Genomic DNA, 102547 nt, shown 5'->3' with positions numbered 1-102547 from the left:
TCCTTCGGAGTCAAACACTTTTTTCAGCGTTTTCATCCGGCGGGATGAATTTCTTCACTCCCTGCTGAGCCGTCTGCGTTGCCGCTTTGCCGTCTCAGTGGTGGCGCATTATAGGGAGTTATTCGGAAGTGACAAGGGTTAATTGCAAAAAAATGACTGAGCGCCTCTTTTTTAAACGAATGCGTTAAAAACGGACATTTCCCGGCTAAGAATCATTCAAAATAGCCGCTTCATCGGCATAAATCAGCGCCATCACCTTAAACACCAATGCTATTCTCTTTAACCAAACGTAATTTCTTTGTCGCAGGCTGACAATTATTCGAGAAGGACTTTCAATGATTCGCTCCGCGCGCAGTATGGCCGGCTTGCCCTGGATCGCCGCCATGGCGTTTTTCATGCAAGCACTTGATGCCACCATCCTGAATACTGCGCTTCCTGCTATCGCCACCAGCCTTGAACGTTCTCCTTTAGCCATGCAATCCGCCATCATTAGTTACACGCTAACGGTAGCGATGTTGATTCCGGTGAGTGGCTGGTTGGCCGATCGCTACGGCACACGCAAAATCTTCATTCTTGCGGTATCGCTATTTACGCTGGGTTCGCTGGCCTGCGCCTTATCCGGCTCGCTGAGCATGTTGGTGGTCTCGCGCGTGGTGCAAGGGATTGGCGGGGCGATGATGATGCCCGTCGCGCGCCTGGCGCTGTTACGCGCTTATCCACGCAGTGAACTGCTGCCCGTGCTGAACTTCGTCACCATGCCGGGTTTAGTGGGTCCGATTCTGGGCCCAATGCTGGGCGGATTGTTAGTGACCTACGCCAGCTGGCACTGGATATTCCTCCTCAATATTCCCATCGGTATCGCCGGCATCTTCTACGCACGCAAATATATGCCGGACTTCACTACCCCAAAACGCCGCTTCGACTTTTCAGGCTTCCTGCTGTTTGGTTTGGGTCTGGTGCTGATCTCGGTCGGTATCGAGTTGTTTGGCGAGCGCGTGGTGTTGCCGTGGCAAGCGTTGTTGGTGCTGTTTGGCGGCATTGCATTACTTCTTCTCTATATAGTGCACGCGCGTCGCCATCCGGCACCGCTGATTAATCTGCCAATGTTTAAAACCCGCACCTTCTCGGTCGGCATCATTGGCAATATAGCTTCGCGTCTGGGAACCGGCTGCATTCCGTTCCTGATGCCGCTGATGTTGCAGGTGGGCTTTGGTTTTCCCGCACTGATTGCCGGTTGCATGATGGGTCCAACGGCGATTGGCGCTTTGCTGGCGAAATCCACGGTGACGCAAGTGCTACGCCGCTTTGGTTATCGCCATACGCTGGTAGGTATCACCATTATTATTGGCATATTGATCGCCACCTTCTCACTGCAATCGCCGGGTGGCAGCGTGGTGATGTTGCTGGCGGCACTGTTGATTCTGGGGATGGCGATGTCAACGCAGTTCACCGCGATGAACACCATCACGCTGGCAGATTTAAATGATGAGAACGCCAGCGGCGGGAATAGTGTGCTAGCGGTAACGCAGCAGCTGTCGATCAGCTTTGGCGTGGCGGTGAGTGCCGCAGTGCTGCGTTTCTATCAGGATGTCGAGGCCACAACCGTCGCGCAATTCCACGCCACCTTCCTGACGATGGGCGTCGTCACGGTGTTGTCTGCCTTTACCTTTATGATGTTACGTCCGAGCGATGGGCGTAATCTGATCGCCAACCGCGAGAAAAAGAAGAAAGCGGCTTAGACCGAACCGCGCTCCACCAGCTCCGGCGTCAGCACCAGCGTTTGCTGACTGGCGTCGGGATCGCTCATACGATGAATCAAGGTATCAATCGCCAGTTCACCTAACTCATCTTTCGGCTGATGGATGGTACTAAGCGGCGGAGTCAGGTAACGCGCCAGCTCAATGTTGTCATAGCCCATCACCGCAATATCCTGCGGCACGCGCAATCCGGCCTGGAACAAGGCGTGATAGACGCCAACCGCCATCGCATCGTTGCTGGTAAATATCGCTTCTGGCAGCGTATCCAGCGTCAGCAGTTGATTCATGGCGTTGAAGCCGCCCTGAAACTCGAAATCGCCATCAACCACATAACCCGGCGGCACCGATAATCCGCTGTTGGCCATCGCCTTATGGAAACCTTCAAGACGCAAACGCGCGGGCGTTTTATCCTGCGGCCCGGCGATACAGGCAATACGCGTGTAGCCACGATCGATCAGATGCTGGGTTGCCAGTTCGCCGCCGAGCAGCGCGTTGTCCTGAATAATGTCGCCGCGTCCTTCAAATGGCGCCCAGTCCATCATCACCATCGGTACCGAGGGATAACGATTGAGGATTTCCGCCGACGGCAGATGGGTTTCGGTACACATCATCAGTAAACCATCGACGCGCTTTTGCATCAGCGTTTCGAGGCTGCGATTCATACGCTCTTCATCGCCTTCGGTATTACACAGAATCAGGCTGTAGCCGCGTTCGTAGCAGCTGTTTTCTACGCCGCGCACCACTTCGGAATAAAACGGGTTACTGCTGGCGGTCAGCAGCATGCCGATGGTGCGGGTTTGTTTGATCTTCAGGCTGCGTGCCAGCGCGGACGGCGCATAGTTCAGCTCACGAATCGCCTGTTCCACCTTTTCACGCACCTGCTCGCTGACAAAGCGATTGTTATTGATGACGTGTGAAACGGTGGAGGTAGAGACGCCCGCCAGGCGGGCGACATCTTTCATGGTAGCCAAGCGCTTAGCCCTGTTGTTGCAGGAAGGCATCAATCTCAGTGCGCCACGGCACTGAGGGCTGCGCGCCCGGACGCGTCACCGCAATCGCAGCGGCGGCATGGGCGAAACGTACAGCATCATGCATCGCCACACCTTCCAGACGTGCGGTAATAAATGCCCCGTTGAAGGTATCGCCCGCTGCGATAGTATCGATGGCCTGCACGCTGAAGCCCGGAATGCGCACGCCATTGCCTTGCTCACTCAGCCACACACCGCGACGGCCTAGCGTGATCAACACGGTAGCAATACCTTTCGCATGCAATGCCGCAGCAGCACGCGCGGCATCTTCATCGCTCTTCACCGCAATGCCAGTGAGAATTTCTGCTTCGGTTTCATTTGGCGTGATGATGTCGATAAGCGCGAGCAGCTCATCAGAGAGCGCAGTGGCCGGCGCGGGATTCAGGATCACTTGCGTCTGCTGCGCGCGCGCAATCTTTGCGGCGGCCAGAACGCTTTCCAGCGGAGATTCCAGCTGCATCAGCAACGCATCGGCATCGGCAATCACCTGCTGATGCTGCGCAACGCGAGCCGGCGTCAGCGCGGCATTGGCCCCGGAATAGATGCCGATATTATTTTCGCCTTCGCCATTCACGAAGATCATCGCTACACCGGTCGATTCATCTGCGACGGTTTCAACCGGTGCGGTATCAATGCGGTCTTGCTGCAACTGCTGACGAATACGCTCGCCAATATCATCAGCGCCTACGCAGGCAATAAAAGCAATGTCTGCACCGGCACGGCCCGCAGCCACCGCCTGATTGGCCCCTTTGCCGCCAAAAGCAATTTGATACTTTTTCCCGATCACCGTTTCGCCCGGACGTGGAAAATGGGCGAGGTTAAGGATGTGATCGGCATTGATGCTGCCGAGAACGGCCAGTTTTGCGCTTGTGGTCATTGGGATTCATCCAGAAAGATGCGCCACCAGGACGGTGGCGCGTTGCCCTGCTTTTCTTTACTTATTATTTGGTCACCAGCTTCAGGTCAACCGGATTAACCGCCTGCACCTTCTCGCCTTTCAATACTTTATCGGCAGTCTGCACGCCAATCACACCAATCTTGTCTGGCATCTGCGCCACAGTCGCGGTCAGTTTACCCGATTCTACGGCTTTCACACCGTCAGCGGTGCCGTCAAAACCCACCACCAGCACGTCGGTTTTACCCGCGGTTTGCAGCGCACGCAGCGCGCCCAGCGCCATTTCGTCGTTCTGAGCGAAGACGGCCTGCACATCCGGATGCCCCTGCAGCAGGTTCTGCATCACGTTCAGACCTTTAGTACGGTCGAAGTCAGCAGGCTGGCTCGCCAGGATGTTGAATTTGTGAGCATCGGCTGCCTGTTTGAAGCCTTCACCGCGCTCGCGCGCCGCAGACGTACCGGCAATGCCTTGCAGCTCAATAATCTTCGCACCATCGCCCAGTTTTTTAGCGATGAAGTCACCGGCCATTTTGCCGCCGAAGCGGTTGTCAGAAGCCACGTGGCTCACCACGGTGCCTTGTGCTGCTACGCGGTCCAGCGTGATCACCGGAATATTCGCCTGGTTCGCCATCTTCACGGCGTTACCCACCGCATCAGAATCGGTTGGGTTGATCAGCAGCAGCTTGGTGCCGCGCACCGTCAGATCCTGCACGTTCGCCAGCTCTTTCGCCGGGTTGTTCTGCGAATCCAGCACCACGAGGTTATAACCCAATTGGTCAGCTTCTTTCTGTGCGCCATCTTTCAGTGACACAAAGAACGGATTATTCAGCGTAGATACCACCAGAGCAATGGTGTCCTTAGCCATCGCGCCAGCACTGAGGGTGGCGCCAAGAATGACGGCCAATGCAGTTAACTTTTTCATTTTTAAATCCTGTGTGAAGGTCAGAGTTATTTACTGCTTTTGTTATCCACCAGCACCGCTAGCAGAATGACGACGGCTTTAACAATCATTTGGTAGTAAGACGATACGCCCATCAGATTCAGGCCGTTATTCAGGAAACCGAGGATCAACGCACCAATCAGCGTGCCCATGATGCGACCTTTACCGCCCGCCAGGCTGGTACCACCCAGCACCACGGCAGCAATAGCATCCAGTTCATAACCTGTGCCCGCGGTAGGTTGTGCGGAAGAGAGACGCGCCACTTCGATGGTGCCCGCCAATGCCGCCAGCAGGCCGCACAGCGAATAAACGATGATTTTAACGCGATTAACGTTGATGCCCGACAAACGCGTGGCCGCTTCGTTGCCACCCAGCGCATAGATGTAACGACCAAGGCGCGTGTGATGCAGCATGTACCACGCCAGGCCGAACACCGCGACCATCAGCCACACCGGCGTTGGAATGCCCAACGGGCGACCGATACCAAACCAGCCGAACAGATCGGCGTTATCATTAAAGCCGGTATTAATCGGGCTGCCGTTGGTGTAAACCATGGTGACGCCGCGCAGCAGTAACATCATCACCAGCGTGGCGATGAAAGCCTGCACCTTGCCGCGCGCCACAATCACGCCGGTAATACCGCCAATCGCCGCCCCCAGCGCCAGCGAAGCCGCAACGGCCACCAGCGCATTCACTTCTAATCCGACAATCGATGCCGCCACCGCGCCGGTGAGCGCCAGCAGCGATCCCACCGACAGATCAATGCCCGAGGTCAGAATCACCAGCGTCATGCCGACCGCCATGATGGCGTTGACCGACGTCTGCTGCAGAATGTTGAACATGTTGGCCAGCGTGAAGAAGTTCGGGCTCTGGCTGGCAACCACGGCGATCAGCACGATCAATGCAATCAGTGATTTCTGCTCCAGCAGCCAGGCTTTGCTGAACCAACGACGGCTGGCGGGTAAGGTTTGGGTGCTCATACAACTAACTCCTCGCTGTGTTGCTTACCGACTGCCGCCGCCATCAGGGATTCCTGGGTAGCTTGCTCACGGGAAAATTCGCCACTCAGATGGCCTTCATGCATCACCACGATGCGATCGCTCATGCCCAGCACTTCCGGCATTTCCGACGACACCAAAATGATGCTCAGCCCTTCGGCTTTAAACTGGTTAATTAACTGATAAATTTCTTTTTTTGCCCCGACATCGACGCCGCGTGTCGGCTCATCAAGAATCAGTACATCGGGGCGCGTCATCAGGCCACGCGCAATCGCCACTTTTTGCTGATTACCGCCAGACAGCAGACCAATCGGCTGCTCCATTGACGGGGTTTTAACGTTGAACAGGCGGATAAAATCGCCCACCGCCAGCTGCTCGTCGCTGTGACGCAGGTTGCCCGCGCCGGTGCTGAAATAGCGCAGCGCGGTCAGTGACATGTTCTCTTTCACCGACATGCCGAGCACCAGGCCATCGCGCTTGCGGTCTTCCGAGATATACACGATGCCGTTGGCGAGGCCATCCTGCGGAGAGCGCGTCACGATCTCGCGGCCGTTCAGCGTCACTTTGCCTTTGCTGCGCGGCATTGCGCCGTACAGCACTTTCATCAGTTCGGTACGTCCCGCGCCCATCAGGCCCGACACGCCAAGGATTTCCCCTTTGCGCAGCGTAAAGCTGACGTTATCAACGCCCGGACCGCTGAGGTTTTCGACTTTTAAGCGGATCTCACCCGGCTGTTGATCGATACGCGGATATTGATCTTCCAATTTGCGGCCGACCATCATCTCGATCAGGCTCTCTTCGCTGAGATCGCACACCGCGCGTTCGGCAATAAACTGCCCATCGCGGAACACGGTGACGTCATCGCAAATCTCAAAGATCTCTTTCATGCGGTGCGAGATATAGACAATGCCGCAACCCTGCGCTTTCAGTTCATTAATGACACGGAACAGCGACAGCGTTTCGGTATCGGTCAGCGCATCGGTCGGTTCATCCATAATGATGACTTTCGACTCGAAGCTGAGCACTTTGGCGATCTCGACCATCTGCTGATCGCCAATCGACAAATCGCCCACCAGCTTGTGGCTGTTGAAACGCAGATTGAGGCGCTGTAAAAGTGCATCCGCCTCGGCATACATCTTTTTCCATTCGATGCGGCCAAAGCGGTTAACAAATTCGCGGCCAAGGAAGATATTCTCGGCGACGGTCAGTTGCGGAATCAGGTTCAGTTCCTGATGGATAATGCCAATGCCGGCTTCCTGCGACGCTTTCGGGCCAGAGAACGCCACATCCTTACCGAGCCACTGCAGGGAACCGGCATCCATGCTGTAAATGCCGGTCAGCACTTTCATCATGGTGGATTTGCCCGCGCCGTTTTCACCCACCAGCGCCATCACGCGTCCCGGATAAACGGCCAGCGATGCGCCATTCAACGCCTTCACGCCAGGAAACGACTTTTCAATTCCTTTGAGTTGCAATAACGGTTGCATAGCGGCCTCAGAAGGTCACGCCGGCGCTCAGGATGACATTCGCATACGGAGAACACTCTCCGCTGCGAATGACCGCCTGACTACGCTGCGTATGTTGTTTGAATTGTTCATGGCTGGTGTAACGGATGGTGATGACATTCCCCTGGTGCTGTTGCAAGGCTTCGAGCACGGCAAGCAGTGCGCTGTGGAGCTGCGGATTGTGCTGCTTAACCTCCTCCGCCATCAGGGCGCTTTCGACCTGCATCTCCTGCGTGACAACCTCAACCACCTGTAAAAATTCGGGCGTACCCGGCGTTAACGCCAGATCGATGCGCTGTGGACCGGCCGGAATCGGCAAGCCTGCATCTGCAATCGTCAGCGTATCGGTGTGCCCCAGGCGAGCAATCACATGAGAGACTTCAGCGTTTAACAAGCGACCTTTTTTCATTTATTCCACTCCACAGCGAAACGTTTCGCTGATCGGGAGTGTATAAAATGCGCACGGCAACTCAATGGCGGCATCACGGAAATGTGATCGCCATCGAAACGTTTCGCTTGTGCCAGAGAGAATTTGAGTTTGGTGGGATTTTGGAGCCGCTGCTGCGGCCCCGAAGATGGGATTACGGCAGTTTACGTACCTGTTTCACGTCCAGTTCGATAGAGTTGAAATCTTTATCCAGTTCGCCGGTCAGTTCTACCTGATCCTTCGGCGTGATGGTCAAACCGTTCCAGCGTTTATGATCGATTTCAACCTTCATGGTGCCGGTGGCATCACGGAACTGATAATCCTCATCACCGATTTGCTTCTCAAGCGTACCGCGCACGGTAATCCAGCTATCGTCTTTCATCTCTTCGGCCTGTTTCACCGTGACAACGCTGGTGTTATCGGCTTTGAACCCACCGGACTTCACCTGCGCGGATGGCGCATTGGGATCAACAAAGCCACCTTGCTGAGCGGCAAGAACCGGCGTGGCGGCCAGGGCGACAATCGCTAACAGAGCTGCGGACTTTTTCATAATTCACCTCTTTTCCATGAATGTGTCGGTTTACGGGAGCTATTTCACCATAAGGTTCTTAACAGGATCTTAAGAGAATCCGTTTGGCTAACATTCATGAAAAATAGTCTATTTGCCGGGATTTTCGCTGTACAAGAGCAATTGTGCTTCGTATAACTCCGCTTAACAGAAGGAGAGTTGATGCGCATTTTATTGATTGAAGATGACACGCTGATTGGCGACGGTTTGAAAGTCGGGTTGACCAAACTCGGTTTCAGCGTGGATTGGTTTGTCTCCGGCGAAGCCGGATTTCAGGCGTTGACCGCCGCGCCCTGGGACGCGGTGGTGCTGGATCTGTCGCTGCCCGAACGCGATGGTCTGGATATCCTGCGTCAGTGGCGCCAGCAAGGACACGATGTGCCGGTGCTGATTCTCACCGCGCGCGATGCGCTCGATCAGCGCGTCCAGGGATTACAACTCGGCGCCGACGATTACCTGTGTAAGCCGTTTGCGTTAACTGAAGTGGCGGCACGCTTGCAGGCGTTGATCCGCCGCCGTCATGGGCAACTGCAGCCGGAACTGAAACACGGCAACGTGGTAATGGCGCCCGGCAGCCACAGCGTGCTGTGCGATGGCGAAGCCGTCAGCCTGAAGAGCCGCGAACTGGCGCTGCTGGAACTGTTTCTGCGTAATCCTGGCCGCGTGCTGACGCGCAGTCAGCTGGAGGAGAAGCTCTACAGCTGGGATGAAGATGTCTCCAGCAATGCGGTGGAAGTGCACATTCATCATCTGCGCAAGAAACTCGGCAGCCAGTTTATTCGTACCGTGCACGGCGTCGGTTATACGCTGGGAGCGGCGGAATGAGTCTGTTTCTGCGCCTCGCCATCGGCTTTGTGCTGCTGATTATAGTGTGCGGCGGCCTGGCCGGCCTCAGCGCCTGGCATCAAACCCGCGATACGGTGAACGAGCTGTTTGATACTCAGCAAATGCTGTTCGCCAAACGGCTGATAGCGCTTGATCCCACCTCGCTGCAGGACGTGACGTTGCCGAAAACCAAAGCGATCCTGCGCCATCACCGCGGCGATCAGGATGATGATGCGCTGGCATTTGCCATTTTCAGCGCGGCAGGCCAACCGTTGTTGAACGACGGCGAAAACGGCCGCGATCTGCAATTCGATCATCAGCGCGATGGCTTTGTTGATGGACGACTGCGCGGCGATAAAGACAGCTGGCGCCTGGTGTGGCTCACCTCCGAGGATAAGCGCTATCGCGTGGTGGTCGGGCAAGAATGGGAATACCGCGAAGATATGACGCGCGATCTGGCGCTCAGCAGCCTGCTGCCGTGGCTGATTGCCATGCCCTTTATGTTGCTGTTGCTACTGGCGCTGGTGTGGTTCGAGCTGCGCCCGTTGAAACGCCTCACGCTTTCCCTGCATCAGCGTGCGCCGGATGATGCCACGCCATTGCCGGACACGCGCTTGCCTAAAGAGGTGAAGCCGCTGGTGGTGGCGCTAAACGGCTTGTTCAGTCGTATGGCGCATCTGGTGCAGCGCGAACGTCGCTTTACCTCCGATGCCGCCCATGAACTGCGCAGCCCGCTGGCGGCGCTGCGCGTGCAGAGTGAAGTGATTCAACTGGCTGATGATGATGAGGCGATGCGCAAACGCGCCATTCAGCAACTGGATAGCGGCATCGTGCGCGCCACGCGTCTGGTGGATCAGCTCTTAACGCTGTCACGCGTGGAAGCAGACGATCTGCGCAGCGAGTTTCAACCGGTGGCGCTGGCGCCGCTGCTGCAAAACCTGCTGGCGGAGCACTTCCCGCAGGCAGAACAACAACACACCGCTTTGCAATTCACCAGCCATGCCGAACCGGTGATGAACGGTCATCCGCTGTTACTGGGGTTGATGGTGCGCAATCTGCTGGATAACGCGCTGCGCTATTCGCCGTCGGGCAGCACTGTTGATGTGCAGCTCAATGCCCGCGCCATTACCGTTGATGATAACGGGCCAGGCGTCAGCGATGAGCAGTTGATAAGGTTGGGTGAACGCTTCTGGCGACCGCCGGGACAGGCGCAAACCGGCAGCGGATTAGGGCTTTCCATCGTGAAAAATATTGCCCAGCTGCACGGCGTTCGCTTGCAGTTCAGCCAGCGCGCCAGCGGAGGATTGCGCGTCACCTTAAGTTGGTGACGCGCACAGCGTTAAATCTCGACCTGGGTTCCCAGCTCGATCACGCGGTTCGGTGGGATTTCAAACTGATCGGGCGCGCGCAGTGCATTACGTTGCAGCGCGAGGAACAGCTTGCCGCGCAGGCGCAGATACCACGGACGATCGCCGATAATCAGCGATTCATGCGACATAAAGAAGGAGGTTTCCATCATGCGGCAGTTCAGGCCTTCAAGACCGCAGCGGTGGAAAATCTCTTCGACGTTTGGCGTTTCGCGCCAGCCGTAACTCGCCACCACGCGCCAGAAAGTCGGCGACAACTGTTCGATGGTCACACGACGGACGTTGTGCACGTAAGGCGCATCTTCGGTACGCAGCGTCAGCAGCACCACGCGCTCGTGCAACACTTTGTTGTGCTTGAGGTTATGCAGCATGGCAAACGGAATCACATTCAGCGCACGCGACATATACACCGCGGTGCCCGGCACGCGTACCGGCGGCGATTTCTCCAGCGATGCAATCATCGCTTCCAGTGAATTGCCGTGCTCATGCATACGACGCAGCAGACGGAAACGCTCGCTTTTCCAGGTAGTCATGATGATGAACATCATCAGCGCCAGCGTCAGCGGCAGCCAACCGCCGGAGAACACCTTGATCAGGTTGGCGGAGAACAGCGACACGTCGATGATCAGCATGGCAATCAGAATCAGCACCACCAGATAGCGGTTCCAGTGCCAGTTTTGAATCGCCACGGTAGAACAGAGAATGGCGGTCAGCACCATGGTGCCGGTGACCGCGATGCCATAAGCCGCCGCCAGATTGCTGGAGTGTTCGAAGCCGACAATCACAATCACTACCGAGAAGTAGAGCAGCCAGTTAATCACCGGAATGTAGATCTGCCCGGACTCCTCTTCTGAAGTGTGCACAATGCGCATCGGCGGCAAATAGCCGAGACGCACCGCCTGACGCGTTAATGAGAACACGCCGGAAATCACCGCTTGCGAGGCAATCACCGTGGCTAAGGTCGCCAGAATCAACATCGGGATCAGCATCCAATCCGGCGCAAGCAGGAAGAACGGGTTTTTGATCGCTTCAGGATGTTTGAGCAGCAGCGCGCCCTGACCAAAGTAGTTGAGCACCAGCGAAGGCAGCACCACGATAAACCAGGCGAGACGAATCGGGAATTTACCGAAGTGGCCCATATCGGCATACAGCGCTTCCACACCGGTAATCGCCAGCACCACCGCGCCCAGCGCGAAGAAGGAGACACTTTTGTACTGGATAAAGAAGTGCAGCGCCCAGTAAGGATTCATGGCGTGCAGCACGTCAGGATTATTGATGATGCTACGCGCACCCAAGACGGCGAGGATGATAAACCACAGCAGCATCACCGGCGCGAACAGCTTACCGACAATGCCGGTGCCGTGCTTCTGAATGACAAACAGCAAGGTCAGCACCGCAATCGCCAACGGCACGATGTAGGTATCGAGGCTCGGCGCGGCAATTTCCAGACCTTCTATCGCCGATAGCACCGACACCGCCGGCGTGATCACCACTTCCCCGTAGAAGAAGCTGCCGCCGATCAGGCCCATGATCACCAGAATCGCGGTGGCTCTGGCGCCGGTATGGCGTCCGGCCAGCGACATCAGCGTTAGAATCCCGCCTTCACCGGCGTTATCTGCACGCATCACGTAGCTGATGTATTTCAGCGACACCACCAGAATCAGCAGCCAGAAGATCAGCGACAGGAAGCCAAAAACCGCTTCGCGCTCTACGCCAAATCCAAACTGACCAGAGAGACATTCACGCAATGTATAGAGTGGGCTGGTACCGATATCGCCATACACCACGCCAATTGCCGCCAGCGTGACTGCCCCAAGGGACTGTTTCTTATCCGAGCTCATAAGTTGTCTTTTGTTGGAGCCGGAGGCGCTTGCCTTCCGCTCAAGCCATCAAAAAGCGCACAGTATGCACATATTCCCAAAAAAACCTACTCTTACAAAGTGTCACCATCGCGTCGGTGACGCGGTTTTTCGCCGAAAATAGCGCCAAAAAACCGTTGGAAGCGGCGAGTTCTCTCGCATCAACCTTCTGAAACAAAAAAGCTGACGGCTATCAACGCAATCGCGCATGATAATCAGTAGAGTATTGCGCTCGCCAGACTATGACGGCACCAGGATCAAAAGGATAATGATGTGATTATGGCTCAACCCCATCTTTTGGCAGAAAGAATTTCTCGCCTGAGCAACGCTCTGGAAAAAGGGCTGTATGAACGCCATCACGCGATCCGCCTCTGTTTGCTGGCTGCCTTAAGTGGCGAAAGCGTGTTTCTGCTCGGGCCGCCGGGTATCGCCAAGAGTCTGATTGCCCGCCGATTAAAATACGCCTTCCAGCACGCCCGCGCGTTTGAATACCTGATGACCCGTTTTTCCACCCCTGAAGAGGTGTTTGGTCCGCTGTCGATTCAGGCACTGAAAGATGAAGGGCGTTATCAGCGTCTGACCAAAGGTTATTTGCCGGATGCTGAAATTGTCTTCCTCGACGAAATCTGGAAAGCCGGCCCGGCGATTCTCAATACCTTGCTGACCGCCATCAACGAACGCCGCTTCCGCAATGGCGACAGCGAAGAAAAAATCCCAATGCGCCTGCTGGTTACCGCTTCCAATGAATTGCCGGAAGCCGATAGTGGCCTGGAAGCGCTGTATGACCGCATGTTGATTCGCCTGTGGCTGGATAACGTGCATGAGAAGCAGAACTTCCGCAGCATGCTCACCCACCAGCAGGATGAAAACGACAATCCGGTGGCGGAATCGTTGCGCATCAGCGACGAAGAGTATGAGCAGTGGCAGAAAGGCATCAGCCAGGTCAGTTTACCGGATCACGTGTTTGAACTGATCTATCAGCTTCGTCAGCAGTTAGAAACGCTGCCGGACGCGCCGTACATTTCCGATCGTCGCTGGAAGAAAGCCATTCACCTGTTGCAGGCTAGCGCCTTTTACAGCGGTCGCGTGGCCATCGCGCCCATCGACTTAGTGCTGCTGAAAGATTGCCTGTGGCATGACGTGGCGTCGATGAAAATGCTGGATCGCGAAATCGATACGCTGATGTCGCAACACGCGTGGCAGCAACAGGCGCTGCTACACAAGCTGCAGCAGATCAAAAGCCGCCGGCTGGCGCTGCAACAGCAGCAAAGCGTGGCGCAAGCGCTGACGCTGGAGAAACACAGCGGCATGTTCAGCCGCAAACCGCACTACGAATTACCCGCCGCCATCACCGATGATCAACTGACGCTAATGCTGCAACAACCGTTGATGCTGCACGACATGCAGGTGACGCACATTCTGATTGGCCGCGAAGCGCTGGATCAGTGGCTGCTGAAGGGCGGTGAAATCCGTGGCAAGCTGAACGGCATCGGCTTTGGTCAGACGCTGGATATGCTGGTGGATACCCATCACTGTTTGACGCTGCGCGATGTCAGCCTGCAATCCACGCGTCTGACGCTGCCGGGCGCCAGCAGCAGCAGCGAGATGCCGCAGGAGATCGCTGATGAATATGACGCGCTGGAAACCCAGCTGCGCGCGCAGCGCACGCTGTTCAGCCAGCATCAGCGCTGTCTGTTCATTAGCGATGACTGGCTGGCTCGCATCGAAACCAGCCTGCAGGATGTCGCGGAACAGCTGAAACAGGCGAGAAAATGATCTCACTGGAGACGCTGAGTGCGCTGTTGTCGATTGGCGAAACCGAGTTAATCGAAGAGCTGATTATCGCGCTGCTCGCCTCGCCGCAACTGGCGCTGTTCTTTGAGAAATTTCCCCGCCTGAAACAAGCCATGATGCGCGATCTGCCGCGCTGGCGATCGGAGATCGCCGAGCAGATCAAAGTCACGCCGGTGCCAGAAGCGCTGGCGCAGGAGTTTCAGCTGTTTCAACAGATGCAGCTACTCAGCACGCAACATTTCACCCAGCAGTTACCCAACATCATGACGCAGCTGAAAAGCCTGCCGTCGCCGTTCATCGAAGAAGCCAGCAAACTGCTGCTGAATGCTGAAAGCGACCAGCTTAGCAACGCGCAACACACCTTGTTCCTGCAACGCTGGCGTCTCAGCCTGACGCTGCAAACGCTGACGCTGAATGAAACCCTTCTGGAAGAGCAGCGCGAACGCTTGATGGCCGAGCTGCAGCAGCGCATGGCGATCAGCGGTCAGCTGGCGCCGATTCTTACCGATGATGATGAAGCCGCCGCCGGACGCCTGTGGGATTTGAGCAAAGCGCCGCTGCAGCACGACGATTACGAACTGATAGTGCAGTACGGTGATTTCCTCGCCCAGCAGCCGGAGCTGATGAAGCTGGCGCAGCAGCTGGGTCGCAGCCGCGAGGCCAGATCGGTGCCGTCGCAGGATGCGCCGCTGGAAGCGTTTCACCAGCTGGTGCGCGAACCGGATAACGTACCGGAAGAAGTCAGCGGCATTCATCAAAGCGATGATGTGCTGCGTCTGTTGCCACCTGAGCTGGCGGCATTGAGCATAAGCGAGTTAGAGCTGGAGTTTTATCGGCGTTTAGTCGAGAAACGCTTGCTGACTTATCGTCTGCAGGGCGATGCGTGGCACGAAAAAATCACCATGAGTCCGGTCAGCCACCAGCAGCATGAAGAGCAACCGCGCGGCCCGTTCATCGTCTGCGTTGATACGTCAGGTTCGATGGGCGGTTTCAACGAACGATGCGCCAAAGCCTTTTGCCTGGCGCTGCTGAAAGTGGCGCTGGCGGATAAGCGCCGCTGCTACATCATGCTGTTCGCTCATGAAGTGATCGGTTATGAACTCACCGCCGATAACGGCATTGAGCAGGCGATCCGTTTCCTCAGCCAGCGTTTTCGCGGCGGTACCGATCTCGCTGCCTGCCTTGCGGCGGTGGTGAAACGCATGGAAGGCAGCGCGTGGCAGGAAGCGGATGCGGTGATCGTTTCGGATTTTATTGCCCAGCGTTTGCCGGACGACATCGTCAGCACCATTAAGCAGCGTCAGCGCCAACATCAACAGCGCTTCCACGCGGTAGCAATGTCGCTGCATGGCAAACCCGGCATTCTGCGCATCTTCGATCACATCTGGCGCTTCGATACCGGCCTGAAAAGCCGTCTGCTGCGCCGCTGGCAGCGCTAATTCATCTGGCGGAAATGCTAATTTGCTATATTGATAAGTTCGAGCATTTAGCAAACTGGAGCACCTTGTGACGACCGCCCAACTTCCCGCACCGACCCGCACGCTGAAACTTTCCGGCCAACACTCCGAACAAAAACGGGCCGAGCTGCTGGCGTACTTCACCCAAACCTGGGAACTGTATGAAAGCCTGTTTGATTGCCTGGCGGACGAGCGCGCCTGGTTTAACAAAGCCATTTCGCTGCGCCATCCGCTGATCTTCTATTTTGGTCACACCGCAACCTTCTACATTAATAAGCTGATGGCGGGCCGCTACCTCGATCAACGCGTTGACGATCGTATTGAGGCGATGATGGCGATCGGCGTGGATGAGATGAGTTGGGACGATCTCAACGACAGCCATTACGACTGGCCGACCATCGCAGAAGTGCGCGACTATCGTGGCAAAGTGAAAAGCCTGGTGAGTGAGTTTATTCGCACCATGCCGCTGGAACTGCCGATCGACTGGGACAGCCCGGCGTGGGTGGTTTTGATGGGCATCGAACACGAACGTATTCATCTGGAAACCTCCAGCGTGCTGATGCGCCAGTTGCCGATTGAATGGGTTAAGCCGCAGCCGCACTGGCCAGTTTGCCCGCAGGCGCGTCACGATCGTCAATCGGTACCGGAAAATTCTCTGATCGCGATGCCCGGCGGCCGTGTGCAGCAGGGCAAAACCGACGACACTTATGGCTGGGATAACGAATACGGTAGCCAGCAAACCGAACTGAAGCCGTTTAAGGCCAGTAAAATGCTGGTCAGCAATGCCGAGTTTTATCGTTTTATTGCGGCGGACGGTTATAACGATCGCCGCTGGTGGGATGACGAAGGTTGGGGCTGGCGTGAATTTTCCGGTGCGCAGATGCCGACATTCTGGGTCGGTGACGAAAAGCTGCCCGATCAGCTAAAACTGCGCGTGCTGGCCGAAGAAGTGGCGATGCCGTGGGATTGGCCGGCGGAAGTGAATCAACTGGAAGCCGCCGCGTTTTGTCGCTGGCTGGCGGAAGAGACCGGTAAATCTGTTCAGCTTCCCTGCGAAGCCGAATGGGCGCAGCTGCGTGAGCAAGTTGGCGGCGATCAGCCGGACTGGACTGAAGCGCCGGGCAACATCAATCTGGCATACTGGGCTTCCTCCAGCCCGGTCGATCGCTTCGCACAAGGTGAGTTTTACGACATCGTCGGCAACGTCTGGCAGTGGACCACGACGCCAACCAACGGTTTCGAAGGCTTTAAGGTGCATCCGCTCTACGACGATTTCTCCACACCAACCTTTGATGGCAAACATGCGCTGATCAAAGGTGGCAGCTGGATTTCCACCGGCAACGAAGCGCTGAAATCTGCGCGCTACGCTTTCCGTCGTCACTTCTTCCAGCACGCCGGTTTCCGCTATGTCGTTTCTTCCCATGAAGAGAGCATGACGCTCAATCCTTATGAAACTGACAGCATGGTGTCGCAGTATCTCGATTTCCAGTACGGACCGAGCTACTACAACGTACCCAACTACGCGGCTGCGCTGGTGGAGAAACTGCTGCCGCACTGTACTGCGCGGGGTCAGGCGCTGGATATCGGCTGTGCCACCGGGCGGGCCAGCTTTGAACTGGCGCGACACTTCGAGGCAGTAACGGGCATGGATTACTCGGCGCGCTTTATTGATGTTGCGCTGCAGCTGACCTCCGGTGAGGATTTCCGCTATGTGGTGCCCGAAGAGGGCGATCTGGTGGAGTATCGTCAGGTGCGGCTGAAAGAGTTTGGTCTGGAAGCTGAGCAAGCGCAGCGTATTCAGTTTGTGCAGGGCGATGCCTGTAACCTGAAGCCGCAGCCGGACCGTTACGACCTGGTGCTGGCCTCTAACCTGATCGATCGTCTGCGTCAGCCGAAGCGCTTCCTGCAGGACATTACCCCGATGATCCGCGCCGGCGGTCTGCTGGTGCTGTCATCGCCGTACACCTGGCTGGAAGATTTCACGCCGAAAGAGAACTGGCTGGGCGGTGTTCGCGAAAATGGCGAAGCGCTGACGACCTATCAGGCGCTGCAGCGTCTGTTGCGTGATGCGTTTGACGAAGTGGCACCGCCGCAGGATGTACCCTTTGTGATCCGCGAAACGGCGCGCAAATTCCAGCACACGCAGGCGCAAGTGACCTTCTGGCGTAAGCGCTAAAAAGCAGGCAGACAACGGCATGGCTGTTGTCTGCACCTTGCCTGCACCGCTAATTTGCTGCACATTCTCCTCTATTCATAGAAGAAGAACTCAACGAGGATGGACAATGGCGGAACACCTTCAGCTGGATAACCTGGATCGCGGCATTCTGAATGCGCTGCTACAGAATGCGCGTACCGCCTATGCCGAGCTCGCCAAGCAGTTCAACGTCAGCCCCGGCACCATTCATGTGCGGGTGGAGAAGATGCGTCAGGCGGGCATTATTTTGGGCACGCGCGTGGAGATCGATCCGCGTCAGCTCGGCTTCGATGTGTGCTGCTTTATCGGCATTATCCTTAAAAGCGCGCGCGATTATCCGGCGGCTCTGAGCAAACTCGATGCGCTGGATGAAGTGGTGGAAGCCTGGTATACCACCGGCCACTACAGCATCTTTATCAAAGTGATGTGCCGATCAATCGATGCCTTGCAACAGGTGTTGATCAACAAGATCCAGACCATCGACGAAATTCAGTCCACCGAAACCCTGATCTCCCTGCAAAACCCGATCATGCGCACCATTAAGCCGTAACCCCTCTCTAATCTGTGCACAAACTTATCCCCGGCAGATCGCGCGTATGGCGCGACTTGCCGCCTGATGCTTTCTACTATTAACCCTGTTTTCCACAGGTGGATCACGGCTTGATCACAGCGTACAATGCTCGCCTTTAGTGCGGGAGAGCATCATGGCCGATATTACGTTAATCAGTGGAAGTACCCTTGGCAGCGCCGAATATGTTGCTGAACATCTGGAAGAAAAACTGCAGGAAGCGGGCTTCTCAACCGAGGTGCTGCATGGCCCAGAGCTGGATGAGCTGCAACCGGAAGGGATTTGGCTGATCGTTACCTCCACGCACGGTGCCGGTGAACTGCCTGATAATTTGCTTCCTTTATATGAAGCATTGCAGGAAACAAAACCGGACCTCTCTGGCTTACGTTATGGCGCAGTCGGCATTGGTAATCATGAATACGATCTTTTCTGCGGCGCGATCAAACTGCTGGAAGAGCAATTGAGCCAGTTGGGCGCCAAACGCATTGGCGATCGCCTGGAGATCGACGTGCTGGAGCATGAGATCCCGGAAGACGCGGCCGAAGTGTGGGTCGACACATGGAAAACGCAAATTTAAAACGATCTTCAGTGGCTGGGGATCGGGAAAATAGAATGATCCCCAGTTGATTGCGCTGTTTTTTTACCTTAAACCCGCGATCGACTGTGGATAACATGGCCTGTTTCATGCGTATAACCAGTAGTTATCCAAAGAACAACGGTTGTTTCTTTTTTAGGCTGTGTATAAGTAGCCATTTTGATCCCAGCTTATACGGATCAGGATCACCGATCATTCACAGCTAGTGATCCTCGCTAATTTGCTGTTTAGCCTGCGTTTTTGGGGGTTATCAACAGCCTGGTGCGATCCTAATAGTAGATCTAACAGAGAGATCATATAAAAGACTTAAGATCCTTTCTTTTAAACCTCAGGATCCCGCGACTTTCGCCGCCGACATTATTTCAGTAGAATCCACCGCCCAGGGCAACGATCCCTGTCCGAAACACTAACGAGGACCCACTTCATGTTTTATCCAGATCCTTTTGACGTCATCGTAATCGGTGGTGGTCATGCGGGCACAGAGGCCGCGATGGCCGCAGCCCGAATGGGTCAGCAAACCCTGTTACTCACCCATAACATTGATACGCTTGGACAAATGTCCTGTAACCCGGCGATCGGTGGCATCGGGAAAGGACATCTGGTGAAGGAAGTGGATGCCTTAGGCGGTTTGATGGCCACGGCAATTGACCAGGCAGGCATCCAGTTTAGGATACTAAACGCGAGTAAAGGCCCCGCTGTTCGCGCCACACGTGCTCAGGCTGACCGTGTACTGTATCGCCAGGCGGTACGCACCGCATTAGAGAACCAGCCAAACCTGATGATCTTCCAGCAGGCGGTTGACGATCTGATTGTGGAAAACGATCGTGTCGTCGGTGCTGTGACGCAAATGGGCTTGAAGTTCCGCGCCAAAACCGTGGTGCTGACCGTCGGGACCTTCCTTGATGGCAAAATCCACATTGGCCTGGATAACTACAGCGGTGGCCGTGCAGGCGATCCGCCATCAATCCCATTGGCAAAACGCCTGCGTGCACTGCCGCTGCGCGTAAACCGTCTGAAAACCGGTACGCCGCCACGTATCGACGCACGCTCGATTGATTTTTCGGTGCTGACGCCGCAGCACGGTGATAATCCGATGCCGGTGTTCTCGTTCATGGGTAAAGTTTCACAGCATCCACAACAAGTGCCGTGCTGGATCACCTACACCAATGAACAGACGCATGACGTGATCCGCAATAACCTCGATCGCAGCCCAATGTATGCCGGGATCATCGAAGGTATTGGTCCACGTTACTGCCCGTCGATCGAAGACAAAGTGATGCGCTTTGCCGATCGTAATGCGCACCAGATTTTCCTGGAGCCGGAAGGCCTGACCAGCAACGAGATCTATCCGAATGGTATCTCCACCAGCCTGCCGTTTGACGTACAGATGCAGATCGTACGTTCGATGAAAGGACTGGAAAACGCGAAGATCATCCGTCCGGGTTACGCCATTGAGTATGATTTCTTCGATCCACGCGATCTTAAACCGACGCTGGAAAGCAAATTTATCCACGGCCTGTTCTTTGCCGGCCAGATTAACGGCACCACCGGCTACGAAGAAGCGGCAGCACAAGGTTTGCTGGCAGGACTAAACGCAGCACGCGCTTCCGCCGACAAAGAGGGCTGGGCGCCACGTCGCGATCAGGCTTACCTTGGTGTGCTGGTTGACGATCTCTGCACTTTGGGCACGAAAGAGCCGTACCGCATGTTTACATCGCGCGCGGAGTACCGCCTGATGCTGCGCGAAGATAACGCCGATCTGCGTTTGACCGAAGCGGGTCGCGAACTCGGTCTGGTTGATGATGCTCGCTGGGCGCGCTACAACCAGAAACTGGAGGCGATTGAGCAGGAGCGTCAACGTCTGCGCGATCTGTGGGTGCATCCGAAATCGGATAACGTGGCAGAAGTGAACGCTGTGATCAGCGCGCCGCTTACCAAAGAAGCCAGCGGTGAAGATCTGCTGCGTCGTCCAGAGATGACCTATCCACTGCTGACGTCACTCGCCAGCTATGGTCCTGCGCTGCCAGATGAGCAAGCCGCTGAGCAGGTGGAGATTCAGGTGAAATACGAAGGGTACATTGCGCGTCAGCAGGAAGAGATTGATCGCCAGCTGCGCAATGAAAACACCTTGTTGCCTGTCGAGCTCGACTATCGTCAGGTGAATGGCTTGTCGAATGAAGTGATCGCCAAACTCAACGATCACAAACCGACCTCCATCGGCCAGGCTTCACGTATTTCGGGTATCACGCCTGCGGCAATCTCAATTCTGCTGATTTACCTGAAAAAACAGGGCCTGCTGCGTAAAAGCGCCTGATAGACTTTGGGGCGAGGCAACTCGCCCCGTTAATGGAATTCTCGTTGTGATCAACAAACTCTCCTCGCTGCTGAAAGCGGCAAACATTTCCCTTACCGATCAACAAAAACAGCAGTTGGTTAGCTATGTTGAGTTGCTGCATAAGTGGAATAAGGCCTATAACCTGACATCAGTGCGCGACCCGCAGCAGATGCTGGTACGCCATATTCTCGATAGCGTGGTGGTTGAGCCACATTTGCAGGGCGAACGCTTTATTGATGTGGGCACCGGTCCGGGCTTACCAGGCATTCCGCTGGCCATTGTGCGCCCGCAATCGCATTTCACCTTGCTGGATAGCCTCGGCAAACGCGTGCGTTTCCTGCGTCAGGTGCAGCATGAGTTAGGACTTACTAACATCACGCCGGTGCAGAGCCGCGTTGAAGCGTTCCCGTCTGAGCCACCATTTGATGGTGTTATCAGCCGTGCGTTTGCTTCACTCGAAGATATGCTGACCTGGTGTCATCATCTGCCGGGTCCTGAAGGTCGCTTTTATGCTCTGAAAGGTGTCCGTCCGGATGATGAGATTGCTGCATTACCCGCTGGCTTTAAGGTGGAAAAAATTCAACCGCTGCAGGTACCCGAACTGGATGGTGAACGTCATCTGGTGGTGATTACTCGCCAATAGCCTTTAAAAAGGTATGGATTTAAGCCTGTTCATGCCGTTTGTCTTAGTCATTGCCCTGAACGAAAAAGCAGCGATTGAACACTTTTAGATAAAAGCTTTTATTTCGCAGGGCAGGGCGCGCGAGTTAACATCCCCGGCGGAAATTATCCGAAAAGCTCCGTTACATTTAACGAATAATTCACATTTTATTATCACTTAGATCACTTCAATGCGTGTATTTACCCAACCAAATAATCACTGGGGAAAATATAACTTTGCAATAAATTGGCGTGCGTAATATCAGTTTTGCGTTTTTATTGCAGCGCATGATGTCAATAAAGTGTTTTTCTCGAAAATCATAGTGCAACAGTTAAAAAATAAAATTAAGACGCTGATTTATAGGTTCTTTAGGCGATTTTGAAATCGTATAAATCTTGTCTGAAACAAATTCAGTCAGGCATTCCTTGTTTATTATGTGATCTAAAGCACGCTTTAAAAGCAAGTCGGTTGGGCATTTTCAGACTTAAAGTCAGACATTGCCTGAAGACGATGTTTTGAAAAATAGCCCTTCAGAAAGAAATTTAAATAATTGTTCACCTTTTCGCTACTTACCGATTGAAATCGCAGGTGGCGCCCGTATAATTTGCACGGCTTTTGCTGCTTGACTCAAATGAGTAAAGGCAGTCTTATACGACACGCGACATACCCCGTTCGGGGCAGGAGAGTTCAGCGTCATGTCAGTGTCTCTTTACAGTGTGAAATTAGCCCGGGCCGTGCTGATCATTCAGCTGGTGACCTTTGTCACCATCGGTGCGCTCTTTACCCTGAAAGAGGTTACCTGGGGCGCCTCCGCCATCGCGGGTGGCGTGGCAGCCTGGCTGCCGAACGTGTTGTTTATGTTTTTGGCCTGGCGCCTGCAGGATCAAACGCCTGCGAAAGGACGTGTTGCCTGGAGCTTCGCCCTCGGTGAAGTGTTGAAGGTGTTCACAACCGTCATTTTCCTCGCGGTGGCGTTGGGTGTGTTTGGAGCGGTCTTCTGGCCACTCGCAATCACGTGGTTATCGGTGCTGGTGGTGCAGATCGTCGCTCCGGCTGTAATTAACAACAAAGGGTAAGAGGCATCATGGCTGCTGGAGAAATCTCTACTCCGCAAGAATACATAGGTCACCACCTGAATAACCTTCAGTTGGACCTGCGTACTTTCGAGTTGGTGAATCCGCACGACGCTCCCGCGACGTTCTGGGTATTAAATATCGATTCCATGTTTTTCTCTGTGGTGCTGGGACTGATTTTCCTGGTGTTGTTCCGCAAAGTGGCGAAAAGCGCTACCAGCGGTGTTCCAGGGAAATTACAAGCGGCTATCGAACTGGTTGTCGGCTTCGTTGATAACAACGTGCGCGACATGTACCACGGTAAAAGCAAACTTATCGCCCCGCTGGCTCTGACGATTTTCGTCTGGGTCTTCCTGATGAACTTCATGGATCTGCTGCCTATCGATTTGCTGCCGTTTATCGGCGAGCACTATTTAGGCCTGCCGGCGCTGCGCGTCGTGCCGTCTGCAGACGTGAACATCACGCTGTCTATGGCGCTGGGCGTATTTATTTTGATTCTGTTCTACAGCATCAAAATGAAAGGCATTGGCGGCTTCACCAAAGAGTTGACGCTGCAGCCTTTTAATCACCCGATCTTCATCCCCATTAACCTGATTCTTGAAGGTGTTAGCCTGCTGTCCAAGCCTGTTTCACTGGGTCTGCGACTGTTCGGCAACATGTATGCGGGTGAGTTGATCTTTATCCTGATTGCCGGCTTGCTGCCGTGGTGGTCGCAGTGGTTGTTGAATGTGCCTTGGGCCATTTTCCACATCCTGATCATTTCGCTGCAGGCTTTCATTTTCATGGTCCTCACGATCGTCTATCTGTCGATGGCATCTGAAGAACATTGATTTTTATCTCAACACTTAAGCTTTTAACTGAAACAAACTGGAGACTGTCATGGAAAACCTGAATATGGATCTGCTGTACATGGCTGCCGCTGTGATGATGGGCCTGGCGGCAATCGGTGCTGCGATCGGTATCGGCATCCTCGGAGGTAAATTCCTGGAAGGCGCCGCGCGTCAACCGGATCTGATCCCTCTGCTGCGTACGCAGTTCTTTGTTGTAATGGGTCTGGTGGATGCAATCCCGATGATCGCTGTAGGTCTGGGTCTCTACGTGATGTTTGCTGTCGCTTAAACCTGGTAGCCTTGTTCACTCATGGCACCTGGTGTGATGAGGGACGGATTCTGCCGTTTATCTCTGATAGCGGCAGAGCAAGTTAACTTAATAAGAGGCATTGTGCTGTGAACATTAATGCAACAATCCTCGGCCAGGCCATCGCGTTCATTCTGTTTGTCGCGTTCTGCATGAAGTACGTATGGCCGCCGATTATGGCTGCCATCGAAAAGCGCCAGAAAGAAATTGCTGAAGGCCTTGCTTCTGCTGAGCGCGCGAAGAAAGATTTAGATCTCGCGCAGGCCAATGCGACCGACCAGCTGAAAAAAGCGAAAGAAGACGCTCAGGTCATTATCGAGCAGGCGAACAAACGCCGCGCCCAGATTCTGGACGAAGCGAAAACCGAAGCTGAGACTGAACGTAACCGCATCGTGGCGCAGGCGCAGGCAGAAATTGATGCCGAGCGTTCGCGTGCCCGTGAAGAGCTGCGTAAGCAAGTCGCGTTGCTGGCATTAGCTGGCGCCGAGAAAATCATCGAACGTTCCGTGGATGAAGCTGCTAACAGCGACATCGTTGATAAACTGGTCGCTGAACTGTAAGGAGGGAGGGGCTGATGTCTGATCTGATTACTGTAGCTCGCCCCTACGCCAAAGCAGCTTTTGACTTTGCTGTTGAGCATCAAAGCATCGATCGCTGGCAATCAATGCTGGCGTTTGCCGCAGAAGTGGCTCGCAACGAACAGATCGCAGATCTTCTTTCCGGTGCGCTCGCACCGGAAGCTTTGTCTGCTTCTTTCATTGCAGTTTGTGGCGATCAACTTGATGAAAACGCCCAGAACCTGATTAAGGTAATGGCCGAAAACGGACGTTTGACAGCGCTTCCAGCAGTACTGGCTCAATACATTCAACTGCGTGACGCTTATGAAGCGACAGCCGAAGTTGATGTGATTTCTGCCAGCTCGCTGAGTGACAGTCAGCTGACTAAAATCAGCGCCGCGATGGAAAAACGTCTGTCACGTAAAGTTAAGCTGAATTGCAAAATTGATAAGTCTGTAATGGCAGGTGTGGTTATCCGTGCGGGTGACCTGGTCATTGATGGCAGCGTACGCGGCCGTCTTGATCGTCTGGCAGACGTCTTGCAGTCTTAAGGGGACTGGAGCATATGCAACTGAATTCCACCGAAATCAGCGAACTGATCAAGCAGCGCATTGCTCAGTTCAATGTCGTGAGTGAAGCTCACAACGAAGGTACTATTGTTTCTGTAAGTGACGGTATCATCCGCGTACACGGCCTGGCCGATGTCATGCAGGGTGAGATGATTGCCCTGCCGGGCAACCGTTACGCTATCGCACTGAACCTCGAGCGTGACTCGGTTGGTGCAGTAGTGATGGGCCCGTATGCTGACCTCGCGGAAGGCATGAAAGTTAAATGTACGGGTCGTATTTTAGAAGTTCCAGTTGGCCGTGGCCTGCTGGGCCGTGTGGTGAACACCCTGGGTGCACCGATCGACGGTAAAGGCGCAATTGAAAACGACGGCTTCTCGCCTGTTGAAGTGATTGCACCGGGCGTTATCGACCGTCAGTCAGTAGACCAGCCTGTTCAGACCGGTTACAAATCTGTCGATGCGATGATTCCAATCGGCCGTGGCCAGCGTGAGCTGATCATCGGTGACCGTCAGACCGGTAAAACTGCAATGGCAATCGACGCCATCATCAACCAGCGCGATTCAGGCATCAAGTGTGTCTACGTTGCGATTGGTCAGAAAGCGTCAACCATTTCTAACGTAGTTCGCAAACTGGAAGAGCACGGCGCGCTGGCTAACACCATCGTGGTTGTCGCTTCTGCTTCTGAATCTGCAGCACTGCAGTACCTGTCACCGTACGCCGGTTGTGCGATGGGTGAGTACTTCCGTGACCGCGGTGAAGATGCACTGATCGTGTACGATGACCTGTCTAAGCAGGCTGTTGCTTACCGTCAGATTTCTCTGCTGCTGCGCCGTCCACCAGGTCGTGAAGCATTCCCTGGTGACGTGTTCTATCTCCACTCTCGTCTGCTGGAGCGTGCATCACGCGTTAGCGCTGACTACGTTGAGCGCTTCACCAACGGTGAAGTGAAAGGCCAGACCGGTTCTCTTACCGCACTGCCAATCATCGAAACTCAGGCGGGTGACGTTTCTGCGTTCGTTCCGACCAACGTAATCTCGATTACTGATGGTCAGATCTTCCTGGAATCTAACCTGTTCAACTCCGGTATTCGTCCAGCCGTTAACCCGGGTATTTCGGTATCCCGTGTTGGTGGTGCTGCACAGACTAAGATCATCAAGAAACTGTCCGGTGGTATTCGTACCGCGCTGGCACAGTATCGTGAACTGGCTGCGTTCTCTCAGTTCGCTTCCGATCTGGACGATGCAACGCGTAAACAGCTGAGCCATGGTCAGAAAGTGACCGAGCTGCTGAAACAGAAACAGTATGCGCCGATGTCAGTCGCGCAACAGGGTCTGGTGCTGTTTGCTGCTGAGCGCGGCTATCTGAACGATGTTGAACTGGCGAAAGTCGGCAGCTTCGAAGCCGCTCTGCTGGCGTTCGCGGATCGCGATCACGCTGAGCTGATGGCTGAAATCAACCAAGCGGGTAACTTCAATAACGAAATCGAAGAGAAGCTGAAAGGCCTCCTCGAAACGTTTAAAGCAACCCAGTCCTGGTAATGTCTGGCGGCTTGTCTGAAAAGGCAGGCCGCAAGGCTTTGAGGAGAAGCTAATGGCCGGCGCAAAAGAAATACGTAGTAAGATCGGAAGCGTAAAAAATACGCAGAAGATCACCAAAGCGATGGAAATGGTCGCCGCCTCCAAAATGCGTAAAACGCAGGAACGCATGGCGGCCAGCCGTCCGTATGCAGATACCATGCGCAAAGTGATTGGTCACCTTGCTTTGGGTAATCTGGAATACAAGCACCCTTACCTGGATGAGCGTGACGTTAAGCGCGTCGGCTACCTGGTCGTTTCGACTGACCGCGGGCTTTGTGGTGGTTTGAACATTAACCTGTTCAAAAAATTGCTGGCAGATATGAAAGGCTGGGCGGATAAAGGCGTACAGAGCGATCTGGCCGTTATCGGTTCGAAAGGCAATTCATTCTTCGGCTCTGTAGGTGGCAACATCGTGGCACAGGTCACCGGTATGGGCGATAAGCCTGCACTGTCTGATTTGATCGGCCCGGTAAAAGTGATGTTGCAGGCCTATGATGAAGGTCGCATCGACAAGCTGTATATCGTTGCCAACAAGTTTAATAACACCATGTCTCAGACTCCGACCATTACCCAACTGCTGCCGTTACCGCCAGCGGAAGGTGAAGAAGAGATGAAGGCGAAGACCTGGGATTACCTGTACGAACCCGATCCGAAAGCGCTGCTGGATACCCTGCTGCGCCGTTACGTCGAATCGCAGGTTTATCAGGGTGTGGTGGAAAACCTGGCCAGTGAGCAGGCCGCACGTATGGTTGCGATGAAAGCTGCAACCGATAACGGCGGAAACCTGATCAAAGAGCTGCAGTTGGTTTACAACAAAGCTCGTCAGGCCAGCATCACCCAGGAACTTACCGAGATCGTCTCGGGAGCCTCCGCGGTTTAACCAGGCATATATCCTGTCGCGCGAGCGCGGCTGGGTATTTTCGTATTAGGTAGAGGATTCAAGATGGCAGCTGGAAAGATTGTCCAGATTATCGGCGCCGTAGTTGACGTCGAATTCCCTCAGGACGCGGTACCGCAGGTATACAGCGCTCTCGAGGTGAAAAATGGTGATGCTCGTCTGGTGCTGGAAGTTCAGCAGCAGCTGGGTGGTGGCGTGGTTCGTACCATCGCCATGGGTACTTCTGACGGCCTGAAGCGCGGTCTGGAAGTTACCGACCTGAAAAAACCTATCCAGGTTCCGGTTGGTAAAGCAACCCTCGGCCGTATCATGAACGTATTGGGTGAGCCAATCGACATGAAAGGCGACCTGCAGAATGACGACGGCACTGTAGTAGAGGTTTCCTCTATTCACCGTGCAGCACCTTCGTATGAAGATCAGTCTAACTCGCAGGAACTGCTGGAAACCGGCATCAAGGTTATCGACCTGATGTGTCCGTTCGCTAAGGGCGGTAAAGTCGGTCTGTTCGGTGGTGCGGGTGTAGGTAAAACCGTAAACATGATGGAGCTGATACGTAACATCGCGGCTGAGCACTCAGGTTATTCGGTATTTGCTGGCGTGGGTGAGCGCACTCGTGAGGGTAACGACTTCTACCACGAAATGACTGACTCCAACGTTATCGATAAAGTAGCGCTGGTGTATGGCCAGATGAACGAGCCGCCGGGTAACCGTCTGCGCGTAGCACTGACCGGTTTGACCATGGCGGAAAAATTCCGTGATGAAGGCCGTGACGTTCTGCTGTTCATCGACAACATCTATCGTTACACCCTGGCCGGTACTGAAGTATCAGCACTGCTGGGTCGTATGCCATCTGCGGTAGGCTATCAGCCAACGCTGGCAGAAGAGATGGGTGTGTTGCAGGAGCGTATTACCTCCACGAAGACTGGTTCAATCACCTCTGTACAGGCCGTTTACGTTCCTGCGGATGACTTGACTGACCCGTCACCAGCAACCACCTTTGCTCACTTAGACTCAACCGTTACGCTGAGCCGTCAGATCGCCTCTCTGGGTATCTACCCAGCCGTTGACCCGCTGGATTCTACCAGCCGTCAGCTGGATCCACTGATCGTGGGTCAGGAGCACTATGACGTTGCGCGTGGCGTGCAGTCTCTGCTGCAGCGTTACCAGGAACTGAAAGACATCATCGCCATCCTGGGTATGGACGAGCTGTCTGAAGAAGACAAGCTGCTGGTGGCACGTGCGCGTAAGATTCAGCGCTTCCTGTCTCAGCCGTTCTTCGTTGCTGAAGTCTTCACCGGTTCTCCAGGTAAGTACGTGACCCTGAAAGACACCATCCGTGGCTTCAAAGGCATCATGGAAGGCGAATTCGACCACCTGCCAGAGCAGGCGTTCTACATGGTCGGCGCTATCGAAGAAGCCGTAGAAAAAGCGAAGAAACTGTAATTTAGGTTTCCCAGGAGGAATGGTATGGCTATGACTTATCATCTGGACGTGGTCAGCGCGGAGCAACAAATGTTCTCCGGTCTGGTCGAGCGTATCCAGGTGTCAGGTAGCGAAGGTGAGCTGGGGATTCGTCCTGGCCACGCCCCGCTGCTGACAGCCATCAAGCCTGGTATGATTCACATCGTGAAACAGCACGGCGAAGAGGAGTTTATTTACCTCTCTGGCGGCGTGCTGGAAGTTCAGCCTGGCAGCACCACCGTTCTGGCCGACACCGCGATTCGCGGTGAAGACCTCGACGAAGCGCGCGCGCTGGAAGCGAAACGTAAAGCGGAAGAGCACATGAACAGCAGCCACGGCGACGTGGATTATGCTCAGGCTTCTGCGGAACTGGCGAAAGCCATCGCGAAACTGCGTGTCATCGAGCTGACCAAAAAAGCGATGTAATCAGGCTTTATGCGTCACGAAATGCCAGCCCTTTGGGTTGGCATTTTTTTTGCCCAAAATTTGCCGCCTGGCGCTGAGCCCGGCTAATTTCGACCCGAGAAAAATGTAGTAATCTCGGGGTTAAACCTTACACTTTCGAAAGTTGAAGAGAATCAGGATAGTTATGTCTACGAACGCGATGAGTGTGGTGATCTTAGCCGCTGGCAAAGGCACCCGAATGTATTCCGACCTGCCCAAAGTTCTGCACACCCTTGCAGGTAAACCAATGGTTCAGCACGTTATTGATGCCGCAACCGGTTTGGGCGCCCAGCAGATCCATCTGGTTTACGGCCACGGCGGAGATTTACTGCAGTCAACGTTAGCGCATAACGCTCTCAACTGGGTGCTGCAGGCCGAGCAACTGGGTACTGGTCATGCGATGCAGCAGGCGGCACCCTTCTTTGCCGATGACGAAGATATTCTGATGCTGTACGGCGACGTGCCGCTGATCTCGCAGGCCAGTTTGCAACGTCTGCACGACGCGAAACCCGCGGGCGGCATTGGCTTACTCACCGTGGTTCTGGATAACCCCACCGGCTACGGTCGTATCGTGCGTGAAAACGGCACGGTGATCGGCATCATTGAGCAGAAAGATGCCTCGCCAGAACAGCTAAAAATTCAGGAAATTAACACCGGCATCCTGATTGCCAACGGTGGCGACCTCAAGCGCTGGCTGGCACAACTTAACAACAACAATGCGCAGGGCGAATTCTATATCACCGATATCATCGCCATGGCGCACCACGAAGGCCGCGTGATCAATGCGGTGCATCCGGCGCGCATCAGCGAAACCGATGGCGTCAACAATCGCCTGCAGCTGGCAACGCTTGAGCGTGTCTACCAAAGCGAGCAGGCAGAAAAGTTACTGCTGGCAGGTGTGATGCTGCGCGATCCGGCGCGTTTCGATCTGCGCGGTTCGTTGCAACACGGCCGCGATGTGGAGATCGACACTAACGTGATCATCAAAGGCAAGGTCACGCTCGGCAACCGCGTAAAAATCGGTGCCGGCTGCATCATTAAAAACAGCGTGATTGCTGACGACTGTGAAATCAGCCCTTATTCGGTGATCGAAGATGCCACGTTAGCCGCTGCTTGTACGGTTGGGCCTTTTGCGCGTCTGCGTCCCGGCAGCGAGTTGGCGGAAGCGGCGCACGTGGGCAACTTTGTAGAGATGAAGAAAGCCACGCTCGGCAAAGGCTCCAAAGCCGGTCATCTCTCTTATCTCGGCGATGCGGAAATTGGCGCGGGCGTGAATATCGGTGCGGGTACCATTACCTGTAACTATGATGGCGCCAACAAATCCAAAACCATCATTGGCGACAACGTGTTTATCGGTTCGGATACCCAGCTGGTGGCGCCAGTCAGCGTGGCGAGCGGTGCGACCATCGCCGCGGGCACCACGATAATGAAAGATGTGTTAGCTGCGGATCTGGTCTACAACCGTAAAGAACAGAATCAAAAATCGGGCTGGCAGCGTCCTGTTAAGAAAAAATAAATTTTAAAGGCCGACAACGATCGGCCTGTTAGCAGTGCCATAAAAAAATATCCCCACTCTCTACAAGGCTCGGGGAAATCAGGTCGTATGACAACGCAATGGCCGAAAGCCATGAAGTCAGGAAATTACTATGTGTGGAATTGTTGGTGCAGTAGCGCAGCGTGACATCGCAGAAATTCTGCTGGAAGGTTTGCGTCGTCTTGAGTATCGCGGTTATGACTCCGCGGGATTAGCCGTCGTCGATCGTCAGGGCCATATGACGCGCCTGCGTCGTCTGGGTAAAGTGCAGAACCTGGCGGAAGCCGCAGAGCAGCAGCCGCTGATTGGCGGCACCGGTATCGCACATACGCGCTGGGCGACACACGGTGAACCGTCGGAGGCCAATGCGCATCCGCACGTTTCCGAGCACATCATCATCGTGCACAACGGCATCATTGAGAACCATGAGCCGCTGCGCGCGCAGTTGCTTGAGCGCGGCTATCACTTTGCCTCAGAAACCGACACCGAAGTGGTGGCGCATCTGGTGCATTGGGAGCAGAAGCAAGGCGGCACGCTGCGTGAAGTGGTGCTGCGCGTTATTCCGCAGCTGCGCGGTGCGTATGGCATGGTGATCATGGACAGCCGCGATCCTTCGCTGCTGGTGGCGGCGCGCTCCGGTAGTCCGCTAGTGATTGGCCGTGGCGTGGGCGAAAACTTCATCGCTTCCGATCAGCTGGCTCTGCTGCCGGTGACGCGTCGCTTCATCTATCTGGAAGAGGGCGATATTGCCGAGATCACCCGCCGCGAAGTCACCATTATCGATCGTGACGGTAAAACGGCTAAGCGTGCTGAAATCGAATCGACCGCGCAATACGATGCCGGCGACAAAGGCATCTATCGTCACTACATGCAGAAAGAGATTTACGAGCAGCCGAACGCGATCAAAAACACCATCACCGGTCGTTTTAATCACGGCGAAGTCGATCTCAGCGAGCTGGGCCCGGATGCTGAGACGCTGTTGAGCCAGGTCGAACATATTCAGATCATCGCCTGCGGTACGTCATACAACTCCGGCATGGTTTCGCGTTACTGGTTTGAGTCGCTGGCTAACCTGCCTTGTGATGTGGAAATTGCTTCAGAATTCCGTTATCGCAAATCTGCAGTGCGTAAAAATAGCCTGCTGATCACGCTGTCACAATCGGGTGAAACCGCCGATACGCTGGCGGCGCTGCGCCTGTCGAAAGAGCTGGGTTATCTCGGTTCGCTGGCCATCTGTAACGTGGCCGGTTCATCGCTGGTGCGTGAATCCGATTTAGCGCTGATGACCAAAGCCGGCACTGAAATTGGCGTGGCATCCACCAAAGCCTTCACCACGCAGCTGGCAGTATTGCTGATGCTGGTGGCGAAACTCGGTCGTCTGCACGGCATGAAAGCCGAAACCGAGCACGAGATTGTGCACGCGCTGCAGGCCTTGCCGAGCCGCATCGAACAGATGCTGGCGCAGGACAAAGTGATCGAAAACCTGGCGGAAGGTTTCTCTGATAAGCATCACGCGCTGTTCCTTGGCCGTGGCGATCAGTATCCGATCGCGATGGAAGGCGCGCTGAAGCTGAAAGAGATCTCCTATATCCACGCCGAAGCCTATGCGGCGGGCGAGCTGAAGCACGGCCCGCTGGCGCTGATTGATGCGGATATGCCAGTGATCGTGGTCGCGCCCAACAACGAACTGCTGGAGAAGCTGAAATCCAATATTGAAGAGGTACGCGCGCGCGGCGGTTTGCTGTATGTGTTTGCCGATCAGGATGCCGGTTTCAGCGACAGCGATGGCATGAAAATCATCTCCCTGCCGCACGTAGAAGAGGTGATTGCACCGATCTTCTACACCGTGCCGTTACAGCTGCTCTCGTACCATGTGGCGCTGATTAAAGGTACCGATGTTGACCAGCCGCGTAACCTGGCGAAATCGGTTACCGTTGAATAATCAGTAACAAGAGTGGGCCCGCAATGGGCCCGCTTCATTTCTGTACGCTGTCATATAACTGTCACATTTCGTACATTTCACTGTCATCAAACTGTCCTATTTTCCCTCCAGCAGCAATCACTGACTCCTACTAAAAAGGCATTGAGCCTGATTTTTTTGAATCCCCTGGAGGGAACATGACACTGATGCGTAGCACCGTAGCCCGAATCCTCGCCGCCACCTTCGCAGTAAGCGCGGTTTCTGCTTTTGCAGCCACCGATCTGACGGGCGCAGGCGGGACATTCCCGGCGCCGGTTTATGCCAAGTGGGCAGCCGAGTACCAGCAAGCCACCGGTAGCAAAATCAACTATCAGGGTATTGGTTCTTCCGGCGGCGTGAAGCAAATCATCGCGAAAACCGTCGATTTCGGTGCGTCTGATGCGCCAATGAAAGAAGAAGATCTGCAGAAAAACGGCCTGTTCCAGTTCCCTACCGTCATCGGTGGTGTGGTGCTGGCGGTTAACATCCCAGGTGTGAAATCCGGTGAACTGACTCTTGACGGTAAAACCGTGGGCGACATCTACCTCGGCACCATCAAAAAGTGGAACGACCCGGCGATCACTAAACTGAACCCAGGCGTGAAACTGCCAGATTCCAACATCAACGTGGTTCGCCGCGCTGACGGTTCCGGTACTTCCTTCGTCTTCACCAGCTACCTGGCAAAAGTGAACGAAGAGTGGAACAGCAAAATCGGTAAAGGTAACACCGTTAACTGGCCAACCGGTCTGGGCGGTAAAGGTAACGACGGCGTGGCCGCGTTTGTACAGCGTCTGCCGGGTTCAATTGGCTATGTGGAATACGCTTACGCCAAGCAGAACAACCTGACCTACACCAAACTGGTTGATGCCGACGGTAAAGCGGTTGCACCAAGCGAAGAGAGCTTTGCTAACGCCGCGAAAGGCGCAGACTGGAGCAAAACCTTTGCTCAGGATCTGACCTTCCAGAAAGGCAACGATGCATGGCCGATCACCTCAACCACCTTCATCCTGATTTACAAAGATCAGGCGAATGCGGAGAAAGGTAGCGAAGTGCTGAAGTTCTTCGACTGGGCATACAAAGGTGGCAGCAAAACCGCAACCGACCTGGATTACGCCGCGCTGCCAGAAAGCGTAGCTAACCAGATTCGTGCAGCGTGGAAAGCGAACATCAAAGATAGCTCCGGTAAAGCGCTGTACCAGTAACAGATTGACCCGGCCAGCCGAGACGGTTGGCCAACCCCAATGGGCGGCCTGCGTGCCGCCCTGACATCCCCCTGAGAACAGAGAATTCTATGGCTGCCACTAAGCCGACGTTCAAAGCCCCCGGTAAACAAGGCGACATGATTTTCGGCGCGCTGGTGAAGCTATCCGCGCTTATCGTGTTGCTGTTGATGGGCGGCATTATCGTCTCCCTGATTTTCTCCTCCTGGCCAAGCATCCAAAAATTTGGTTTCTCTTTCCTGTGGAACAAAACCTGGGATGCGCCAAACGAACAATTTGGTGCGCTGGTACCGATTTACGGCACCCTCGTCACCTCGATTATTGCCTTGATCATTGCCGTGCCGGTGAGCTTCGGCATCGCGCTGTTCCTGACCGAACTGGCGCCAGGCTGGCTGCGTCGCCCGTTGGGCACCGCCATTGAGCTGCTGGCGGCCATCCCCAGCATCGTGTACGGCATGTGGGGCCTGTTTGTTTTCGCGCCGCTGTTCGCCGAATATTTCCAGACGCCAGTTGGCAACGTGATGGCGAATATCCCGATTGTCGGCACGCTATTCTCTGGCCCGGCATTCGGTATCGGTATTCTGGCGGCGGGCGTGATTCTCGCCATCATGATCATTCCGTACATCGCCTCGGTGATGCGCGACGTATTTGAACAAACGCCGGTGATGATGAAAGAGTCGGCTTACGGTATCGGCTGCACCACGTGGGAAGTGATCTGGCGCATCGTGCTGCCGTTCACCAAAAACGGCGTGATCGGCGGCGTGATGCTTGGCCTGGGCCGCGCGTTGGGTGAAACCATGGCGGTGACCTTTATCATCGGTAACACCTACCAGCTCGACAGCGCCTCGCTGTTTATGCCAGGCAACAGCATCACCTCCGCGCTGGCCAACGAATTCGCCGAAGCGGAATCCGGTGTCCACGTTGCGGCTCTGATGGAGCTGGGTCTGATTCTGTTCGTGATTACCTTTATCGTGCTGGCGATCTCCAAACTGATGATCCTGCGTCTGGCGAAGAGTGAAGGAGCCCGTTCATGACCGCTATTGAAGTTCAGGCTCGCGCTGAGCTGGAAGCCTCGCGCCGCAAAATGCAGGCATGGCGCAGTACCAAAAACAAAATTGCCCTGACGCTGTCGCTGATGACCATGGCATTCGGTCTGTTCTGGCTGGTGTGGATTCTGTTCACCACCGTTACGCGCGGCGTTGATGGGTTGAGCTGGGAGCTGTTTACCGAATCGACACCGCCGCCCAACACCGCAGGCGGTGGTTTAGCCAACGCCTTACTCGGCAGCGGTTTACTGATTTTCTGGTCGACGATCATCGGAACGCCGCTCGGCATCATGGCTGGGATTTATCTGGCGGAATATGGCCGTAAACACTGGCTGGCGGAAGTGATTCGCTTCATCAACGACATTCTGCTGTCAGCACCGTCGATTGTGGTGGGCCTGTTTGTTTACACCATTGTGGTATCGCAGATGCAGCACTTCTCCGGTTGGGCGGGCGTAGTAGCGCTGGCGCTGCTGCAAATCCCGATTGTGATTCGTACCTCCGAAAATATGCTGCGTCTGGTACCCGACAGCATGCGTGAAGCGGCTTATGCGCTGGGTACGCCGAAGTGGAAGATGATTTCGGCGATTACGCTGAAAGCCTCGGTTTCCGGCATCATCACCGGTGTGCTGTTGGCCGTGGCGCGTATCGCCGGTGAAACCGCACCGCTGCTGTTTACTGCGCTGTCGAACCAGTTCTGGAGCACCGACATGATGCAGCCGATCGCTAACCTGCCGGTCACCATCTTTAAATTCGCCATGAGCCCCTTTGCTGAGTGGCAAAGCCTGGCGTGGGCGGGTGTGCTGATTATTACCGTGTGCGTGCTGCTGCTGAACATTGTGGCGCGTGTGGTTTTCGCCAAGGGCAAACACTAATTTCCCGGCGCGGCTTCGGCGGCGCTGCTTATGAGAGACGAGAATGAGTAACGTGACTTCATCAGCCGGTAAAATTCAGGTCCGTAATCTGAACTTCTATTACGGTAAGTTTCACGCGCTGAAAAACATCAATCTGGATATCACCAAAAACCAGGTGACCGCGTTTATCGGCCCATCAGGCTGCGGTAAATCCACTTTGCTGCGCACCTTCAACAAAATGTACTCGCTCTATCCGGAGCAGCGTGCCGAAGGTGACATCCTGCTGGATGGCGATAACATTCTGGCTTCCAATCAGGATATCGCCCTGCTGCGCGCCCGCGTCGGTATGGTGTTCCAGAAGCCTACGCCGTTCCCGATGTCGATTTATGACAACATCGCCTTCGGCGTGCGCCTGTTTGAGAAGCTGTCGCGTGCCGATATGGATGAGCGCGTGCAGTGGGCGCTGACCAAAGCCGCGCTGTGGAATGAAACCAAAGACAAGCTGCATCAGAGCGGTTACAGTCTTTCCGGCGGTCAGCAGCAGCGTCTGTGCATCGCCCGCGGCATCGCGATTCGCCCGGAAGTGCTGTTGCTGGATGAGCCTTGCTCCGCGCTGGATCCGATCTCAACCGGTCGTATTGAAGAGCTGATCACCGAACTGAAGCAGGATTACACTGTGGTGATCGTGACTCACAACATGCAGCAGGCTGCGCGTTGTTCTGACCACACCGCTTTTATGTATCTGGGCGAGCTGATTGAGTTCAGCGATACCGATACCTTGTTCACTAAGCCCGCACAGAAGCAGACCGAAGATTACATCACCGGTCGTTACGGCTGATTCAGGAGACGCACATGGATAATTTAAATCTGAACAAACACATCTCCGGTCAGTTCAACGCGGAGCTGGAGCACATTCGCACGCAAGTGATGATCATGGGCGGCATGGTTGAGAAGCAGCTGATGGACGCCATCACCGCGATGCACAACCAGGATGGCGAGCTGGCGCGTCACGTCATCGACGGCGACCAGAAGGTCAACATGATGGAAGTGGAGATTGATGAAGCCTGTGTGCGCATCATCGCCAAACGCCAACCGACCGCCAGCGATTTGCGCCTGGTAATGGCGATCATCAAGACCATTTCTGAGCTGGAACGCATTGGCGATGTGGCGGAAAAAATCAGCCGCACCGCGCTGGAGAAGTTCAGCCAGCAGCATCTGCCGCTGCTGGTGAGCCTTGAAGCGCTTGGTCATCACACCGTGCAGATGCTGCACGACGTGCTGGATGCGTTCGCGCGCATGGATCTCAACGAAGCCATCAAAATCTACCGCGAAGATAAGAAGGTGGATAAAGAGTACGAAGGCATCGTGCGTCAGCTGATGACCTACATGATGGAAGATCCGCGCACTATCCCAAGCGTGCTGACCGCGCTGTTCTGCGCGCGCGCCATCGAGCGTATCGGCGATCGCTGCCAGAACATCTGCGAAATTATCTTCTATTTCGTCAAAGGTCAGGATTTCCGTCATGTGGGCGGCGACAAGCTGGATGAACTGCTGTCGGGCGATGACGGCAGCAATAAACCCTCTTGATTGATGCGTCGGCGGCCCGTTGCCACTGTGGCTAACGGGCCGCCTGCTTAAATTCTGTCTGTTCTCATCGATTCCCTCTCTTTATACTTGGCGCACTTTTTTCTGCCAGGTGCTGTTACATGTCTTCCCCAACTCCTAAAAAACAAGCCATTACACCGGCGAAAGCCATGGTGGCGGCTATCAGCGGCTACGCGATGGACGGATTTGATCTGCTGATTCTTGGCTTTATGCTGCCGGCGATCAGCGTCTCGCTGGCGCTCGATCCGTCTCAGGCCGGTTCGCTGGTCACCTGGACGCTGATTGGCGCAGTGATCGGCGGCATCGTGTTTGGTCATCTGAGCGATCGTTATGGCCGCATCCGTATCCTTACCGTCACTATTCTGGTGTTCTCGGTATTCACTGGCCTGTGCGCCGTGGCGCAGGGTTATTGGGATCTGCTGGTGTACCGCACGCTGGCGGGCGTGGGATTGGGCGGCGAGTTCGGCATCGGCATGGCGCTGATTGCCGAAGCCTGGCCGAAAGAGAAGCGCAACCGCGCCTCGGCGTGGGTGGGCATTGGCTGGCAGCTCGGTGTGCTGCTGGCGGCCTTTATCACGCCGCCGCTGCTGAGCGTGATTGGCTGGCGCGGCATGTTCCTCGTCGGTTTGCTGCCGGCGCTGGTCTCCTTTGTGATTCGCCGCAGCATGGGCGAGCCGGAGAGCTTTACCCGCCACGTGGAGAAAACGCCGCAGCTCTCCTTTGGCGCACGTCTTAAATTGCTGTTTGCCGATCGCGCCACCAGTAAAGCCAGCCTGGGGATTTTCATTCTCTGCTCGGTGCAGAACTTTGGTTACTACGGATTGATGATCTGGATGCCGAGCTATCTGTCGTCCAGCTTCGGCTTCAGCCTGACCAAATCAGGCTTGTGGACCGCGGTGACGGTGGTGGGCATGACGTTCGGCATCTGGCTGTTTGGCGTGCTGGCCGATCGCTTCGCGCGCTGGAAAATCTTCCTGCTGTATCAGTTCGGCGCGGTGGTGATGGTGGTGGTGTATGCGCAGCTGCGCGATCCTACGGTGATGCTGTTTACCGGCGCGCTGATGGGGATGTTTGTGAACGGCATGATTGGCGGCTACGGCGCGCTGATTTCCGATACTTTCCCACCGCAGGCGCGCGCAACAGCGCAGAACGTGTTGTTTAATTTGGGGCGTGGCGTAGGCGGGTTTGGTCCATTGGTGATTGGCCTGCTGGCGACCAATATCTCTTTCACCGCGGCGATCACGCTGCTGGCGCTGATTTATCTGCTGGATATCGCCGCCACGCTGTTCCTGCTGCCGAAGAAGCAGAGCAACGAGGATTCGTTAGGGGCGATTGGCTGATTTGGATTGTGCTGGCTGTCCCCCCATCCCGGCCTTCCCCCATGAATGGGGGGAAGGAGATGCTGACACATGCAATTCCCAACTCACATATTGCAGCATCTTCCTCCCCCATTCATGGGGGAGGACCGAGGAGGAGGACAGCCAGCACGAACCGAGGAGGGGGAAAACGAGCACTACCCCACCAAATCCCAGCCACGCGCGCGCCACAAATCCGGCAACTGCGCCATATCATCAAAGCGCGTCACCAGCGGATGATCGAGTTCGGGATTGTGCGCATCGGCGCAGTAGTAAAACACCGGAATCCCGGCCGCGATCCCCGCACGCGCGCCCGCCTCGGAATCATCCACCAGAATGCACTTCTCAATCGGCACCTGCATCTGCTCGGCGGCGTGATACATCAATTCCGGATCCGGCTTCCAGTGGTTAATGTCATATCCGCTGTACAGCTTGCCATCGAGATACGGCAGCATGCCGGTCAATCCCAGCGAATGCTGCATCTTCTTCACCGTGCCGTTTGAAACCACACACATCGGCACGTTGACACTTTCCACCAGCGCTTTGGCACCGGTAATTGGCTTCAAATCGAGATCAAACAATCTAGCCACTTCGGCGCGATAGGCGGTTTCCACTTCTTCGAGCGGCAGTTCAACCTGATGTTCGGCCGCCACATCGCGGATGATGTCGTAGAGCTTTACCCCTTTATACTGCTCAAACATCTGCTGCAGAGAGCGTTCAATACCGTAGCGGGCAAAGGTGTTGACGTAAGCTTGCGTACAGATCACTTCGCTGTCGACCAGCGTGCCGTCGCAATCAAAAAAAATACATTCCACCGACATCGCACATCATCCTTTTGTTAAACAATAAGCTGACACTCTAGCGCACTGAGCGCAGAAAGCGACCCTGAGCAACCGGTTGCGAATAATCAGTGTTTTGCCGCGCTAAACTCTATAGGATACGCGGCGATAAATTTTTTAGCGGAACAGTGGAATGACTAATCAGGGCCTTTTGCAGCGCATCTTCAAACTGCAGGAACACGGAACCACCGTGCGTACCGAAGTGATTGCCGGTTGCACGACTTTCCTGACGATGGTGTACATCGTTTTCGTTAACCCGCAAATTCTCGGTGTGGCGGGCATGGATACGCAGGCGGTGTTTGTTACTACCTGCTTGATTGCAGCGTTCGGCAGCATTCTGATGGGGCTGGTGGCGAATTTGCCGGTAGCACTGGCACCGGCGATGGGCCTGAACGCCTTCTTCGCCTTTGTGGTGGTCGGTGCCATGGGTTATTCGTGGCAGATTGGTATGGGCGCGATTTTCTGGGGCGCATTAGGCTTGCTGATCCTCACGCTGCTGCGCGTGCGTTACTGGATGATTGCCAACATTCCGCTCAGCCTACGCGTTGGCATCACCGCCGGTATCGGCCTGTTTATCGCCATGATGGGGCTGAAAAACGCCGGAATTATCGTGCCAAACGCCGACACCATCGTTGCCGTTGGCAATCTGACCTCGCACAGCGTGCTGCTTGGGGCGCTGGGTTTCTTCATCATCGCGATTCTGGCTTCACGCAACATCCATGCGGCGGTGCTGGTATCGATTGTGGTGACGACCGCGCTGGGCCTGATCATTGGCGATGTGAAATTCAGCGGCGTGTTCGCGGCCCCGCCAGCGATCACTTCCGTTGTGGGCCAGGTTGATATCAAAGGTGCGTTCAACATCGGCATGGCCGGGGTGATCTTCTCCTTTATGCTGGTGAATCTGTTCGACTCCTCCGGCACGCTGATTGGCGTGACCGATAAAGCCGGGCTGACTGACGAGAAAGGCACTTTCCCACGCATGAAACAGGCGCTGTACGTTGATAGCATCAGTTCGGTGACCGGTTCGCTGATTGGTACCTCATCGGTAACCGCCTACATTGAAAGTTCGTCCGGTGTGGCGATCGGCGGTCGTACCGGCTTGATGGCGGTGATCACCGGGATTCTGTTCCTGCTGGTGATGTTCCTGTCACCGCTGGCGGCGATGGTGCCATCCTATGCGGCGGCGGGTGCGCTGATTTACGTTGGCGTATTGATGACGGCGTCGCTGTCACGCGTGCAGTGGGACGATCTCACCGAAGCGGTGCCAGCGTTTGTTACTGCGGCGATGATGCCGTTCAGCTTCTCGATCACGGAAGGTATCGCGCTGGGCTTTATCTCTTACTGCGTGATGAAGTTGGGAACCGGCCGCTGGCGTGAAATCAGCCCGTGCGTGGTGGTGGTCGCGCTACTGTTCGTGCTGAAAATCGTCTTTATCGATGCCCACTAAACAGTAAAGGCCGCTGATGCGGCCTTTTTTACGGATGTCCCATCTCATGCGGCGTGACCAAACTGGTCAGGCGCAGCGTATGCGGCCCGATATTGGGTTTACTCATCTCGACATCGCGCAGTGCTTGCCACTGCTGCGCGCCATCAATCTCCCACAGATGTAAGCGTTCGGTGCCGGGCGACAGCGCGCACGACCACACCAGCGTGGGCTCAGCATCACACACCGCCTGAATATCGGGGAACACGGTGGAACGCAGCCGACCGGCCGCAGGATGCAAACGCAGTGAATCAATACCGCTATCGGTTTCGCCGGTGAGCTTGAGAATGCTTTGGCGCAGCGTCCAGATTTGCGTCAGCGCTTCCATGAAATCCTGCTGCGCGTTAATCCATGCTTTTTCGCCGGAGGAGAGATCCTGTGTCAGCATATCCTGTGTTTGGCGACTGTGTGCGCGCACAATTTCCATATCCAGTCCGGCGCGGCCGCCTTCTTCGGCCAGCAGCACACCGATAGTGTTTCCGGCGTAGGAGATGCTGAAATCGGGCAGGTTGGCATCGGCAAAACAGGGACGTCCGCTGCTGCTGGTCGTTAGCGCGGGGAGTTCGCGGATACCGTAGACGCGTAACATCAGCTGAGCCAGCAGTTCGCGTGCGGCGAGAAAGCGTCCGCGACGCTTGTCAGCGAAGCGCTGAGCGCTGTTGATTACTTCTTGTGGCACCCGCATGTTCTCAGAAGAAAAGGGCGGATTACCTATCCAACGTACAAAATGACTAGCCATCTGTCGCTCCATGAAAATGGTCGAATAATCATCAGTGCTATTGTAAGAATTTTCTCATGGGTTTGCATCCGGCTTAAGATGGAATAGGCGATATTTCAGATAAGGACGAAGCCATGCGGCAATCCCATTTGGCAACTTTGCATAGAACGCTTTTGCAGAAACCTGCCGGATTGAGTGCCTAACTGTGTGATGTGGTGTAGGATTTGGGCAGTAAAACAGCACATCAAAGTGCGCTAACTCTTCATTCATCTGCCCATTGTGCGCATTGTTAAAACAGGCACGTCGGAGTTTTTTATGTCAGATACCGCTATTTCTCGCCAGGAATCGATCTCGCTTGATGAGTTTCGTCACGGCATGCGTCGCTTAACCGCGGGTGTTTCTCTGGTTACCACCGAATTTCAGGGCGAAAAGCTGGGGCTGATTGCCACGTCGGTCAGTTCGCTGGCGGCTGAGCCACCCAGCCTGCTGGTGTGCGTGAATCGTAGCGCGTCCAGTCATGATGCTTTTATCGCAGCCGGCCATTTTGCCGTGAACGTGCTGCGTGAGCAGCATGACGACTTATGTGCCCAGTTCAGCCAATCCTCACGCCGCGCCGAGCGTTTTCAAAACGGTACGTGGCAGACGCTGAATACCGGCGCGCCGATTCTGGCTGATGCGCTGGTGAGTTTTGATTGCCAGCTGGAGAAGGTAGTGGAGTGGAACACGCACAGCGTGCTGCTGGCGCGTATCGTGGGCATTGCTCTGCCAGGTGAAGCGGCAGAGCCGATGATCTACTTCAACAGCGGCTTCCATTCACTGGGATAACCGCTTGAAACGGGCGTCGTGGGCTAAGCCCGACGCCTTTTCTCAATCAGGCAAAGGTGCTGGCTTCATCAAAGCCGAGACGTGGCAGACGCGCGTGCAGTTTGCTGGCTTCGCCATAGCCGAGATTGATCAGTAAGTTCACCTGCCATTTGCTCTCGCTAAAGAAGGCGTCGTTCACTTTTGTCGGATCGAAACCGGACATCGGGCCGGCATCCAGGCCCAGCGAACGCGCGGCCAGAATCAAATAACCTGCCTGCAAGCTGCTGTTACGGAACGCGGTCTCTTTCGCCAGATCCGGGCTGCTGGTAAACCAGCTGCGCGCATCACCATGCGGGAACAGCTTCGGCAGCGCTTCGTAGAATTCAGGATCCCACGCCACGATTACCGTTACCGGTGCGGCCATGGTTTTATCGACGTTGCCGGAGGAGAGCGCGGGTTTCAGCTTCTCTTTGCCTTCCTGCGAGGTCACAAACACAAAACGGCCCGGCGAGCAGTTAGCCGAGGTTGGGCCCAGCGCAGTCAGATGATAGAGCTGCTCCAGCACCTCACGAGAAACCGGTTTGTCCTGCCAATAGCTGTGGGTGCGGGCTTCAATGAACAGCGTGTTCAGCGCCACGCTGTCGAGCGTTGTACTCATGTTTCTCTCCTGTTCAGGCAGCAACTTGCGCCCAATATTTAGCATGAATAATGAATGTACCCAGCAGGACCTGTTCGCCGGGCAATGATCGTTATACTGCAAAGGCGTGGGAGAGCCAAATAACAAAGACGCATGTCTACCGGGCGCCAGATGCGCATGAATGCGCACCCGACATGAGAACGCCGCAGGCCATTACTTACCAATACAGAAACTGGAGAAGATTCTGCCCAGCAAATCGTCGGAGGTGAATTCACCGGTGATTTCGCTCAGCGCTTGCTGCGCTAAACGTAACTCTTCTGCCAGTAATTCGCCGGCCCACGCGCCTAACAGCTGATGCTTGCCCTGCTGCAAGTGCGTTGCGGCTAACTCCAGTGCTTGCAGATGGCGGCGGCGGGCGAGGAATCCGCCTTCCATATTGCCGGCAAATCCCATGCTCTGTTTCAGGTGATCGCGCAGCGCTTCCACACCTTCACCGGTGCGCGCCGAGAGACGAATCAGTGAGTGACCGTTCACTTCAGTGAGGCCCAGCACTTCGCCGGTCATATCCGCTTTGTTACGCACCACGGTAATTGGTAGCGCTTCCGGCAAACGGGCAACAAAATCTGGCCAGATGGCGGCGGCTTCAGTCGCGTCGGTGGTGGTGCCATCGACCATAAATAGCACGCGGTCGGCCTGCTCGATCTCCTGCCACGCGCGTTCAATACCAATGCGCTCGACTTCGTCGCTGGCTTCACGTAAACCGGCGGTATCGATGATGTGCAGCGGCATGCCGTCGATATGGATGTGCTCGCGCAGGACGTCGCGCGTGGTGCCAGCAATATCGGTGACAATCGCCGCTTCGCGCCCGGCTAAGGCATTCAGCAGGCTCGATTTTCCGGCATTAGGACGACCGGCAATCACCACTTTCATCCCTTCGCGCAGCAGGCTGCCCTGACGCGCTTCGGCACGCACGCCGTCGAGATCACCGATCACCACATTCAGCTGTGCTTCAATTTTGCCGTCGGAAAGGAAATCGATCTCCTCATCCGGGAAGTCGATGGCCGCTTCCACATAGATGCGCAGGTGAGTAAGTGCTTCCACAAGTGCATTGATGCGCAGGGAAAACGCGCCTTGCAGCGAGTTCACCGCCGAGCGGGCGGCTTGCTCTGAGCTGGCATCGATCAGATCGGCAATCGCTTCGGCTTGCGCCAAATCGAGCTTGTCGTTAAGGAAGGCGCGTTCGGAGAATTCACCTGGTTGCGCAATGCGTAAGCCGGGCAGCGCCACGATGCGCTTAAGCAGCAGGTCGAGAATCACCGGGCCGCCGTGGCCTTGCAGCTCCAGCACATCTTCACCGGTGAAGGAGTTCGGGCCAGGAAACCACAGCGCAATGCCTTGATCGAGCACGCTGCCATCGGCATCGGTAAAGGGCAGATAGTCGGCATAGCGCGGTTTTGGCAGCTTGCCGAGCACGGCTTGCGCCACCTCAGCGGCTTTGGTGCCAGAGATACGCAGAATGCCAACGCCGCCACGGCCGGGAGGCGTCGCCTGGGCAACGATAGTGTCGCTGTGGCTCATGATTCCACCTTAAACTTTTAGGGTATTAATAAATAAAAATAGGGCGACATAAATGTCGCCCTTTGATTATACGCTGCTGCTGGTTGCAGTCAGGCGTTACGCTTTCTTCTTGTCGCGGCTATGCAGACCACGTTTTTCCAGGCCGCGATAAATCAGCTGCTGCTGGAGAATGGTCACCAGGTTGCTGACGATGTAGTACAGCACCAGACCTGATGGGAACCACAGGAAGAACACGGTGAAGATAACCGGCATGTAGGTCATGATCTTCTGCTGCATCGGATCGGTCACGGTGGTCGGTGACATCTTCTGAATGAAGAACATGGTTATACCCATGATGATCGGCAGAATGTAGTACGGATCCTGCGCTGACAGGTCATGAATCCACAGAATAAACGGCGCATGACGCAGTTCAACCGAGCCTGACAGCATGTAGTATAAGGCCAGGAAGATTGGCATCTGGATAACCAGTGGCAGACAGCCGCCCAGCGGGTTCACTTTCTCCGCTTTATACAGCGCCATCATTTCCTGGCTCTGTTTCTGCTTATCATCGCCCAGACGTTCACGCATCGCCTGAATCTTTGGCTGCAGCATACGCATCTTCGCCATCGAGGTGTACTGCGCTTTGGTCAGCGGGTACATGATGCCACGCACGATGAAGGTGATAACGATAATGGAGAAGCCCCAGTTACCGATAAAGCTGTGGATGAACTTCAGCAGCTTAAACAGCGGCTGCGAGATGAACCACAACCAGCCGTAATCCACGGTCAGATCCAGGTGAGGCGCGATGGCTGCCATCTGATCCTGAATTTCCGGGCCGACCCACAACGTTGCGCCGAGATCTTGCTGTGCGCCTGCGCCAACGGTAACCGGTGCAGATTTGTAGCCAATTGCCGCTACGCCATTGCCGAGGTTAGTGGTGTACAGCGTGTTGTTACCCTGCGTGCGTGGCACCCAGGCGGTAGCAAAGTACTGTTGCAGCATCGCCACCCAACCATTGCTGGTGGTGGTGTTCAGGTTCTCGTTATCCGCGATGGTGTCGAATTTATATTTTTCGTATTTCGCATCGCTGGTTGAGTACGCTGCGCCACGGAAGGTGTGCAAAGCAAAGTTGTTGCTGCCGGTATCGCGGTGCTTAGGCACGTCGATGGTCTGCTTCAGCTGACCAAACATCGACACTTCCAGCGGCTGCTGAGTGGTGTTGTTGATGTTGTAGTCAACGTTTACCGCATACTCACCGCGCTTGAAGACGAAAGTCTTGGTGTAAACCACGCCGTTTTCACCGGTCCAGGTCAACGGTACGCGCAGTTCGCTCTGGCCATCTGCCATTACGAAGCTATCTTGTGAAGTGGTATACAGCGGACGTGCGCCATTGTTCGGGTTATCCGGACCGTTACGGCCAGTTAAGCCGCTCTGCGCCTGATAAACGAAGGCGGGTGTGGTTTCAAGCAGCTGGAACGGTGCATCTGAGCCCAGTTTGTCCGGGTAAGTCAGCAGCTGAGCCTGCTCAATATCGCCACCACGCGTATTGATGTTGAGTGACAGGACATCTGTCTTAACGGTGATCGTTTTGCCCTGTCCGCTAGCCGGCACGCCGGAAGTGGCGGCATCACCCGCTGCGCTGCTTGTGTTTTGCGTGGTCTGGGTTTGCTGTGGCTGCGGAGCGTGGTCCGTCTGCCAGGCTTGCCAGATCATAAAAGACACGAACAGAAAAGCGATGAGAAAGAGATTGCGTTGCGAATCCATCGTTAATGTTCTCTGGTATCAAAGGTTTTTGGCGGCACAGGATCGTCACCACCCGGGTTCAAAGGGTGGCATTTTAATACGCGTTTTATCGTCAACCAACTGCCTTTTACAACGCCAAAGCGGCGTAAGGCCTCAATCCCATACTGCGAACAGGTGGGATGGAACCGGCAATGAGGTCCCAGCAGTGGGCTGATGGCGCGTTGATAAACGCGTATCAGGGCAATCAGGAGCCGCGAGCCAGGCGACAGTGACGACGCCATAGTTTCTCCAACGCTTCCGTCAGCGCACGGTTATCCAGGTCAGCAATCCCTTTTTTAGCCACGATCACAAAATCCATTGCAGGGAGCTCATGTTGACGCAGACGAAAGCTTTCGCGGGTCAATCGCTTGATCCGGTTGCGTTCATGGGCGCGTTTTACATGTTTTTTTGCGACGGTGAGACCGATGCGGGGATGCCCCAGCGCGTTAAGTCGGCCGAGTATGGTGATTTGCGGCGTACCGGCTCGTTGTGGCTGCTGGAAGACGAAAGTGAAATGAGTGGGAGTTAACAAACGTAACTCCCTGGGAAATGCGAGCTTAACCACGAGGGTTAGCTTTATTACTTAGAAACGGTCAGACGAGAACGGCCTTTAGCACGACGACGTGCCAGAACCTGACGACCATTTTTTGTTGCCATACGAGCACGGAAACCGTGTGAACGGTTGCGCTTCAGTACGGACGGTTGAAAAGTGCGTTTCATGGCGATTTCTACCTAAACTTGAAAATTTTCACTGGGTGACGCGTTTTCGGGCCAGTAAATCGACCAACGCCTCAATGTGTCTTTAATAAAGAGGCGGGATTGTAATAATTGTACAGTCCAGAGTCAATTCACTTCGCTGGTCGCGGCACCTGGAAACCCAGATACAGCCCGCTGATTCCGGGCATCAAGGCTTCACGCAATAATGCCGGGTGGGGAATTATACGGGCTGTGGGTTAAAGCGCAAGGATCGCGCAGGATCTTCTTGCGATCAGTTTGCAGATTTGCTGCACGGAAACGAGAGCTTGCCAGAAAAATTAACGCTTTCAGCCACATTAACGCTGGCTTTTTTCGCAGAAAGCGTAAACTCATTATCACTTCAGTAGCCTGTGGATAAATTGGATCAAAACTGTGTAGAAAGGGAAGATCTCTGTGCAGCTTTACGTTATGATCCGCCCTTCCGCTGACGATCCTCGCTGCGATCGCCGGGGAAGACTACCGCGAATAGCGGTCGCAGGCGCTTTCCAACCGTCTGTGTCTAAAAATTACGTTTCTATTTATTAGCGCCTAAAATTCTTATCGATTTTGTACGAGTGGAGTCCGCCGTGTCACTTACGCTTTGGCAACAGTGTCTTGCCCGTTTGCAGGATGAGCTTCCTGCCACCGAATTCAGCATGTGGATTCGTCCGCTGCAAGCTGAATTAAACGACAATACGCTGACCTTGTATGCACCAAATCGGTTTGTACTCGACTGGGTTAGAGATAAATATCTCAATAGTATCAATGGGCTGCTGAATGAATTCTGCGGTGCAAATGTGCCGTTACTGCGTTTCGAAGTCGGTACGCGCCCTGCAGCACAGGTCACCACTAACCAACCGGCTATGGCCAGTTACAATGCGCCCGCGCCGATCGAAAATCGTCCGGCACCCGCGCAAATTTTGCGTCCAAGTTGGGATTCCGTTCCCGCACCGGCCGATGTGACTTACCGCTCCAATGTGAATAACCGTCATAACTTCGACAACTTCGTCGAAGGTAAATCGAACCAGCTGGCGCGCGCGGCGGCACGTCAGGTGGCGGATAATCCTGGCGGCGCTTATAACCCACTGTTCCTTTATGGCGGCACCGGCCTGGGTAAAACTCACCTGTTGCACGCGGTGGGTAACGGCATTATTGCGCGCAAGCCCAATGCCAAAGTGGTGTACATGCACTCTGAGCGTTTTGTGCAGGACATGGTTAAAGCCTTGCAGAACAACGCCATTGAAGAGTTTAAGCGTTACTACCGCTCGGTTGATGCGCTGCTGATCGATGACATTCAATTCTTTGCCAATAAAGAGCGCTCGCAGGAAGAGTTCTTCCATACCTTCAACGCGCTGCTGGAAGGCAATCAACAGATCATCCTGACCTCGGATCGCTATCCAAAAGAGATCAACGGCGTAGAAGATCGCCTGAAATCACGTTTTGGTTGGGGATTAACGGTGGCGATCGAGCCGCCTGAACTGGAAACGCGTGTCGCGATCCTGATGAAGAAAGCCGATGAAAACGATATTCGCCTGCCGGGTGAAGTCGCCTTCTTTATTGCTAAGCGTTTGCGTTCTAATGTCCGCGAGCTGGAAGGCGCGCTGAACCGCGTGATTGCCAACGCGAACTTTACCGGTCGCGCGATTACCATCGATTTCGTGCGCGAAGCGCTGCGCGATCTGCTGGCGCTGCAGGAAAAGCTGGTCACCATCGATAATATTCAGAAAACGGTGGCCGAGTATTACAAAATTAAAGTGGCGGATTTGCTGTCGAAACGCCGTTCGCGTTCGGTAGCGCGTCCGCGCCAGATGGCGATGGCGATGGCGAAAGAGCTCACCAATCACAGCTTGCCGGAGATTGGCGATGCGTTTGGTGGTCGCGACCATACCACCGTGCTTCACGCTTGCCGTAAAATCGAGCAGCTGCGTGAAGAGAGCCACGACATTAAAGAAGATTTCTCTAACCTCATTCGAACACTATCTTCCTGACGCATATGAAATTTATTGTAGAACGTGAGCAGTTACTGAAGCCATTGCAACAGGTTAGCGGTCCACTTGGCGGACGCCCGACGCTGCCGATCCTGGGAAATTTACTGCTGCAGGTTAGCGAAGGCTCGCTGCGCTTGACCGGTACCGATCTGGAAATGGAAATGGTAGCCCGTGTTGCGCTGACGCAGCCACACGAGTCGGGCGCCACCACGGTTCCCGCGCGTAAATTCCTCGATATTTGCCGCGGTTTGCCGGAAGGCGCTGAGATCAGCCTGACGCTGGAAGGCGACAGAATGCTGGTGCGTTCTGGCCGCAGCCGTTTCTCGCTGTCAACGCTGCCCGCCAGCGACTTCCCGAATCTGGATGACTGGCAGAGCGAGGTGGAATTCACCTTGCCGCAGGCGACGCTGAAACGTCTGATTGAAGCCACGCAGTTCTCAATGGCGCATCAGGATGTGCGTTATTACCTCAACGGTATGCTGTTCGAAACCGAAGGCGAAGAGTTGCGTACCGTCGCTACCGATGGTCACCGCCTTGCCGTATGCTCCATGCCGATTGGTCAGGCGCTGCCAAACCATTCGGTGATCGTGCCGCGTAAAGGGGTGATTGAGTTGATGCGTTTGCTCGACGGTGGCGAAACGCCGCTGCAGGTGCAAATCGGCAGCAGCAATATCCGCGCACACGTTGGTGACTTCATCTTTACGTCGAAGCTGGTTGATGGCCGTTTCCCGGATTATCGCCGCGTATTGCCAAAGAATCCCGACAAAGCGCTGGAAGCTGGCTGTGATATTTTAAAACAGGCGTTTGCGCGTGCGGCGATTCTCTCGAATGAGAAATTCCGCGGTGTTCGCATCTATATCACCGAAAATCAGCTTAAAATCACGGCGAATAACCCAGAGCAGGAAGAAGCGGAAGAGATGCTGGATGTCTCTTACAACGGCACCGATCTGGAGATTGGCTTCAACGTCAGCTACGTGCTGGATGTGTTGAATGCGCTCAAGTGCGAGAACGTGCGTTTGCTGCTGACCGATGGCGTATCGAGCGTGCAGATTGAGGATGTGGCCAGTCCGGCTGCAGCCTACGTCGTGATGCCAATGCGCTTGTGATCCTTATCGGGCTAACTTACTCGCTATTTTGCGCCCGGGCAGTGCTCGTCCCTGGTCACATACTTCAGTATGCTCCCAGGGCCTGCGCGCTGGCCGTGCACAAACTAGCTTCGACGTTAACGCCCTTGATTGTTGATGTTAGGTAAAACCCTCTCCTACCGTTCTCGCTGGATTGTTTATGGCTTTAACCCGCCTCCTGATTAAAGATTTTCGCAATATCGAGCAGGCCGATCTGGCTTTGGCGCCGGGGTTTAATTTCCTTGTCGGTGCCAACGGCAGCGGTAAAACCAGCGTGCTGGAGGCGATTTACACGCTGGGGCACGGTCGCGCATTTCGCAGTTTGCAAGCGGGCCGTGTGATTCGTCACGATCAGGACGCCTTTGTGCTGCACGGCCGCATTGAAGGCAGCGAACGTGAAATGTCGGTCGGTCTGACCAAGAGTCGCGCTGGCGACAGCAAAGTGCGTATTGATGGCAGCGATGGTCACAAAGTCGCCGAGTTGGCGCAGCTGCTGCCGATGCAGCTGATTACGCCGGAAGGATTTACCCTGCTCAATGGCGGTCCAAAATATCGTCGTGCCTACATCGATTGGGGCTGCTTTCACGCCTCGCCTGGTTTTTTCCATGCCTGGAGCAATTTGCGTCGCCTGCTGAAACAGCGCAATGCGGCGCTGCGTCAGGTTTCGCGCTACAGCCAGATTCGTCCATGGGATCAGGAACTGGTGCCGCTGGCCGAACAGATCAGCGCCTGGCGCGCTGAATACAGCGCGGCGATTTCCCGCGAGATCATCGCCACCTGTGGTCAGTTTTTACCGGAGTTTGCGTTGACGTTCTCTTTCCAGCGCGGCTGGGATAAAGAGAGCGACTACGCCGAACTGCTGGAACGCAATTTCGAGCGCGACCGCGCGCTCACGTATACCGCCAGCGGCCCGCATAAAGCCGATTTTCGCATTCGTGCCGAGGGCACGCCGGTGGAAGATTTACTCTCACGCGGCCAGTTAAAACTGCTGATGTGCGCGCTGCGCTTAGCGCAGGGCGAATACCTGACGCGCAGCAGCGGACAACGCTGTTTGTATTTGATTGATGACTTTGCCTCAGAGCTGGATGACACCCGTCGTCGGCTGTTAGCTGAACGCCTAAAAGCCACGCAGGCTCAAGTATTTGTCAGCGCCATTGGTGTCGAGCATGTAATCGACATGAGTGATGAAAAGGGCAAGATGTTCCGCGTGGAACAGGGTAAAATAGTGGTTCAACCTGAAGATTAAATGAGCGAGAAACGTTGATGTCGAATTCTTATGACTCCTCAAGTATCAAAGTCCTGAAAGGGCTTGATGCGGTACGCAAACGCCCGGGTATGTACATCGGCGATACGGATGACGGCACCGGTCTGCATCACATGGTATTCGAAGTCGTGGATAACGCAATCGACGAAGCGCTCGCCGGTCACTGTAGTGATATTACCGTTACTATTCATGCAGATAACTCTGTCTCAGTGCAAGATGATGGCCGTGGTATTCCTACCGGCATTCACCCGGAAGAGGGCGTCTCTGCTGCTGAAGTGATCATGACCGTCCTGCACGCAGGCGGTAAATTTGATGATAACTCGTATAAAGTTTCCGGTGGTCTGCACGGCGTTGGCGTTTCTGTCGTAAACGCCCTGTCGCAGAAGCTGGAGCTGACCATTCGCCGTGAAGGCAAAGTGCATCAGCAGGTTTATCAGCACGGCGTGCCGCAGGCACCGCTGGCGGTTTCCGGTGATACCGATGCAACCGGTACCCGCGTGCGTTTCTGGCCGAGCTATGAAACCTTCACCAATGTGATTGAGTTTGAGTACGAAATCCTGGCGAAACGCCTGCGTGAACTGTCGTTCCTGAACTCGGGTGTCTCGATTCGTCTGGAAGACAAACGCGACGGCAAGAACGATCACTTCCACTACGAAGGCGGCATCAAGGCGTTCGTTGAGTATCTCAACAAGAACAAAACCCCGATTCACCCAACGGTGTTCTACTTCTCGACTGAGAAAGATGGCATTGGCGTGGAAGTGGCGCTGCAGTGGAACGATGGTTTCCAGGAAAACATCTACTGCTTCACCAACAACATTCCACAGCGTGACGGCGGTACGCACCTGGCGGGCTTCCGTGCGGCAATGACGCGTACGCTGAATGCCTACATGGATAAAGAGGGCTACAGCAAAAAAGCCAAAGTCAGCGCGACCGGTGACGATGCGCGAGAAGGCCTGATTGCTGTGGTTTCCGTGAAAGTGCCGGATCCGAAATTCTCTTCTCAGACCAAAGATAAGCTGGTCTCTTCAGAGGTGAAATCGGCGGTTGAGCAGCAGATGAACGAACTGCTGGCGGAATACCTGTTGGAAAATCCGTCTGACGCGAAAATCGTGGTCGGCAAAATTATCGATGCAGCGCGTGCGCGTGAAGCTGCCCGTCGTGCTCGTGAAATGACGCGCCGCAAAGGCGCGCTGGACTTGGCCGGTCTGCCGGGCAAACTGGCTGACTGTCAGGAGCGCGATCCGGCGCTGTCTGAAATCTACCTGGTGGAGGGTGACTCTGCAGGCGGATCAGCCAAACAGGGTCGTAACCGTAAGAATCAGGCGATTCTGCCGCTGAAGGGTAAAATCCTGAACGTGGAGAAAGCGCGTTTCGACAAGATGCTGGCTTCGCAGGAAGTAGCCACGCTGATCACCGCGCTGGGCTGTGGTATCGGTCGTGACGAATACAATCCGGACAAACTGCGTTATCACAGCATCATCATCATGACTGATGCGGACGTCGACGGCTCGCACATTCGTACGCTGCTGTTGACCTTCTTCTACCGTCAGATGCCTGAAATCGTCGAACGTGGTCACGTCTATATTGCGCAGCCGCCACTGTACAAAGTGAAGAAAGGCAAGCAAGAACAGTATATTAAAGACGACGAAGCGATGGATCAGTATCAGATTTCCATCGCCCTCGACGGCGCAACGCTGCACACCAACGCCAGCGCACCGGCGTTAGGCGGCCAGCCGCTGGAAACGCTGGTGGCGGATTTCAACGGCACGCAGCGCATGATCAAACGTATGGAGCGCCGTTTCCCTACGGCTCTGCTGCGCGGCCTGATCTACCATCCGACCTTAAGCGACCTCAGCGATGAAGCCGCTGTAAAAGGCTGGATCGACGGTTTAGTGGCGTATCTGACTGAGCGTGAAGCGCACGGCAGCAGCTATCTGGCCCATGTCCGCGCCAACCATGAGCAGAAGTTTGAACCGGTGCTGCGTGTGCGCACGCACGGCGTTGATACCGATTATCCGCTGGATAGCGAATTCATCGATGGACCGGAATACCGCAAAATCTGTGCGCTGGGCGAGCAGCTGCGTGGCCTGATCGAAGAAGATGCCTATATCGAACGTGGCGAACGTCGTCAGCCGGTCACCAGCTTCGAGCAGGCGATTGAGTGGCTGGTGAAAGAGTCGCGTCGCGGTCTGTCAGTACAGCGTTATAAAGGTTTGGGTGAGATGAACCCAGAGCAGCTATGGGAAACCACCATGGATCCCGATAGTCGCCGCATGTTGCGCGTGACCATCAAGGATGCGATTGCTGCCGATCAGCTGTTCACCACCTTGATGGGCGATGCGGTAGAACCGCGCCGCGCCTTCATCGAAGAGAATGCGCTGAAAGCCGCCAACATCGATATCTGATCGACACGGCAACACGTAAAAACCCTTCCCTGGTGGAAGGGTTTTTTGTTTTCCGCCCGGCAAAACGCGCAAAGCCCGCTGAGGTAAAAAATCTGAATGGGGCGCGAAACTGGTCAATGTGAGCTGAATCGCGCTAGCATTGATCAAAACCCTGACTCAATGAGGACGTTATGGCTATAAAACTGGTTGCAATCGATATGGACGGCACGCTGCTCAATCCGCAGCACGAGATCACGCCTGCCGTTAAATCGGCCATTGAACGCGCGCATAAAAAAGGTGTGATGGTGGTGCTCACCACCGGCCGTCCGTTTGTCGGTATTCAGCGCTATCTGATGGAGCTGAATCTGGTTGATGAAGGCCAATATTGCATCAGCTATAACGGTGCGCTGGTGCATCGCGCTAATGATGGCGAGTGCGTCGCGGAAATCACCTTGGGTTTTGACGACTATCTGTATATCGAACAGCTGGCGCGCGATCTTGGCGTCCACTTCCAGGCCTTCGATAAATCTTTCCTCTATACGCCGAACAAAGACATCAGTGAGTTCACCATCCACGAAGCGAGCCTGACCGGCATTCCGGTGCGCTATCGTTCTGTGGAAGAGATGGATCGCGCCACGCGTTTCCCTAAGCTGATGATGATCGATAAGCCCGATCTGCTGGATTCTGCCATTCAGCGCTTGCCGCAGCAGGCGCGTGACAACTACACCATCCTCAAAAGCGCACCTTATTATCTCGAAATCCTCGATGCCCGCGTGAATAAAGGGCAAGGCGTGAAAATGCTGGCTGAGAAGCTCGGCCTGGCGCGTGAAGAGGTGATGGCGATTGGCGATCAGGAAAACGATCTGGCGATGATTGAGTATGCAGGAACCGGCGTAGCAATGGGCAATGCGATTGATTCCGTGAAGAAAATCGCGCAGTTCATTACCAAAACCAACATGGAACACGGCGTAGCGCACGCCATTGAAGAGCTGGTGCTGTAAACCCTCGTTATTCCTCGTCACGCTGTTTTTAGGTCGCCATACATGGCGACACTTCAAATCTCACCAAGCCTTCATAAGGTCGCCATTTATGGCGACCTTATCGCGTTATGACACATGACTTGTCTATTTTGTGATCCACATTGTAGTACAACTTGGATTAATGGTACTACAATCGACAACGCAGGTCAGGGCGGCCGTTAGGCTTCGCCAGGCGAAAGCAGTAATCTGATGCGTACCTGTCTTTCACTGAATGGAACATCATGACGCAAGAACAACTAAGCAAAACAGAGCGCATCATCCTGACGCTGGGTGAAGAGATTGTGGCCGGCAAGTTTGTGCCGGGCGCGGCGTTACCCGCGGAAGCTGAGCTGTGTGAACGCTTTGGCACCTCGCGCAATATCATCCGCGAAGTGTTTCGCTCGCTGATGGCGAAACGCTTGATGGAGATGAAACGCTATCGCGGCGCGTTCGTCACGCCGCGCAATCACTGGAACTATCTGGATAGCGACGTATTGCAGTGGGCGCTGGCGCACGATCAGGACCCGCGTCTGATTGCCGCCATGAACGAAGTGCGTGTGCTGGTCGAGCCGCAGATTGCACGCTGGTCTGCCGAGCGCGCCACCTCAAGCGATCTGGCTGCGATTGAACTGGCGTACAACGACATGGTGGCCAACCATCTCAATCGTGATGCCTTTAATGAAGCGGATATCCGCTATCACGAAGCGGTGCTGAATTCGGTACACAATCCGGTGCTGCAGCAACTCAACGTGGCGATCAGCCAGCTGCAAAAAGCGGTGTTCGCGCAAACCTACATGGCGGACGAAGGCAACATGCCGCGTACGCTTGCCGAACATAAAGCGCTGTTTGATGCCATTCGTCATCAGGATGGCGATGCTGCCGAGCAGGCGGCGAAAGCGATGATTGCCAGCTCAACGGCGCGACTCAAGGAGATTATGTGACCAGCTATATCGCGATTGATTGGGGCTCAACCAACCTGCGCGCCTGGCATTATCAAGCCGGCGTTTGCATCGATGAGCGTCGTTCGGAAGCCGGCGTCACGCGCCTGGGCGATCGCACGCCAGCCGAAGTGTTTGCCAGTGTCACCGCAGGTTGGCCAGTCAATGACGTGCCGGTGGTGATGGCGGGCATGGTAGGCAGCAATGCTGGCTGGCTGTCGGTGCCCTATCTCTCCTGTCCGGTGGCGCTGGGCGACATCGCTAGCCGCCTGACGCGCGTCGAGGATAAAGCGTGGATCGTGCCGGGATTGAGCGTCGAACGTGCCGACAACTACAACGTGATGCGCGGTGAAGAGACGCAGCTGCTTGGCGCGCTGGAACTGCAGCCTGCGCCGCTCTATGTGATGCCAGGCACGCACGCCAAATGGGTGCAGATGGAACAGGATCGCGTGCTGGATTTCCGCACCGTGATGACCGGCGAACTGCATCATCTGCTGCTCAAACAGTCGCTGGTTGGCGCAGGTTTACCCGAACAGCAAGAGAACGCGGCGGCTTTCCGCGCAGGTGTGCAAGTCGGCAGCAACGATGCCTCGATTCTGTCGCGCCTGTTTGAAGTGCGTGCTTCACACGTACTCGGCGCGCGCGATCGCCGCCATATCAGCGACTTTCTTTCAGGCTTGCTGATTGGTCACGAAGTGGCGCTGATGACGCAGCAGGCCGACGCCGCAAGCCAACCGATCACCATTATTGCCGGTAGCGCGCTGGCGCAACGTTATCAGCAGGCGCTGCAGTTTATCGGTATGGATTCAGTCACGCTGGAAGGCGATCGTGCTTTCCAGCACGGAATAAGGAGTATTGCGAATGTCCTGGCAAACTAAAGTCCCGCTGATCGCCATTCTGCGCGGCATCACGCCGGATGAAGCCGAAGCGCACGTTGGTGCGCTGATTGAAGCGGGTTTCGATGCAATTGAAATCCCGCTCAACTCACCGGAGTGGGCGAAAAGCATCGGCGCGATGGTGAAAACCTTCGGTGATAAAGCGCTGATTGGCGCCGGTACGGTGCTGAATCCGGCGCAGGTCGATGAGCTGGCGACGCTGAACAGCAAATTGGTCGTCACGCCGAATACCGATGCTGCGGTGATCCGCCAGGCGGTCGCCAAAGGGATGATCGTTGCCGCCGGTTGCGCTACCGCGACAGAAGCGTTCACCGCATTACAGGCCGGTGCGCAGGCGCTGAAAATTTTCCCATCGTCAGCCTTTGGTCCGGGCTACATCAAAGCGCTGAAAGCGGTGCTGCCGCCAGAGGTGCCGGTGTTTGCCGTGGGCGGTGTGACGCCGGAAAACCTGCATGAATTTATGGCCGCAGGCTGCATTGGCGCGGGCTTAGGCAGCGATCTCTATCGCGCCGGTCAACCGCTGTCACGCACTGTGGAACAAGCTCGCGCATTTATTGCTGCATATAAGGACGCTGTACGATGAAAATTACCAAACTGACCACTTACCGCCTGCCGCCGCGCTGGATGTTCCTGAAAATCGAAACTGACGAAGGCATCGTTGGCTGGGGCGAACCGGTGATTGAAGGCCGCGCGCGCAGCGTAGAAGCGGCGGTGCATGAGCTATCGGAATACCTGATTGGTCAGGATCCAGCGCGCATCAACGACTTATGGCAGGTGATGTATCGCGGCGGCTTCTATCGCGGCGGCCCGATCCTGATGAGCGCCATCGCCGGTATCGATCAGGCGTTGTGGGATATCAAAGGCAAAGCGCTCGGCGTGCCGGTTTATCAACTGCTTGGCGGATTAGTGCGTGACAGCATTAAAGCCTACAGCTGGGTGGGCGGCGATCGTCCAGCCGACGTGATTGATGGCATCAAGAAACTGCGCACCATCGGTTTTGATACCTTCAAACTCAACGGCTGCGAAGAGATGGGCATTATCGATAACGCGCGCAAAGTCGATGACGCGGTGAATACCGTGGCGCAAATTCGTGAAGCCTTCGGTAAAGAGATCGAATTTGGCCTCGATTTCCACGGCCGCGTCAGCGCGCCAATGGCAAAAGTGCTGATCAAAGAGCTGGAGCCGTATCGCCCGCTGTTTATCGAAGAGCCGGTGCTGGCGGAGCAGGCAGAATATTATCCGCGTCTGGCGGCGCAGACTCATATTCCGATCGCCGCTGGCGAACGCATGTTCTCGCGCTTCGAGTTCAAACGCGTGCTGGAAGCGGGTGGACTGGCGATTCTGCAACCGGATCTGTCACACGCGGGCGGTATCACCGAGTGCTACAAAATTGCCGCGATGGCCGAATCTTACGATGTGGCGCTGGCGCCTCACTGTCCGCTCGGCCCAATTGCGCTGGCTGCGTGCCTGCACGTTGACTTCGTGTCACGCAATGCGGTGTTCCAGGAGCAAAGCATGGGGATTCACTATAATCAGGGCGCCGAACTGCTCGATTACGTGATCAATAAAGACGATTTTAAAATGGATGATGGTCATTTCTATCCGTTAAATAAACCGGGCCTTGGCGTGGAAATTAACGAAGAGCTGGTGATCGAGCGCAGTAAAAATGCCCCCGACTGGCGTAATCCACTATGGCGATTCCCGGACGGTTCAGTCGCTGAATGGTAAATACCCGTCATAATTCAAGCTGCAGATGCGTTGGCTGCGCTCATTCTTCCAGTCACTTACTAGTGTAAGCTCCGGGGGATTCATTCGCTTGCCGCCTTTCTGCAACTCGAATTCTTTAGGGTATTAAATTTTATTAAATCTCGATAATTATATGCCGGTGAAATAAGGCATAGGGCTGCGCTCAGCCTGTTTCCCGGCACAGCTTATTTACCGCTGAAGCGGTTTTACCTTTGATATCGCTACCCTATATTTGCCGGGGCGTGCTCTGTCGTGCCCAAACGGCAAAACCGATTACGGAGAAACACCATGGATCTCTCTGCTGTTCACGCCAAACCGACGCGCCGTCGTTATATCACGCTGCTGATGATATTTATTACGGTGGTCATTTGTTATGTCGATCGCGCTAATTTAGCCGTCGCTTCCGCGCATATTCAGGAAGAGTTCGGTATTACTAAAGCGCAAATGGGTTATGTATTTTCGGCCTTTGCCTGGTTATATACGTTATGCCAGATTCCCGGCGGCTGGTTCCTCGATCGCGTGGGTTCACGCTTAACCTATTTTATTGCCATCTTTGGCTGGTCGGTTGCGACGTTATTGCAGGGTTTTGCCACCGGCTTATTATCATTAATTGGTCTGCGTGCGATTACCGGCATATTTGAAGCGCCGGCTTTCCCGACCAATAACCGGCTGGTGACCAGCTGGTTCCCGGAGCAGGAGCGCGCTTCCGCCGTCGGCTTCTACACGTCCGGTCAGTTTGTTGGTCTGGCGTTCCTCACGCCCTTGCTGATCTGGATTCAGGAACTGCTGAGCTGGCATTGGGTCTTCATTATTACCGGCGGCATCGGCATCATCTGGTCGTTCATCTGGATTAAGTTCTATCAGGCACCCAGCCAAAGCAAAGGCATCAATAAAGCCGAGCTGGATTACATCCGTGATGGTGGCGCGATGGTGGATGGCGATGCGCCGAGCGAAAAGAAAGCCCGCACCAAACTTACCGCCGCCGACTGGAAACTGGTGTTCCACCGCAAGCTGTGCGGCGTCTATCTTGGCCAGTTCGCCGTCACATCCACGCTGTGGTTCTTCCTCACCTGGTTCCCGAACTATCTGACGCAGGAAAAACACATCGCGGCGCTCACCGCGGGCTTCATGACCACAGTGCCCTTCCTCGCGGCATTCGTTGGCGTGATTCTCTCGGGTATCGTCGCCGATCGTCTGGTGCGCAGTGGCCGTTCGCTGGGCTTTGCGCGCAAAACGCCGATCATCTGCGGTCTACTGATCTCCACCTGCATCATGGGCGCGAACTACACCAACGATCCGATATGGATTATGACGCTGATGGCGATCGCCTTCTTCGGCAATGGCTTCGCCTCAATTACCTGGTCGCTGGTCTCCTCGCTGGCACCGGTGCGCCTGATTGGTTTGACCGGCGGCATGTTCAACTTTGTTGGCGGCCTGGGCGGCATCACCGTGCCGCTGGTGGTGGGTTATCTGGCGCAGGATTACGGCTTTGCACCGGCGCTGGTGTATATCTCGGCGGTAGCGCTGATCGGCGCGCTGTCCTACATCCTGCTGGTCGGAGATGTAAAACGCGTAGGTTAACCCGCTCGCGACCAGGTGCGCATAAATGCGCACCCTACAAAACCGTGTCGTAGGGTCGCCATTTATGGCGACCTTGCTGATAACCGCAACAGTGTTTATTCGCATCGCCCCCCCAAATCACGTAATTTATCCGGCAACTGTTAGATGGAAGGTTGCCTAATGTCAGAAAAACAAATCACCTTTGCCGCGCGTCATCATCAACTCACCAACATCAACGTCTGGACCGGCGACAGCCAGTGGCTGGCATTTGATGTGCGACCTTCCGGCGCCTCTTTTACCAGCCTGACTATCGAGCGCGTCAACGTGGCGAGCGGTGCCGTTGAAGTGCTGTATCAGGCGCGCGATGGCGCACACGTTGGCGTCGTCACCGTCAGTCCGAATCTGCCGCCGCGTTACGTTTGCATTCATGGTCCGGAACATCCGGATGCGCACTGGCGCTACGATTTTCATCACCGACGCGGCGTGATCGTGCAGCATGGCATCGCTGAGAACCTCGACGCCTGCGACATCACCGCGCCTTACACGCCCGGCGCGCTGCGCGGTGGCTCGCATGTCCACGTCTTCAGCCCGGATGGTTCGCGCCTGAGTTTTACCTACAACGATCATGTGATGCATGAAAAGGATGCCGGCGAAGACCTGCGTAACGTCGGCATAGCCGTGCCGCTGCATCCGGTGTGTCCGCCTAAACAGCATCCGCGTGAATATGAGGGCAGCCATTATTGCGTGCTGGTCAGCCAGACGCAGCGCGATCCTCAGCCGGGCAGCGACCAGATTGATCGTGCCTATGAAGAGTGCTGGATCGGGAATCAAGGCTATCAGAAAACGGATGGCAGCTGGCAGCGCTGGGCCATCGCCTTTATCGGCGATACGCGCGCCGCCAACGGCGACAAAGTGCCAGAAGTGTTTGTGGTGGATCTGCCCGCCGCGTTAGCCGATTACGCCAAAGCGGGTGCTTCGCCCTTACAGGGCACGGCGGATAAATTGCCTGCGCCGCCAGCTGGCGTGCAGCAGCGACGCATCACGCACACCCATGGCCTGGCACTGCAACCGCGCCACTGGCTGCGCGCCTCCGCGGATGGCAGCGCCATCGCCTTTTTGCTGGCGGACGAACATGGCGTGATTCAGCTGTGGACGGTTTCACCGAATGGCGGCCAGCCACGCCAGGTGACGCAGCTGGCGAGCAGCATTCAGTCGGCCTTTAGCTGGCATCCACAAGGCGGCGCGATATGCTTTATCTGTGATAACAGTGTGATGCGCTGTGAAATGGCGACGGGAGCCTGTACGCGCTTAACGCCACGCAGCGATCATGCGCCATCCGGTGATGCAGTAGTCTGGTCGCCGGATGGAGAAAAGATCGCTTATATGCGGGAAGTGGACGGCTGGCGGCAGCTGTTTTGCGTCAGTGCGGCTGCGCGGGCATAGACGCGGCGGTCGCCAGGCTGGCTTGCGTGCCGGCCATTTTTTCGCTCTGCATCACGCGCTCGTGAATCGAATCCTTACTTTTATCGTCGTCAGAACGGAAGTAATCCCACGGCAGCAGCACGGTGTCCATCACCGCTGAGAACGGGAGATCGATCAGCGCCAGCGGCTTGATCGCCCAGCTGGTGTTATCGTCAGTGATCATCTCTGCGCTGGCGCGCGTGCCGGGATAGTAGCCCTGACTGGCGCCAGTGTGAGACATAACGCTGGAGCAACCTGAAGTAACAAAGGTACTGCAAACCAGCACAGCTGTGAGTGGAAAGCGTTTCATCATATTCATCATCATCATCCCTTCAGTCATGGCATGGCCCTGGCTGGAGTGTGTCACCTGACGTTAAGCAAAGCTCTGTGGCTGCGTCTTGGATCTCAGGCGATTGGTCCCCTGAGTGTATGTCATATCGCCAGATTTGCTGTAAAAAAATACGCATCAGCCCTTGAAAGCGACCAGGCTGCACCCACTTTTAAGGAACGGTCTTGTTGCTGTTGCCGGAAGGGACAGCAACGGATTGCACAACCTGTCCATGGTGGAAGGTTGCCTAAACTTGCTGAATATCAGGAGTCTTATTATGCGTAACTTTGATCTCACCCCACTTTATCGTTCTGCCATTGGTTTCGATCGCCTGTTTAACCTGCTTGAGTCCAACCAAAACCAGGCCAATGGTGGCTACCCTCCGTATAACGTTGAGCTGGTGGATGAGAATTTCTACCGTATCACCATTGCCGTGGCGGGCTTTGCCCAGAGCGAGTTAGATATCACCTCGCATGACAACGTGCTGGTGGTGCGTGGCGCACATCCTGAAGAGCAGCCGGAGCGTAAATACCTGTACCAGGGTATCGCCGAGCGCAACTTCGAGCGCAAATTCCAGCTGGCCGATCACATCACGGTGCGCGATGCGCGTCTGGAAAATGGTCTGCTGAGCATCGATCTGATTCGCATCGTCCCGGAAGAGGCGAAACCGCGTCGTATCGAAATTCTGTAATCAGGATGTGAGTTAAAAAAAACGCCGCTGAAAAGCGGCGTTTTTGTTTAGGTGCGCACTAATAATCGCTGACTCACCATGCCGCCAAACACATTCACCAGCAGGCCGAGGATGATCACTGAAACGCCGATCATCTGCTGAATCGACAAGGTTTCACCGAGAATCAGCGCCGCACTGAGAATCCCCACCACCGGCACCAGCAGCGACAGCGGTGCCACGCGCCAGGTTTCATAGCGGCTCAGCAAATTACCCCATATCGCGTAGCCGACAATGGTGGCGATAAAGGCGAGATAGATCAGCGCCAACACCGTTTGCAGTGAAATGTGCAGCAGGCTGGTGATAATCGCCGCTTCGCCATCGAACAGCCATGAGCAGGCAAAGAACGGCACGATCGGCACCAGCGCACTCCACACCACCAGCGACATCACCGGCACTTTGCGGTTACGCAAAATGATTTTGTTGGTGATATTGCCGAGGCCCCACGATAGCGCCGCAGCCAGCGTCAGCATCATGGTAGTGAGCGTAATGCCCGCTGTGGTTTGGCCTGCCATGCCTGCGGTTGCCAGCATAAACATGCCGAGTGTCGCCACTAAAATGCCGACGATATGATTCCAGCGTAACTTCTCCGCCAGGAACAGCGCCCCCAACAGCAGCGTGAAGAAGGCCTGCGCCTGTAACACCAGCGACGCCAATCCTGCCGGCATGCCCAGCTTGATGGCGAGGAACAGAAAGGCGAACTGGCCAAAGCTGATGGTCATGCCGTAAACGATCAGCCAGCGCAGCGGAATCGCCGGACGCTTCACAAACAAGATTGCCGGAAACGCCACCAGGCTAAACCGCAATCCCGCCAGTAAAAAAGGCGGCATATCCTGCAGGCCCAGCTTAATCACCACAAAATTCACGCCCCACGCCACCACAACCAGCAGGGCTAACATCATATCTTTCACTGACATACACAGTCCTTACTGCCGCGATCAGGCGGTTGCCGTCACCGGTGTTGCGATCTCGGCACAACATTCATCACCGACAACCTTAAAGAAGTCATCCACCTGTAAAGCCACGGAGCGATCCAGTGCCCCGGCGTTAAACCACAGCGTGCCAACGTCGCGCAGGCGCACATCGACGCGCAGCGCCAGCCGATCATCAAAACTAAACGGCGGCACCGCGCCCATCACGCACTGGGTTAACTCCTGCGCTTTCTCTGGCGCCGCAAAGCTCGACTTCTTGCCGCCAATGGCGCGTGCGGCGCTTTTGAAGTTGATCTTGCAGTCGCCCGGCACAATCGCCAGCAGATAGCGCGCATCCGCGCCATCCGGCATCGTCACTTCCAGCACCATCGCTTTGGCCGCCTGATTGAGATCGTTACCGCGAATCTCGCTAATCAGGTCGGTCTGACCGATGGCTTCATGCTGCACCACGCGATAACGCGCCTGATGATGATCAAGCAGGGCCGCTACTTTTTCATAGGTATTCATGTTCGTCTCCTCGTCGAAAACCTGGCGTTAACTCCAGGCGATGGCGTGTTTCATTTTTTTGTCGGTCAGGCCAAAAAAGAAGCCCATGGTGATGCGCGTGTCGCCTTCCACGCGATCAATTTCGTGATAAAACGCCGGGTTAAACAGATAGATATCGCCACTGCGCGGTGAGAACTCGCACACCTCGCTATGCTCGATGACGCCGGTTTGATAACCCAGTTCGCCCGGCGTTTTGTACCATTCATCCACCGGCTGCCACTTCTTATTGAAGATGCGCAGCGCGCCGCCGGCGTTGCACTCCTGCAAACAAACCACGCAACTCAGCTGGTGCAAGATGCGGGTCACCGCCAATCCGCTGCCGGCGGCATCGCGTACGATGTTGTCGTTATGCAGGGGATTGGCGACGCCGTCAGCGTGGAAGCGCACAATCGAACCGGCGTAATCGCCCAGCTCGGGCTCATTAGCGGTTTGCAGGCTTTCCAGGCGCAGCGCGTGCTGCACCCAGTTGTAGATCTGATCGCGTAGGCAGTGCAGCGACGGCGGCAGCGCGGGCTGAATATCGCGCAGCTCGGTGAAGTAGTTTTCCGGCGCGGCGGTGTGCTTCGCCAGATAAGGGCCGAGCGTGGTCAGCGCGCCGTTTGGATAGTGCGATACCCGCACCTGTTCGCGGCACTGCTGCAAATCCTCCACCACCGCTGCGCGCACGTCCGGCTTGAGGAAGTTACGTAACACCAGCAGCGGCACGCGCGCCGTCACGATGTCATCCAGCCAGGTGCTCTCCACAAACATGTTTGGATGAATAACGCGGATCTGATTGAAAATCGCCATGTTGATCACTCCCCAATTGGAAATTCATGAAGTTCATGGTTGTTCATACGACGCCATTCAGACGCCGTGCCCAGTGCTGAAATAGGTTCAGAAGAGATGAAAGTGGTGTCGTTTTTCTGTAAGCGGTGCAGCGTGAAATAGTTGGGATAGGGCGTGTCGTCGGGATGCCATTGCCACGCCCAGGCTTTATCGCGGGTGACAAAAATGGCGTTGGCTGAACTGCCGCCCGGCGCGACCTGCGCCATCTTGTCGCGCAGATAATCGCGGGTGAAATCGGCGGGCGTGGCGCGATCCACCATATATTCGAGATACTCCGCGGAATCGAAACGCGACTCCGCCATGCCCAATTGCTGATAAACGGTGGGCAAAAAACCGTTATGCATCATGTACCACTGCGTGTCGCCGCTGGTGCGCCACAGCGGATGGGAAAATTCGATACCGTGATTTTTGCTCAGCGTGGCGTGGCGCACATGTACCGCCAGAAAGCGGCCGCGCAGGCGATCAACATCAATGGTCGGCAGCGCATCGGCGAACGTGCCGGTGCCGTGCAGCGTGCGAATGTGCCCTTGCTCCAGCCATAAACAGCCCCAACCGTTGGGATGCTGTTTAATCGGACCTTCGTGCGTGGCGGTTTCGCCGCAGCTCATGGCACGCGCGGCGTCCAGCACTGCGGCGGCATCAAATTGGCCGTGCGCCACAATCATTCTGCACATAGTAAATCTCTCCGAATGGTGAGCGATGAGGCCTCAAGGATCTGATGGAACACCGCCAGAATGTCGTCGCGGCTGGTGGCTGCGAGACGCAAGGTGGCGAGAATGCCGGCGTGGCGGGTTAAATCGGCATACAGCGAAGAGCGTGGCGAAACTGCCAGCGCGGGCAGATTGAGCGGCGGCAACAGCTGACCGCGCTGATGCTGTGCGATCCAGCGCTCAGCCGCGTCATACTGCAGGCGCTGACGCAAACGCACGCGGCCCACCGCCTGCGGCTGCGCCGGAAAATGCAGCGGCGGCATGCCGTGACCGGCTTCGATGTGGAACGCCACTTCCGCCCAGTTGATGCCGGTGACTTCCTGCACCAGATTCACCACGCCCATGCCGGAAAGGCGGAAGCCCATTTCAAGGAAATGCGGTTCGCCGTTGACCAAAATGAAGTCGATGTGAAATGCGCCCTGACGATAGCCGAAGGTTTCGCAGCAGAAGCTCATCAGGCTGCTAAAGCTGGCGGGCAGTTGCTGCGCGGCGACCGCCACATGGCCGGATTCGTAAAAACTAACGCAGCCCTCGGCATCGCTATGGTGTTCGATCACCTTTTGGCAGCAGGTCAGCGCCACCGCATGGCCGTTCGCCACCACGCCTTGCAGCGAATACTCATCGCCCGCCAGCCTGCTCTCCACGATAAAACCGCTGAAGCCGCGCCCGCCGTAATTCATGGTGTCGACCAGCTTGCCGATCACCGCATCAAGCTGGCTGGCCTGTTTCACCAGCCAGACGCCAAGACCGCCGCCGCCGTCAACCGGCTTGATCACGCAGGGATAGAGCAACGCGTCTCGCGCATCCCGAATGCTGAGCGGCGAGGCAAAAAAGCGAAACTCCGGCTGCGGAAAGTGCTGCCAGGCTTTGCGCAACGCCATACGCTGCGCGTACTTATCCGGCGGAATAAAGCTGGCACCGGCGTCGGGCCCCGCCAGCAGTTCGCGTACGCGACCGGCGCTGGCGTTGTAAGCTTCAAAGCCCGCCAGCACCACGTGAGGATGCTCCATCAACCCGGCATGCAAACAGGCTTGCAGTACATCCCACGGATTTTCCGGGCGATCGAGCCGCACAATCAGATCGAACGGCAACGGGATGCTCAGCGATTGGTAATCGACGAAATCGCCCATCTCCGCCAGCACGGTAAAATAGCCGTCGCGTTTGGCCACTGCGCAGTAAGGATTTTGTCCGTCGCGGGTGGCGCCAATCTGCAGGAAAATCTTTCTCATCGCGTTGCCTTACCGGGTTAACGCCCGGAGATCACTTCAGTGACGACGTCTTGCATGACCCCGTTATTCACCTGAATCACTGCTTTGTGCGGATCAAAACGCAGCACGCGCGAAAGCGCATCGCCGCGCTGATCGTCCAGCAGTGAACTCACCTGCGCGCTACGCCAGCAGTGACGCATCTGCGCCACGGTCAAACCAGAAAGTTGCTCCAGCTGCTGCGCCAGCCCCAGGTCGTCGCTTTCGCCGCACAGCAGCGCGCGCACTGCCGCTTCGTCCGGTGCATCGACTAACTGCTGCAGCCAGCTTTTCAGCTGATTACCTTCAGCGATAAACGGCGAATAGATCATGCAAACCAGTTGGGTTTCATTGAGTCCAAATGCCTGTTCGGCGAACTGCGCGGCGCGCTGGCGGGCGCGCTTAATCGCCTCATCGTCCTGATAACGTGCCGCCATCTCATCAATCAGCTGCGGCGGGAAATCCTTTTTCACCATCAGCCCGAGCGCAAAGCGCACATATTCGCGAATGCCTTCGGCGTAGCTGCGCTGCAACAGCGTCTCCGCACGCAGACCGCGAATATGTGCCATTAACGTCGGGTTACCGCAGTCCGATTCGGAAAAGCTGAACATCAGTTCATCAAAGCGGAAATGCATAAATTCAGTCAGCAGCGCCCAGTGCGCGCCTGCTTCATACGCAGTGTCCTGATAGATATTGAAGAACAGCGGATCGCGTTCCAGCTGCCAGGTAATACGATGCGCGGGCGTCACCTGATCGGCACCGTAGATATCGGCGAAATAGCGCTCGGCCACGCCATCCAGCGTCTGCAGGAAGCCGCTAAAGCCGCGCGATTTATCCGCCACCGGAGCCGCAAACAGCCGTGAAAGGTGGCGCGCCCACGCCAGATAAGCGGTTTGTTCCTGCGGCGAATCGCCGGTGATGATCACATCAACGCCGCCGTCGTAATGCGCCGCCAGGCCAAACGAGTTCACCATGCTGAGATTACAGGCGTTACAAAACGTCGAGCGCGCATCGGCGCGGAAGCGATGGCCATTCATCAGCACATCGTTGCGATTCTGCTGGCGCACGCTGTCTGGCATCGGTAAATGGCGATCGAAGTGGCGGATTTGCAGGCCGTCAGTCACCAGACATTCGGTAAAGTCATCATCGTGGATGTGCAACGCGCGATACACGCGATCGATATTCTCCATTACGCTGTCGTTCATTGCCGCATGGCGGTTGGTGCTAATGCGCAGCTGAAAGGTGCTGCCATGTTGCTGCCAGATCAGCCCCTGAATGTAGCGCACGTACGCCACCATATAGCTGCTGTCTTTGCCGCCGCCGTAGGCCAGCAGCACGCGGTTATTCTCCGGGTGAGTGGCATCCGGGAGCGCGGCAAGTAAACGGCGTGAACAGTGTTGCGCGGAATCAATAATCGTGGGGGTGAGATATCCACTAATCTCTCGCATCAGGGTGGACAGATTATTCATTTTTCACTTCATCCTTTGGCTAAAAAGTCGCTGCTGCCGTGCTGGCGGCATCAGACGGGAAATGGGCCACGAAGGTGCTACGGAATGAATGCCTTAAAGACGATTGCGCGGGTTATCAATTAACTAATGCAGCCTAAAGTACTTTGAATGTAATCTGGTGAAAACGCACAGATCCGGACGAAATAGGGTGGAACAGATGGCGGGTGAAACGGAACAGGGCAGTCGTTACCGTCAAATCGCAGAGCAGATAAAACAAGCCATTCACAGCGGCTCGCTGCCGCCCGACAGCCGTTTACCGTCGGTGCGCACGCTGGCGACGCAGTACAGCGTCAGCATGACCACCGCGCTGAAAACATTACGCACGCTTGAGGATGAGCACTACGCGGTGGCGCGTCCCAAGTCCGGTTTTTTTGTCGCACCGCGGCCTGTTAATAAAACCTTTCCCACGCTCATTAACGAGCAAGCGCGCGAAGTGGCGCCGCTCGATGAGCAGACCGAGCTGCATCTGGCGATGCTCGGTTCAGACTGCCGCGTGCGGCTGGATCTGGCCAACGGCGACCTTTCACTCTATCCGGTGAAGAAGATTGGTTTGCTGATGCGCCAGATGGGTTACAGCAAACCGGCGCTGCTGGGGAATACCGTAAAAGGCACCGGCTACGCGCCGCTGAAAAATGAAATTGCACGCCGCGCGGTGGATTATGGCTGCAATATCAATGCGGATGACATCCTGATCACCAACGGCTGCATCGAAGCGATTTCGCTGGCGCTACGCGCCACCACGCGGCCCGGCGATATCGTCGCGGTGGAATCGCCGTGCTATTTCGTGTTGCTGCAGATGCTGCATAACCTCAATCTGCGGGTGATTGAGGTGGAAGCCGGGCCGGAAGGTTACGTTAATGTGGAAAAACTCACTTCACTGTTCCAGCGCAAAGCGGTGCAGGCGTATCTCACCATCAACAACATCAATAATCCGCTCGGCAAAAGCATTCCCAACGAGCAGAAAGCCTATATCGCGCGTCAGGCCGACGAGAACGATGTGGTGATCATTGAGGATGATATCTTCGGTGATACCGCGTTTGGCGAGCGCCGTCCGTTCCCGATGCGCGCCTTCAGCCCGAACGCTATTTTGTGCAGCGGCTTCTCGAAAACGGTTGCGCCGGGTATTCGCATTGGCTGGGTGCACAGCAGCAACTACATGCGCAAAATCGCCTCGCTGAAATACACCACCAGCATGGGCACCTCGGTGTTGTCGCAAGCAGCGATTGCCGAACTGCTGCGCAGCGGCGGCTATGATGCGCATCTGCGTAAGCTACGGCGCGAGTTGAAGAATCAAATCCAGCATATGCGTCAGGCGGTGCTGCGCTACTTCCCGCCGGGCACGCGGGTGTCTGATCCTGAAGGCGGCTATGTGTTATGGGTGGAAATGCCGATCGGTGCGCTGAATGTGCGCGCGCTGTTTCTCAAGGCGCGCAACGCGGGTATCGGTATCGCGCCGGGCCACATTTTCGCTACCGATCACCGCTACGATCACTGTTTTCGACTCAATGCCGGTTTTGGCTGGAATGCCGAAGTGGAGCAGGCGATTCAGCAGCTGGCGCAGTGGTGCCAGCTGTCGTTGCCGGCGAATTGAGTTGTAGGGTCGCCATTTATGGCGACCTGGCCGATTAATCGCTAAATGCGGCTTCCAACTCTTCCGCCAATATCTGCACCGCGCGCTCAATCTTCTCAGCATCCGGCACATAGTTCATGCGCATGCATTGATGGGTATGCGGCCATTCATGTTCCAGACCGGGGAAGAAGAAGTGGCCGGGCACCATCAGCACGCCGCGCGCTTTCAGGCGCTGATACAGCGTTTCGGTGCTGATCGGCAGATCGCGGAACCACAGCCAGAGGAAAATCGCGCCTTCGGGTTTATGAATCAGGCAGCGATCTTCCGGCAAATAGCGGCGCAGAATCGCAATCGTCTCGCTCACTTTAGCCTGATAGAACGGCTTAATCACCTCTTCCGACAGCCGCAGCAAATCCCCGCGTACGATCATCTCATTAGCAATCGCAGGACCGATGCTGCCCGGCGCCAGACTAATAATGCCGTTCATGTTGCCAATGGCGGTGATGGTGCTCTCATCGGCGACGATAATACCGCAACGTGCGCCGGGCAGGCCGAGTTTCGACAGGCTCATGCACAGAATGGTATTGGGATTCCACAGCGGGCGCGCTTCGCTAAAGATGATGCCGGGGAACGGCACGCCGTACGCGTTATCAATCAGCAGCGGTACGCCGCGCTGCTGCGCCAGCGCATCCAGCTGCAGCAGTTCGTCATCGGTGATCACGTTGCCGGTTGGGTTGGTCGGGCGCGATACGCAAATCAGGCCGACATCGTCATTCAGCGGCAGATGATCGAAATCGACGTGATATTTGAACTGGCCTTCCGGCAGCAGCTCAATGTTTGGCTTGGCTGAGACAAACAGTTCGTCTTCCAGACCGGCATCGGCGTAGCCGAGATATTCTGGTGCCAGCGGGAACAGCACGCGCTTTTTGCTACCGTCGGCGCGACGTCCGGCGAACAGATTGAAGAGATAGAAGAACGCGCTCTGGCTGCCGTTGGTCAGCGCGATGTTTTGCGCGGTTAATGGCCAGCCAAGTTCCTCACGCAGCATCTTCGCCAGCGCATCCAGCAGCAGCGCTTTGCCGCGCGGACCATCGTAGTTGCACAGCGCTTCGCTCAGCTTGCCGTCCTGATGCATCTGCATCAGCAACTGGTTGAAATAGTCATTCATCGCCGGGATCTGCGCCGGATTACCGCCGCCAAGCATGATAGTGCCGGGCGTGCGCAGGCCTTCACCCATGTCTTCCATCAGACGTGAGATGCCGGAGTGTTGAGTAAATTTGTCGCCGAACTGAGAAAAGGACATAGGAAGTTAAAACGTTGTGAAATCGAATGGGGAACCACCATAGCGCCCGCCGCTGGCAGGCGCAATGGGTAAACGGCAAGCTTAGCCTTGGATCTGCGGGTTAACGCAGTTTTTCTCGACTTTGCCGCTCAGGGCGGCGATCAGGTTATCTACCGCGTCGCGCGCCATGCCGTAACGGGTTTCATGGGTGGCGGAACCGATGTGCGGCAGCGCGACCACGTTCGGCAGCGTCAAAATTTCGGCATCGGCAGGCACCGGCTCAACTTCGAACACATCCAGACCGGCGGCGTGGATAGTGCCGTCTTTCAGCGCCGCCGTCAGCGCTTGCTCATCCACCACCGGACCGCGACCGGCGTTGATCAGAATTGCGCTTGGCTTCATCAACTTGAGCTGCGCCGCGCCAATCATATGGTGCGTCTGTTCGGTCAGCGGCAGGCTGATGCAGACAAAATCACTCTCTTTCAGCAAGGTTTCCAGATCGCAGGCACGCGCACCAAAGCGGGTTTCCGCCTCTTCATGCTGACGACGCGCGTTATAGAGAATGTTCATGCCGAAGCCAAAGTGCGCACGCTGCGCCAGCGCCAGGCCGATGCGGCCCATACCGAGAATGCCGAGGGTTTTGTGGTGCACATCAATGCCGAAATGATCCGGGCCGATGCTCTTTTTCCACTCGCCGGCTTTGACCCACTTATCCAGCTCGGTCACGCGACGCGCGGTGCTCAGAACCAGCGCCATCATGGTATCGGCGACGGTTTCGGTCAGCACGGTTGGTGTGTGCATCAGCAGCACTTTGCGTTGATTCAGCGCATCAACGTTGAAGTTATCGTAACCCACCGACACAGTGGAGCAGGCGCGCAGCGCGGGCATTTTTGCCAGCAGCTCGCCATCCACTTTGCCGCCAGAGCCGAGCAAACCTTGCGCCTGTTCGAACTGCGCCGCGTGTTTTTCGATAGTTTCCGGGGAAATGTCGTGCACTTCAGTGACGGTGAAATGGGCATCCAGTTTGGTGCGCAGGTCATCTGGCAGGCTCTTATAAAGAATCACAGCAGGTTTCATCTTTTGCTCCCTTTAAAATGTAGGGGAGGCTTTAAGGCCTCCCGAATCGATTACGCGTGCTTCGCCCCGTGAACGGGCGGCGGCGTTTTGTTCTGGGCTGGTTTGACGATCAACGTCAGCCAAACCGAAGCCAGCAGCGCAGCACCCATGAAAATGTAGGAGGCGGCAGGCGAACCGGTCGCGCCATTAAGATAGCCTACAATCCACGATCCGACGAAGGAACCCAGTGCGCCCATGCTGTTGATTAATGCCATCGCACCACCGGCGACGTTGCGCGGCAACATCTCCGGAATGATGGCGAAGAACGGACCATAAGGCGCATACATCGCCCCACCGGCAATTACCAGCAGCGTATACGACAGCCAGAAGTTGCTGGAACCCACCAGATACGAACCGAGGAACGCCAGCGCGCCAATCAGCAGCAGCGGCCAGACAAACAGTTTACGGTTCTGAGTTTTATCTGACGCCCACGACACCACGATCATCGCAATGGTCGCCACCAGATACGGCACCGCAGACAGCCAACCGGCTTCCACCATGCCCATCTGCGAACCGTTACGCAGAATGGACGGCAGCCACAGCACAAAACCGTACACGCCGATGCTCCAGGCAAAATATTGCAGGCACAGCAGGATCACGTTGCGATTACGGAACGCTTCACCGTAGTTACGTACCGCTTTAATCCCTTCCTGCTCTTTTTGCAGCTGCGCCTGCAGCGCGGCTTTCTCGCTTTCGCTCATCCATTTGGCCTGGGCAGGTTTGTCCTGCACCAGGAACCACCAGGCCACCGCCCAGATCACTGCCGGGATGCCTTCAATGATAAACATCTCGCGCCAGCCAAAGGACTCAATCAGATAGCCGGAAACCACCGACATCCACAGCACCGTCACCGGATTACCGAGGATCAGGAAGGTATTGGCGCGCGAACGTTCGGATTTGGTAAACCAGTTGCTGATATAGATCAGCATCGCCGGCATTACCGCCGCTTCCACCACGCCGAGCACAAAGCGGATCGCCGCCAGCATCGGAATGTTGCTGACCACGCCGGTCAGCGAGGCGCAGCCGCCCCATAAAATCAGGCACCAGAAAATCAGCTTCTTCACGCTGCGACGTTCGGCGTACAGCGCGCCGGGGATCTGGAAGAAGAAGTAGCCGAGGAAGAACAGGGCGCCCAGCAGCGATGACATGCCTTTGGTGATGCCGAGATCGTCATTTATCCCTGCGGCAGAGGCGAAGCTGAAGTTCGCCCGGTCCAGATACGCCAGACTGTAGGTGATAAACACGATGGGCATGATAAACCACCAGCGTTTTGGCGCGATTGTCTGCGATTTCATGGGTGACTCCTCTGGTTGAGGTGGACGCATTCAGTGGATGCGCCTCGCGATATTGTTGTAGTGGGTACAGCTATTTGGTTTCGTACGGACCCGTAGCGGCGCAATTTATTGCGCTTCTGGCAGCGAAGCCGCTGCGAAAAGCGCGCGATGCATCGCGCCGCTACGGGATTGTGCTGTTATCAGTAATCGCCCAATGCCGCGCGCGTCGGCAGGCCTTCGCTGTCGCCAGCGACCTGAATCGCCAGGGAACCGATTTTGTTGCCACGCAGAATCGCCTGCGGCAGGGATTTTCCTTCCAGCAAAGCGCTGATCAGCCCAACCGCAAAGCCGTCGCCGGCACCCACGGTATCGACCACATTCTCGACGCGAATCGGTGCGACCTGGCCTTGCTGGCCGTCGGCGGTTTTGTACCAGGCGCCGTCGCCACCGGTTTTGATCACCACCGCTTTCACCCCTTTATCGAGGTAGAAATCGGCGATGGCTTCCGGCTGGCGGTAGCCGGTGAGAATCAAACCCTCTTTCTCGCCCGGCAGCACCCAATCGGCGTATTCCGCCAGATGATTGAGTTGCTTGCGCATCTCCTCTTCGCTGCGCCATAACACCGGACGCAGATTAGGATCGAAGGAGATGGTTTTGCCCCGCGCACGCATCTCTTTTGCCGCGTGTTGCGCCAGGGCAAGCGAGCTGTCAGAGATTGCCGCCGCCACGCCGCTTAAATGCAGATGGCGCGCGCTGCCAAAGTAGTCGTCGTTGAAATCGTCGGGCGACAGATGGCTGGCGGCGGAGCCTTTGCGGAAATATTCCACTTCCGGATCGGAGCCGTCATCGACGCGGGATTTGAGCTGGAAGCCGGTGCGATAGCGCGCGTCCGTGGTGACGCAGCGGTGATCGACGCCCTCTTTTTCCAGCTGTTGCAGTGTGAAGCGACCAAAACTGTCGTCGCCGACGCGGCTCACCCAACCGACCTGCAAACCGAGGCGCGCCAGGCCAATCGCCACGTTGAGTTCGGCCCCAGCAATGCGTTTGACGAAGCCTTCTGCTGCGGCGAGATCGCCGGTTTGCTGGGCGATAAACATCGCCATCGCTTCACCAATCGTCACCACATCCAGCGTTTTTTGCGTCATCATCGGCTCCTTACGCTGCACGCAGCAGGTCAACGTAATGGCGAGTGACCGCCAGCAAATCCGCGCCTTCCAGCGGGAATTCGATGCCGCGCGGTGCGTCGGTTGGCAGCGCGTTCAGCAGCGTGCGCCAGCTATCGTCGGCCTGATCCAGCGCGATAGCGCGGAAGGTCGCGCCGTGCGGCACCGCGGTTTTCACGTGGATGTAGCTAACGTAGCGACTGAGTTGCGCGGCGGCCTGCAAACCGTCTTCGCCGGTCCACTGCCAGTTGCCCATATCGAAGGTCATATCCAGCGGCAAGGCGGCATCGCAAGCTTGATGGAAGAAGCGCAGCATCGGCGCCAGTTTGCTGTCTGGCGTTTGATCGTTCTCAACCACCAGCGTCACCGTTGATGCTTTAAGTACATCGAGCAGCGCGCGCGCATCAAGTTCAACAAAATGGCCAAGCGCCACTTTCAGGCGCTGAGCGCCGATTTGTTCGGCTTCCTGCAGGAACTGCGCCAGACGCGGATTCAGCGCACCATCATCCAGCCACAACGCTTCCGGCACGGAATAGCTGGCGCTCAGCTGATGCTGGGAAATTGCATTGCCGAGCGCGTGCAGCAGGCAGAGTTCATTTTCGTTGAACAGCTCGCGACGGATTTCGACGCCATCCGCGCCGGCCTGTTTGATCAGCGGCAACAGCGCGGCCTGTCCACCCAATTCCGCTACTTTCTGCGCGCCGTAAGCGGCAGTTACAACAATAATTTCTGGTTTCATCACGTTTCTCCGGGCATGACCACATCCCATTCGTTATAAAAAACCTAAATGGAACCGGTTCCAAAGGAAAGGCGCAGACCGTGAAATTATGATCATGCTCACGAAGTGAGCCATAAAAGGCTGGCTTAGCGCAGCGGCTGGCTGGAGCCGCGTACGATCAGTTCGCCGGAGAAGAGCTGTTCGCTGACCGATTGCTCGCTGCCCTCAATGCGCGCGATAACCTGCTCCAGCGCGGCGTAACCAATCTGCCAGGTGGGCTGTTTCAAGGTGGTGATGCCGACGCCCGCCAGCGCCGCCCATTCCAGTTCGTCAAAGCCCAGCAGGCCAATCGCTTCGCCCCAGCGCAGCGCAAGGCGCTGCAGCGCGCGCGCCACTTGCAAGGTCAGCGCGCCGTTGGCGGCGATCACCGCACAGCGTTTGTCGGGATGGCGCTGGTGGAATTCCCGCAGCTGTTTTTCCAGCGCGTCGGGCTGATGCAGCGCTACCTCGGCATTCTCTGCCGCAATCTGAGGTACGTTTTTTACCGTATCGTAGAAGGCGCGCAGACGTTCACGGCGCGTATTAACGCTGCCGAGCGGCTCACTAAGGAAGAGCAGGGCTTGATAGCCGTTATCCAGCAAATGTTGGGTCGCAACCGCGGAGGCTTCAACGTTGTTGAGCCCCACCATATCGCAGGCGAAATCGGGGATTTTCCGGTCAATCAATACCATCGGCAGCATCGACTGTTGCAGGCGATTGAGCACTTCTTCATGCATGCCCACGGCATTAACCACAATGCCTTCCACCTGATAGCTGCTGAGCAGTTGCAGGTAATGCTGTTCGAGATCGACTTCGTTGTTGGTGTTACACATCAGCAGGGTAAAGCCCTGCGCACGACACGCCGCTTCGATGCCGCTCAGCACGTCAACCGAGTATGGATTGGTGATGTCGGCAATGATCAGGCCAATCAAACGCGTGCGGCCGCGTTTCAGTCCGCGCGCCATCTGGCTGGGACGATAGTTGAGTTCGGCGATGGCCTGTTCGATACGGGCTTTGAGATCGGGCGAGAGCAGATTCACTTCGCCATTCAGATAGCGGGAAACGCTGGTTTTACCGGTTTTTGCCGTACGGGCAACGTCACTGATTGTGGCTCGTGGCGGCCTGGTTTTCATTGCTTACACCTGCTGAAAAGAAACAGGCGAAGACTAACACAGCTCGCGCCTGGCGCAATCATTGCGCGTCAGAAGTGAGTCGCAGCACCGGTTGCCAGAGCGTTTGCAGCTCGCTCGGCGGCACATCATCGAGCAGTTGCAGCACCATTTCGGCGATGCGCTCGCCAATATGCTGCTGCGATGATTGCAGAATGGAGTTCACCGGCTGATCGACAATCGAATCGGGCGGCAATCCATCATACACATACAGCGGAATCGCCTGCGCGCCCTTGAGGCGGGCCGCCTGCTGCAGCGCAATCGCGGCACCTTCACCCAGCGTGCTGCAATCGGTGATGATCGCCTGCGGCGCGTCGCCTTGGGCCAGCCAGGCATTGGTTTGCTGATAGCCGGAGCGGCGCGTGGCGGGTAGCGCGGCCATCAGGGATTGATTGACCGGCGCCTGATGCTGAATCAGCGCATCAATGAAACCCTGGCGGCGATCGAGGATGTAAGTCGCCGTTTCGTTACTGCCGAGATAGGCCAGACGCGGCCACCCTTGTTGCAGGCAGTGTTCTGCCGCCAGAAAGGTACCGGCGTGATTATCGTAATCAATCCACGCGTACGGCAGCGGCAGCTCGCTGCGGCCGAGCGTCAGGAAGCGGAAACCCTTCTGCTGCAAGCGTTGCAGTCGCGCATCCTGCGGCAGGGTGTGGGTTAAAATCAGCGCATCGATGGCGCCGCTGCGCAGCATGCGGATCAGCTTACGCTGTTGCCCTTGCGGTTTGTCAGGCAGCAACAGCAAATCAATATCGTGCTGGGCGAGGCGTTGATCCAGCATCAGCAGCATTTGGCTGTAATAGCTGTCATTGAGCGAGGCGTGGCTGATGGGAAAGAGCAGACCGACCGCATTGGCGCGCCCGGTTTTCAGGCGGCGGGCAGCGTCGTTGGGGCGATAGCCGCGCGCATTCGCTTCGTCTTCAATGCGTTTACGCGTGACTGCCGCTACATCGTCATAGCCATTTAGCGCCCGGCTCACGGTAGTAACTGAGAGGCCAAGGGTAGCGGCGATGGCTTTGAGTGACATGATAGCGTCCCACTGATCAATTTTTGATCACGCTAGCATAAAGGAAAAGGCGGCTCTATCGGTTACGAATTTTTTAGCTTTTTCTAACAAAGATGGTGTCAAAAGAGGCGGAAAAATGTGACAAAAGCCGATCTGTTCGTGCAGATCGGCTCTTTACTTTTAGCCCAGCGGGCTGAGGGTGATCTCAACGCGACGGTTCTGTGCTTTACCGTCTTCGGTGCTGTTGCTGGCAACCGGATTATCCGGGCCTAAACCCTGGGTGCGCAGACGGTTTTGCGCCACGCCTTGCAGAATCAGACCGCTGGCCACGCTGTCGGCGCGCTGCTGTGACAGGCGCATATTCAGCGCGCGCGTGCCGGTACTGTCGGTGTAGCCCACCACATTCACGGCGGTTTTTGGATACTCTTTCAGCACCATCGCGACGCCGGTCAGGGTGTTAGCGCCCGCCGGTTTCAGGTTGCTGCTGTTAGAATCAAAGGTGACGTTATTTGGCATGTTGAGCACGATGTTGTCACCCTGACGCGTCACGCTGACGCCGGTGCCGCGCATTTTGTCGCGCAGTTTCGCTTCCTGCACATCCATGTAATAACCCGCGCCGCCGCCCAGTGCAGCACCGGATGCCGCGCCAATCAGCGCGCCTTTACCGCGATCTTTCTTCGACGACGACAGCACGCCCACGCCCGCGCCCAGCACCGCGCCTAAGCCGGCGCCGATGCCCGATTTACCCGCCTGCGATTCGCCGGTATACGGATTGGTGGTACAACCCGACAGCGCGAGGCTGCCGCTCAATAACAAGGTCAGCGCCAAAATACGCTTATTCATGAAAAATCCCTCACAGATTTAAACAGGGAAAAGTCCCAAAACGGCACTATTATGCCGTTCAATTATGGGGAAATGCGTGAGGGTCAGTCTTAATTTGTAAACTTTTGCTTTAAAGATTATCAGGATGGCAGAAACAGCTGGTTTGATGATCGTTAATTAAGCCGCAGGCCTGTAGAAATGAGTGGCAGGTTGTGGGGCCGACGAATTTAAAACCACGCTTCTTAAGTGCTTTCGATAGCGCAATCGCGGGCTCGGAAGTGGTTGGCGCGTCTTTGTAGTTAGCGTAACGGTGCAAAATCGGCGTATGGTCGACAAAAGACCAGATAAAGCGTGAAAACTCCTCTCCGGTGGCTTCCAGCGCCAGCAAGGCACGCGCATTGTTGATGATCGCTTCCAGCTTGCCGCGATGGCGAATCAGTCCTGCATTTTGCATCAACCGTGCCATGTCGCTTTCATCCATCAACGCCACGGCTGCGGGATCAAATTCATGGAACGCGCGGCGGTAGTTTTCGCGTTTTTTCAGTACCGTAATCCATGAAAGTCCGGCCTGTTGGCCTTCAAGACAGACCATTTCAAATAAGACTCGCTTATCGGTTTGCGGCACGCCCCACTCTTTATCGTGGTACGCCAGATACAGTGGATCCTCAGTTACCCAGCCACAACGTTGCATTGCATCACTCCCTTAGCCTATGAAATAGCGGTAGTTCCCTTGACGAATGGCAAAAGCGATTAATAGTTATACAAGGGGCGCCGATATAGATCTTATAAAACCTAAACGCCCATCTCTTCCCGGCTCGTCAGGAGTCCTTCATGTTGCAGAAAAGTCAGCGGACAGGCCAGCATATAATCGCGCTGGCTTTTGGCAGTGTATGGCTATTTTTTCTGGCCGGGAATACCTATGCCTTTGATCAATCGAGCCAGAATAGCGCACCCGATTACAACGCCATACTTGCTGAAAAAATTTCCAGTAATCACCTGATGTTGACAGAAAACCCCGATGCCAACCTGTTTGACGCCGCGCTTAACTCGCCGAATGACTACGCGCTGGTGATGCACAGTGAAACCGCCAGCGTCGGCGCTACGCCTTTTGTTAATCGCTACTCTGCCGGCTGGTCGATGCCGATGAGTAAAGCGGTGAGCACCGGGCCGGTGGCGCAGTTTGCGGTAGATGATTCGACTTTGAGCTGTCCGAAGTGCGCAGGAGTGGATAGCAACAACGCCGAGCACATTGCCTCCGTTGGCTGGCGCGTGGATTCTAGCTTTAGTGGGATATCGCCGTGGGCGCAGGTAAGTTACAGCCATCTGGTAAATGAAGAGTTGCCATCGCCCACCCGCGAACGAGCCGAGGATATCAACGGACGGGAAAACAATTGGGTGGATGTCAGCGTCGGCGCAAATATGCCGCTGGGGCAAAATATGGCGGCCTTTGCTTCTTTTGCGCAAACGGGCGCAGTGACCAGCGGCGAGCAGTTTATTTATAGCCTGGGCGTCAGCGCCAGCTTCTAATCGGCATAAAAAGAGAAGTGACAAAACCTGAGGTCCATATACTAAGCGCGCTAATCATTACTTTGGTCACAATATGCGCAACAATATTATTCTTATTAGCCGTGAAGTTACGGCCTTTCTCATCAGTGGATTGGTGCTCGTTTTCTGTATGGCGATGGTCTACATCGACGTCAACTGGATGAACGATGCCCTGCACGAAACCTCCTTCACCGAAATCACCCAGGAGCTGATGCTCTTGCTCATCGCCACCTTCTATTTCCTCTCGGCCTGGCAGCGGCCATCACAACGCAGCGTGCTGATCCTGGTCGGCGGTTTTTACAGCTGCATGCTGATTCGTGAGATGGACTTCCTGTTCGATTTCATCAGGCACGGCGCATGGCTGTGGTTTGCGCTGGCGACGACGGCGGCCTGTCTGGCGATGGCCTTCCGCCAGCCGCGCCAGATCCTGCCCGGCCTGGCGTCGCTGGTTCAGCATCGCAGCTGGCAGATGATGGCCGCAGGTTTACTGGCTATTTTGGTGTTTTCGCGCCTGTTTGGCATGCATCAGCTGTGGGAACATCTGATGCTCGATGGTTATAACCGCGTGGTAAAAAACATGGCGGAAGAGGGCAGCGAGATGTTTGGCTACAGCCTGTGCCTGATCGCATCGGCTCGCTATCTTTGGCAAACCCGGCCGCAGCCTGTCGCGGTTCGGGTGCCGCACGCGTCACGCCATGTGGATCGCGCCGAACCGCTGACGATGCCACGCTAATCGCTGCGACCTTTTTGACGATCACTTGTCCTAAAACAGGTACACTTACCGCATAACGCCGGGCTGAATTTGCCGCCCGGCGCACCATGCTGGTTAACGTCAGGTTTCTTCATGTCAGTCAAAATCTTATCTTCAACGTTGGTGGGGCTGGATGGCTTCTGCCATGACCCGCTCACCGTGCTGCAGCAGGCCGATAACGGCACGCTGGCGGTGCTGCATAACAATACGCCGGCGTTTTATGCGCTCACGCCGCAGCGTCTGGCGCAGCTGCTGGCGCTGGAAGCCGCCGCGCAGCAGCCCAATGATGTCACGCTGGATGAGAGTCTGTTTCAGACCGAAAGCGCGCCCATCGCCACGCCGGTGGGCAAGTTCGCAATGTATGAAGGCTGGCAGCCCGATAGCGATTTTCAGCGTCAGGCCGCCATCTGGGGCGTGGCGTTGAGTGAACCGGTTACCGCCGCCGAGCTGGCCACGTTTGTGGCGTACTGGCAGGCGGAAGGCCGTTTGTTCCATCATGTGCAGTGGCAGCAGAAGCTAGCGCGCAGCGTGCAGATGAATCGCGCCGCCAATGGCGGACAGCCAAAGCGCGATCTCACGCAAATCAGCAATACTGATTACGATATTCCCGATGGATTCCGAGGTGAGTAATGAAAACGCCGAACGATCTTTTTAGTCGCCTGAAAAAGATGATGCCCTCCGAAGTGCAGCCGAAATTCAAAAGCGGCGCGGAGCTGCTGGCCTGGAACCAGGAACAGGGCCGCTTGCGCTCGGAAGCGATTGTGCGAGAAAACCGCGCGATGAAAATGCAGCGCATCATGGGGCGCTCGGGCATCCGCGAGCTGCACATGAACTGCTCGTTCGACAACTATCGCGTGGAAAATGATGGGCAGCGTAAAGCGCTGGCCATGGCGCGCGAATACGCCGCCGGATTTGAAAATAGCATCTCCAGTTTTGTTTTCTCTGGCCGTCCCGGCACCGGTAAAAACCACCTTGCTGCAGCGATTGGTAACGATCTTATTATTCGCGGTAAAAGCGTGCTGATTGTCACCGTGGCCGACTTGATGTCGAGCATGAAGGGCACTTTCAGCGGCGGCAGCGATTTAACCGAAGAGCGCCTGCTGCACGATCTCAGCCATGTGGATCTGCTGGTGATCGATGAGATCGGCATGCAGAGTGAATCGCGCTATGAAAAAGTGATCATCAATCAGATTGTTGATCGCCGCTCATCGTCGAAACGCCCAACGGGCATGTTATCGAACCTCGATCCCGCCGGCATGAATTCGCTGCTGGGTGAACGCGTGATGGACCGTATGCGCCTCGGCAACAGCTTGTGGGTGCGCTTTGACTGGGAAAGTTATCGCAGCCGTGTGCGCGGTGATGAGTATTGAGGAGTGCTATGAAAGCAGCCGGTAAAGGTCCAGCACTACTTCGCCTGAACAACCTGAAGCGGGTGATGATGCAACTGCGCACCACCCGCATCACCTCCCGCCAGGATCTGGCATTAGCGCTCAAGCTGAGCAAAAACACCGTTTCACTGATTGTCGATGATTTGCTGGAAGCCGGGCTGATCAATGAGCTCGGCCCGGTTAGCGTGGCGTCAGCGGGACGACCGAAAATCGAAATCTCGCTGCGCGCCGAAAAGCTGAAAAGCGCGGGCATCATGGTGGAGCGCCAGGCGATTCACTGGCGCGTGTGCGACTATTTCTCGCAGGTGATTGCCGAGCAAACCTGGCGCACCGAAACCAGCGATCCCGAGCAGTTGCTGCATGAGCTGGTGGAAGTGTGCCAGACCTTGCACGCGGCGCATCCCGAGCTGCTCGGCGTGGCGATTGGTTTCCCTGGCATCATCGATCCGCATCGCGGCTGGGTGCATTTTTCCGCGCATTTGGGCTGGCAGGATGTGGATGTGATGACCATCCTCAGCCACGAGATGCCGCTGCCGCTGCGCATCATGAATAACGTCAAAGCGGCGGCGCTGCTTTCGGTGCAGCAACTCGAACTGAATAAGTCGCAAAGCCATTTCTATCTGCGAATTTCTGAAGGATTAGGTGGCGCGCTGGTGGAACACGGCGAAGTGTTTACCGGCAGCAGCTGGACGGCGGGCGAGATCGGCCATCTTATCGTGCAACCCAACGGCGAACGCTGTAGCTGCGGTCGCTTAGGTTGTCTGGAAACGCTGGTGAGCAAACCGGCCATTCAGCAGCAGCTGGCAAAACGTAAACCGGGCCTGCGCTGGCAGAATGGCGAGAGCGAACCGGAAATCCTGAAAGAGGTGATGACGCAGGCGGGCACCCACTTGGGCAACGCGTTGAGTCAGGTGATGCAGCTGGTGAATCCGGCCAGCATCATTATTGATGGGCCGTGGAATGCGCAGCCAGCGTTTGTGCAGGCGGTGCAGCAGGCGGCGCAGGCCGGTGCGCTGGCCTTTACCTTCGCCCATACCGCGCTGCATTTCCTGCCGCTGCGTATCGATCCGGCCAACGGCTTAGCGCTGGCGGTGATTGAGCAGTACGAACGCCTGAGTTAACAAGGGCGCCATAGAGGGCGCCCTGCAGATCCCTATCCTTACCGATTAATGCCGTGGAATATCAAATGATTCGCTCGCCTTCACGGTGGACGTCGTCTCCGGCAACTCTGCTTCGACGTTAAATTTACGCAGCACCAGCGCATGAATCTTCTCAAGCGACACGCCGGCTGTTTCTGGCAGATAGCGGAAGGTGAAGAAGTACATACCCAGCGAGAAGATTGCGAACAGCAACAGCGGGAAGCCACCGTGGAACATATCCAGCAGCATCGGGCTGCTGTTCATGATCGGGAAGGTGCTGCTGATAACAAAGTTGGCCATCGACATCGCGCAGATGGAAATCCCCACGCAAATCGAACGAATCTCGGTTGGGAACACTTCGCCCAGCACTGTCCAGACGATCTGCCCCCACGTCATACCGAAGAAAATCATGTAAGCGAACAGGCCAATAACCGCCAGCATACCCGGCAAGTGGTAATAGAAGGCGATGAAGGAGTAGGTCAGGCACACGCAAGAGGTGATTGCGCCCAGCAGCAGCAGCTTACGACGACCGACTTTATCGATCAGCATCATCCCCGCCAGCACGCCAATAAACTGACAAATCGACAGCCAGAAGGTTTGCAGCAGCGCTGAGTCAGTGCTGCCCGCGACGTTTTTCAGCAAGGTTGGCCCAAAGTACTGAATGACGTTGATACCGCTGATCTGGTTACCTACCGCCAAACCGATGCCGACGATCAGCAATGGAATGGTGGTTTTATCCAGACGCAGACGCGATTTGTGCTGCTGCGCGGTTTTATCAGAAAACGAATGTTTGATTTCGTTGAACACGCTCTCGGCATGTTCGCGGTTAGAGATTTTGGTCAGCGTATCCAGCGCTTCATCGTACTTGCCTTTCAGCACGTTCCAGCGCGGTGATTCCGGGATAAAGGCGATGAACAAAATAAACAGCGCGCACGGCACCAGCGCGGTGGCGAGGATGTAGCGCCAGCCCATGTTGATCATCACATCAGGCAAGGTGGATTTGGTGATGAAGTAGTTGGTCAGCAACACTACTGATTGTCCGCCGACGCAGCACACCGCATAGAGCGCGGTGGTACGGCCACGAAACTTCGAAGGCGACAGCTCGGCCAGATAGATAGGCGAAATTACCGACGCCAGGCCAATCGCTAATCCGCCAATCATGCGGAAGATGACAAACACGGTGAAGTTATGCGCCAGCGCCGTGCCGATCACCGAAACGGTAAACAGCAGGGCGGTGATGGCGAGGGATTTTTTACGTCCCAGCTTGTCACTGAGGCGCGGTGCCATAAAGCAGCCGATCAAACTGCCGAGCAGGATATTGGAAACGGCCCAGCCGGTTTCAGCGGGCGTTAACTGGAAATATTCACTTAAGGGTTCGATTGCACCGGAGATAATGGAAGAGTCATATCCCATCAGCAGACCGCCGAATGCCGCGACAGTACAGCAGAGAATGACATACTTCATGTTGTAGCGTTTTTGCCTGGTATCCATTGTTATAGCCCCTTGTCTCTACGGCCTGAACGTTACTTGTCCAGAAAGAGGGTGGTGTAGGTTTCGATGTTCAACTTTTATTCACGCGAGGTCTTCGTGTTGGAATATATGTTCTAAATGATGTTATTTGGATCATTTTTTCCGAAAAGTGTGAAGAGGGTGGCGAAAATTGCTGAATAAGTCGTCAGGGTATGCTTATAGCCCAATGAAATGATAGGTTTTTCATCAATTCACTCTGTGCGGGCATTGCAAAATTTGCTTTTTATTGGAATTTTCATTCTGTTAAACACGCGGGTTTACCGGGTTTATTTCACCCAACGCAGCGCACGGGTGCGTTTCATTTTTTAACAGGCAACGGGCATAATACGTTGATTATCAGCCCCTCTTTGCGGACGCCGTAATGAAAACGCAGCGCATCACTCTGGACGATATTGCTACCCTGGCGGGCGTCACCAAAATGACGGTAAGTCGCTATCTGCGCACGCCGGAAAAGGTCAAAACGGAAACGGCGGAGAAAATCGCCAGCGTGATTGCCGAAATTGGCTACGTCGCGGATAGCGAAAATGTCGCAGCGACCAAACAGAACCCACCGCGCATTGGCGTGTTAATTCCTTCTTTTAATAATCAAATCTTTGCCGACTTGCTGGCGGGTATTGAATCGGTGACCAGCGCGCACGGTTATCAAACGCTGGTGGTCAATTACGACTACAACGCCCAGCGTGAAGAGGAGCAGATCGCCACGGTGCTGGCCTTTAACATCAAAGGGCTGATCCTGACCGAATCTGTGCACACCGTGCGCGCAGAAAAATATCTAAACGCCGCCAACATTCCGGTGGCGGAAGTGATGGGGCTGACCGAGGCGCGTGGACGCATCAATGTGGGCTTCGACAACTATCGCGCCGGCTACGACATGACGGCGATGCTGCTGGCCAGCGGCAAACAGCGCGTTATCTATTTTGGTTCGATGTCCGATCGCCGTGATGAGCAACGCTACGCCGGTTATCGCGATGCAGTTGAAGCGGCCGAGTTGCCTGCGGGCCGGATTGTGCCGAACAAGGTCTCTTCGGTATCGATTGGTACCGGCATGATGACGCTGGCGCGCCAGCTCTATCCGGAGATGGATGCGATTCTCTGTACCAATGACGATCTGGCGGTTGGCGTACTACAGGAGTGTCAGGCGGCGCGCATTGCCGTGCCACAAGCGATGGCGATTGCCGGTTTTCACGGGCTGGAAATTGGTCAGGCAACCACGCCACGCTTAGCCAGCGTGATCACGCCGCGCTTTGAGATGGGAAAAGTGGCGACGGAGATCATCCTGAAAAAGATCAACCAGCAGCCCACCATCGAGCAGGTCGACCTGCATTATCGCCTTTCAATGGGCGCGACCATTTAAATCACTGCGCATAGCGCAGATGAAGCAGCGGAAAAGGATTTCCCTGACCATCCAGCGGCGAGCGGCCGGTGATAACAAATCCCTGATGTTGATAGAAACCCAGCGCCTGCGGATTCTGCTCGTTCACATCCAGTTCGCTGACATTCATTTGTTCGATGGCGTAGCGCAGTAGCTGTTTGCCTATGCCAAGACCAAACACTTGCGGCGCGACAAACAGCATTTCCAGCCGATTTTCCGCTACGCCGAGAAAACCGACGATGTTCTGTTGTTCATCGCGATAAACACGCAGCTCAACCATCGGCAAATATTGCTCGCGCACCAACGGGCGCAGAGCGCGGATATCCGCATCTTGCAGGAAATGATGCGTCGCCCGCACCGAGGCTTCCCACACAATGGTTATCGCCGCAAAATCGCTCCTCTGCGCGGGGTAAATTCCTTTCATGGTGTTCTCCATTCTCTTGATCAGCAGAGATGATGAAATATTCGGCCTGAATGATAAAGCGCCAAATTGGCGAGTTATCGTTATTTATTGGCTTTTGACCATCACATAGCCAGTTAGCGTCTTCTTATAATGCTTATCAGTTAATCGCTGACACCGAAGTTTCAGAGCACACTGATCGTAGCGGCGCAATTTATTGCGCGATAAATCGCGCCGCTACGATCAGTGCGACGATTTATCGGTATCACGGTATTCATTTCGACATCAGGAGGAAAGATGGATATGCACGCCGCCTTTATGCAGCAACTGATGCTCTGGATTGAGGACAACATTGAGCAGAAACTCATTCTGGAAACCGTGGCGCGCCGCGCCGGTTATTCGCAGTGGCATCTGCAGCGACTGTTTCGCAGTTACACCGGCGTCGCGCTGGGTACCTATATTCGCGAGCGCAAGTTAACGGCTTCGGTGATTGCGCTGTTGAACAGCAATACGCCGCTGATGGATATCGCCATCAAATATGGCTTCGACTCGCAGCAAACTTACTGCCGCACTTTCCGCCGCATGTTCGATCTGCCGCCCGGCGCGTTCCGTCGCAAATATCAGCACACTTTGCCGGACATTGACGGGCCCGCTAGTTTGCTGTTTTTGCATCCGCAAAGTCGGCTTGCGGCGTAAAGTATTTGCCGGGCGTTGAGCCAAACGCGCTGCGAAAAGCGCTGATATAGCTGCTAACGCTGTCGAATCCGACCTGCCACGCCACTTGCTGCACACTTTTGCCCGCCGCCAATCCTTCCAGTGATTTGAGTAAACGTGAAACCTGGCGATAGCGCGTCAAACTCATGCCGACCGCGCTGGCCCAATGACGGCTCAGACTGCGCGGGCTGAGTCCCGCCCAGCGCGCCAGTTCGGGCCCGGTACGCGTATCGGCGGGGTCGTCCATCAACAGGCGCGCAATCTGCAGCAAGCGCGGTTCTGCCGGCAGCGGTAACGTCAGCGGATGTTCGGTCGATTCATATAACTCATCCAGGAACACCTCGCACAGGCGATTGTAGCGCGCGCTGCCCCAGTGATCGGGCGACAAGGTTGCCAGTCTTTCCGCCAGCGGCTCCAGCACCGACGGGCAGGAAAGCAGGACGGGATGATCCGGCAATGGCTTGGCCAGCGCATCGTCCACCAATACCGTCCAGCCAAGCACCGGTCCCGGCCCGATGATTGCATGTTCAAAGTAGGGCGGAATCCAGCCAACCAGTCGCGGCGGATTGGCGAAAATACCGGACGGCGTTTTTACCGTCATCAATCCCTGCTTCAAACAGAAGAGCTGCCCCGCAGCGTGGCGATGGGTAAAGGTTTCACGGTCCAGCTGTTTCGCTAACGCAGCGGCAATAACTTTCGGCGCATCCGGCTCCAGCAGGCGCTGACGCAGCTCAGCCTGACGCGGATTACCTGAAAAAGTCAGAGTATCGGTTGGATGGATTAGCATGCCAGGCTCCACAAAGCGATGAAGGAGCAAAGTGGCGGAGATTGGTGGGGAAGTAAAGAGTGGGCGCGTATAAGTTGAGGAGCGAAATGGCGGGATGCGGCCCAGCGGCGATCATTTCGATTTCTTAGGGCTTGTCTGCCACTGCAGCAGACTGGCAATGTTGTTTTCACCTTCTGACTCTTTCAAACGACGCTGTTGCTCGGCGAATTCACCGTATTCAGCCTGCGCTTTTTCATCGGCCATTTTCTTACTGATTGAACCCGCACCTTGCAGCACATCGCGATCGTTAAATTGCAAAAATTGATCGAGTTTGTTCTGCCAATCGCGAAGAAAAATCTGCTGGCGGCGGCGCGCCTGATCTTCGGCGAAATCCAGCCACATCGTGACCACGCGATTGAGCTCGCTCACTTCGTCCTGAACCAGATAATTTTTAGCCACGGTGACATCGCTTCTGCGCACCTCTTCACCTTTGAAACTGGTCAAACCCATATGAGGTTGGCTGGCGTTGGCGCGCAAATGAATCAGCTCGGCCGCGGTATAACCGGTACACGCAAAGTGCAATTTGTTCTGAATGGTTTGAAAAAACTGCGTTGTCTCTTTCAGGGAAGGTTGATAGTCAGCCGCTAAGGCAAAAATCTCGCGAACGCGTAAATACATCCGACGCTCACTGGCGCGAATGTCGCGAATACGCTCCAGCATTTCATCGAAATAGTCAGGTACTGCGGATGAACCAACCGGCGGATTTCTCAGCCGCTCGTCGTCCATCACGAAGCCCTTGACCAAATATTCTTGCAGGGTTTGCGTTGCCCATTGGCGGAACTGAGTACCGCGAGCAGAGCGGACGCGATAACCGATGGCGAGAATCATTGGCAGGCTAAAGTATTGAACCTGATAATTTTTTCCATCGCTGGCAGTTGTTCGGTAAAACCGAACAACTGAATTTTCCAGCAGTTCACCCTCTTCGAAGATGTTTTTGATATGCCCACTGATGGTCGCTTTCGCTTTATTAAACAGCTCACATATCATGGCCTGAGAAAGCCACAGAGTTTCGTTTTCAAAGCGACATTCAACCCGCACTTTCCCATCGCCGCTTGCGAACATGACAAATTCGCCTGCTGGTGATGGTGTGGATTGCTCCTCTGACATGTCGCCTCCGCTCTTTTAGGATCTGGTGCACAGTATGCCAGAGAGACGCAATGAAGCTCATTAGTCGATTGGCGATTATTTTATCAACTGCAGCGCAGCAGATTTGATAAGTGGTTGGGGTGCTCCGCAATTACAACCTCTTTATCAGCGTCTACAGTTAACCTATCCACCTTCCTTCACTAAGCCTCTGACACCATGAGCCTTTCTCTGATGCATTACCTTCGCGCGCGTCTGCGTTTGCTGATTTCGATTGTGGCTGGCGTGGCCTGTTATTTCTTCCTGCCTGCGCACCTGGGCATGTTGCAGCGTCTGCTGATTGGCTGGAACGTGCTGGCATGGCTCTATCTCGCTTTTCTGTGGCTGCGCATGCTAGGCACCGAGGCCAAAGATATTCCGCATATTGCTAAAATCGAGGATGAAAGCGCGACGCTGGTGTTGAGTATGGTAACGCTCACCTGCCTGGTCAGCATTCTGGCGATTCTGATGGAACTCACCACGCTGAAGAGCCTGACGGGAACGCCGCGCGTGCTGCATCTGCTGCTGACCGCGGCAACCTTGGTGGTTTCCTGGGCGCTGCTTCCGACGTCATTCGCCATGCATTACGCGCACCATCACTATCTGCGGCGCAGCAAGGATGTCACGCCGATGATCTTTCCTGAAAAGCCCGAGCAGCCGGGATACTGGGATTTTCTCTACTTCTCTTTCACCATCGCGGTAGCATCGCAAACCGCCGATGTGGCAACGGGCACCACGGATATGCGGCAAATCGCTCTGTTACAGTCGGTGATTTCGTTTGTATTCAATCTGGCGATTTTGGGATTGTCAGTGAATGTGGGGGCGGGGTTGTTGAGTTAGCTGAATGAAACAAAAAAGTGGCGGAAGATCACAGGAGTCGAACCTGCCCAGGACCGCTGGCGGCCCCAACCGGATTTGAAATCCGGCCGCCTCACCGGAGACGACGATCTTCCTTTGAAGATGCCGCAGGAGTATAGCGACAATCGCGGCGGAATTCTTGATCTCAGCCGTGCGTCACAGCACGTTTTCACCGTGAAGCTGCCGATACTCCTTCGGCGTGTTGGCGTAACTCTTCTTAAACACCGAATAGAAATATTGCAGAGACGGGTAGCCACACATTTGTGAGATCTCATTGATGCTCAGCGAAGAACACGCCAGCAGCTCGCGTGCTTTCTCCAGTTTTTCGCGGTGAATCATGGCGTGAATGGTGTCGCCGGTTTCATCACGGAAGCGTTTTTCCAGATTCGATCGCGAGATGCCGATGGCATCCAGCACCTGTTCAACTTTAATGCCTTTGCAGGCGTTAAAGCGGATGTAATGCATCGCCTGAATCACCGCAGGATCGTGCAAGGAGCGGAAATCGGTGGAGCGTCGCGCAATCACTTTTACCGGTGGTACCAGAATTCGTTGCAGTTGCAGAGGCTGATTATCCAGCAGGCGATGCAGCAGTTTTGCCGCCTGATAACCCATCTGGCGTGAACCCTGCGCCACGGATGAGAGCGCCACGCGCGACAGATAACGCGTCAGTTCCTCGTTATCAATCCCGATTACCGTGAGCTTTTCCGGCACCGGGATTTTGAGATATTCACAGGCCTGCAGCAGATGGCGCGCGCGGGCATCGGTGACGGCGATGATGCCGGTTTGCTGCGGCAGGGTTTGTAGCCAGTCAGCCAGGCGGTTCTGAGCGTGCTGCCAGTTTTCTGGTGCCGTTTCCATGCCCTGATAAACCACGCCCTGATAACGCTCGCGCGCCACCAGCTGGCGAAACGCATGTTCACGCTCTTGCGCCCAGCGTTTGCCGCTGGCTGCGGGCAAGCCATAGAATGCAAAGCGGTTCACGCCTTTCTCTTTCAAATGCAAAAAGGCGCTCTCGACCAGCGCGGCGTTGTCGGTGGCGATGTAATGCACCGGCGGATAGTCCTGCGGCTGATGGTACGATCCGCCAACGCCAACTATCGGCACCGAGACGTTCGCCAGCAGTTTTTCAATCGAGGGATCGTCGTAATCCGCGATAACCCCGTCGCCCAGCCATTCACGGATATTGTCGATGCGGCAACGAAAATCCTCTTCAATGAAAATGTCCCAATCCGTTTGTGATGCCTGTAAATACTCACCGACGCCCTCAACCACCTGGCGGTCATAGACCTTATTGGCGTTGAACAGCAACGTAATGCGAAAGCGTTTCTCATGCATCGTGGCGCACTCTCCTAAATCGACAGCACCTTGCATAGCATGGCACGACGGACAGCAGAAAGAATTTGCACCACATTGTGATCCCCCACGCGATTACACCCGTCGGCGCGTCGCAGTATCCATCCACACCGCCAGTAGCAGAATGGCGCCCTTGACGATGTACTGCCAAAAGGTCGGGACATCCATCATGCTCATGCCGTTATCCAGCGACGCCATGATAAATGCGCCGATGACCGCGCCCGCCACCGAGCCAACGCCGCCCGCCAGGCTGGTGCCGCCAATCACACAGGCGGCGATAGCATCCAGCTCGGCAATGTTGCCTGCCGAAGGCGAACCCGCGCCAAGGCGTGAGCTCAGGATCAGGCCAGCAATCGCCACCATCACGCCATTGATGGCGAAAACCGCCAGCTTGGTGCGGGCCACATTAATGCCGGAAAGGCGCGCGGCATCCAGGTTGCCACCGATGGCATAAATCCGGCGACCAAAGGCCGTCCGCGTCGCCATAAACATGCCGCCGAGCAACAGCAGCGCCAGCAGCAAGACCGGCGTTGGTACGCCGCGATAGTCGTTGAGCAGCCAAATCGCGCCCAGTACCAGAACGGCGGTGACGACCTGCCGTACTAGCGCACCGCTGACAGAGGTTTGCGCCAGACCAAGCTGTTGGCGACGCAGGCGCAAGCGCCATTGCCAGAGGATAAACAGCGCCAGGCCAGCAAAGCCGAAGCCAAAACCGATCCCGCCAGGCAGATAGCTTTGGCCAATCTGCGACATCGCCGGGCTGGTGGGCGCCACCGTGGTACCGTCGGTGATGCCGACCAGAATGCCGCGAAACGCCAGCATCCCCGCCAGCGTGACAATAAACGACGGGACTTTGCGATAGGCGACCCACCAGCCGTTCCAGGTTCCGAGCAGCAAGCCCATCACTAAGGTCACGACGATGGTGAGCGGCAGCGGCCAACCGAGCCAGACGTCAAAGATGGCCGCGGCCCCGCCGAGCAATCCCATCATCGAACCCACTGAGAGATCGATCTCCGCAGAGATAATGACGAACACCATGCCGACCGCAAGAATGCCGGTGATGGCGGTCTGGCGCAGCAGGTTGGAAACATTACGTGCGCTGAGCCAGGCACCGTCGGTGGTCCAGGTGAAGAACAGGGCGATCAGCACAATCGCACCCAGCATCACCAGCACCTGCAGATCCGGCAGCGAGAATTTACCTGGCGCACCTTTGCCCGGCGAGGTGAGGCCGCGTTGCGTACTTTCGGTCTTAAACATAGTGTTCACTCCGCAGGGCAGCTTCCATCACCTGCTCCTGAGTCAGGTTATCGTTAATCAGATCGGCTTTGATTTTGCCTTCATGCATCACCAAAACCCGATCGCTCAGGCCCAGCACTTCGGGCAGCTCAGACGAAATGACAATCACGGCAATCCCTTGCTGCACTAGCGAATTGATCAGCAGATAGATTTCCTGGCGCGCGCCCACATCAATGCCGCGCGTAGGCTCATCAAGAATTAAGATTTTTGGATTGAGCAGCAGACATTTAGCGAGGATCGCTTTCTGTTGATTCCCGCCGCTCAGGCGACCAATCGGCAGTTCCGCCGACGAGGTTTTCACCCGCAGGCGCGCAATGGCCTGGTTGATCGCCTGCTGCTCCTGCGCTTCATCCAGCAGCGAAAGTCGGGGAGAGAATTGATCCAGCGCGGCCAGCGTGATGTTTTTGCCCACGCCCATTAGCGGCACGATGCCATCCTTTTTGCGATCTTCCGGCACCATCGCGATGCCGTGCGCGATGGCGGCGCGGCAGTCATTGATACGGACTTTCTTACCGTTGATGTGAATATCGCCCTGCCAGCGTCCCGGCCAAACGCCAAACAGACACTGCACGGTTTCGGTTCGACCGGCACCGACCAGCCCGGCAATGCCAAGAATTTCGCCGCGCTTAAGGCTAAAAGAGACGTTATCCACCCGGCGAATATGGCGGTTGACGGGATGCCACGCCGTGAGGTTCTCCACCTGCAACACGGTTTCGCCAATCTCGTGTGGGCTATGCGGATAGAGCGCCGTCAGCTCGCGCCCGACCATCATGGTGATGATGTCATCCTCACTCAGCCCGGCGGCCGCGCGGGTCGCGATATGCTGACCGTCGCGGATCACGCAGATGGTGTCCGAAATCGCTTTTACCTCATTGAGTTTGTGCGAGATGTAGATGCAGGCGATGCCGTGTTCGCGCAGGTTTTTGATGATGCTTAGCAGCACCTCAGTTTCCTGTTCGGTGAGCGAAGAGGTCGGCTCGTCAAGGATCAGCAGGCGCACCTGTTTATTCAAGGCGCGTGCAATCTCCACCAGCTGTTGCTGGCCTAATCCCAGCTCGCCGACGCGCGTATCCGGCGATACTTGCAGCTTGACCCGCTCCAGCAGCTGCTGGCAACGCAGCGTCATGGTTTCGTCATCCACCATGCCGAAACGTCCCAGCTCTGCGCCGAGGAAAATGTTCTCCATCACCGTCAGCTGCCGCACCAGCGCCAGCTCTTGATGGATGATCACGATCCCTTTGCGTTCGGTATCACGAATGGTCTGCGCCTGAATCTCGTCGCCCGCAAAATGGATACTGCCTTCGAAGTCACCGTGCGGATACAGCCCGCACAGGATCTTCATCAGTGTCGATTTCCCCGAGCCGTTTTCACCGCACAGCGACATCACTTCACCGGCTTCCAGCTGCAGGCTCACGTCATCCAGTGCTTTCACCGCGCCGAAACGCTTGGTGATATGGTTCATTTCCAGCAACATCGGCCTCTCTCCTTTGCGGGCTCGCGCCTCAGAGTTCGCTCTGCTTGTGGAAGCCGTCTTTGACTACCGTGCTTTCAATGTTGTCTTTGTTCACCGGAATAGGATTCAGCAGGCGCGATGGCACATCTTTCAGGCCATTATTCAGCTTGCTGTTGCTGGCGGGTTGTTTGTCGTCACCGAGTTCCACCGCGATTTTGGCCGCTTCGGTCGCCAGTTCGGTGATGGGTTTGTAAACCGTCATGGTTTGCGTGCCGTTCATAATGCGTTTGATGGCGGCCAAATCGGCATCCTGACCGGAGATCGCGACTTTGCCGGAGAGTCCCTGCGCGCTTAATGCCTGAATCGCACCGCCTGCGGTGGCATCATTCGACGCTACAACGGCATCAATGTGGTTGCTGTTTGCCGTTAAGGCGTTCTCCATTATTTTCAGGGCATTTTCCGGCAGCCAGGCATCAACCCACTGATCGCCGACCACTTTAATGCTGCCATTATCAATATAAGGTTTTAACACTTTCATCTGACCGGCGCGGAACAGGCGCGCGTTATTATCCACCGGCGAGCCGCCCATCAGGAAGTAATTACCTTTTGGTACTTGCTTCACAATACTTTCGGCCTGTAATTCGCCCACTTTTTCATTATCGAATGAAATATAAAAATCAATATCGGCGTTATTTATCATGCGGTCATACGCCAGCACTTTAATGCCTTCACGTTTCGCTTCCGCCACCACGTTACTTAAAACCTGGCCGTTATAAGGAATGATGACCAATACATCGACGCCGCGATTAATCATATTTTCAATTTGCGACATCTGCGTTTCTTCGTTGCCGTTGGCCGATTGCACAAACACTTTGGCGCCCAGCGATTCGGCTTGTTTCACAAAGATATCGCGATCTTTTTGCCAGCGTTCCAGACGTAAATCATCAATAGCCATACCGATTTTGACTTCTTTAGCGCTACCCGCGTGACTAAACAGGGCCAGAGCCGCGCAGGCGGCCAACAGTGATTTTTTCATGTTCATGGTATTAATCCTGTAGGTTGAGGCTGTTGTCGTTGTAAGGCTGATAACCAGGCCGATGAATTGTTGCCCTGAGTTTCAGATGACATCAATTACTGATTTTTATCCGGCTATTACGTTTTTTGGTTTATTTGCGATTTTATGAGCGCGATCGATATTTCAACGCTTTCAGAAAAAACGACGTGAGAGAGGCTGAATGAAAATAACGACATTATTTTGCGAGCTGGCGCACAAATAATAATTATCTTACGTTGAGTGTTAAATATCGTAATTGAGCAGCAGTAAATTACATCATCACAATAACCGCTCAAAGCTGACCATTCGGGTCCTCATGCTAAGGAGCTAACTATGCACGCCTATTTCGACCAGCTTGATCGCGTTCGTTATGAAGGGAGTAATAACCGCAATCCTCTGGCGTTTCGTCATTACAACCCGGACGAGGTGATTCTCGGTAAAACCATGGCGGAGCATCTGCGCTTTGCAGCCTGTTACTGGCATACCTTCTGCTGGAACGGCGCGGATATGTTTGGCGTTGGCGCGTTTGATCGTCCATGGCAGAAGCCGGGTGATGCGCTTGAGCTGGCGAAGCAAAAGGCCGATGTCGCCTTTGAGTTCTTCCATAAACTGAATGTGCCTTATTACTGCTTCCACGATGTGGATGTCTCACCGGAAGGGGATTCGCTGAAAAGCTATCGTGAAAACTTCGCGGTGATGACCGATAAATTACTGGAAAAACAGCAGGAAACCGGCGTGAAACTGCTGTGGGGGACTGCCAATTGCTTTACCCATCCGCGTTACGGTGCGGGTGCGGCGACCAATCCGGATCCGGAAATTTTTGCCTGGGCCGCCAGCCAGGTGTGCAGCGCCATGCAGGCCACGCAAACTCTGGGCGGCGAGAACTATGTGCTGTGGGGCGGGCGTGAAGGGTATGAAACCCTGCTGAATACCGACCTGCGTCAGGAGCGCGAGCAGATTGGCCGCTTTATGCAGATGGTGGTGGAGCACAAACATAAGATCGGTTTCCACGGCATGTTGCTGATTGAACCCAAGCCACAGGAGCCGACGAAACATCAGTATGACTATGATGTCGCGACAGTTTATGGCTTCCTGAAGCAGTTCGGGCTGGAGAAAGAGATCAAAGTGAATGTGGAAGCCAACCATGCGACGCTGGCGGGGCACTCATTCCATCATGAGATCGCAACGGCCATCGCGCTGGGCATTTTTGGCTCGGTGGATGCTAACCGTGGCGACATGCAGTGTGGCTGGGATACCGACCAGTTCCCGGTCAGCGTCGAAGAGAATGCGCTGGTGTTGTACGAAATCATCAAAGCGGGCGGATTCACCACCGGCGGCTTAAACTTTGATGCCAAAGTCCGCCGCCAGAGCACCGATAAATATGACCTGTTCTACGGCCATATCGGCGCGATGGATACCATGGCGCTGGCGTTGAAAGTCGCGGCACGCATGGTGGCGGATGGCGAGCTGGATAAGCGTGTGGCGCAGCGCTACAGCGGCTGGAACGGCGAGTTCGGGCAGCAGATCCTGAAGGGAGAATTTTCCCTTGCCGCGCTGGCGGAACAGGCGCAGCAACAGCAATTTAATCCACAGCATCGTAGTGGACGCCAGGAACAGCTGGAGAATCTGGTGAATCACTACTTGTTTGATTTTTAACTTTTCAGGAGCGCAGCATGGTTATCGGCATCGATTTAGGCACCTCCGGCGTGAAAGTGGCATTGCTGGATGCGCACGGCAAAGTGATTGCAGTGGAAAGTGCGCCGCTGGAGGTGTCGCGGCCGCAGCCGTTATGGAGCGAGCAAGATGCCGAAAGCTGGTGGCGGGCGACCGATCGTGCCATGCAGGCGCTGGCCCAGCAGCACGATCTCAGCGGCGTGAAGGCGATTGGCCTGAGCGGGCAGATGCACGGTGCCACCTTGCTGGATGGCGAGAATCGGGTGCTGCGTCCGGCGATTTTGTGGAATGACGGGCGCAGCGGCGAGCAGTGTCAGGAACTGGAGAAGCGCGTGCCGGATTCGCGTCGCATCACCGGCAACCTGATGATGCCTGGCTTTACCGCGCCTAAGCTGCTGTGGGTAAAACAGCATGAGCCGCAGGTGTTTGCTCAGGTAGCTAAAGTGCTGCTGCCAAAGGATTATCTGCGTTTCCGCATGAGCGGTGAGTTCGCCAGCGACATGTCGGACGCGGCGGGAACGATGTGGCTGGATGTGGCGCAGCGCGACTGGAGCGATGAGATGCTCAACGCCTGCGATTTGCAACGCAGCCAGATGCCGCAACTGTTTGAAGGCAATCAGATCACCGGCACCTTGTTGCCAGATGTCGCCGCGCGCTGGGGCATGCAAAGCGTGCCGCTGGTGGCAGGCGGCGGCGATAACGCGGCGGGCGCGGTGGGTGTCGGCATGGTTGAGCCGGGACAAGGCATGCTGTCGCTCGGCACGTCGGGCGTCTATTTCCTGGTGAGCGACGGCTATCTCAGCAATCCACAGCGTGCGGTGCACAGCTTTTGCCACGCGCTGCCGCAGCGCTGGCATTTGATGTCGGTGATTTTGAGCGCTGCTTCCTGCCTCGATTGGGCGGCGGCGCTGACCGGCTGCACCGATGTGCCGCAACTGCTGAGTGAGGCGGAAAGAGCGCGCAGCGATGTGCCGCCAGTGTGGTTCCTGCCCTACCTTTCTGGCGAGCGCACGCCGCATAACAATCCGCAGGCACAGGGCGCGTTCTTTGGTTTAACGCATCAGCATGGCCGTCCAGAACTGGCGCGCGCGGTGCTGGAGGGCGTGGGCTTCGCGCTGGCCGAAGGCATGGATGCGGTGCATGAGTGCGGCGTGCAGCCGAAAACCGTGATGCTGATTGGCGGCGGCGCGCGAAGTGCGTACTGGCGTCAGATGCTGGCGGATATCAGCGGGCAAACGCTGGATTATTGTCATGGCGGCGAAGTCGGCCCGGCGCTGGGTGCGGCGCGACTGGCGCAGCTGGCGATTGATCCGGCGAGCGAATGGCCGTCGCTGGAACTGGCGCAGCGGCATCAACCGGATGCGGCGCGGCATCAGGCGTATCAGCCACAGCGCGAGGTGTTTGCGCGCTTGTATCAGCAGTTGCAGCCGTTGATGTCTTGATGTGGAGGAGTGATGGCTGGATTTGGCAGGGTGTTGGGGTTTTTATCGGGTATTATTGGGTAATTATGTTGAAGTGAGTGGCTTGATTTGGTCGCCATGAATGGCGACCCTACATGTAGGGTTGGCATTAATGCCAACCTGGCCGAACGCCGCACCAACCGGAGCCCAACATGCCGCAGTCCGTCTTCTTCCTCGTGCTTCCCGGCGTGATGGCGCTGGATCTCACTGGCCCCGCTGAAACCCTGCAACTGGCCGACGGCCACTTCGCGCTGCACTATATCGGCCCTCAGCCGAGTGTGCTGTGCTCCACCGGCATGACCATCGCTGACATCGCGCCCATGCCCGCGCAGCTGCCGGAAAACAGCCTGCTGGTGGTGCCTGGCGTACACGATTCGCGCGTTTGTTTCGACACCGCACCGGCAGCGATGGCGCGTGACTGGCTGCGCCAGCAGCAGGCGGCGATTACCGATCAGCGCATCACGCTGGTGTGCATCTGTTCTGGCGCATTACTCTCGGCGCAGGCGGGATTGCTGGATGGCATCCAATGCACCACGCATCATGATGTGTTACCGCTCCTGAAAGCGGCAGCGCCGGCGGCGTTAGTAAAAGATAACCGGGTTTTCGTCGAAGATGGCGGCATCTGGACCAGCGCGGGCATTACTGCGGGCATCGATCTGGCGCTGCATCTCATCAATCGGCTGTGCGGCGCGCCGCAGGCATTGAAAGTGGCGCGCGAAATGGTGGTGTGGTTCCGCCGTTCCGGCGACGATCCACAGCTGTCGCCGTGGCTGCGCTATCGCAATCACATGCATCCGGCGATTCATCGCGCGCAGGATGTAATGATTGCCCACCCCGAACACGATTGGTCGCTTACCGCACTGGCCGAGCGGGCGCATGTCAGCGAGCGCCATCTGACGCGCCTGTTCCGCCAGCATCTGGGCATCAGCGTGCGCGAGTACCACGAACAGCTGCGCTTAGTGATTGCACGGCAACGCCAGCAGCAGGGCGAAGCGGCGGAGAAGGCGGCGCTGGCCGCTGGATTCTCCTCAGCACGCCAGCTGCGCCGCGCGCACCAGCGCTGGGACGATCAGCTCACCAGATGACGCTTATCCACGCGTTGTAATCCCATCGCCAGCAGCAGGCTGCCAATCAGCGTCGTGCCCATCACCCACGGCAAATCGAGCCACGGGCGCGACATGTCGTCGTAGTGATGGGTACGCAGAAAGTGGATAAACAGCGCGTGAAAACCGTAGATCGGCAGGGAATAGCGTGAGAGGGTGGCGAGCCCCGGCAGCGCGCGCTGATTCAGGGTGTTTTTGAACAGAATCAACAGGCTGATGGCGGCAATAAACACCAGCGGCCCGCAGTAGAGATACCAGGTATCGTTGAACGCGCCGTTGATTTTCAGCATCTGTTTGGTGCCGAGCGCAATGCCAATCACGCAGGCCACAAAGCCCAATCCCGCCAGCCAGCTGACGCTGCGCTTGTCGGTCTCCATGCAGCCAATCGCACGCCCGAGCAGCGCATACAGCAGGTAGTAAATGCTGTCGCCGCTGACATAGAGATTCACCGGCAGCCAGTGGAACGGTCCCAGCGATTGGCTCACGGTATTCGGATTCGCCAGCACCGCCAGCACGATCACCAGTATCGCGACATAGCGCGGTGCCACGCTTTTCACCTGAATCAGCGGGGATAACAGGTAGATGCCGATAATGGCGAAGAAGAACCACAGGTGATAGAACACCGGTTTTTGCAGCAGTTTGAGCAGCGACCGTCCTTCGCTGATCGGCGTCAGCCAGGTGATATAGGCCAGCGCCACCGCGCTGTAGAACAGCAGGGACAGCACGATGCGCAGCAGATGCCGCCCTTGTGCGCTGCGTTCGCCGAAAAACAGATAGCCTGAAATCATAAAGAACAGCGGCACACAGACGCGTGACGCTGAGTTAAGCAGGTTCGCCACATCCCAGCTCAGGCCTGTCACCGCCATCGGCCCGGTGATGTACCAGGTTGTGGTGTGAATGACGATCACCATCAGGCAGGCAACCGCACGTAAGTTGTCGATCCAGTAAATTTTTTGCTGCATGGCACCCTCTTGCATTCGCTGCGAAGAAGGGTAGCCAGTGAGCCGCGCGCCAACAACCTTTTGCGTTGTAATTCAGATCACTCTGTTACCAGGTCGCCATAAATGGCGACCCTACAAAAACAGTGCCGATGCGCCGTAGGGTCGCCATTCATGGCGACCTGGTTAACCGCGCACCAAAAACTTCTCGATCACCGCTTCGTCGGGTTCAACGCCGAGCCCCGGCTCGCTCGGCAGCCACGCGTAACCGTCGGCGATGCGCACCGGATTCTTCGCCAGCGAGCGGCTGATTTCGCCCGGCTCGACGCAATACTCCATCACCAGCGCATTCTCAATCGCGCACAGGAAATGCAGCGAGGCGGCGGTATTAATGTCGGTGGTGAAGTTGTGGTTGCACACTTTGCGTCCACGGCTGTGCGCGTAGCTGGCGATCTCCATTGCCTGCGTAAAGCCGGTGCGCGTCAGGTCGATCTGCACGATATCGATGCCGCCTTCATCTATCAGGCGCTGGAAACCCGTTACCGAACACTCTTGCTCACCGGCGGCGATATGCTGCTGGCAGGCGGCGGAAACCTGGCCGTAACCGGCGTAGTTATCGGGATGCAGCGGCTCTTCAATCCAGAACAGATTAAGGTGTTCATAGCGCTGGCTGCGGCGGATGGTGGTTTTGGCATCCCACACGTGGCCGACATCCAGCATCAGATCCACATCGTCGCCCATCGCTTTACGCAGGGCTTCGAGATAGCGCAGATCCAGCGCTTCGTCAGTGCCAAACGGCTCCCAACCAAACTTCACGCCGCTATGGCCGGTATCCATCGCATGCTGCGCGCGCGCGACCGTCTCTTCCACGCTGAACTGGAACATGTTGGAGGAGTAAACGCGCATTTTGTCGCGCATGGCGCCGCCCAGCAGTTCAACAATCGGCTTGCCGAGTGCTTTACCTTTGATGTCCCACAAGGCGATGTCGATGCCGGCCATCGCCTGTAGTACCGCGCCGCTGCGGCCGTAATAGAGGGTGGCTTTGTGCATCATCTTCCATAAACGGCCGGTTTCCAGCGGGTTTTCGCCGATTAACAGCGACTTCAGGCCGGTGACCATGGTGTGCGAATAGGGCGCTTCAATGATGGCTTTGGTGACATACGGGCTGCCATCCACTTCGCCCCAGCCGGTGATGCCGGCATCGGTGGTGATTTTGATCAGCAGCGCATCCTGAGAGCTGTCGGTGCGCTGCTCAATCACTGGCAGGCGCAGGTAAAACGCCTCAACGTTAATGATTTTCATGGTGTTTTCCCTGGTGTAAAGGCAAGGCGAAATTAGCCGAGAGCGGAACGGTGCTGTCGGCGCTGTGTTATCAGGGTTTCGTAATCCACGTCCAGCGCCTGAATGCGGATGTGGTTCTCAACCTCGTCGGTCATTTTGGCGATGTCGCCATCGGCAAAGACATTAATCAGCCGCTGATGCTCCTCAATGATGTCGCTCATCGATTTGCCCATGGTGGAGAGGCCGAAAATCACCGTCAGCTGACGGGCAATCGACTCCCACAAATTGCTCAGCACCGGGTTGTGCGCGAAGC

The 102547-nt window shown here is 55.7% G+C and carries 98 protein-coding genes and 1 tRNA gene (1 of these 99 only partly in view); 53 read left to right on the top strand and 46 right to left on the bottom strand.

All coding sequences use genetic code 11. From position 1 onward, the window contains the following. Nucleotides 1–205 precede the first annotated feature (205 nt). Complete coding sequence (locus K5Y30_RS21135) at nucleotides 206–397, bottom strand: hypothetical protein (RefSeq protein WP_222213251.1); 192 nt, start codon at nucleotides 395–397, stop codon at nucleotides 206–208. On the opposite strand from K5Y30_RS21135, the gene mdtD reads away from it, so the two are divergent. Beyond that, nucleotides 336–1739 (top strand): multidrug transporter subunit MdtD, encoded by a 1404-nt coding sequence (mdtD, locus tag K5Y30_RS21130; RefSeq protein ID WP_222213240.1) that lies wholly within the window; start codon nucleotides 336–338, stop codon nucleotides 1737–1739. The two genes, K5Y30_RS21135 and mdtD, sit on opposite strands and share 62 nt — an antisense overlap. On the opposite strand, the gene rbsR is transcribed toward mdtD, so the two are convergent. From rbsR to K5Y30_RS21095, 7 genes are all read right to left on the bottom strand, one after another. Then, nucleotides 1736–2719, bottom strand: a complete 984-nt coding sequence (gene rbsR / locus K5Y30_RS21125; RefSeq protein WP_222213247.1) for a ribose operon transcriptional repressor RbsR — start codon at nucleotides 2717–2719, stop codon at nucleotides 1736–1738. The genes mdtD and rbsR overlap by 4 nt on opposite strands. Nucleotides 2720–2732: 13 nt before the next feature. Then, entirely contained in the window at nucleotides 2733–3662 is a 930-nt protein-coding gene (gene rbsK, locus K5Y30_RS21120; RefSeq protein ID WP_222213238.1) for a ribokinase, read from the bottom strand. Between the two features lie 64 nt (nucleotides 3663–3726). Next, on the bottom strand, nucleotides 3727–4602 hold the full coding sequence (gene rbsB, locus K5Y30_RS21115) for a ribose ABC transporter substrate-binding protein RbsB (RefSeq protein ID WP_008106759.1): 876 nt from the start codon (nucleotides 4600–4602) through the stop codon (nucleotides 3727–3729). A gap of 26 nt (nucleotides 4603–4628) precedes the next feature. Further along, nucleotides 4629–5600 carry a ribose ABC transporter permease gene (rbsC, locus tag K5Y30_RS21110; RefSeq protein WP_008106756.1) on the bottom strand — a complete coding sequence of 324 codons (972 nt, stop codon included), beginning with the start codon at nucleotides 5598–5600 and terminating at the stop codon, nucleotides 4629–4631. Continuing rightward, nucleotides 5597–7105, bottom strand: coding sequence for a ribose ABC transporter ATP-binding protein RbsA (rbsA, locus tag K5Y30_RS21105; protein ID WP_222213236.1), 1509 nt, complete (start codon nucleotides 7103–7105; stop codon nucleotides 5597–5599). The genes rbsC and rbsA overlap by 4 nt, the downstream gene beginning before the upstream one ends. A 7-nt stretch (nucleotides 7106–7112) precedes the next feature. Beyond that, nucleotides 7113–7532, bottom strand: coding sequence for a D-ribose pyranase (gene rbsD, locus K5Y30_RS21100; protein ID WP_222213234.1), 420 nt, complete (start codon nucleotides 7530–7532; stop codon nucleotides 7113–7115). Between the two features lie 172 nt (nucleotides 7533–7704). After that, a complete protein-coding gene (locus K5Y30_RS21095; RefSeq protein ID WP_176973313.1) occupies nucleotides 7705–8100 on the bottom strand; it encodes a YgiW/YdeI family stress tolerance OB fold protein in 396 nt (131 codons plus the stop codon). A 180-nt stretch (nucleotides 8101–8280) separates the two neighbouring features. On the opposite strand from K5Y30_RS21095, the gene qseB reads away from it, so the two are divergent. Both qseB and qseC read left to right on the top strand, forming a co-directional pair. Next, nucleotides 8281–8943, top strand: coding sequence for a quorum sensing response regulator transcription factor QseB (qseB, locus tag K5Y30_RS21090; RefSeq protein ID WP_101763920.1), 663 nt, complete (start codon nucleotides 8281–8283; stop codon nucleotides 8941–8943). Next, nucleotides 8940–10271: a quorum sensing histidine kinase QseC gene (gene qseC, locus K5Y30_RS21085; RefSeq protein WP_222213232.1), complete on the top strand. Its 1332-nt coding sequence runs from the start codon at nucleotides 8940–8942 to the stop codon at nucleotides 10269–10271. The genes qseB and qseC overlap by 4 nt, the downstream gene beginning before the upstream one ends. Nucleotides 10272–10282: 11 nt before the next feature. On the opposite strand, the gene kup is transcribed toward qseC, so the two are convergent. Next, entirely contained in the window at nucleotides 10283–12151 is a 1869-nt protein-coding gene (kup, locus tag K5Y30_RS21080) for a low affinity potassium transporter Kup (protein WP_176973316.1), read from the bottom strand. Between the two features lie 297 nt (nucleotides 12152–12448). On the opposite strand from kup, the gene ravA reads away from it, so the two are divergent. The 24 genes from ravA to K5Y30_RS20960 all read left to right on the top strand — a co-directional run bounded on the left by ravA (nucleotide 12449) and on the right by K5Y30_RS20960 (nucleotide 39045). After that, nucleotides 12449–13945: an ATPase RavA gene (gene ravA / locus K5Y30_RS21075; RefSeq protein ID WP_101763937.1), complete on the top strand. Its 1497-nt coding sequence runs from the start codon at nucleotides 12449–12451 to the stop codon at nucleotides 13943–13945. After that, complete coding sequence (gene viaA / locus K5Y30_RS21070) at nucleotides 13942–15402, top strand: ATPase RavA stimulator ViaA (RefSeq protein WP_222213230.1); 1461 nt, start codon at nucleotides 13942–13944, stop codon at nucleotides 15400–15402. The genes ravA and viaA overlap by 4 nt, the downstream gene beginning before the upstream one ends. A gap of 67 nt (nucleotides 15403–15469) precedes the next feature. Beyond that, a complete protein-coding gene (ovoA, locus tag K5Y30_RS21065; protein ID WP_222213227.1) occupies nucleotides 15470–17596 on the top strand; it encodes a 5-histidylcysteine sulfoxide synthase in 2127 nt (708 codons plus the stop codon). Between the two features lie 106 nt (nucleotides 17597–17702). Then, nucleotides 17703–18164, top strand: a complete 462-nt coding sequence (gene asnC, locus K5Y30_RS21060) for a transcriptional regulator AsnC (protein WP_008106733.1) — start codon at nucleotides 17703–17705, stop codon at nucleotides 18162–18164. A 154-nt stretch (nucleotides 18165–18318) separates the two neighbouring features. Continuing rightward, a complete protein-coding gene (gene mioC, locus K5Y30_RS21055) occupies nucleotides 18319–18759 on the top strand; it encodes an FMN-binding protein MioC (protein ID WP_222185616.1) in 441 nt (146 codons plus the stop codon). Between the two features lie 442 nt (nucleotides 18760–19201). Next, a complete protein-coding gene (gene mnmG, locus K5Y30_RS21050) occupies nucleotides 19202–21091 on the top strand; it encodes a tRNA uridine-5-carboxymethylaminomethyl(34) synthesis enzyme MnmG (RefSeq protein ID WP_176973320.1) in 1890 nt (629 codons plus the stop codon). Nucleotides 21092–21137: 46 nt separating this feature from the next. Continuing rightward, complete coding sequence (rsmG, locus tag K5Y30_RS21045) at nucleotides 21138–21755, top strand: 16S rRNA (guanine(527)-N(7))-methyltransferase RsmG (RefSeq protein WP_222213225.1); 618 nt, start codon at nucleotides 21138–21140, stop codon at nucleotides 21753–21755. A 713-nt stretch (nucleotides 21756–22468) separates the two neighbouring features. Beyond that, entirely contained in the window at nucleotides 22469–22849 is a 381-nt protein-coding gene (atpI, locus tag K5Y30_RS21040; RefSeq protein WP_222185617.1) for a F0F1 ATP synthase subunit I, read from the top strand. Between the two features lie 8 nt (nucleotides 22850–22857). Continuing rightward, nucleotides 22858–23676 carry a F0F1 ATP synthase subunit A gene (gene atpB, locus K5Y30_RS21035; RefSeq protein WP_007893608.1) on the top strand — a complete coding sequence of 273 codons (819 nt, stop codon included), beginning with the start codon at nucleotides 22858–22860 and terminating at the stop codon, nucleotides 23674–23676. A gap of 49 nt (nucleotides 23677–23725) precedes the next feature. Further along, entirely contained in the window at nucleotides 23726–23965 is a 240-nt protein-coding gene (atpE, locus tag K5Y30_RS21030) for a F0F1 ATP synthase subunit C (RefSeq protein ID WP_003849523.1), read from the top strand. Nucleotides 23966–24072: 107 nt separating this feature from the next. Next, the gene (atpF, locus tag K5Y30_RS21025; protein WP_007893603.1) at nucleotides 24073–24543 is read left to right on the top strand and encodes a F0F1 ATP synthase subunit B; all 471 of its coding nucleotides are present in this window, start codon (nucleotides 24073–24075) and stop codon (nucleotides 24541–24543) included. A 14-nt stretch (nucleotides 24544–24557) separates the two neighbouring features. Continuing rightward, nucleotides 24558–25091 carry a F0F1 ATP synthase subunit delta gene (gene atpH / locus K5Y30_RS21020; RefSeq protein ID WP_222185618.1) on the top strand — a complete coding sequence of 178 codons (534 nt, stop codon included), beginning with the start codon at nucleotides 24558–24560 and terminating at the stop codon, nucleotides 25089–25091. A 14-nt stretch (nucleotides 25092–25105) separates the two neighbouring features. Next, entirely contained in the window at nucleotides 25106–26647 is a 1542-nt protein-coding gene (gene atpA / locus K5Y30_RS21015; protein ID WP_008106721.1) for a F0F1 ATP synthase subunit alpha, read from the top strand. A 52-nt stretch (nucleotides 26648–26699) separates the two neighbouring features. After that, a complete protein-coding gene (gene atpG / locus K5Y30_RS21010; protein WP_007893596.1) occupies nucleotides 26700–27566 on the top strand; it encodes a F0F1 ATP synthase subunit gamma in 867 nt (288 codons plus the stop codon). 63 nt (nucleotides 27567–27629) lie between these two features. Continuing rightward, a complete protein-coding gene (gene atpD / locus K5Y30_RS21005) occupies nucleotides 27630–29027 on the top strand; it encodes a F0F1 ATP synthase subunit beta (protein ID WP_008106718.1) in 1398 nt (465 codons plus the stop codon). Between the two features lie 24 nt (nucleotides 29028–29051). Further along, complete coding sequence (locus K5Y30_RS21000; RefSeq protein ID WP_008106717.1) at nucleotides 29052–29471, top strand: F0F1 ATP synthase subunit epsilon; 420 nt, start codon at nucleotides 29052–29054, stop codon at nucleotides 29469–29471. A gap of 163 nt (nucleotides 29472–29634) precedes the next feature. Then, nucleotides 29635–31005 carry a bifunctional UDP-N-acetylglucosamine diphosphorylase/glucosamine-1-phosphate N-acetyltransferase GlmU gene (glmU, locus tag K5Y30_RS20995; RefSeq protein WP_222213224.1) on the top strand — a complete coding sequence of 457 codons (1371 nt, stop codon included), beginning with the start codon at nucleotides 29635–29637 and terminating at the stop codon, nucleotides 31003–31005. Nucleotides 31006–31135: 130 nt separating this feature from the next. Next, complete coding sequence (gene glmS / locus K5Y30_RS20990; protein ID WP_101763908.1) at nucleotides 31136–32965, top strand: glutamine--fructose-6-phosphate transaminase (isomerizing); 1830 nt, start codon at nucleotides 31136–31138, stop codon at nucleotides 32963–32965. Between the two features lie 176 nt (nucleotides 32966–33141). Beyond that, the gene (gene pstS, locus K5Y30_RS20985; RefSeq protein ID WP_049852409.1) at nucleotides 33142–34185 is read left to right on the top strand and encodes a phosphate ABC transporter substrate-binding protein PstS; all 1044 of its coding nucleotides are present in this window, start codon (nucleotides 33142–33144) and stop codon (nucleotides 34183–34185) included. Between the two features lie 89 nt (nucleotides 34186–34274). Further along, a complete protein-coding gene (gene pstC / locus K5Y30_RS20980) occupies nucleotides 34275–35237 on the top strand; it encodes a phosphate ABC transporter permease PstC (protein ID WP_101763907.1) in 963 nt (320 codons plus the stop codon). Beyond that, complete coding sequence (pstA, locus tag K5Y30_RS20975) at nucleotides 35234–36121, top strand: phosphate ABC transporter permease PstA (RefSeq protein ID WP_101763906.1); 888 nt, start codon at nucleotides 35234–35236, stop codon at nucleotides 36119–36121. Before pstC ends, pstA begins: the two co-directional genes overlap by 4 nt. 43 nt (nucleotides 36122–36164) lie before the next feature. Then, nucleotides 36165–36938 (top strand): phosphate ABC transporter ATP-binding protein PstB, encoded by a 774-nt coding sequence (pstB, locus tag K5Y30_RS20970; protein WP_007893584.1) that lies wholly within the window; start codon nucleotides 36165–36167, stop codon nucleotides 36936–36938. A 14-nt stretch (nucleotides 36939–36952) separates the two neighbouring features. Then, entirely contained in the window at nucleotides 36953–37687 is a 735-nt protein-coding gene (gene phoU, locus K5Y30_RS20965) for a phosphate signaling complex protein PhoU (RefSeq protein WP_007893583.1), read from the top strand. A 119-nt stretch (nucleotides 37688–37806) separates the two neighbouring features. Beyond that, nucleotides 37807–39045, top strand: coding sequence for an MFS transporter (locus K5Y30_RS20960; RefSeq protein WP_101763904.1), 1239 nt, complete (start codon nucleotides 37807–37809; stop codon nucleotides 39043–39045). Nucleotides 39046–39218: 173 nt separating this feature from the next. Here K5Y30_RS20960 and yieH read toward each other — a convergent pair whose 3' ends face one another. Then, nucleotides 39219–39881, bottom strand: a complete 663-nt coding sequence (gene yieH / locus K5Y30_RS20955) for a 6-phosphogluconate phosphatase (protein ID WP_101763903.1) — start codon at nucleotides 39879–39881, stop codon at nucleotides 39219–39221. A 151-nt stretch (nucleotides 39882–40032) separates the two neighbouring features. On the opposite strand from yieH, the gene K5Y30_RS20950 reads away from it, so the two are divergent. Further along, nucleotides 40033–41346 (top strand): NCS2 family permease, encoded by a 1314-nt coding sequence (locus K5Y30_RS20950; protein ID WP_101763902.1) that lies wholly within the window; start codon nucleotides 40033–40035, stop codon nucleotides 41344–41346. Nucleotides 41347–41374: 28 nt separating this feature from the next. On the opposite strand, the gene K5Y30_RS20945 is transcribed toward K5Y30_RS20950, so the two are convergent. Then, a complete protein-coding gene (locus K5Y30_RS20945) occupies nucleotides 41375–42121 on the bottom strand; it encodes a 4'-phosphopantetheinyl transferase superfamily protein (protein ID WP_110868240.1) in 747 nt (248 codons plus the stop codon). 294 nt (nucleotides 42122–42415) lie between these two features. Between K5Y30_RS20945 and K5Y30_RS20940 the strand changes: the two genes are divergently transcribed. Further along, entirely contained in the window at nucleotides 42416–42925 is a 510-nt protein-coding gene (locus K5Y30_RS20940) for a flavin reductase family protein (RefSeq protein ID WP_101763900.1), read from the top strand. Nucleotides 42926–42971: 46 nt separating this feature from the next. Here the strand turns inward: K5Y30_RS20940 and K5Y30_RS20935 are convergent, their stop codons facing one another. The 7 genes from K5Y30_RS20935 to K5Y30_RS20905 all read right to left on the bottom strand — a co-directional run bounded on the left by K5Y30_RS20935 (nucleotide 42972) and on the right by K5Y30_RS20905 (nucleotide 47969). Further along, nucleotides 42972–43562, bottom strand: coding sequence for a malonic semialdehyde reductase (locus K5Y30_RS20935; RefSeq protein ID WP_222185623.1), 591 nt, complete (start codon nucleotides 43560–43562; stop codon nucleotides 42972–42974). Between the two features lie 192 nt (nucleotides 43563–43754). Beyond that, nucleotides 43755–45119 carry a tRNA uridine-5-carboxymethylaminomethyl(34) synthesis GTPase MnmE gene (mnmE, locus tag K5Y30_RS20930; RefSeq protein WP_222185624.1) on the bottom strand — a complete coding sequence of 455 codons (1365 nt, stop codon included), beginning with the start codon at nucleotides 45117–45119 and terminating at the stop codon, nucleotides 43755–43757. Nucleotides 45120–45215: 96 nt separating this feature from the next. Next, nucleotides 45216–46862 carry a membrane protein insertase YidC gene (yidC, locus tag K5Y30_RS20925; protein WP_176973331.1) on the bottom strand — a complete coding sequence of 549 codons (1647 nt, stop codon included), beginning with the start codon at nucleotides 46860–46862 and terminating at the stop codon, nucleotides 45216–45218. Nucleotides 46863–46864: 2 nt separating this feature from the next. After that, a complete protein-coding gene (yidD, locus tag K5Y30_RS20920) occupies nucleotides 46865–47122 on the bottom strand; it encodes a membrane protein insertion efficiency factor YidD (protein ID WP_007893564.1) in 258 nt (85 codons plus the stop codon). Continuing rightward, on the bottom strand, nucleotides 47086–47445 hold the full coding sequence (gene rnpA, locus K5Y30_RS20915) for a ribonuclease P protein component (protein WP_036648555.1): 360 nt from the start codon (nucleotides 47443–47445) through the stop codon (nucleotides 47086–47088). Before rnpA ends, yidD begins: the two co-directional genes overlap by 37 nt. 14 nt (nucleotides 47446–47459) lie before the next feature. After that, entirely contained in the window at nucleotides 47460–47600 is a 141-nt protein-coding gene (rpmH, locus tag K5Y30_RS20910) for a 50S ribosomal protein L34 (RefSeq protein WP_003849659.1), read from the bottom strand. Between the two features lie 192 nt (nucleotides 47601–47792). Continuing rightward, entirely contained in the window at nucleotides 47793–47969 is a 177-nt protein-coding gene (locus K5Y30_RS20905; protein WP_222213249.1) for a hypothetical protein, read from the bottom strand. Nucleotides 47970–48202: 233 nt separating this feature from the next. Between K5Y30_RS20905 and dnaA the strand changes: the two genes are divergently transcribed. The 11 genes from dnaA to K5Y30_RS20850 all read left to right on the top strand — a co-directional run bounded on the left by dnaA (nucleotide 48203) and on the right by K5Y30_RS20850 (nucleotide 61977). Next, a complete protein-coding gene (dnaA, locus tag K5Y30_RS20900; RefSeq protein ID WP_101763897.1) occupies nucleotides 48203–49603 on the top strand; it encodes a chromosomal replication initiator protein DnaA in 1401 nt (466 codons plus the stop codon). A 5-nt stretch (nucleotides 49604–49608) separates the two neighbouring features. Continuing rightward, nucleotides 49609–50709, top strand: a complete 1101-nt coding sequence (gene dnaN / locus K5Y30_RS20895) for a DNA polymerase III subunit beta (protein ID WP_222185625.1) — start codon at nucleotides 49609–49611, stop codon at nucleotides 50707–50709. 178 nt (nucleotides 50710–50887) lie between these two features. Further along, the gene (gene recF, locus K5Y30_RS20890; RefSeq protein ID WP_222213223.1) at nucleotides 50888–51973 is read left to right on the top strand and encodes a DNA replication/repair protein RecF; all 1086 of its coding nucleotides are present in this window, start codon (nucleotides 50888–50890) and stop codon (nucleotides 51971–51973) included. Between the two features lie 17 nt (nucleotides 51974–51990). Continuing rightward, entirely contained in the window at nucleotides 51991–54396 is a 2406-nt protein-coding gene (gene gyrB / locus K5Y30_RS20885) for a DNA topoisomerase (ATP-hydrolyzing) subunit B (protein WP_101763895.1), read from the top strand. 170 nt (nucleotides 54397–54566) lie between these two features. Next, nucleotides 54567–55376 (top strand): sugar-phosphatase, encoded by an 810-nt coding sequence (yidA, locus tag K5Y30_RS20880; protein ID WP_110868242.1) that lies wholly within the window; start codon nucleotides 54567–54569, stop codon nucleotides 55374–55376. Nucleotides 55377–55636: 260 nt separating this feature from the next. Beyond that, a complete protein-coding gene (locus tag K5Y30_RS20875; protein ID WP_101763893.1) occupies nucleotides 55637–56335 on the top strand; it encodes a FadR/GntR family transcriptional regulator in 699 nt (232 codons plus the stop codon). After that, nucleotides 56332–57210, top strand: coding sequence for a 2-dehydro-3-deoxygalactonokinase (locus tag K5Y30_RS20870; protein ID WP_222213222.1), 879 nt, complete (start codon nucleotides 56332–56334; stop codon nucleotides 57208–57210). The genes K5Y30_RS20875 and K5Y30_RS20870 overlap by 4 nt, the downstream gene beginning before the upstream one ends. Beyond that, nucleotides 57194–57811, top strand: a complete 618-nt coding sequence (locus K5Y30_RS20865) for a 2-dehydro-3-deoxy-6-phosphogalactonate aldolase (RefSeq protein WP_061719996.1) — start codon at nucleotides 57194–57196, stop codon at nucleotides 57809–57811. Before K5Y30_RS20870 ends, K5Y30_RS20865 begins: the two co-directional genes overlap by 17 nt. After that, the gene (gene dgoD, locus K5Y30_RS20860; RefSeq protein ID WP_007893527.1) at nucleotides 57808–58956 is read left to right on the top strand and encodes a galactonate dehydratase; all 1149 of its coding nucleotides are present in this window, start codon (nucleotides 57808–57810) and stop codon (nucleotides 58954–58956) included. The genes K5Y30_RS20865 and dgoD overlap by 4 nt, the downstream gene beginning before the upstream one ends. 306 nt (nucleotides 58957–59262) lie before the next feature. After that, nucleotides 59263–60555 (top strand): MFS transporter, encoded by a 1293-nt coding sequence (locus K5Y30_RS20855; RefSeq protein WP_222185629.1) that lies wholly within the window; start codon nucleotides 59263–59265, stop codon nucleotides 60553–60555. A gap of 159 nt (nucleotides 60556–60714) precedes the next feature. After that, nucleotides 60715–61977: a DUF3748 domain-containing protein gene (locus K5Y30_RS20850; protein WP_222213221.1), complete on the top strand. Its 1263-nt coding sequence runs from the start codon at nucleotides 60715–60717 to the stop codon at nucleotides 61975–61977. Here the strand turns inward: K5Y30_RS20850 and K5Y30_RS20845 are convergent. After that, the gene (locus K5Y30_RS20845) at nucleotides 61955–62314 is read right to left on the bottom strand and encodes a YceK/YidQ family lipoprotein (protein WP_304622225.1); all 360 of its coding nucleotides are present in this window, start codon (nucleotides 62312–62314) and stop codon (nucleotides 61955–61957) included. The genes K5Y30_RS20850 and K5Y30_RS20845 overlap by 23 nt on opposite strands. Nucleotides 62315–62600: 286 nt before the next feature. Between K5Y30_RS20845 and ibpA the strand changes: the two genes are divergently transcribed. Then, the gene (gene ibpA / locus K5Y30_RS20840; RefSeq protein WP_101763888.1) at nucleotides 62601–63014 is read left to right on the top strand and encodes a small heat shock chaperone IbpA; all 414 of its coding nucleotides are present in this window, start codon (nucleotides 62601–62603) and stop codon (nucleotides 63012–63014) included. Nucleotides 63015–63061: 47 nt separating this feature from the next. Here ibpA and K5Y30_RS20835 read toward each other — a convergent pair whose 3' ends face one another. Genes K5Y30_RS20835 through K5Y30_RS20810 form a run of 6 tightly spaced genes read right to left on the bottom strand, consistent with a single transcriptional unit; the run spans nucleotide 63062 to nucleotide 68779 of the window. Then, nucleotides 63062–63967, bottom strand: coding sequence for an EamA family transporter (locus tag K5Y30_RS20835; protein ID WP_222213220.1), 906 nt, complete (start codon nucleotides 63965–63967; stop codon nucleotides 63062–63064). A gap of 21 nt (nucleotides 63968–63988) precedes the next feature. Continuing rightward, complete coding sequence (locus K5Y30_RS20830; RefSeq protein ID WP_222213219.1) at nucleotides 63989–64489, bottom strand: YbaK/EbsC family protein; 501 nt, start codon at nucleotides 64487–64489, stop codon at nucleotides 63989–63991. Nucleotides 64490–64516: 27 nt separating this feature from the next. Next, nucleotides 64517–65317: a hypothetical protein gene (locus tag K5Y30_RS20825; RefSeq protein WP_222213218.1), complete on the bottom strand. Its 801-nt coding sequence runs from the start codon at nucleotides 65315–65317 to the stop codon at nucleotides 64517–64519. Nucleotides 65318–65322: 5 nt separating this feature from the next. Next, entirely contained in the window at nucleotides 65323–66030 is a 708-nt protein-coding gene (locus tag K5Y30_RS20820) for a class II glutamine amidotransferase (protein WP_110868247.1), read from the bottom strand. After that, on the bottom strand, nucleotides 66018–67295 hold the full coding sequence (locus K5Y30_RS20815; protein ID WP_222213216.1) for an acetyl-CoA carboxylase biotin carboxylase subunit family protein: 1278 nt from the start codon (nucleotides 67293–67295) through the stop codon (nucleotides 66018–66020). The genes K5Y30_RS20820 and K5Y30_RS20815 overlap by 13 nt, the downstream gene beginning before the upstream one ends. Nucleotides 67296–67312: 17 nt before the next feature. Then, the gene (locus K5Y30_RS20810) at nucleotides 67313–68779 is read right to left on the bottom strand and encodes a hypothetical protein (protein ID WP_222213214.1); all 1467 of its coding nucleotides are present in this window, start codon (nucleotides 68777–68779) and stop codon (nucleotides 67313–67315) included. A gap of 196 nt (nucleotides 68780–68975) precedes the next feature. Between K5Y30_RS20810 and K5Y30_RS20805 the strand changes: the two genes are divergently transcribed. After that, complete coding sequence (locus K5Y30_RS20805) at nucleotides 68976–70409, top strand: PLP-dependent aminotransferase family protein (RefSeq protein WP_222185634.1); 1434 nt, start codon at nucleotides 68976–68978, stop codon at nucleotides 70407–70409. A gap of 34 nt (nucleotides 70410–70443) precedes the next feature. Here K5Y30_RS20805 and K5Y30_RS20800 read toward each other — a convergent pair whose 3' ends face one another. The 9 genes from K5Y30_RS20800 to K5Y30_RS20760 all read right to left on the bottom strand — a co-directional run bounded on the left by K5Y30_RS20800 (nucleotide 70444) and on the right by K5Y30_RS20760 (nucleotide 79668). Then, nucleotides 70444–71691: a valine--pyruvate transaminase gene (locus K5Y30_RS20800; protein ID WP_222213212.1), complete on the bottom strand. Its 1248-nt coding sequence runs from the start codon at nucleotides 71689–71691 to the stop codon at nucleotides 70444–70446. Nucleotides 71692–71772: 81 nt separating this feature from the next. Beyond that, nucleotides 71773–72747 (bottom strand): glyoxylate/hydroxypyruvate reductase GhrB, encoded by a 975-nt coding sequence (gene ghrB / locus K5Y30_RS20795; protein ID WP_110868252.1) that lies wholly within the window; start codon nucleotides 72745–72747, stop codon nucleotides 71773–71775. Between the two features lie 50 nt (nucleotides 72748–72797). Next, nucleotides 72798–74081, bottom strand: a complete 1284-nt coding sequence (locus K5Y30_RS20790) for an MFS transporter (protein WP_101763879.1) — start codon at nucleotides 74079–74081, stop codon at nucleotides 72798–72800. Between the two features lie 179 nt (nucleotides 74082–74260). Continuing rightward, a complete protein-coding gene (locus tag K5Y30_RS20785; protein ID WP_008105274.1) occupies nucleotides 74261–75205 on the bottom strand; it encodes a sugar kinase in 945 nt (314 codons plus the stop codon). Nucleotides 75206–75215: 10 nt separating this feature from the next. Further along, complete coding sequence (locus tag K5Y30_RS20780) at nucleotides 75216–75962, bottom strand: sugar phosphate isomerase/epimerase (protein ID WP_222213210.1); 747 nt, start codon at nucleotides 75960–75962, stop codon at nucleotides 75216–75218. Between the two features lie 125 nt (nucleotides 75963–76087). Continuing rightward, nucleotides 76088–77113, bottom strand: coding sequence for a LacI family DNA-binding transcriptional regulator (locus K5Y30_RS20775; protein ID WP_222213208.1), 1026 nt, complete (start codon nucleotides 77111–77113; stop codon nucleotides 76088–76090). A gap of 58 nt (nucleotides 77114–77171) precedes the next feature. Beyond that, nucleotides 77172–78176: a LacI family DNA-binding transcriptional regulator gene (locus K5Y30_RS20770; protein WP_222213206.1), complete on the bottom strand. Its 1005-nt coding sequence runs from the start codon at nucleotides 78174–78176 to the stop codon at nucleotides 77172–77174. A 159-nt stretch (nucleotides 78177–78335) separates the two neighbouring features. After that, nucleotides 78336–78998 carry an OmpA family lipoprotein gene (locus tag K5Y30_RS20765; protein ID WP_101763875.1) on the bottom strand — a complete coding sequence of 221 codons (663 nt, stop codon included), beginning with the start codon at nucleotides 78996–78998 and terminating at the stop codon, nucleotides 78336–78338. Between the two features lie 109 nt (nucleotides 78999–79107). After that, nucleotides 79108–79668: a DNA-3-methyladenine glycosylase I gene (locus K5Y30_RS20760; protein ID WP_101763874.1), complete on the bottom strand. Its 561-nt coding sequence runs from the start codon at nucleotides 79666–79668 to the stop codon at nucleotides 79108–79110. A 140-nt stretch (nucleotides 79669–79808) separates the two neighbouring features. Here K5Y30_RS20760 and K5Y30_RS20755 point away from each other — a divergent pair, with 140 nt between their 5' ends. The 5 genes from K5Y30_RS20755 (at nucleotide 79809) to K5Y30_RS20735 (ending at nucleotide 83782) form a co-directional block, all read left to right on the top strand. Beyond that, complete coding sequence (locus tag K5Y30_RS20755) at nucleotides 79809–80504, top strand: autotransporter (RefSeq protein ID WP_137384840.1); 696 nt, start codon at nucleotides 79809–79811, stop codon at nucleotides 80502–80504. 73 nt (nucleotides 80505–80577) lie between these two features. Continuing rightward, entirely contained in the window at nucleotides 80578–81255 is a 678-nt protein-coding gene (locus K5Y30_RS20750) for a hypothetical protein (protein WP_192236815.1), read from the top strand. Between the two features lie 111 nt (nucleotides 81256–81366). Then, the gene (gene dnaT, locus K5Y30_RS20745; RefSeq protein WP_222213204.1) at nucleotides 81367–81903 is read left to right on the top strand and encodes a primosomal protein DnaT; all 537 of its coding nucleotides are present in this window, start codon (nucleotides 81367–81369) and stop codon (nucleotides 81901–81903) included. Continuing rightward, entirely contained in the window at nucleotides 81903–82643 is a 741-nt protein-coding gene (dnaC, locus tag K5Y30_RS20740) for a DNA replication protein DnaC (RefSeq protein WP_110868257.1), read from the top strand. Before dnaT ends, dnaC begins: the two co-directional genes overlap by 1 nt. Nucleotides 82644–82651: 8 nt before the next feature. After that, nucleotides 82652–83782, top strand: coding sequence for an ROK family protein (locus K5Y30_RS20735; protein WP_222213202.1), 1131 nt, complete (start codon nucleotides 82652–82654; stop codon nucleotides 83780–83782). Nucleotides 83783–83827: 45 nt separating this feature from the next. Here the strand turns inward: K5Y30_RS20735 and K5Y30_RS20730 are convergent, their stop codons facing one another. After that, nucleotides 83828–85291, bottom strand: a complete 1464-nt coding sequence (locus tag K5Y30_RS20730; protein ID WP_101763868.1) for a sugar porter family MFS transporter — start codon at nucleotides 85289–85291, stop codon at nucleotides 83828–83830. 400 nt (nucleotides 85292–85691) lie between these two features. Here K5Y30_RS20730 and K5Y30_RS20725 point away from each other — a divergent pair, with 400 nt between their 5' ends. After that, on the top strand, nucleotides 85692–86684 hold the full coding sequence (locus tag K5Y30_RS20725) for a LacI family DNA-binding transcriptional regulator (protein WP_222213201.1): 993 nt from the start codon (nucleotides 85692–85694) through the stop codon (nucleotides 86682–86684). 1 nt (nucleotide 86685) lies between these two features. On the opposite strand, the gene K5Y30_RS20720 is transcribed toward K5Y30_RS20725, so the two are convergent. Continuing rightward, nucleotides 86686–87126 carry an acetyltransferase gene (locus tag K5Y30_RS20720; protein WP_222213199.1) on the bottom strand — a complete coding sequence of 147 codons (441 nt, stop codon included), beginning with the start codon at nucleotides 87124–87126 and terminating at the stop codon, nucleotides 86686–86688. Between the two features lie 273 nt (nucleotides 87127–87399). Here K5Y30_RS20720 and K5Y30_RS20715 point away from each other — a divergent pair, with 273 nt between their 5' ends. Next, nucleotides 87400–87798, top strand: coding sequence for a helix-turn-helix domain-containing protein (locus tag K5Y30_RS20715; protein WP_008105263.1), 399 nt, complete (start codon nucleotides 87400–87402; stop codon nucleotides 87796–87798). On the opposite strand, the gene K5Y30_RS20710 is transcribed toward K5Y30_RS20715, so the two are convergent. Both K5Y30_RS20710 and K5Y30_RS20705 read right to left on the bottom strand, forming a co-directional pair. Beyond that, entirely contained in the window at nucleotides 87755–88603 is an 849-nt protein-coding gene (locus K5Y30_RS20710) for an AraC family transcriptional regulator (RefSeq protein WP_222213198.1), read from the bottom strand. The genes K5Y30_RS20715 and K5Y30_RS20710 overlap by 44 nt on opposite strands. A gap of 111 nt (nucleotides 88604–88714) precedes the next feature. Beyond that, a complete protein-coding gene (locus K5Y30_RS20705) occupies nucleotides 88715–89749 on the bottom strand; it encodes a virulence RhuM family protein (RefSeq protein ID WP_222213196.1) in 1035 nt (344 codons plus the stop codon). Nucleotides 89750–89944: 195 nt separating this feature from the next. Here K5Y30_RS20705 and K5Y30_RS20700 point away from each other — a divergent pair, with 195 nt between their 5' ends. Then, nucleotides 89945–90604, top strand: coding sequence for a DUF1345 domain-containing protein (locus K5Y30_RS20700; RefSeq protein ID WP_101763861.1), 660 nt, complete (start codon nucleotides 89945–89947; stop codon nucleotides 90602–90604). 18 nt (nucleotides 90605–90622) lie between these two features. Here the strand turns inward: K5Y30_RS20700 and K5Y30_RS20695 are convergent. From K5Y30_RS20695 to xylF, 5 genes are all read right to left on the bottom strand, one after another. Beyond that, nucleotides 90623–90717, bottom strand: a tRNA-Sec gene (locus tag K5Y30_RS20695). A gap of 61 nt (nucleotides 90718–90778) precedes the next feature. Continuing rightward, entirely contained in the window at nucleotides 90779–91957 is a 1179-nt protein-coding gene (gene xylR, locus K5Y30_RS20690; RefSeq protein WP_061719296.1) for a D-xylose utilization transcriptional activator XylR, read from the bottom strand. 93 nt (nucleotides 91958–92050) lie between these two features. Further along, nucleotides 92051–93232 carry a xylose ABC transporter permease XylH gene (gene xylH, locus K5Y30_RS20685; RefSeq protein WP_176973778.1) on the bottom strand — a complete coding sequence of 394 codons (1182 nt, stop codon included), beginning with the start codon at nucleotides 93230–93232 and terminating at the stop codon, nucleotides 92051–92053. Further along, complete coding sequence (locus K5Y30_RS20680; RefSeq protein ID WP_222213194.1) at nucleotides 93225–94745, bottom strand: xylose ABC transporter ATP-binding protein; 1521 nt, start codon at nucleotides 94743–94745, stop codon at nucleotides 93225–93227. The genes xylH and K5Y30_RS20680 overlap by 8 nt, the downstream gene beginning before the upstream one ends. Before the next feature lie 28 nt (nucleotides 94746–94773). Further along, on the bottom strand, nucleotides 94774–95766 hold the full coding sequence (gene xylF, locus K5Y30_RS20675; protein WP_101763858.1) for a D-xylose ABC transporter substrate-binding protein: 993 nt from the start codon (nucleotides 95764–95766) through the stop codon (nucleotides 94774–94776). 345 nt (nucleotides 95767–96111) lie between these two features. Here xylF and xylA point away from each other — a divergent pair, with 345 nt between their 5' ends. The 3 genes from xylA to K5Y30_RS20660 all read left to right on the top strand — a co-directional run bounded on the left by xylA (nucleotide 96112) and on the right by K5Y30_RS20660 (nucleotide 99997). After that, nucleotides 96112–97434 (top strand): xylose isomerase, encoded by a 1323-nt coding sequence (xylA, locus tag K5Y30_RS20670; RefSeq protein ID WP_222213192.1) that lies wholly within the window; start codon nucleotides 96112–96114, stop codon nucleotides 97432–97434. Between the two features lie 17 nt (nucleotides 97435–97451). Further along, on the top strand, nucleotides 97452–98894 hold the full coding sequence (gene xylB / locus K5Y30_RS20665; protein WP_222213190.1) for a xylulokinase: 1443 nt from the start codon (nucleotides 97452–97454) through the stop codon (nucleotides 98892–98894). Between the two features lie 170 nt (nucleotides 98895–99064). Further along, nucleotides 99065–99997, top strand: coding sequence for a GlxA family transcriptional regulator (locus K5Y30_RS20660; protein WP_222213188.1), 933 nt, complete (start codon nucleotides 99065–99067; stop codon nucleotides 99995–99997). Here the strand turns inward: K5Y30_RS20660 and K5Y30_RS20655 are convergent. The 3 genes from K5Y30_RS20655 to K5Y30_RS20645 all read right to left on the bottom strand — a co-directional run. After that, complete coding sequence (locus tag K5Y30_RS20655; protein ID WP_222213186.1) at nucleotides 99982–100977, bottom strand: acyltransferase; 996 nt, start codon at nucleotides 100975–100977, stop codon at nucleotides 99982–99984. The two genes, K5Y30_RS20660 and K5Y30_RS20655, sit on opposite strands and share 16 nt — an antisense overlap. Before the next feature lie 162 nt (nucleotides 100978–101139). After that, on the bottom strand, nucleotides 101140–102255 hold the full coding sequence (locus tag K5Y30_RS20650; protein ID WP_222213184.1) for a mandelate racemase/muconate lactonizing enzyme family protein: 1116 nt from the start codon (nucleotides 102253–102255) through the stop codon (nucleotides 101140–101142). 32 nt (nucleotides 102256–102287) lie between these two features. Beyond that, nucleotides 102288–102547: the 3' portion of a GntR family transcriptional regulator gene (locus K5Y30_RS20645; protein WP_101763851.1), read on the bottom strand. The gene runs 502 nt beyond the window's last position; the window shows 260 of its 762 coding nt (coding positions 503–762); the start codon falls outside the window, past its right edge — the gene reads right to left on this strand; it ends in the stop codon at nucleotides 102288–102290.

The organism is Pantoea sp. DY-5 (genome assembly GCF_019795955.1).
GTDB lineage: Bacteria > Pseudomonadota > Gammaproteobacteria > Enterobacterales > Enterobacteriaceae > Pantoea > Pantoea leporis.
This window is presented reverse-complemented; position numbering and strand designations above follow the sequence as displayed.

Coding starts and splice junctions, on each gene's coding strand:
- mdtD (WP_222213240.1), top strand. CDS start 336: ATGATTCGCTCCGCGCGCAGTATGGCCGGCTTGCCCTGGATCGCCGCC.
- K5Y30_RS21135 (WP_222213251.1), bottom strand. CDS start 397: ATGAAAAACGCCATGGCGGCGATCCAGGGCAAGCCGGCCATACTGCGC.
- rbsR (WP_222213247.1), bottom strand. CDS start 2,719: ATGAAAGATGTCGCCCGCCTGGCGGGCGTCTCTACCTCCACCGTTTCA.
- rbsK (WP_222213238.1), bottom strand. CDS start 3,662: ATGACCACAAGCGCAAAACTGGCCGTTCTCGGCAGCATCAATGCCGAT.
- rbsB (WP_008106759.1), bottom strand. CDS start 4,602: ATGAAAAAGTTAACTGCATTGGCCGTCATTCTTGGCGCCACCCTCAGT.
- rbsC (WP_008106756.1), bottom strand. CDS start 5,600: ATGAGCACCCAAACCTTACCCGCCAGCCGTCGTTGGTTCAGCAAAGCC.
- rbsA (WP_222213236.1), bottom strand. CDS start 7,105: ATGCAACCGTTATTGCAACTCAAAGGAATTGAAAAGTCGTTTCCTGGC.
- rbsD (WP_222213234.1), bottom strand. CDS start 7,532: ATGAAAAAAGGTCGCTTGTTAAACGCTGAAGTCTCTCATGTGATTGCT.
- K5Y30_RS21095 (WP_176973313.1), bottom strand. CDS start 8,100: ATGAAAAAGTCCGCAGCTCTGTTAGCGATTGTCGCCCTGGCCGCCACG.
- qseB (WP_101763920.1), top strand. CDS start 8,281: ATGCGCATTTTATTGATTGAAGATGACACGCTGATTGGCGACGGTTTG.
- qseC (WP_222213232.1), top strand. CDS start 8,940: ATGAGTCTGTTTCTGCGCCTCGCCATCGGCTTTGTGCTGCTGATTATA.
- kup (WP_176973316.1), bottom strand. CDS start 12,151: ATGAGCTCGGATAAGAAACAGTCCCTTGGGGCAGTCACGCTGGCGGCA.
- ravA (WP_101763937.1), top strand. CDS start 12,449: ATGGCTCAACCCCATCTTTTGGCAGAAAGAATTTCTCGCCTGAGCAAC.
- viaA (WP_222213230.1), top strand. CDS start 13,942: ATGATCTCACTGGAGACGCTGAGTGCGCTGTTGTCGATTGGCGAAACC.
- asnC (WP_008106733.1), top strand. CDS start 17,703: ATGGCGGAACACCTTCAGCTGGATAACCTGGATCGCGGCATTCTGAAT.
- mioC (WP_222185616.1), top strand. CDS start 18,319: ATGGCCGATATTACGTTAATCAGTGGAAGTACCCTTGGCAGCGCCGAA.
- mnmG (WP_176973320.1), top strand. CDS start 19,202: ATGTTTTATCCAGATCCTTTTGACGTCATCGTAATCGGTGGTGGTCAT.
- atpI (WP_222185617.1), top strand. CDS start 22,469: ATGTCAGTGTCTCTTTACAGTGTGAAATTAGCCCGGGCCGTGCTGATC.
- atpB (WP_007893608.1), top strand. CDS start 22,858: ATGGCTGCTGGAGAAATCTCTACTCCGCAAGAATACATAGGTCACCAC.
- atpE (WP_003849523.1), top strand. CDS start 23,726: ATGGAAAACCTGAATATGGATCTGCTGTACATGGCTGCCGCTGTGATG.
- atpH (WP_222185618.1), top strand. CDS start 24,558: ATGTCTGATCTGATTACTGTAGCTCGCCCCTACGCCAAAGCAGCTTTT.
- atpA (WP_008106721.1), top strand. CDS start 25,106: ATGCAACTGAATTCCACCGAAATCAGCGAACTGATCAAGCAGCGCATT.
- atpG (WP_007893596.1), top strand. CDS start 26,700: ATGGCCGGCGCAAAAGAAATACGTAGTAAGATCGGAAGCGTAAAAAAT.
- atpD (WP_008106718.1), top strand. CDS start 27,630: ATGGCAGCTGGAAAGATTGTCCAGATTATCGGCGCCGTAGTTGACGTC.
- K5Y30_RS21000 (WP_008106717.1), top strand. CDS start 29,052: ATGGCTATGACTTATCATCTGGACGTGGTCAGCGCGGAGCAACAAATG.
- glmU (WP_222213224.1), top strand. CDS start 29,635: ATGTCTACGAACGCGATGAGTGTGGTGATCTTAGCCGCTGGCAAAGGC.
- glmS (WP_101763908.1), top strand. CDS start 31,136: ATGTGTGGAATTGTTGGTGCAGTAGCGCAGCGTGACATCGCAGAAATT.
- pstS (WP_049852409.1), top strand. CDS start 33,142: ATGACACTGATGCGTAGCACCGTAGCCCGAATCCTCGCCGCCACCTTC.
- pstC (WP_101763907.1), top strand. CDS start 34,275: ATGGCTGCCACTAAGCCGACGTTCAAAGCCCCCGGTAAACAAGGCGAC.
- pstA (WP_101763906.1), top strand. CDS start 35,234: ATGACCGCTATTGAAGTTCAGGCTCGCGCTGAGCTGGAAGCCTCGCGC.
- pstB (WP_007893584.1), top strand. CDS start 36,165: ATGAGTAACGTGACTTCATCAGCCGGTAAAATTCAGGTCCGTAATCTG.
- phoU (WP_007893583.1), top strand. CDS start 36,953: ATGGATAATTTAAATCTGAACAAACACATCTCCGGTCAGTTCAACGCG.
- K5Y30_RS20960 (WP_101763904.1), top strand. CDS start 37,807: ATGTCTTCCCCAACTCCTAAAAAACAAGCCATTACACCGGCGAAAGCC.
- yieH (WP_101763903.1), bottom strand. CDS start 39,881: ATGTCGGTGGAATGTATTTTTTTTGATTGCGACGGCACGCTGGTCGAC.
- K5Y30_RS20950 (WP_101763902.1), top strand. CDS start 40,033: ATGACTAATCAGGGCCTTTTGCAGCGCATCTTCAAACTGCAGGAACAC.
- K5Y30_RS20945 (WP_110868240.1), bottom strand. CDS start 42,121: ATGGCTAGTCATTTTGTACGTTGGATAGGTAATCCGCCCTTTTCTTCT.
- K5Y30_RS20940 (WP_101763900.1), top strand. CDS start 42,416: ATGTCAGATACCGCTATTTCTCGCCAGGAATCGATCTCGCTTGATGAG.
- K5Y30_RS20935 (WP_222185623.1), bottom strand. CDS start 43,562: ATGAGTACAACGCTCGACAGCGTGGCGCTGAACACGCTGTTCATTGAA.
- mnmE (WP_222185624.1), bottom strand. CDS start 45,119: ATGAGCCACAGCGACACTATCGTTGCCCAGGCGACGCCTCCCGGCCGT.
- yidC (WP_176973331.1), bottom strand. CDS start 46,862: ATGGATTCGCAACGCAATCTCTTTCTCATCGCTTTTCTGTTCGTGTCT.
- yidD (WP_007893564.1), bottom strand. CDS start 47,122: ATGGCGTCGTCACTGTCGCCTGGCTCGCGGCTCCTGATTGCCCTGATA.
- rpmH (WP_003849659.1), bottom strand. CDS start 47,600: ATGAAACGCACTTTTCAACCGTCCGTACTGAAGCGCAACCGTTCACAC.
- K5Y30_RS20905 (WP_222213249.1), bottom strand. CDS start 47,969: ATGAGTTTACGCTTTCTGCGAAAAAAGCCAGCGTTAATGTGGCTGAAA.
- dnaN (WP_222185625.1), top strand. CDS start 49,609: ATGAAATTTATTGTAGAACGTGAGCAGTTACTGAAGCCATTGCAACAG.
- recF (WP_222213223.1), top strand. CDS start 50,888: ATGGCTTTAACCCGCCTCCTGATTAAAGATTTTCGCAATATCGAGCAG.
- gyrB (WP_101763895.1), top strand. CDS start 51,991: ATGTCGAATTCTTATGACTCCTCAAGTATCAAAGTCCTGAAAGGGCTT.
- yidA (WP_110868242.1), top strand. CDS start 54,567: ATGGCTATAAAACTGGTTGCAATCGATATGGACGGCACGCTGCTCAAT.
- K5Y30_RS20875 (WP_101763893.1), top strand. CDS start 55,637: ATGACGCAAGAACAACTAAGCAAAACAGAGCGCATCATCCTGACGCTG.
- K5Y30_RS20865 (WP_061719996.1), top strand. CDS start 57,194: ATGTCCTGGCAAACTAAAGTCCCGCTGATCGCCATTCTGCGCGGCATC.
- dgoD (WP_007893527.1), top strand. CDS start 57,808: ATGAAAATTACCAAACTGACCACTTACCGCCTGCCGCCGCGCTGGATG.
- K5Y30_RS20855 (WP_222185629.1), top strand. CDS start 59,263: ATGGATCTCTCTGCTGTTCACGCCAAACCGACGCGCCGTCGTTATATC.
- K5Y30_RS20850 (WP_222213221.1), top strand. CDS start 60,715: ATGTCAGAAAAACAAATCACCTTTGCCGCGCGTCATCATCAACTCACC.
- K5Y30_RS20845 (WP_304622225.1), bottom strand. CDS start 62,314: ATGAATATGATGAAACGCTTTCCACTCACAGCTGTGCTGGTTTGCAGT.
- ibpA (WP_101763888.1), top strand. CDS start 62,601: ATGCGTAACTTTGATCTCACCCCACTTTATCGTTCTGCCATTGGTTTC.
- K5Y30_RS20835 (WP_222213220.1), bottom strand. CDS start 63,967: ATGTCAGTGAAAGATATGATGTTAGCCCTGCTGGTTGTGGTGGCGTGG.
- K5Y30_RS20830 (WP_222213219.1), bottom strand. CDS start 64,489: ATGAATACCTATGAAAAAGTAGCGGCCCTGCTTGATCATCATCAGGCG.
- K5Y30_RS20825 (WP_222213218.1), bottom strand. CDS start 65,317: ATGGCGATTTTCAATCAGATCCGCGTTATTCATCCAAACATGTTTGTG.
- K5Y30_RS20820 (WP_110868247.1), bottom strand. CDS start 66,030: ATGTGCAGAATGATTGTGGCGCACGGCCAATTTGATGCCGCCGCAGTG.
- K5Y30_RS20815 (WP_222213216.1), bottom strand. CDS start 67,295: ATGAGAAAGATTTTCCTGCAGATTGGCGCCACCCGCGACGGACAAAAT.
- K5Y30_RS20810 (WP_222213214.1), bottom strand. CDS start 68,779: ATGAATAATCTGTCCACCCTGATGCGAGAGATTAGTGGATATCTCACC.
- K5Y30_RS20805 (WP_222185634.1), top strand. CDS start 68,976: ATGGCGGGTGAAACGGAACAGGGCAGTCGTTACCGTCAAATCGCAGAG.
- K5Y30_RS20800 (WP_222213212.1), bottom strand. CDS start 71,691: ATGTCCTTTTCTCAGTTCGGCGACAAATTTACTCAACACTCCGGCATC.
- ghrB (WP_110868252.1), bottom strand. CDS start 72,747: ATGAAACCTGCTGTGATTCTTTATAAGAGCCTGCCAGATGACCTGCGC.
- K5Y30_RS20790 (WP_101763879.1), bottom strand. CDS start 74,081: ATGAAATCGCAGACAATCGCGCCAAAACGCTGGTGGTTTATCATGCCC.
- K5Y30_RS20785 (WP_008105274.1), bottom strand. CDS start 75,205: ATGACGCAAAAAACGCTGGATGTGGTGACGATTGGTGAAGCGATGGCG.
- K5Y30_RS20780 (WP_222213210.1), bottom strand. CDS start 75,962: ATGAAACCAGAAATTATTGTTGTAACTGCCGCTTACGGCGCGCAGAAA.
- K5Y30_RS20775 (WP_222213208.1), bottom strand. CDS start 77,113: ATGAAAACCAGGCCGCCACGAGCCACAATCAGTGACGTTGCCCGTACG.
- K5Y30_RS20770 (WP_222213206.1), bottom strand. CDS start 78,176: ATGTCACTCAAAGCCATCGCCGCTACCCTTGGCCTCTCAGTTACTACC.
- K5Y30_RS20765 (WP_101763875.1), bottom strand. CDS start 78,998: ATGAATAAGCGTATTTTGGCGCTGACCTTGTTATTGAGCGGCAGCCTC.
- K5Y30_RS20760 (WP_101763874.1), bottom strand. CDS start 79,668: ATGCAACGTTGTGGCTGGGTAACTGAGGATCCACTGTATCTGGCGTAC.
- K5Y30_RS20755 (WP_137384840.1), top strand. CDS start 79,809: ATGTTGCAGAAAAGTCAGCGGACAGGCCAGCATATAATCGCGCTGGCT.
- K5Y30_RS20750 (WP_192236815.1), top strand. CDS start 80,578: ATGCGCAACAATATTATTCTTATTAGCCGTGAAGTTACGGCCTTTCTC.
- dnaT (WP_222213204.1), top strand. CDS start 81,367: ATGTCAGTCAAAATCTTATCTTCAACGTTGGTGGGGCTGGATGGCTTC.
- dnaC (WP_110868257.1), top strand. CDS start 81,903: ATGAAAACGCCGAACGATCTTTTTAGTCGCCTGAAAAAGATGATGCCC.
- K5Y30_RS20735 (WP_222213202.1), top strand. CDS start 82,652: ATGAAAGCAGCCGGTAAAGGTCCAGCACTACTTCGCCTGAACAACCTG.
- K5Y30_RS20730 (WP_101763868.1), bottom strand. CDS start 85,291: ATGGATACCAGGCAAAAACGCTACAACATGAAGTATGTCATTCTCTGC.
- K5Y30_RS20725 (WP_222213201.1), top strand. CDS start 85,692: ATGAAAACGCAGCGCATCACTCTGGACGATATTGCTACCCTGGCGGGC.
- K5Y30_RS20720 (WP_222213199.1), bottom strand. CDS start 87,126: ATGAAAGGAATTTACCCCGCGCAGAGGAGCGATTTTGCGGCGATAACC.
- K5Y30_RS20715 (WP_008105263.1), top strand. CDS start 87,400: ATGGATATGCACGCCGCCTTTATGCAGCAACTGATGCTCTGGATTGAG.
- K5Y30_RS20710 (WP_222213198.1), bottom strand. CDS start 88,603: ATGCTAATCCATCCAACCGATACTCTGACTTTTTCAGGTAATCCGCGT.
- K5Y30_RS20705 (WP_222213196.1), bottom strand. CDS start 89,749: ATGTCAGAGGAGCAATCCACACCATCACCAGCAGGCGAATTTGTCATG.
- K5Y30_RS20700 (WP_101763861.1), top strand. CDS start 89,945: ATGAGCCTTTCTCTGATGCATTACCTTCGCGCGCGTCTGCGTTTGCTG.
- xylR (WP_061719296.1), bottom strand. CDS start 91,957: ATGCATGAGAAACGCTTTCGCATTACGTTGCTGTTCAACGCCAATAAG.
- xylH (WP_176973778.1), bottom strand. CDS start 93,232: ATGTTTAAGACCGAAAGTACGCAACGCGGCCTCACCTCGCCGGGCAAA.
- K5Y30_RS20680 (WP_222213194.1), bottom strand. CDS start 94,745: ATGTTGCTGGAAATGAACCATATCACCAAGCGTTTCGGCGCGGTGAAA.
- xylF (WP_101763858.1), bottom strand. CDS start 95,766: ATGAACATGAAAAAATCACTGTTGGCCGCCTGCGCGGCTCTGGCCCTG.
- xylA (WP_222213192.1), top strand. CDS start 96,112: ATGCACGCCTATTTCGACCAGCTTGATCGCGTTCGTTATGAAGGGAGT.
- xylB (WP_222213190.1), top strand. CDS start 97,452: ATGGTTATCGGCATCGATTTAGGCACCTCCGGCGTGAAAGTGGCATTG.
- K5Y30_RS20660 (WP_222213188.1), top strand. CDS start 99,065: ATGCCGCAGTCCGTCTTCTTCCTCGTGCTTCCCGGCGTGATGGCGCTG.
- K5Y30_RS20655 (WP_222213186.1), bottom strand. CDS start 100,977: ATGCAGCAAAAAATTTACTGGATCGACAACTTACGTGCGGTTGCCTGC.
- K5Y30_RS20650 (WP_222213184.1), bottom strand. CDS start 102,255: ATGAAAATCATTAACGTTGAGGCGTTTTACCTGCGCCTGCCAGTGATT.